This window comes from Spartinivicinus marinus (assembly GCF_026309355.1).
GTDB lineage: Bacteria > Pseudomonadota > Gammaproteobacteria > Pseudomonadales > Zooshikellaceae > Spartinivicinus > Spartinivicinus marinus.
This window is the reverse complement of sequence record NZ_JAPJZK010000001.1, coordinates 6,201,867-6,317,209: the sequence shown is the minus strand read 5'-3', so window position 1 is coordinate 6,317,209 and position 115,343 is coordinate 6,201,867. Positions and strand designations below refer to the sequence as shown.

Here is a 115,343-nt window from a genome sequence, read left to right as displayed (position 1 = left end):
TCATCGAGCCTAAACGACAGTTGGCGGCTTTGTTGGTATCGCGGATCAAAGTTATGGCACGGATGGATATTGCTGAAAAGCGGGTTCCCCAGGATGGTCGAATTGCCTTACGCGTGGCTGGCCGGGAAGTGGATATTCGGGTGTCTACCTTACCTTCCAATAATGGCGAACGGGTGGTCATGCGTTTGCTAGATAAGCGGGCAGGTCGACTGGACTTAAAGCACCTAGGTATGTCTGGCCGTGATCATGAATTGTTGCATGATTTATTACTGAAACCCCATGGTATTATTCTCGTCTCAGGACCTACTGGCTCTGGTAAAACGACCAGTTTATACGCAGGCCTAACCACCTTAAATTCAGAAACCCGCACTATTTTAACTGTTGAAGACCCGATTGAATATAATTTGGAAGGGATTGGTCAAACTCAGGTCAATACCAAAACCGATATGACTTTTGCTCGTGGGCTGCGCGCGATTCTCCGCCAAGACCCAGATGTAGTGATGGTTGGGGAAATTCGTGATACCGAAACCGCCCAAATTGCAGTACAAGCCAGTTTAACTGGACACCTGGTGCTGTCTACTATTCACACTAATACGGCAATTGGCGTAGTCACTCGGTTAAAAGATATGGGAATGGAGCCCTTTTTGCTCGCTTCCAGTTTATTGGGGGTGATTGCCCAGCGATTGGTGAGGGTGTTATGTGATGACTGTAAACAGCCCTTTGAAGCCAGTGCTAAAGACTGTGAATTATTGGGGGTGAGTACAAGTACGCCTCCCACCTTATATCGCCCGAAAGGCTGTGAAAACTGCAATCACAGTGGTTATAAAGGCAGGACAGGTATCTATGAAGTCATTGCCGTAGATGAGCCACTTAGAACCTACATCCACGAAGGGGCTTCTGAACAACAAATGAATGCCTATGCGCGTACTAAAGGCCCAGGTATTCGTGAAGATGGTTGCCGTAAAGTGATGGAAGGGGTAACCACCTTGGAAGAAGTATTGAGAGTCACCCGTGAAGATTAGCAAACGAGCTAGCAGGTAGTTGGATTATGGCTGCATTTGAATATATTGCCTTAACCCAAGCGGGTAAAGAACAAAAAGGGGTGATTGAAGGGGACAGTATTAAACAAGTCCGACAGTTGTTGCGTGATAAGCAACTGGCCCCGATGCAAGTAACACCCGCTAAAGGTAAAAGCCAAGCAGGCAGTGGCGGTGGCTTTTCTGTACAACGTAGCCACCGTATATCAGTTCATGAACTGGCTTTATTTACCCGACAGTTAGCTACCTTAATTCAAGCTGGCATGCCCCTGGAAGAGTGTTTGCGAGCAGTGGGGGAGCAGTCAGGCAAGAATAAAATCAAATCGATGGTAATGTCAGTAAGAGCCAAAGTATTAGAAGGTTATACTTTGGCTGACAGTTTAGCTGAATACCCGAATGTCTTTCCTAAATTATATCGCGCTACCGTTTCGGCGGGTGAACATGCTGGACACTTAAATTTAGTACTAACCCGCTTAGCTGATTATACCGAAGCCCGCCATAAGTCCCGCCAAAAAATTAAAATGGCGTTAATGTATCCCATTATATTATTAACGGCCTCGTTATTAATTGTGGGATTTTTATTGGGTTATGTGGTGCCCGATATAGTTAAAGTCTTTATTAATTCCAATCAAGAATTACCTATGCTAACCCAAGTGATAATTGCAGCCAGTGATGGGGTAAAAGCCTCCTGGCATATTATTATATTGTCAGTCATTATCTTGGTAGTAGGTGTTAAGCAAGGGATGAAATTTGATGGTTTTCGCTATAAGGTTCACCGTTTTAACTTAATGCTGCCATTAATGGGTAATTTAACCAAAAATACCGAAACGGCTCGTTTTATCAGTACCTTAAGTATTTTATCAAAAAGTGGTGTGCCATTAGTGGATGGCTTACGAATTGCTGTGGAAGTAGTCAGTAATGAAGTATTAAAAGCCAAGGTAAGCAATACAGCACAAGTAGTCAGTGAAGGTGCCAGCTTACGAGCTGCGCTAGAACAAACCGGGATTTTTGCACCAATGGTGGTACATATGGTAGCCAGTGGTGAATCCAGTGGTGAGTTGGATGAAATGCTGGCCCGTGCAGCAGAAAACCAGGAGCAGGAATTAGAAGGTTTTGTGACCATGCTAGTTGGTTTATTTGAACCTTTTATGTTGTTATTTATGGGTGCTGTCGTATTGGTTATCGTATTGGCTGTATTGTTGCCTATTCTTAACTTAAACCAGCTAGTGATGTAGGGCTGGATTATGCAACAAGCTCTTCATCCCCGACAGTCTGATGTTAACCACCAAAAGCTTCGTTTGAACAACCAGTCTTATTTGAACCGCCAGCCTTATTTAAATCAGAGCGGCTTTACCCTGATCGAAGTATTAGTGGTAGTGGTAATTATTGGGGTGTTGGCGTCAGTTGCAGTATTAAGTTTGGGTGATGGTGGCCGTGAACGGGAAATAAGACAGCAGATGTCTGAGTTGGCATTATTGTTTGAGCAAATGCAAACGACAGCTGTGTATAAGAACCAGTCCTATGGGATTACATTAAAGGACGATCGATTAAGCTTTTTAAGCTGGGATCGCTCTAAACGAAAATGGCAGGAAGCAGAATCTGGTAAGGATAAGGATATTCCCTGGAAGCCGATTAAACTGGCAGGAGGCTTAACCTTTCAAAATTTAATGATCGATTCTAAAGACTCGCCTATAGGTGATTTGTTAGCAAAACAGCGCAAGCGGCTGAAAGATAATCAGATTATTAAAAAAGAGCTTGGGCCAGTACCGGATATCGCCTTTTTATCCAGCTATGAAGTGACCCCATTTAAGCTCACCATTGTCAGTGATACAGGTATAGAGAAAACCCAATATTATTTAACAACTGATGGAGTATCAGGTTTTGACATTCTATCAGAAGAGTAATCAGCAAGGTTTTACTTTATTAGAAGTAGTGGTAGCTGTTGCTGTATTTGCTATTGCAGCATCTATGTTATTGGTGGCAGGGGGCGGCGCCATTCAAAAAACGGCTTATTTGGAAGAAAAAACCTTAGCCAATTTAATTGCTGAAAACTATCTGGTGGAATTAAAGCTGGAGCCTGATTGGCCTGCGGTTGGTGAGAAAACCGAGGAAGTGGTACTAGCGGGACGCAAGTGGGAAGTCAAACATAATGTGTCTCAAGCGGGTGACGAAAAACGAATGCGTAAAATCGTAGTATCAGTAGAACGGAAACTGGATTACCACGATGGCAAGCCCCATTTATTAGCGGAACTGCAGGGGTATTTGGTGAAGTTAAAATGAAAAAAACCGCTACTGTTCCTATGCATGATCCTCAGTCAGGTTTCACTTTATTGGAAGTGGTGATTGCTGTTGCGATTTTTTCGTTATTAGGGTTGGCTACTTATCAGTTATTTAGTTCGGTACTAAATACCCAAACGGCTGTATTTGAACGAAGTGAAAAAGTGATTGCTTTGCAGCGGGCGACTTTTATGTTGCAGCGGGATATTGGCAATATGGTAGCGCGCAGTGTGCGTGATGAACTGGGTGGTAACGAAGATACCTGGTCCTGTGATGAGTTTGAACAGACTTTTGTATTTACCCATCATGCTTGGGATAACCCGTTAAATGAAGAACGAAGTGAGTTACAGCGGGTGCAGTACCGGATGGTTCCTGATGAGGAAGCGGAAGAGCAGGGTAATGATGATTTGTTTATTTTAGAGCGGGATTATTGGCGGGTATTGGATAAAGCGCCCGAGCCAAAACTATATGAGCAGAAATTATTAGCAGGCATTAAGTCGTTAAAATGGCGGTTTTTAGAAAGGAAGGAAAAAACATCCGGCTCTAGTGGTACAAATACCAATATTGATGATGACTGGAAAGAGTGTAAGGATTATGCACCATCGCCTAATCAGGGAAGTGCCAACAACCGCGCTCTCCCTCAAGCAATAGAAGTCACCTTTGAACATACCCTATTTGGTGAGCTACGGGTGTTAATTGAAGTAGCGGTAGGTAAAGTGTGATGAAGTGGATATTAGTGAAAAAAGCAGAAAATAAGCCTGGTGTCCGATATGGTATAACAGGCTATTCTTCCGCCGCTCTAAAAGGCCATCCTTGGCCTTCAGAGCTAAAGCTGTTCCAGACAGCAGCTTCAGAACATCCTGCTATCCCATATCCACAAGCTTTTGCGACAGCCTCGAAGAGGAGTAAAAAACCTTCATCATTGCCCCAAAAACAACAAGGCGTTGCTTTAATTACAGTCTTATTGGTATTTGCGTTAGTGGCTATTATTGGGGCGGCGATTATTCGTCAGTTAGATTTTTCTATTCAAGCCACTACCCATCATGTGCATTCGGCTATGCTCCGCCAATATGCGTTAGGTACTGAAGAATATGTAAAAATTTTGTTGGCTGAAGATTTAAAAAGCGATAAAGAAGATGGCAAAGAAATAGACTATTTAGGTGAAATTTGGGCGCAACCTCGTTGTTTAAAAGTCAATGACAGTGGTATTGCGACGCCTAAATTGGAAGATGAAAAACAAAAGCGTAAAGAAAAAGAAGATAACGAGAAAAAAGATAAAGGCCCGATAGAGTGTGAAGATGGTATTTTGATGGAAATCAAGGATGCTCAAGGGTATTTCAATATTAATAATTTGTATGTAGAAAAAACAGTTATACGAAATAGAAACAACCAACGTAATAGTTCAAATAATAAAGAAACAGGTGAAGAAGGAATTGATAGACAAAATAACAATAATGAGAATGGAGGTCAGAATGATCAAAATAAAGATAAAGAGGTAACTAATAAGGATATTGAAGCTATTTTTACTAGCTATCGAAATGTTATTGAACAACAACTTTCTCAAAAAATTCCTCAAGATTTATTGAAAGAAATTACAAAGTGGATAAACAAAAAAAATACTGATGGCTCAGAAGATTTAGAATATTTAGGTTTGAAAACACCTTACCGGGTAGCCAACCAACCATTACAGCACGTTTCTGAGTTGCAACTAGTAAGATACATTAGAGAAAAGTCAGGTCAATCCTATTACTTGCCGTTAGCAGAAAACTTGGTTGTTTTACCTGAGCCTCTCAAAGAAAGTGATAACCAAACGCCAATTAATATTTTTACAGCCTCAAAAGAACTTATCGAAGCTGTATGTCAAATGAAAGGTAAATCGTTAGATCAATCTCATTTGGAAAAATTTCTTGAAAAAAGAGTGAAAAAAGATCAGTACCCAAATATTCAAGCAATAGACACAGAGTTAGTTTCTTGTGGTGGGGTAGATGGTTATAAAATTAAGGATTTAAAAGAAAAGAGTTTAATCAGTTTAAACAGCAAATACTTCATTGCCCAATTTACTGTGCGATTAAACGATTATGAAACCATTTTAACCAGTTATTTCTATCGTAAAAGTCAAGATGAAGTAATTGTATATAAACGGCGTTGGTTACCAGAACCGATTTTTACTAAAGAGACTTCGTAAAGTGAAGCTATGAGTGATTGTTTTATTCAATGGCATGATGAGTTGCTAACAGCAGCCGATCAGGAGCTTTTTCTGAGTTGGTGCTGGGGTGATGCCGAAGGAAATGCAGCAACCACTGTGGTTACTGATACCATGGCGGTGTTAGTGGAGCAGTTAAAGGCTAAGCCTAAAGCGCAGGCAGTTTTGGTATTACCCAGCCAGCGTTGTACGGTTACTGCAGTGAAAGTGCCTTCTAAACAGCGTAAGCATATTGAGCAGTCTGTGCCCTTTTTGCTGGAAGAGCAGTTAGTCGAGGATGTAGAAGAGTATCACCTGACGTTATTGGCGGTGACGGAAGAACAACTGGTGCCAGTGATTGCGGTCAATAAAGTCTATCTTGCGCAGGTGTTAAGTTATTGTCAGGAACATGGGGTTGAGCCTGACCGGATTGTGCCTGCATCTGTCTTATTAGCGACTGAAGCTAATCAACTAATTGCAGATGCTGATCAGGCTGTGTTGAGGCTGCCAGGCTGGCAATTTAGTCTTATTAATACCCAACAGTTGTCGATGTTGCTAGGCACGGTGATTAGCGTTGAGGAGGAGTTAGCGGGGGTATATTTAGGTGATACTGAGCCTAATAGATTGCCGTCCATTCCTTTGCTCAGTTGGCAACAGCAAGCCATCCCAACTTTGTGCTGGATGGCTAATAATCTCTTACAAGATGCGGCATTAAAGCGGATTAATTTGCGCCACGGCCAGTTTAAGCTACTGCAGGCTGATAGTGGTGTTTTGCAACAATGGCGTTGGTCAATTGCGGCGGGAATGATGGCTATTGCATTATGGGGCAGTGGCCAGTACTGGCAAATAAAACAGTTGGAAAAGCAGGCAGCACAATATGAAACAGCTGCTGTAGAACTCTATAAACAGCTGTTTCCTAATGATACGATTGTGGATGTCTATGATCAGTTTAAGGCGAAATTACAAGGCCGCCGGGTTGACCAGGGCTTAGCGTTTTTACAAGCATTACATAAATGGGGACAGGCCCAACAGCAATTACCTGATGGTCAAATTACCGTGAAAAATATCGACTTTCGTGAGCAGGGACGATTTTCCCTGGAAGTCAATGCGGCGTCACTGGATTCAGTCGATAAATTATTGGCTGCCGTTAAACAGCAGGGGCTGAGTGCTGAGCTAAAATCGGCGAATCACAACCAAGAACAGGTGGTGGCACGCATTGTTGTGAAACACTTAGCTGTTAAACAGGAGGCAGGATGATTCAACAATACTGGCAACAACTGTCGACTAATGACCGCCGAGCTTTAATGGTGTTATCAGGCTTTATACTGGTTGCATGTTTGTATCTGTTAATCTGGAAGCCGCTGGTTAACCGTTATAATACAGCTGAAAGTGATGTGGCTTATTGGCAGGAAGCCTATCAGTTTATGGAGCAGCGTCAACAGCAGGCAAAACTGCTAGGTGGACAAAATCAGCGAGCCAGTTTAAACGTGAACCAGCTTCGCCAGCTGATTACCACTCAAGCAGCTCAGCATGGGTTAACAATTAACCGTTTGGAACCTGGGCAAAGAGGTGTAACTCTTTGGTTAGAGAAGGTGCCATTTACTTCTGCACTAAAATGGTTAAATCTATTAGCAACTCGCCATCAGGTAAATGTGAAAGCAATTCAAGTGAGCCGACAATCAGATGCAGGAGTTGTTAATATACGAGCGGAATTTCCTGTAATCTAAAAAGGCACCTTTAAAAATGCATTTTTTCCGCGATAGCTGTGTTAGCCCCGTACTCAGGTCCTCATGTATTTCTAATACACTGTGGCCTTCGGCAACTGCTCCTTGCGTTGCTCTAACTTCTGCCTCCATGCAGTCGTCCGTGCGGTGCTGCCTTGCTCTCACGAAAAAATTACAATTTTAACAGAGCATTTCAAGGCTTTTTTAGTTTGTTTAGAGTCTATTATGAAAATTGTTGCTGACGAAAATATCCCATTACTGAATGCCTTTTTCCAATCTATTGGGGATATTACAACTTACCCTGGACGGGAGATTGGCCCTGAGCAGGTCGCAGATGCTGATATTCTACTAGTGAGGTCAGTTACCCAGGTTAATCAAGCATTACTCGCTAATAGCAGTGTCCGTTTTGTTGGTACCTGTACTATTGGCACTGATCATATTGATTTAGCCTATTTGGAAGCGCAGGAGATTAACTTTGCGGCTGCACCTGGCTGTAATGCTAATGCTGTGGTTGAGTATGTGGTTAGTGTGTTAGATGTGCTGGCTGAACAGCAAGGGTTTAACTGGCAAGATAAAGTGGTGGGGATTGTTGGTAAAGGTAATGTAGGTGATCGCTTATATCAGGTGTTAAATAAGTTGGGAATCACTTGTCTTGTGAGTGATCCTATTTTGGAAGCAGCAGAAGACGAAAGTTGTGAATATGTTTCCTTAGATCAATTACTGGCTGAAAGTGATATTGTCACTTTACATACCCCATTGACAGAGGCGGGCGATTATCCGACTCATCATCTTTTGGATGCAGCTCGTTTAGACAAGTTAAAGCCCAACGCTATTTTAATTAATGCTAGTCGTGGTGCGGTAGTTGATAATCAAGCTCTGATGAGTTCACTTTCTGCTGGAAAACCATTGACAGTGGCTTTAGATGTATGGGAGCAAGAGCCTGAGATTAATCGTCAACTGTTGCCTTTAATCACAATCGCAACCCCTCATATTGCCGGCTACAGTGTAGACGGCAAAATTGCTGGCACTGAAATGGTATATCGAGCTATTTGTCGTGCATTTGGATTACCCAGCCGGGTGCGAGTAGAAGGTATTAAGCCGCTACCTAAGTTAAAAGCTCTGAGTTTTAGTAGTGATGCCTGTTTGGAAGAAGTATTATCGACGTCTATCCGTTCTGTTTACGATGTAAGACAGGATGATGCATTACTTCGTAACAGCTTTCGCGCCTTAGCAGAAGATGCTTCTACGGCTCAGGTATTTGATTCACTACGTAAGCATTATCGTAGTCGAAGAGAGTTTTCTACTGTAAAAGTTAAAATTAAGAAATGTTCTGGTAAGGTCAGTTCTGCACTGAAAGCCCTTAACTTTAATGTAGTAACAGTTTAATGATGCCCTTCATCAATCATTTGTGAAGAGTATAAAAAACACCGCCATTGGCGGTGTTTTTATGTGGAGAGCAGATCACAGGAAACTCGCTTGTTGATGCCTAATTATTCAGTGCAACTGTCGGTTTTGTTGTTATAAGTGACTCGCTTTATGTGATGATTAGGTTTACTTTTTCTTATAAACCCAGGCTTTTTCTAGCCTTTTACAAGCCTTCATAATCATTTGTTCGGTAATGGGGATTTCATTACCATTTTCATCAATGATGGCGGCGCCGTATAGCAAATTTTCGGGTCGTGGGGATTTCGTCGTCATTATGGGTTGGGTGTGCATAAGTTACCTCTTAGCCTAATCAGTACATGAAGATTTATTACCAAAGCACCTGTTATGACTGGATGATTATTAATTTAGTTTTACTCCAAAGTGCTAAGGCGTTTAGTGGATCACACTTTATTGTTTTTAGTCCTTTTTTTGTGAGGTTAAACGAGAATGCTTACTTCCTGCAACTATCTTGAAGGGCTTTTTTTATACCGTTCAGGACTATTAAAAGAAACACTGATTTTTAAAACCTTTTATATGTAAGTATACGCTTATTTAAAACGTAGGATTTCTACTTATAGGACTCAAGTGACCATTTTGACAGGCTCAGAAAACTCACAAGCAGCAACGCCAGTGGTCATCAAAGGCCTAAAGCGCTGATAGTAGAGGGCTGCCTGTCAACTTTCAGGGATCTGTTAACTAGCGGCTGCTGGTAAAAAAAGTCTTTAATACTTGCTTAATATTATTAGCGCTTTGGGTATGCACAGCATTACGTAGTTGTTGGGCTAGGGTGGCCTGTTGCTCAGCTATAGTTGGGGGTAGTTGTGGGTCATCTGGCTTGGGTAGGTTGAGCCCTGCTAAGCGAATAAAGGACATTTCAGTTAATACAGCCTGGTCAATAGCATCCTGGCGAATAGTATCCTGGTAGCGTAAATAACCTTCACTGCCTAGCCAAAGCATGCAACCAAAGCATGCGAGATGTCGGTCATGGGGGATGCCAAACTCATCTGGCTCATAATTACCAATGATATCATCCACATACAGTGTGCTACTGCGGGGAAAGACCCGATATAACCGGAGTAAGGTATGGGCGCAGTCGTGATAAAAGTCGTCAATATGAATATCGGCCATTGGCTAACAACTATTTAGTTTTTAGTTTGGTAAGTGGTTTTGCTTGAAACTCTATCTTTGCAGCAGTATCAAGGCAGATAGTTTTTAGCGATGTACCCTGATTGAAGGAATACACCACCAGCCTGTTAGGCAACTACCTATTAGAAAATTTAGTCGACTTGTCGTCAAATTGTCACGCTAAGTTTAACGGAAATATTGTTGCAAAAACTCACCAAAGCGAAGAATAGCATCTTGTAAGTCTTCTGCATGGGGCAAGGTAACAATGCGGATATGATCGGGATCTGGCCAGTTAAAGGCTGTACCTTGTACAAGCAAGATTTTTTGCTGTAGAAGCAAGTCCAGTACCAGCTGCTCATCATTAACAACAGGGTAAACCTTTGGGTCCAGTTTAGGGAAAGCGTATAAGGCTCCTGTTGGCTTCACACAGCTCACCCCTGGAATCTCATTGAGTAACTGCCAGGTGATGTCGCGTTGCTCTTTTAAGCGCCCACCAGGTAGCACTAAGTCATTAATGCTTTGATAACCCCCCAGTGCAGCCTGGATAGCATGCTGAGTAGGCATGTTAGGGCATAGCCGCATTGATGCCAGCATATCCAAGCCTTCGATATAGCCTCTGGCCTTTTGCTTGGGACCGCTGATGACCATCCAGCCTGAGCGAAAGCCTGCAGCTCGATACGACTTAGACAAGCCATTAAACGTAATTGTCAGAATATCATCAGCCAGGCTAGCCAATGAATGATGCTGAATGTCATCGTATAAAATTTTGTCGTAAATTTCGTCAGCAAAAATAACCAGTTGATGTTGCCGGGCAAACTCAACAAGCTCTTCTAAAAAAGCTTTTGGGTATACGGCACCCGTTGGGTTGTTAGGGTTGATGATGACAATACCACGGGTTTTACGGGTGATTTTCTGCTTAATATCATCAAGGTCGGGGTACCAGTTGGCCTGTTCATCACAGCGATAGTGAACGGGTTTGCCACCTGATAGGCTAACCGCGGCTGTCCACAGGGGATAATCTGGAGAGGGAATTAATAACTCATCACCGTTATTGAGCAGGCCCTGCATGGCCATCACAATTAATTCACTAACGCCATTGCCAATGTAAATATCATCAATGGCAACATCCAGCATGCCTTTTTGTTGGTAATACTGCATTACCGCTTTGCGGGCAGCAAATAAGCCTTTTGCATCACCATAGCCTTGGGCTTGTGGCAAGTTATGGATGACATCCTGAATCAACTCTTCAGGTGCATCAAAACCAAAAGGGGCGGGGTTGCCGATATTGAGTTTAAGTACGCGATGGCCTTCATCCTCAAGGCGTTTCGCTTCGTTGAGTACGGGACCACGGATGTCATAACAGACATCAATTAACTTCTCAGATTTATCGACCAACTGCATGGTATGACCCTGTAACGAAAATTTTCCTGAGAAAAAGCCTTTCTTTGTTTATTGAACAAGGCTGATTGAGCAAGGTGGATTGACCAGGCATCAAAAAGGGCTTTTTCCAAATTAATCTAAGCCTGTTTATACCTGCAATTAGGGTATATTTTTTTGGTAGCTAAGATTAAGCTGAATTGTAATGGGTAAAGATGGATAAATCACTGGCTAATTGAGGTCAATTATGGCAAAAGTTGACAAATCGGATGCCCAATGGCGGCAGGAGTTAACCCAAGAGCAATACCGAGTATGCCGACAAAAAGGAACTGAGCGACCATTCTCTGGGCAATATGAGTCATTTGATAGTGAAGGGATTTACCACTGTGTTTGTTGTGGTCAGGCACTGTTTGACTCTAATCATAAATATCACTCTGGATCTGGCTGGCCAAGTTATTGGCAACCGGTGAGTAGTGGTGCTGTTGCAGAAACAGGTGATCATAGTTTGGGTATGCAGCGTATCGAGGTGCTTTGTAGTCAATGTGATGCCCATTTGGGGCATGTCTTTCCGGATGGGCCAGAACCCACTGGACTACGATACTGCATTAACTCTGTTGCTTTAGATTTTTCACCTAAAAAATAGCGCTAATCATAATCAACAAATTAAGCGAGAGTTATTCATGGATGGAATCTACCAAATAGCTTGTCAAACCATTGATGGAAAGTCAGTGATGCTGGCCGACTATGCAAATAAAGTGATGCTGGTTGTTAATACAGCCAGCCAGTGTATGTTTACACCACAATACCAGCAGCTAGAACAGTTATTCCAACAATACCAGCACCAAGGATTGGTGGTTTTGGGTTTCCCCTGTAATCAATTCAGACAACAGGAGCCGGATAATGAATCAGATATCCAACAATTTTGCACGACTCGCTATGGGGTGAGCTTTCCTTTATTTGCAAAAATTAACGTCAATGGTGATGAGGCGCATCCTCTGTTTCAATTGTTGAAACAAAAAGCCCCCGGCTTATTGGGTAGTCGAGCAATTAAATGGAATTTTACGAAGTTTCTGGTTTCCCCTCAGGCTAAGCATATTAAACGTTATTCGCCACAAACTTTACCTGAGGCGATAGAGTCTGATATTAAAAAATATTTAGCAATGCAAAACAGTCAAGCAGCCTAGTGGTGTATGTGCAAAATAAGACTATTCAATTTTACGCTTGGACATGCACTACTATGCAGATTTAATTAGCTTAAGCGGTTTTCTGGCTGGGTTTGGGGGAAATCCATTTATCAATTACCTGACGCAGTTGCTCGCTTTTAAAGGGTTTGGCAATGTAGTCATCCATACCGGCATTAAGGCATTTTTGCCGGTCATGACTTAATGCGTTGGCAGTCAGCGCTACAATAGGAATATGTTGAGTGGCTGAATTATTTCGCAGCTGCTGGGTGGCTGCATAGCCATCCAGCACAGGCATGTTGCAGTCCATAAAAATTAAGTCAAAATTATTTTCTTCGCAAAGGTTGATACAGTCTTGGCCGTGGCTGGCTAATGTGACCTGATGGCCGAGCTTTTCCAACATCCCTTTAGCAACCATTTGATTAATATGATTATCTTCTACTACCAGTAATTGATAAGAAGGCGCATGTGCATCCGTTGTTGTTTGTATCGGTGTGATATTGCTCTCAGGCATTGAAATATGAAATGTGGTTAATAAGGTTTGGTATAAATCATTTCGCCTAAGTGGCAAAGGTAGCTGCTGATTAATGTGTAGCAGCTCTACTTCCTGCCGGGTAAGGAGTGATTGATGAGGCGTCGCATAAATAATATTGATGTCTGGTGCCAGGCTGTAAAATTCCTGAATAACACCTGGGTTATCTAGAATAATGCAGGAATATGGCGCTAACTGCCGATCTTGTAGCTGACTGGCCAGTGGTGTTTGATTATCTAGTAAGGTATGGGGCATCTGCCAATAGCTAAAGTAATGACTCAAGGTTTCTTGTAATGCTTCGTGACAATAAATCAGTATATGATGCTGGCGTAATTGCTGATCAATTTCGATGTGTTGTACCTGTTCAGGCTTAGGCAGTGGAAGAGTGACAGTGAAGATACTGCCTTTATCAAGCGTTGACTGTGCTTTTAAGCTGCCTCCCATGGCTTCTGCCAGGTTTTTACTCAAAGCTAAGCCTAAACCTGTGCCACCGTACTTGCGATGAATAGATTCGTCTGCCTGAGAAAAAGGCTTAAAGACTTCATCAATGGTTTCCTGGCTAATGCCAATACCTGTATCAGATACTTCAAACTGAATAGCAAATTCAACGGGACTTTCTTTTAATATAGAGGCTGCTACTTTTACACTGCCTTCAGCAGTGAACTTGATAGCATTGCTTACTAAATTACCTAAAATCTGGTGAATGCGGGTAGGATCACCTACCAGATTTTCGGGAATAGCTGGGTCAATGTCACACTCAAGAGAAAGGTGTTTATCGGTGGCATTTTGACTAAACAAATTAACAACATCTTCAATGGTATCTCGTAAATCAAATTCCACTTGCTCTAGCAGCAACTTACCTGACTCGAATTTTGATAAATCTAAAATATCGTTTAATAGTTGAATTAGCACTTTGCCAGAATTATAAGCAATGGTGAGCTGTTGTTTTTGTTCGGGTGTAAGGTCTGTGTCGAGAGTTAAACCAATCATGCCTAGCACCCCATTAATAGGAGTACGAATTTCATGGCTCATATTGGCTAGGAAGGCGGCACGCGCATTAGCCATCCGTTCAGCTTCTTGTCTGGCACGATTGAGCATATCGTTGCTTGATTGCAGTTTTTTGTTAGCAGCTAGTAACTCGCTGGTTCGCTCATCCACTATGGTCTCTAGTTCTGTCAGGTAATGACGTAGTTGGTCTTCTGCTTGATGGCGCTTTTTCAGATGAGAGTTAATGCTAGTAAAGTGATGATTGGTACTACTCACCAACTCGCCAATTTCATCTCGCTCATGACCGGGGGGACAGGGGAGTTTTGCCGACTCATCCCGCTCAGGGTCAAGTTGTCGCATGGATTTGATGATTCCCACTAGAGGCTTAGTGAGCATGGCATAAAACAGCAGGAGTAATATAATGGATAAAAATAAGCTGCGGATAAAACCTGTAATTAAGGTCATCGCTGCACGTTGCAGGAAGTTTGCTCCAATAGCATAGGTATCAATTTCAATTTCTAAAATTCCCAGCCGCTCCTGAGGGTTGTAATCGATATGCAACACTTCGCGATAATGCCGGGTTTTGCCAAACAGAAAGTCACTTAAGTCTCGATAAGGCGCTGCTTGCACTGGCTCTCGTGCCTGGGCAAGGACGACACCGCTATTATCCAGTAATTGAGCGCTGATGATGGTTGGTGATTCTAACAGCCCATTAACCAGCTCTTGGGAAAGCTCGGTATCTATGTTGTAGGCCATGCGTGCGGCAGGATTACGGGTGATATCAATGATGCTTTTGATCTGATGATCGATAAACGTTTTCTCATAACTAAAGTCCATTGCCACTTGGACAAAACTGAGCAAAGTACCAATAAAAAAAGCCAGCAACACCGTGTTTCTGGCTTGTTTGTAAGAGAGTCGCTCGGTAAATTTAATATTCATTGACTATATACTGCATTACTTCTTCTGTTTTTCAGCTTAGCAGCTGCCGAATTATGCTTTATTGGCTAATCGTAAACATTTTTCTTTTTCCAGTCTTCATCTGAGCTTTTTAGTTCGTCCAGCTGGTCAACCAGTTGGCCACTGTCTTCTGCAGGGCTTGCTTTGTCGGTTTCTTTTTGCTCAAGGGCTCGAATGAGGGATTGTAACTGCTTAATTTGCTCAACGTATTGTTGTTTCTGGTTGTGTTTTTTCAGTTCATCAAGCGCTTGGGTGTAATAACGAATAGCTGATCGGTATTTTTCTTGTTTCTCTGCTTCTTTGGCAAAAGAGCTGAGTAGTTCTACTGAGGTGGTGACAATCAAACCTTTAATCAGTACTGAAAATTTATTGGCATCTGCTTTATTAAGACGATTGCTTTTATAGCTATCTGATACTTGGCGATAGAGCTCGTGCAATAGCGATTGAATTTCTTTGGCCCGCTTTTCAGACGTGATGGCAAAGTGCTCTTGTTGTTTATTAGCAATTTCCTGTTGAATGACACTTAGCCGTTGTTTCACCTCTTCCATTCCCTTTAGAACATCAGGGGGCACCTTTCTACCACATAGTGTTTTGATGCATTCTAAAGCCTGCTGTTTTTCTTCTAGTAGAAATACTGCCAGGCCATTACTCAGCATTTGTAAGGGGATATCGTTAAGCAAATAGTCAGCTCGTCGAACTCGGCTGTTAAATTCTGATAATAGTCGGGCTTTCTCTAGTCGAGCATTTTCTAGAGAGTGTTTGACGTATGCAATGATAGTGATCACTATAATCACTGCTATGATTGCAATAACTATGCTAAATGGTGCCACTGCCTTCCCCGTGAGATTAGATAAAAAATAATAGTTACTGCTGAAAGCATAGCTCACCCACCTGATGTAATGCACTTTACCGGGTGTAAGTCAGTCTGCCCAGAAACTTGAGCAGGCTCTACAGGTTTCCATATTGGCTGTCTATCTGCTGCTGCTGAGCTTGTCATCCAATTGTTAAAAATAAGAAAAATACTTGACGCTGCTAGTATAACTATCTACTATAGCGCCGCCTGCTCGCGGTGGCGAGTAGTTGACGTTGAAGTATCAGGTTAACTGAATTGTTGACTTGCTGTCCCCTTCGTCTAGTGGCCTAGGACACCGCCCTTTCACGGCGGTAACAGGGGTTCGAGTCCCCTAGGGGACGCCACTTATCAAAAAAGCAGCCAGTTTGGCTGCTTTTTTTGTTTGAGCTTCCTTAAATTATTCAATTCTATCTTGATCGGTTCACTTTAAACTAAACGCCAGCCGTCGTATCCTCTATTAATTTCACAACCTTTTTCTTAAAGGGTATTACCAATGAGCATAGTTTATTCATTTGGTGAGCTGCTAGTGGATATGCTGGCACAGCCTGACTCGCAGCAAAGTGTTAATTATCGGCCGTTTCCTGGTGGTGCGCCAGCTAATGTAGCCGTGGCAGTGGCAAAGCTAGGGGGTGAAAGTCGTTTTGTGGGACAGGTCGGTGATGACTTTTTTGGTCATTGGCTGGTTGAGGCAGTCAAACAGTATGATGTGAATAGTGATTATCTGTTTGTCACTAGCCAGGCTAAAACCGCGCTAGCATTTGTGAGTTTAGATGCTCAAGGGGAGCGTTGTTTCAGCTTCTACCGAGATCAATCGGCGGATCTTTGTTTTGATCAGGCATGTTTGGATCGGGTTGACTTCGCTGCAGCCGCTATTTTTCATTGCTGTTCCAATACCCTTACCCATGGGGCTTTAGCTGAAGTGACCCAGGAAGCATTACAGCGTGCTCGACAGCAGGGGGCGATTACGAGTTTTGATATCAATTTACGACCGGCGCTTTGGCCTGAAGATCGATCGCCACAAGCAGTGATTACTGATTGTATTAAGCAAGTTGATATCATTAAAGCCAGTGTTGAGGAGTTAGCCCAGTTAAAGCCAGACTGGAGTCTTAGCCAGTGGCAGGACCTGTTTATAAATAATGGCACTCAACTCATCGTTTTGACTGATGGTGCCAGGCCAGTACAAGTGGTGACACCTGATGGTCAATTTGAGCAGGCGGCGCCCATTGTTAAGGTCGTTGATACTACAGCAGCCGGCGATGCTTTCGTGGGAGGCTTATTATTTGGTTTGGCTAATGGGCTTAAGCAAGGATTAGCATTTACCGACTGGCTTGCCTCTGGTGCGCTTCAAGAGACTGTTGCTCAAGCAGTGGTATGTGGTGCTTTAACAGTAAGCAGGGCTGGGGCTTTTCCAGCATTGCCCTACCGGCACGAAGTTGATGAGTTTTTGCTGCGAGGGCAAGGCGGTGAATAAAACAGATAATGCCAAAAAAAAACAACCTGATTTTCAAGATCCTGACTTTTTATTAGCGCATATTCGTTCCATATTAGGGTTTTACGATAGTCGATGTATGGATCAGCGACGAGGTGGTTTTTATCACCATTTTAAGGACAATGGTAATATTTATGATCAGGATACTCGACATTTAGTGTCTAGTGCCCGCTTTGTATTTAATTATGCCAAAGCGACTCGTTTTATTGATCGCCAACAATATTTGCCTTATTTAAAGCACGCCATTGCATTCTTAGAACAAGCTCACTGGCAGCCGGATACGGCTGGTTATGCCTGGTTGCTGGGGGGGGATAATCAAATACTCGATGGTACTAACCACTGCTACGGTTTAGCTTTTGTTTTGCTGGCTCATGCAGAAGCACTTCAGGCAGGTGTTGGCTCTGCTGAAAAAATAGCGGCTGTTTTTGATTTGATGGAACAACATTTTTGGGATGCCCCTCATCAGTTGTATAAAGATGAGGCATCAGCTGACTGGCAGGTAGTTTCGCCTTACCGGGGTCAAAACGCCAATATGCATAGTTGTGAGGCATTAATTGCTGCCTTTCAAGCTACAGGAGAGCAGCGTTACCTGTCTCGTGCTCAATGTTTGGCTGAGAAGGTAACCCAGCAGCTAGCCAGGCAAGGGAGTGGTTTTATTTGGGAGCATTACGATACGGCCTGGCAGATCGATTGGGACTATAACCGAGATAACCCGCGCCATTTATTCCGTCCTTGGGGCTTTCAGCCAGGCCACCAAACTGAATGGGCGAAATTGTTATTAATCCTAAACCGTTATCAACCTGCAGACTGGCTGGTAAGTACGGCAGAGCACTTATTTAGTGAATCACTGGCCATTGCCTGGGATAGCTCATTAGGTGGGATTCATTATGGCTTTGACCCTAGCCATCGTATTTGTGATAGCGATAAATATTTTTGGGTGCAGGCAGAAAGTTTTGCTGCTGCTGCATTATTGGCTGAAGCAACCAACAATTCAGATTACTGGGATTGGTATCAGCGTATCTGGCAGTTTAGTTGGCAGCATTTGGTTGATCATCAATATGGTGGCTGGTTTCGTATTCTGGATGGAAAAAATCAAAAATATGATCAATTAAAAAGCCCCGCGGGTAAAACAGATTATCATACCATGGGGGCTTGCTACGAAGTACTTAACGTGTTGGGTCAGCTACCTGATTAAGTACTCGTTATGACTTCTAATCACCAGGCATTAAGCCAAGGTTGCCACCATCACTGATTTAATAGTGTGCATTCGGTTTTCTGCTTGATCAAAGACAATAGCGTGGGGTGACTCAAATACATCTTCTGTCACCTCTAGCCCATCAAGCCCATATTTTTCATAGATAGTTTCACCAATGGCGGTCTCTCGATTATGAAAAGCCGGTAAACAGTGCAGGAATTTGACTTTAGGGTTGCCCGTTAAATTCAGTACCTGTTTATTGACTTGGTAAGGGCTCAGCAGCTTAATGCGTTCTTCCCAAATAGACTCAGGCTCACCCATTGACACCCACACATCCGTGTAGAGAAAGTCGACGCCATTGACGGCGGCTGCCACATCTTCGGTAAAAGTAAGGGTGGCGCCAGTATGGGCTGCAATAGCCTCTGCCTGTTCAATAAGTTCTGGTTGAGGGCGGCATGGGATAGGGCAGGCCATGCGGAAGTCCAAGCCCATTTTAGCGGCACCAATCAGTAGAGAATTACCCATGTTATTGGCACCATCGCCCAGATAGCAGAGTGATTGGGCTGACAGCGCTTTGGTGCTGTGCTCAGTCATAGTCAGAAAATCAGCCAGAATTTGAGTAGGGTGGAACTCATCGGTTAGGCCATTCCAAACAGGTACACCGGCATATTTAGCCAGTTCTTCAATAGTCGCCTGATGATAGCCACGGTATTCAATGGCATCGTACATGCGGCCTAGCACTCGAGCGGTATCTTTCATTGACTCTTTATGGCCAATTTGGGAGCCACTCGGGGCCAAATAGGTCACCTGAGCCCCTTGATCATAAGCCGCTACTTCAAAGGCACAGCGAGTTCGAGTTGAGGTTTTTTCAAAAATCAGCGCAATATTTTTTCCTCGTAACCGAGGTACTTCATTACCAATGTATTTAGCCGACTTTAAGTCGCTAGCTAAATTGATTAAAAACTGAATTTCGGCTGGGCTGAAATCAAGTAGCTTGAGGAAGTGCCGATTGCGCAAGTTAAAGGCCATGATGATTTCCTTGTATTAAATCGTCTGGCTAATTAATGAAAAAGGGTAAATAAAATAACGGTTAACAGAAAGGTGCTGTTAACCAAGCCGGTAAGGTTAACATGAAAAAATAACCTAGCCCGAATTTTTCATTAGATATCGAAGCGGGTGCTCTTCCATCCACTTGATAGGACGTGTATGATTGGCCGCCTATACTTGTAGTAAGGATAATGTCAAGTTTTTAGGGCTTGTTGTCTTAGTGCATTTTTTGGCAAGCGACACGCTTATTCCAGTAGTAACAGGCCTTATGTATCATCCAACAGCAGCTTAAATAAACCTTGTTAGTGCCTTAATCCATCGGAAACCGTTGATTGCTGCGCTTTAGGTCTTTATAATCCGCCGGGAACTTACTCTGGGTGGGTCTTTCCTGCTGCTGAGTGCTTTTAGATGGGGTAACCTGTCAGGACTGAGTTTAAATAATCACAGCTTAATGTATTTCCCACACTTTTATTTAAGTAACACAGTTGTCCTGGGACATAGCATGTCAATAGGTTGTTACAGCATTACTGGAAGATGCCGTAAATGATGGTAAGCAAAGTAGCTTTATGGCAGTTTCATTGGGGGTACAACGTGTGGGGTGTGAAATAAACCAAGTCAACCTAACCTGCCAAGCTATTTGCTTGGCATCATGTTGTCGCGTTTGGCTTTATTTAACTGCTGAGTGGATCACTAGTGTATTGATATTGATGCTATTACTGGTCAGTGAGGATCAAGCCAATCCATTAAACTTTAACCAAGACCTGGAGAAGTGAACTAGGCATTTATGATGACAGAAATTAGTAACCTGGAACAAATTGAGCGTTTAGAACAATTAATGGCAGTAGAAGAGGAAGTGCGTTCCTCTTTTGAAGAGCAAATTGAGGGCTACGAAAAACAAATTCAATTATTACGTAAGCAATTACAGTCGGCTAAGTCTGAAAATAAGCAAATGCACAATCAGACTGAGCAGCTAAAAAAACAGCTAAAACAAGTTAATCCAGAGCGAGCAAAACGTAAAGCGCTGGAGCAAAGAAAGCGTAACGAAGAGCTGACCAAAGGTAACCAGCTTCTTAGAACCAAAGTTACTGAGCTGAAAGAAAAAGTAGCGGCCTTAAGCAAAGACTTAGAACAGGCCAAGCAAGAAGCAGAAACAGGTAATGAAGACGCTGATTCAACGCAATCAGAGTCGCCAGTAACGTCAGTGACGAGCAAGGTTGAGCCTGTATTTGTTTCCTCCAATGAACACTGGAAAGTGTATCCTATCGAAGCAGCGATTGCTGATGACCACCCAGAAAATGCTAAATACATAGTGCTTGATGTAAGAACAGGTTGCACTAAGTTAGCTTTGTTGGAAGAGGGTGAGGTCAACTTCCCTACCATGAACCGCTTACCTCAGGAAGTAAAAAACTTTATCCAGTCAGAAGGCGCGTAAAGTCGGTAAGCTGACCGTTATTCAGCCATAAAGGGTTACTAAAGAGGCCATTACCAGCCGTCATGGAAAATTGATCATGATAGCTGGTAATGGCCTTTTTAGTTATTTTCTGTTTACTGGTTAAAGCAGGTCTTCGTGTCATTTGCCTATTGGTTTTAGGCAAATGAGTACTAGAGTGAAGAGGAGTGGCTTTAAAGTAGTGTCATTAAAGTTGGAAAGGGTAGACTGAGCCTAACTCTAAAATATCAGTCAGCTCATCAAGGGCTGCCCGTGACTCAACTAACAATTTAGGGTCAGCTAAGTCAGCTTCAGTTAAGTGGTCACGATAATGTTTTTCAATCCAGGCATCTAATTGTGAAAATAAATGATCGCTCATTAGACAGGACTGATTGATTTCTGCCTGTTCGACTTCGGTTAATACAACTCTTAGTCGCAGACAAGCAGGCCCACCGCCATTACACATACTTTGTTTTAGGTCGAAAAATTTCACTTCTTTTATTGGGTTATTGCTTGCAATAAGCTTTTGTAGATAGTGGTAAACAGCTGTATTTTCTCGACACTCTTCAGGTACGATGATCGCCATGCCACCTTTAGGTAAGGCAATGAGCTGGCTGTTAAATAAATAGGAGCTAATTGCATCAGCAACGGAGACAGCGTTAGTAGGCACCTCAATAAAATGAAAAGGTGAGTCACCAAATGCGGCTGTAATATCTTCTGTTACCTGCTGTTTGGACAAAAAAGCTTCTTCATGGAAAAACAGTGTATTCTGATTGCCGACAGCAATAACATCATTATGGAATACACCTTGATCAATCACTTGTGGGTTTTGTTGGGCATAAACAACTTTACTGGGGTTGAGCTGGTGCAATCGAGCAATTGCCATCGACGCTTCATAGGTTTGCCTGGCAGGATATTTAGTCGGTGCAGGTTTGCTGGTATCAAACGCATACTTACCAAATACAAAAAACTCAACACCAGCATCATTATAGTTTTCGCAAAAGCGGGTATGGTTGGCAGCACCTTCATCACCAAAGTGATCAGCACCTGGTAAGGCCGCGTGATGGGCAAAATGCTGCTCGTTGTCAAAAATAGCATTTAAAATACGCCCAGTGGTGTGATGTTCAATAGAACGGTGAAACTTATTGGTTAAATTGGCGGGGGTAAAGTGTACCCGACCATCACTGGTATCCGCACTGGGTGATACGGTTGCAGCATTGGCAGTCCACATGCTGGATGCAGAGCAACAATTAGCAAGTACCCTTGGTGCTTGCTTGGCCGCCTGCTTCAGAACCGCTTGATCAGAACCGGTAAAGCCAAGTCGACGCAGAGTATGAATGTCTGGGCGTTCCTGAGGGGCTAGCACCCCTTGCACCATCCCCAGGTCATACAGCGCCTTCATTTTTTTCAAGCCTTGTTTGGCGGCTTCCCTCGGGTTGGAAGCCGCTTGCTGGTTCAACTCTGATGCGACATTACCGTAAGACAAGCCGCTATAGTTATGGGTAGGCCCAACTAAGCCATCAAAATTGGCTTCAACTGCTTGCATGGATTACTCCTAAATATCGTAGGGGTATTACCCTGAATTATGTAATTAGAGTAGATGAAATTAGTGTTTAGGGATTGATAAGCCAGGTGCTAATTTTTCTGGCAAAGTCACTTCATCTGCCTCTAGGCTGGCAACTGGGTAAGCACAATAGTCGGCTGCATAATAGGCGCTTGCTCGGTGATTACCGCTCGCTCCAACGCCTCCAAAAGGTGCAGCACTACTTGCTCCTGTGGTTTGCTTGTTCCAGTTGACAATCCCTGCTCGAATTCGGCGTAAAAAATAGTCATAACGCTCACGGTCGGCGCTTAATAGCCCAGCAGATAAGCCATAACGCGTATTATTGGCAGCAGCCAGCGCCGCATCAAAGTCGTCATAACGAATCACTTGTAGTAAAGGACCAAACAATTCTTCATCGGGAAGCTTGTCTATCCCGGTAACATCGATTAAGCCGGGGCTGAGTAAACCAGTACCTGGTTTTAATTTAGCGGCTTTAACTAATGGCTTGCCACCCAGTTTTTCCAAATTAGTTTGGCCAGCGAGGATGTGATCAGCCGCAGCTTCAGTGATGAGAGATCCCATAAATGGTTGGTCTTCAGCATCATAAAGACCTACCTTAATATGTTGCATAGCTGCTTGTAATCGGGCTAAGAAAGTATCGCCTTGTTTGGTATTAGGCACAAACAAGCGTCGAGCACAGGTACAGCGCTGACCCGCTGAGATGTACGCAGACTGAATTGTGTCATGGACCGCAGCATCAATATCATTGACCTGGTCAAAAATAAGTGGATTATTGCCTCCCATTTCTAATGCCAGGATTTTGCCAGGATTACCCGCAAATTGCTGATGCAGCAAATGCCCTGTATTGGAGCTACCAGTAAAGAATAAGCCATCAATGCCTACATGATTGGCGAGCGCAATGCCCGTTTCTTTTTCTCCTTGCACTAGATTTAATACCCCAGCTGGAATACCGGCTTGCTCCCACAGTTTAACCATCGCTTCAGCCACTTTTGGAGTAAGCTCACTAGGTTTAAATACCACCGTATTACCTGCGAGTAGAGCCGGTACAATATGGCCATTGGGAAGGTGGCCTGGGAAGTTGTAAGGACCAAATACCGCCACAACTCCATGAGGACGATGGCGGAGTACTGCACGGCCTGCGGGTAACTCTGCCGTTTTGGTGCCAGTCCGTTCATGATAAGCCTTAATAGATATATCGATTTTGCCAATCATGGCTGCTACTTCCGTACGAGTTTCCCAGAGAGGCTTACCCGTTTCTTGAGCAATCAGCAGTGCTAATGTTTCTTTTTCCTGACTAAGCAGCTGCGCAAACTGTTTGATAATGGTTTCCCGCTGCTCATAAGTTAAGTCTGACCAAGCTAGAAAAGCATCACGGGCAGCACTAACAGCAGTATCAACCTGAGCGGTAGTAGCACTGTTGCCTTCCCAAATAACAGCATTTTTCGCTGGGTCTATAGACGTAAATGGTTTGCCTTCACCGGCTTGCCAGTTGCCATTGATAAATACGGTTGCTGTCATTGTTAAACTCTCCTACCACTGGATAAAGGTACCACCCGTACAGAGTCACCTTCTTCAACTTGAAGGTTGGCAGCAACGGTCGGCGTAATATAAATCAGGTTTTGTTTATCTTGAGTAATCGGACTCATACCGCAACGGAAATTTTCAAGAGAAGTGTTGCTAATTAAATGTAACTCGCCTGACTGATGATGAGCCTCTTCGCTAATGCGAATTTTTACATAATGGCTTTCACGAATTGCTCGAATTTCATCAAAGCGGGCTGTAATGGTAGGTCCGGCATCAAAAATATCCATATAACCTTCATAGCGGAACCCCTCGGCTTCTAGCATTTTTAACGCAGGTAAGGTGTTTTCATGGACCTTGCCGATCACTTCTTGGGCGCTTTTCGGTAAAAGATTGGTATAAATCAGGTGTTTAGGCATTAATTCGGCGATAAAGACTTTTTCACCAATACCGGTTAAATAATCGGCTTTCGAAAAATCGATAGAGAAAAAGTGGCGGCCTAGGCCTTCCCAAAAAGGTGAAATACCATCTTTATCAGAGATCCCACGCATTTCGGCAATGACTGTTTCGGCGAATCGCTGAGGAAATTCTGCCATAAATAAAAAACGGGATTTTGACAGCAAACTGCCATTTTTGCTGTGCCGATAATCTGGGTCTAAAAATAGGGTGCAGATTTCTGAACAGCCCGTATGGTCATTGGTAATACTTAATGTATTAACAACATTGTGAACATTCAGCTCACGGGAAGAGTGCATTAAAGTTCCCAGCCGATAGTTATACCAGGCTTCGCTAAGGCCAACGCCGGCCATAATGCCGCAAATGCCAGCTACCCGGTCATTTTCGGTATCTTCTAAAACAAACAGATAGCTTTCTTCGCCTGGCTCTTTAACCTCTTTGGCAAAGGCAGCTAACGATTTTTCAAGACGGTTTCGAACCAGCTTTTCATTAGGCTGCAGCGAGGTAAACCCTGGGCCTGTTTTTTCAGCAAGTTCATACAATCTATCGTAATCGTCGGCTGCGATAGGTCGGATGATCATCATAATGTGGTTACTCACTTGTAAGTAAAACTATTAAACCTCAAAAGACATATAAGCCTCATAAGACAGGTAAATCTCAAAAGCCATAAATCCAAAAACGACAGTCGCTTTATATGAGGATTAATAGAAGACACTTTACATTGTTATACCTTGATTGGTTTCATTGTTATTTATACCCAACACTTTGTAGGTTATCGCAAAAGTGACCGAATATGGGAGAACAGGGTATTCCGTAGCTGTTTTTCCATATCAAACAGTAAATTTACTTTTAACATGCTTTTGCAAATTCCGCTTTGGGCATTGAATTATATGTTATTGGTCATCAGTTACCTGGCATCGGTACTTTCAAAAATTTTATCAGCTGACTGAGCAACAAACCCTTGATATAGCTCCCCTGAAGGTAGTGGGTAGCGACGTGCAAACTCATAGAAACAGCTGGGAATTGCTACAGTTTGGTCATTAAATTGAACTGCTGTTTTATTGGCTAACGTTGCAGACTGCTCCAGATAGACGTCAGGTGACCCTTTAATGAGTCCTCCACTGGTGTTAAGTTTGAACCCTTGATCAAGCAGGAATTGATTAACAGCTTCCAGTGACTGATGGGATTTTAGGGCATTAATATATACTGTAAAGTGGTTTGGACGATAGCCAAATGCGCTCATCCAGGCGGCATATTCACTTTCTGCCAGTAATTGCTGGTAAGTAGCATAATCTGTATTCCAATGACGGCCAGAAAAACAGAAATCATCTGCAGTGACTGCATCTGCTGGAATTTGCTCAACTAAATACTCAATGATAGCGCGGGTCTCTTGAGAAAGCTGTTCAACCAGTAATTCGCTGATAAATATTTTGGGCAAATTTGGATCTTCATGTTGAAAATGCTTGGCATAAAGCTTCTTTGCTTTAAATTCATATTCTCCAGCAGCCTCGTAACCGGCTTCAATAAAAGGTTTGGCTACTTGGTTTATTGACACTTTAGCTACATTAAAAGTACGTAAGGCAATATGGTCGTTAATGACTTGTTCATCATTTTGGTCAGAAAATAACTGATAAATTTTCTGTGCATCAGGGTTGAGGTTTAAATAATCTTGCCACATGGCATTCATTAACGGGTCAATTTTTCTCATGACAACTTCCTATTACTACTTAATTACTATCAGTTGCTGTGTTTCTTCACGGCTAATAATTCTGGTTAAATGACTTAATTAGGGGTGCTCAATTGAACCGGTGAGTACTGAATATGATCACCTTTTGATAACAGTAGTGCGCTGGCTTCTGCTTCAGACAGTACTGGCTGCTCAGGGTTAAAGGGAATTAACATGCAACGATATTGGGGTTGTAATTGATTGCTTACTAAATACCACTGATCAACGGATGGTTCTGGGCTGGTTCTTTCACCAATGACTGGTTGACATTGTTGGCTATTACTAATGGTTTTAAGCTTTTTGGTATCAGCTTCCAACGTTGGACCGGCATCAAAAATATCCATATAACCCCGGTGTTGAAAGCCTTCTTGCTTAAGTAATTCCATGTTGAAAGTCACATCTTCCCTCGGCTTACCAAGAATTGCCTGGGCTTCTTTGCTTAGTAAGGGAGCATACACTGGATATTGTGGCATTAAGGTGGCAATAAATGCGTTGGAGTTAATACCCACTAAATAAATTGCTTTGGCAATATCCATACTGAAAAAATGTTTGCCTAGGCACTCCCAAAAGGGGGATTTCCCCTCTTTATCTAATACTCCTTGCAATTCGACAATAGTTCGCTCAGCAAACCGGCTTAATGCTAGGTTGATAAATAACAAGCGGGCTTTTGAAAGGAGTTGATAGTGGTGCTCTCGTTGATATTGCGGGTCAATAAATAACGTACATAATCGAGTAGAACCGGCGTAATCCTGACAAAGGTGTAATGCAGGAATACGGTTATGGATTTGTAATTCAGGTGATGCATGAACCACTGAACTAATCCGGTAATTGTAAAAAGGCCACTTTAAACCAATTACCGCTTCAATACCGGATACACCAATAATTTCCTGGGTGGCCTGGTTTTCCAATACGAAATGAAAGCTTTCACCTCCAGGCTCATGATTTAACTGTTTTAGCGAGCGTTGGGTGGAGCTAATAATACTGCTTAAGTGATCACGATTAGCGGGCAGGGTGGTTAAACGGCCTCCGCAAATAATCGCGAGTCGCTCTAGCGCAGGTAAATCATTATGAGTCACAGGCCGGACAATTAGCATATTAGCGCTCCAGCCAGGCTTGCTGGTCACCAGTAGCCAGCTTAAACAGTAATAACGCGGATAATTTGGCGCGAGTGACCAGGCTATCTACCTTTAGATACTCTTGATCACTGTGAATATTGCCCCCTTGAACCCCCAGGGTATCAATATTGGGTAAACCATGGGCTGCCAGGTTATTGCCATCACAGCAACCACCCGTTGGTTTCCAGGTAATATGTAAACCTAATTCTTGGCCGCAGCTTTGAGCTAATTCAAACAGTTTGGTATTAGCGTTAGAGAGCACTTTCGGCTTGCGACCAAACTCTCCATGTAAGGTTAAGCTAATCCCATCCCGCTGATTAATCTGTTCAACCAGTTGATTAAGCTGTTCTAAACACCAGTTTTCATCAGCAGGATTATGGAGACGGATATTGAATTTGCTGATACACAAATCCGGCACAATATTGACTGGACCGCCACCTTGAATAAAGCCTGGGTTGATAGTCACCCCGTCTCGCTGGCCATTTAAGTCATCTAACTGACTGATAAAGTCGCTGAGGGCCCGAATCGCATTGCGACCCAGATGATGCTCACGACCAGCATGAGCGGCTTTGCCTCGGCATACCACGGTGAAATTACCACTCCCTTTGCGTGCGCCCGCCAGGTCACCATCAGGAAAGCAAGGTTCATAGATCAACCCCACATGGTTACGTTCGGCACAACCAGCAAATAAGGTTTTCGAGCTGGGTGAGCCGATTTCTTCATCGGGGTTAAACAGAATTTCCCAACCAATTTTTTCAGCAAAAGGGCTGCGTTCGAGGCACTCTAAAGCTTTCAGCATCACCATAATGCCACCTTTTAAGTCGGTAACCCCGGGGCCATTGAGGGTGTTGTCATCCAGCCAGCGAATAGATTGGAAGTGGTGATTAATACCAAACACGGTATCCATGTGGCCACAGAGAAATACCCGAAATGGGGCATCAGGGCGCTTTACAATACTGAGTGCATCACCCAAGGGGGAATTGATGACCTCGCCTTGATCGTTGATTTGTTCATAGTCAGGCATAGCAATAGTAGTTTGCTCACCATTAAGCGGGCGAGTCAGCTCAGCCAGCTTTTGGCGAACTTGATTAACACCTGCCGCATTGAGACTGCCAGAGTTAATATTGGCCAGTTCAATGGTCTGATTAAGCATGTCATCATGCTGGCTGTCGAGCCAATCTAGGTAGGGAGCAAAGGTCTTATTATTCATTTAACCACTTATCATTGTCTCAGCTTTCCTTACTGCACATTATTTCGAAAAAAGGACATAGAGACTAGAGAGGGAATGATGGGATTGCGACAGGATTTATCAGTAAAAGGTCGTAACTTGCTAAATGAGGACTAATTGCAGCAGTGGTTTTTGGTATGTAGGGGGCTTTCCTTAGTGAGTTGTCGTAAAAAAGGCGGTTAGCATTCTGGCACTATAAAACTTCCCTCTTTGAAAAGAGGGTGTTGCAAAAGGGTGCCGAAAGTAAATTTAGTGTCCGATATGGAATAACAGGCTATTCTTCCGCCGCTCTTGAAGTGCCGTCCCTGGCCCATCAAGCGCTAAAAAGGCATCCATGCCTTAGCTACAGAACACCCTGCCACCCCATATCCGGCAGCCTCTTTGCTAAGAGAGGAGGTGGCTTGTGAGAATTTAAGAGTGATTGCAGGCTTTAAGCGTCTGGCCCAGCAGCCACGACATCAGCAATACCTTTTTCAAGTCCTGCTAAACCTTCTTTGATGTCTTCATCAGGAATGACCAATGACGGTGCCATCCGAATGACATTAGGTCCAGCCACTAGGATCATAGTCTTATGTTCTCTCGCAGCGGCTAAGAATTTAGCTGCTTTGCCATGCCATTCAGGTTTGAGTGCTGCTCCAACTAGTAAGCCTTTGCCTCTTAACTCAGTAAATACTTGATGTTTTTCATTAATTGCATTCAGGCCATCGTCGAACAGTTGACGTTTTCTTAATACATCTGCCAGCACTTGTGGGTCATTGATAATATCAACCACTTCGTTGGCCACTGCACAAGCGAGCGGGTTACCGCCATAGGTGCTGCCATGAGTACCAAAGCCTAAGCTTGGAGCCACCTTATCAGTGGTTAACATGGCGCCAATTGGAAAGCCGCCCCCTAATGCTTTGGCGGTACTGAGAATATCGGGTTCAATGCCGTAACCCATATAGGCATAAAGCTCACCAGTACGGCCCATACCACTTTGAACTTCGTCAAAGACTAATAAGGCGTTGTATTGATCACATAGCTCACGAGCGCGCTTAATAAAAGCAGGATCGCCACAGATAATGCCTCCTTCACCTTGGACAGGCTCCATGACTACCGCACACGTTTTATCAGAAATGGCGGCTTCCAACGCAGCAATGTCGTTGTAAGGGCAGTGGGTGATACCACCGGGTACTGGCTCAAAACCTTCACGGTATTTTTGTTGGCCTCCCACTGAAACGGTAAATAGTGTCCGACCATGGAAGGATTGAGTAAATGAGATGATTTCGTTTTTCTCTGGACCAACGTTGTCGTAGGCATATTTGCGGGCCAGTTTGAAAGCCGCTTCATTAGCTTCACCACCGGAATTGGCAAAAAACACTTTATCGGCAAAGGTCAGCTCAGTGAGCTTTTTTGCTAATGCTAAGGCTGGTTCGTTGGTGTAAACATTACTTAAGTGCCATAGCTTGTCAGCTTGATCTTTTAGAGCTGCTACCAAGCGGGGGTGACAGTGCCCCAGTGCATTGACTGCAATGCCGCCAGCAAAATCTATGAACTCATTACCTTGCTGGTCCCAAACACGTGATCCTTTACCGCGGACTGGAATGATGGTTTGTGGATTGTAGTTCGGTACCATCACATCATTAAAAAGATCACGAGTCAGTGTTTGATCTGTCATTATCTTACCTCTTTAGTTTTCTTGTTTACTCAACTAGCGCTTGAGTAATTCCTTGGTGTTGCTCCGTGGCTGCCAGCGTTGAGCTGGCAGCTGGTTAAAACTGTCTATCAGGTTAAGCGACGTAACTCTTTGACGGCCACTGATAACATGGCTAAATCCTGCTGAGGAGCTGCTTGCATTTCAGTCATCAACGACTGACTGTGTTTTAAACGAGCCATATTATTGTTGTACCAGCAATTCAAACGTTCACTTGGCTTGGTTACCGTGTCGGTTTGTAAAATCAATTGGATACATACTTGCCTGAGGGCTAGATCCAATTCATCTGCCAAGGTAATACGGGCTTTGCGCTGCCATAAGTTACGCTGGGGCAGGGTGTTAATACTTTGCCTGAACCATGACAAGTTTAATTGGTTATCTAAGGCGAAATACAGCGACGCAACCGTATTGACAGCTTCTCCCTGATTTAATGCTACCGCTACAATATCCAGACTGCTATAGAGGTAGCGGCAGGTTGCCAGTGACGAAGCCAGATTGGCAGGAACCCCATTTGCTGTGTAGTGGTTAAGAAGCTGACTAAAGTGCTGAGAATTACTCCCAGTCAGGACTTTGGGAAGTACTTCAACCACACTGTTTAATGGATCACGATACTTCTCAACCACTTTACTAATGGGGAGTGGCCAGGTTTCATGACGTAGCAACCAAACGGTTACTTTTTCAGCGACTTCCTGCAGGCCAAGGAACAGCTCGTTTAACACCCTATGTGACAGGTTGGTTTGTAAGCTGTCAACTGCATGCCAGAGGCTGTCTAGCTTTAAGACTGCATTCGCTGTCATATAAGCCCGCACGATATCCGCTGGGCTGCTGTTAATCTGTTCTTGCACTCGTAGGTAGAAAGTAGGACCCATCCGGTTTACTACAAGATTGGTTAGGTGGGTAGCAATAATTTCAGACTTAAGTGGATGACTTCCCAAAGCTTGCTGGCACTGGGTAACTAAGGGCTGAGGAAAATAGTCTGCCAGTAATTTACTGATATCTTTATCTGAGCTGATATCCGATGCGACCAGCTCATCATGCAGCTTAATTTTGCTGTAGGCCAATAGCACGCTTTGCTCAGGGCGAGAAAAGCCTTGCTGGTTTTGCTGCCGCTCAGCTATTTGCTCGTCATTAGGAAGAAACTCCAGCTTGCGCTTTAAGCGTTTTTGCTTTTCTAGCTGGTGAATCAGTTGGGTCTGTTCAGGTAGTAGCTCTGCAGCAAACTGGTTGGTAATGCTAAGTATCTGGCTTTGCTGATAATTATGCTTTAACACCAGTTCAGCCACTTCATCAGTCATTTCAGCCAACAGCTGGTTGCGCTGTTTAATGGTCATATCACCATTTTCAACGACTTGACTCACGGCAATCTTGATGTTGACCTCATGGTCTGACGAGTCAACCCCAGCAGAGTTGTCGATAGCATCAGTAGTCACATAGCCACCGTCCTGGGCAAACTCTACCCGGGCCAGCTGGGTAAAGCCTAAGTTACCGCCTTCACCAATGACCTTGCAGTGAAGTTGGTTGGCATTGACCCGTAACGCATCATTGGCTCGGTCGCCCACATCAGCATCGGTTTCAGAGCTAGCCTTAACATAGGTACCAATACCCCCATTCCAAAGCAAATCAACGGGCGCTTTTAAAATAGCCTTAATTAACTCACTAGGGGTTAATGTAGTACTTTTCAGGTTTAATGCCTGTTGTGCTTCTGCTGATAGGGTAATTTGCTTCGATGACCGCTCATAAATGCCACCACCTTTAGAAAGTAAGCTCTGGTCGTAATCTGTCCAGCTGGAACGGGGCAGCTTAAACAGCCGTTGTCGTTCAGCAAAACTAGTAGCGGCATTAGGGTTAGGGTCAACAAAAATATGCAGATGGTTAAAGGCCGCTACCAGGCGAATATGCTCAGAAAGCAGCATACCATTACCAAAAACATCGCCGCCCATATCGCCAATCCCTACGCAGGTAAAGTCTTGCTGTTGGGTGTTGACACCTTGCTCAAGGAATAATCGCTTAACAGATTCCCAAGCCCCTCGGGCAGTAATCCCCATTTTCTTATGGTCATAGCCGTTGCTGCCACCCGAAGCAAACGCATCTCCTAACCAGAAGCCATAGTCACTGGCAATTTGGTTGGCTATATCTGAAAAAGTGGCAGTGCCTTTGTCTGCTGCAACGACTAAATAAGGATCATCGGCATCGTGTCGCACAACGCGGTTGGGAGGCGTGGTTTGGCCATGCACCAGGTTGTCAGTGATATCCAGCAAACCAGAAATGAAGGTGGTATAGCAATGGACCACTTCCTGTTGAATAGTATCGCGATCAGCTGCTTCTGGTAGTTGCTTGGCCACAAAGCCGCCTTTTGCACCGGCTGGCACAATCACTGCATTTTTCACCATTTGGGCTTTTACCAGACCAAGAATTTCTGTTCGGAAATCCTCCTTGCGATCTGACCAGCGTAAGCCGCCGCGAGCCACTTTGCCGCCACGCATGTGGACCCCTTCAACCCAAGGTGAATAGACAAATATTTCAAACATGGGCCTGGGCTGAGGTGCAATGGCTATTTGAGTGGGCTTCAGCTTGAACGAAAGATAGCTTTTCGGTAAATGGTCGTTGCCCAACTGATAATAGTTGGTCCGCAACATTGCTTGGATAACACTGAGGTAGTGGCGCAGAATCCGATCTTCATCTAGGTTGCTCACCGAGCTGAGAGATTGCTCAATGTTATTTTGCAGTTGTTCAATCCGAGACTCACGTTCTTCATCTTGATGATAGGGGTCAAACTTCCAGCTAAACAGTTCAGTCAACAAACGAGTGATGACTGCATTACGGGCCAGGGTTTGCTCCATATAAGTTTGGCTGAATGGAACTTTAAGCTGTAATAGGTATTTACATACTGCTCTGAGCATGATGGTCTTTCGACACTTTAACCCAGCAGCGACAACCAACTTGTTGAACCCGTCGTTTTCAATGGCACCGGTATAGGCTTTAACAAAAGTATCCTGAAACTCGTCTTTACAGCTGGGCACATCTAGTTCAACAGCACTATCAGTAGCAATGTCAAAATCGATAATCCAGGCAGGTTCATGGTCTTGTGGCGAAATGGTGTAAGGGCGTGCAGACAGCACCCGAACGCCCATTTGTTCCAAAATAGGTAAGACGTCAGATAAAGCCATGGTTTGACCACGGCCAATCACTTTAAAGTGCAGGTTACCAAAGCTACCTTGGGGGCGATAAAGATAGGTTGACAGAGGGTGGTTATCATCAAGTTGCTCAATGCGCAGAATGTCGACTAGGGCCTGAGTGGTGGCGAAGTCATCTCGATAAGCGGCTGGATAGGCTTGCTGATAGCTTTTGTAAATACGATTAGCTTCTGCCTCTCCTAGTTTTTCTCTCAATGCAATTTTGACATTATCCATCCATGACAACATTGCCCGAGTCATTTGGCTTTCAATTTCTTCGGTGTTGTATTGAATTTCCTGAGCATTTTCGCAATGAATGGTAAATTGTACCCGGGCAGAAATCTGCTCAGAAAACTGCACATTAAATTCAACGCTGTGACCATTAAATATTTTTAATAATAAATTCTGCATCTTTAACCGTAATTCGGTGTTATACCGGTCACGGGGAACATAGATGATTGCACTAATAAATCGGCCATAAATATCAGGCCGAATAAATATTCGTAGCTGGCGTCTTTCCTGCGTTTCTAGAATACCAAGGACGGTATCTTCAAGTTGCTGGAAGTTGGCCTGCATCATTTCATCGCGGGGATAATGATTTAGAATATTACGGAGGGTTTTCCCTTTATGGCTATTCAACGGAATACTGGCTTTTTCTAAAATGTGTGCTGCTTTTCGCCGTAATAACGGGATATCAGAATGAGGTGTCGTATAAGCAGTAGAAGAATACAGGCCAAAGAAACGCCACTCGCCGATGACTTTGCCCGCCTCGTCATAACGCTTGATGCCAATGTAATCCAAGTGAGCGGGTCGATGAACGGTAGAGCGACTAATGGATTTGGTTAGTACTAGTAAGGATGGCTCCAATAATCGCTCAGTCATATAAGGCGACAGTTTCAGTATTTTAGGTGTGTCTTCTCCCAATGAACGAAATGTCCCTAAACTAGATGCAGTATCGAGAGTTAAGGAACAACTGCCGTCTTGTGGGTCGCAACTTAGCTGGTAGACACGAAAGCCTAAAAAAGTAAAATGGTGCTCAGCTACCCAACGTAAAAAATCCAGCTCTTCGGCCAACTCTTCTGCTGGTAAAGGCAAATTGGCTTGCTCGGCGCTGCGAATGGCTTCGTTGAGTTTATCCGCCATGGCTGGCCAGTCATGGACTGCTTGGCGAACATCACTCAGCGTTTGCTGAGTTTGCTCAACAATTTCTTTCAGTTTTGCTGCGTCACTTTCTCTTTCAACTTCAAAACGCATGACAGCTTCAGTGGTTGTCACGGAGGAGTCATGTTGAGGATGAACCTGCAGTAGTTCTCCTTCATCACTTCGGCTGACAGCAATCACTGGGTGGGTAATTAGCTCAATAGCACAATTTAGTCGATTTAATGCCATTGAAATAGACGACACTAAAAAGGGCATGTCATCAGTAATAATTTCTACGATGGTATGACGTGATTCCCAGCCATGGTCTTCAAATGTTGGGTTGAATGCTCGTATTAATGGCGCCTCGGGAACTCTGTGCTGAAGGTAGTCCCACAGAGATAAAACACTGCTGCTGAGGCTTTCAAAGGGCTGTTTGATAATTTCATTGGTGATACTTTCTGCTAGAAACCGCTGAGCAAACTCAATGGCAGCTGGTTGCGATTCAGCTGGCAAGCGCTCTTGAATAACAGCAACGACTTTGGCGATCGTATCTTGTTTTTTAGTTGTTACACTACTCATGACTGGGTCTTTTCATACCGCGAATGAATGATATTACCCAAAGCAGTTGTTGCCTAACTGCAGCAGCTTTGGGAGGTATCGCATTAGCACTGCCTCCTAATAAAAGGCCTCTTATTTTAGGAGGTAGCACGATTAAATTATGGGGTAAAGCAATCCATAACGATAGTCACTCAATATAAAGAAAGCGACCTTGATTTTAAAAGGCATGACATTTTTTCTTTTTTAGTAAGGTTGTTTGCTCCTCTAATCTGGCTATAATTGGCGAAATAGTCTCTTAGTGAACACTTTTAAGTGTCGCATATTTTAAAACTAACCATTACTCATTTGAAAAATGCTCAGGGCTAATATAACTCAGTACGCCAGGTGGCTCTGGGTAAGTTAGGCCAGTGCTTGTAATCAAGTGTAGTATTTTAAGGCTTTGAATGAATGGTCGTCACTGATTTAGCCGCTATAAGCAAAACAAATCAACCATTGCATTTTGGCTTTTTACTGTTGCCGAACTTCTCCCTTATTGGCTTTTCGTCTGCGATTGAACCACTGCGTATGGCGAATTGGGTGAGTGGAAATAACCTTTACGAAACGGTCACTATTAGTGCGGAAGGTGCTGCAGTAGCCAGCAGTTGTGGTGCGTCGGTTCAAGTGGATACGGCTCTGGATCAGATTCCGCCACTGGATGCTTTGTTTGTGGTAGGAGCCAGCCCAGTGGCCAGAACGGGTAATGAGTCAGTGATTGCCTGGCTAAGGCAGCAAGATAAAAATCAGCAGATCGCTTTAGGTGGAATTGGCACCGGTAGCTATTTATTAGCTTGTGCAGGGTTGCTGGAGGGGTATCGGGCCACAATTCATTGGTGGGATATTGCCAGTTTACGGGAAGAGTTTCCTCAAACGATTGTATCTAATCACTTGTTTGAAATTGATAGTAATCGGTTTACTTGCAGTGGAGGTACTGCTGCGATGGACATGATGCTGTTTTTAATTGGTAAACACCATGGGCTGGAATTGGCATCCGCCATTTCAGAACAGTTCGTTTGTGAGCGCATTCGTCCCGGTGAAGACCCACAGCGGGCTCCATTGAAAGTGCGGATTGGTACTAGCCATAGCAAACTGGTGGAAGCGGTTACTTTGATGGAAGCCAATATAGAAGAGCCTTTAAGCACTGATGATCTGGCTTTTCATGTTGGGGTATCTAGGCGGCATTTAGAGCGATTATTCAAAAAGCATCTGCAAAGTGTCCCTTCAAAATACTATTTACAGCTGCGCTTAGAGCGTGCCAGACAGTTGTTACAGCAGACCGACAAGGCGATAGCTCAAGTGGGGTTAAGCTGCGGTTTTGCTACAGCATCACATTTTAGTACTACGTATCGGAGTCACTTTGGTGTGACCCCTCGACAAGAAAGACAGCAATTGTTGAATGAGAAGTAATCAAAACTATCTTCGCCTTTGCTAAGGTGAAAAATGTCATATTTCAAAAACTTTTTGGCTGATTGGGTATAAAATGGTCGCCATAATAAAACTTTTTGGCAAAATACCGACATTCCTTACTGAAATATTTTGGTAATGTGGATGACAGAGCGAGGATTAAACCGTTACCATCTTTCCTGCTTGAGTGACAAAATCAGTTATTAAATGGGCGCAATGTAACTCAAGGCTGCTTTTGTTGCTTAATTAAAGCAACGGGGAGGGCACTATTTACAGCTAAAATAATGATAGACACAGAAAAACAATAGTTTAATCAAACACATTAACAGGGCGCTTACAAAAAATTATGATGTGTTTGCTTATTTGTAGTATTTAATGAAGTGTATAGTGGAGTGTGCTTTAAGGGCGCGAGAAAACAATAATGTCAGATATACCCGCATTAGAATTAATTGATATTCATAAGCATTTTGGCAAAGCTGAAGTGTTAAAAGGGGTTTCACTTACTGCCCGTAAAGGTGATGTGATTTCCATGATTGGTTCATCCGGCTCAGGTAAAAGTACCTTTTTACGCTGTGTGAATATGCTGGAAATTCCAACTGCTGGCGAAGTTAAAGTGCATGGCGAACCCATCGCGATGAAAATTGGACGTGGTAAGGAACGCGTACCAGCTGATATGCGACAGGTTGAACGAATTCGCTCGCGTTTATCCATGGTATTTCAAAGCTTCAATTTATGGTCTCACATGACCATTCTTGACAATATCATTGAGGCACCTATTCGTGTATTGAAACTAACTAAAGCTGAAGCCATCGAAAGGGCAGAAGCTTTACTCCATAAAGTCGGTATTTATCAACGTAAAGACTACTATCCCAGCCATTTATCAGGAGGACAGCAGCAGCGTGCAGCCATTGCACGGGCACTGGCCATGGACCCTGAAGTCATGTTATTTGATGAACCTACTTCCGCGCTTGACCCTGAGTTGGTTGGTGAAGTACTGAAGGTCATGCGAGGTTTAGCAGAAGAAGGGCGCACAATGTTAATTGTTACCCATGAAATGGCTTTTGCTAAAGATGTGTGTAATCACGTGATGTTTTTACATCAAGGCACCATTGAAGAACAGGGCGCACCGGATGAGTTATTTAATTATCCAAAATCCGAGCGCTTAAAACAATTTCTAGCGAGTAGCTACTAGAGCTAGCAGATCATTCGATCACTGGCTAGGGTTAATATACCCAATGCGAAGGGTTTTTAGGTGAGGCTATCAAGTGACGAAGCTCCATGAGCCTATATTAATAGGTGATTGGGGTGAGGAGCGACGATAACAAAACCTAAAAATGATTCGCGACGGGGATAACAATAATTGAATGGGGGTTATTCATGAAACCTTTGAAGTTAATAGGGGCAGTATTACTGGCCGTTTGTGCAACAACCGCAACTGCTAAAGAATGGAAAAAAGTGCGAATTGGCGTAGAAGGCGCATATCCTCCATTTAGCTGGACAACAGAAAAGGGCGAATTAAAAGGCTTTGATATTGATATTGCCAATGCGCTGTGTGCGGCCATGAAAGCAGAATGTAAATTGGTACCACAAGATTGGGACGGTATTATTCCTGCGCTGCTTGCCCGCAAGTATGATGCAATTGTTGCATCTATGTCGATTACTGAAGAACGGAAAAAGAAAGTCGCTTTTACCAACAAATATTACCATACCCCTGTCAAATTTATTCGTAAAAAAGGTTCTAGCATTGAAGTAACTGATGGAGGCTTAAAAGGCAAAACGGTTGGTGTTCAACGTTCAACGGTTGCAGATAAATATATCACTGAAAAATACGGTGAAGTGGTGACGATTAAGCGCTATGGCACCCAGGATGAAGCTTATCTAGATATGAAAGCTGGCCGATTGGATTTATTATTAGGTGATATTATTCCACTAAATGATGGTTTCTTGAAAAAAGGAAATGATGATAAATTTGAGTTTGTCGGACCTGATATTACTGATAAACGTTGGTTCGGTGAAGGCATTGGGATTGCCTTACGTAAGCGGGATAAAGACTTAAAAGATAAGTTAAATATGGCGATTGAGCAGATTCGTAAAGACGGTACTTACGATAAAATCAGAGCCAACTATTTTGACTTTGATATTTATGGCGACTAATCAATAAGCTTAGTTGTTACTGTAAAAAGAGGTCATCCAGAAGGGCACAATTTAATGATAGTTAAGGTGCCCTTTATTATTTTATATCCTTCGCGAATGACTTTTCATTGTGCATATTGAGACAGTTGTATGGCGCAAGCAAGTGACGCTCCACACCCGATTGAATATGCCAGCTCAATCCTGGATGGTGCATTATTAACCATTGAGTTGGCATTATTATCCTTATTAATTGCTGTTTTACTTGGCATGTTAGCCGCGCTGGGTAAACTCTCTAGAAACCTGTTAGCTCGCTGGTTGGCCAGTGTATATACCACTGTTATTCGTGGTATTCCTGAGCTGGTATTAATGTTTTTGGTATTTTATGGCGGCCAGCTGTTGATTAATGACTTAGCAGCAAGTATTGGCTATGACGATTATATTGATATTGATCCCTTCATTTCTGGCGTCATTACCATTGGCTTTATTTATGGTGCCTATATGGGAGAAACCTTTAGAGGAGCGATTTTAGCGGTCGATCAAGGTCAACTGGAAGCAGGCAGTGCTTATGGAATGACCCGCTGGCAAGTTTTTCATCGGATTTTATTTCCGCAAATGATGCGTCATGCGTTACCAGGTTTAGGGAATAATTGGCTGGTGTTACTAAAAGCAACGGCTCTCGTTTCATTAATTGGTTTAGAAGATATGGTGAGAAAGGCGCATCTGGCGTCAGGTTCTACCCAAGAGCCATTTATCTTTTTCTTGGCGGTTGCCGTCATTTTCTTAATATTTACTTCTATATCAGTAGCGCTGTTACAGTGGGCTGAAAACCATTATGGTGCTTGTGTAAAACGGGAGACCCACTAATGGATTTTGATATTATCAAGGATAATTATCCTCAGTTGCTGGAAGGGCTACTGCTGACGGTAGAGTTAGTTTCATTATCCCTGCTGATTGGTTTTATCTTAGCTGTGCCAATGGCGCTCATGCGCAATGGTAAAAATGTATCTTTGCGCTGGTTTGCTTGGAGTTTTATCTATTTCTTTCGCGGTACCCCGTTGCTGGTTCAGTTATATTTAATTTATTATGGGGTTGGCCAGGCTGAATGGGTAAGAGACACTGTTTTCTGGGGCTTTTTTAAAGAAGCTTATCTGTGTGCTTTATTAGCTTTTACCCTAAATACAGCGGCTTATACGGCTGAAATTTTACGTGGTGCCATTAATACGACAGATCGTGGTGAAGTTGAAGCAGCTAAAGCCTATGGAATGACACCTTGGCAAACCTTTTACCGTATTGTTTTTCCCAGTGCGTTTCGTCGAGCATTACCTGCATACGGAAATGAAGTGATCTTTATGCTTCATGGCAGTGCTATTGCGAGTGCCGTGACGCTGGTTGATTTGACGGGTGCAGCAAAATTAATTTACTCAACTTACTACAGCCCCTTTGAAGCATTTATTGCTGCCGGTGTGTTGTATATGATTGTGACGTTTTTCATTGTGGGTGGCTTTAAAATGCTGGAAAGACGTTGGCATGCCCATTTAAGACCAAGAACTTAGTCTAACTGTGCTGCCTATTTCAACATAGGCAGCTTTTTAAGTTTACATATACTCTTCGCGAATGATTTTTAGGCTTTGTTACCATCGTTCCTCACCCCAGTCATTTAGTTTATCTAAACTCCTGGGGCTTCATCGCTCGGTGGCCTCGCCTAAAAACCATTCGCTTTGGCGATAACCTACCAATTAATTGTTACTTGGTTTCCTTGGGTAAAAAGTGCATTAAAACTGCTGCTTTGCTGACTCAATTTTCGTATACGTTTGAGTGGTGCCATCTTTCATTAGCAGTACTACCTGATAAGGCATAAAGTTATTTTCAACTTCCATCCCTGGGCTGCCTACAGGCATGCCAGCAACACTGAGTCCAATAGCATTATCGGGCTGTTCCTGTAAAAAACGTTTGATGACTTTAGCGGGAATATGTCCTTCAAACACATATCCCTGTTGAGACACGGCTGTATGGCAAGAGCGTTGTTTGGGAACGATAGCAAACTGCGTTTTAATCTCAGTCAAGGTATTGGTGTTAATAACCTGGGTGGTAAACCCCGCTTGCTCAATATGATCTACCCACTTAACACAGCAACCACACTGTGGGCTTTTATAAACCTGTAACAATGTATCCAAAGAGGGTTTGTCTTGAGCAAAAGTGATGATGCTCAACAGTGACAAGCAAAAAATGACAGAATGACGAAGAAAATAAATAACATTCATTTCTGAAAATACCTTAATAATTGCATAAAAATACTTTTCCCTTCCCTTAGAGGCTGTCGCAAAAGCCGGTAAATATGAAGTGATAGGGTATTCTTCATATTTATTCACCAATACTCTTTCGCTACACCTTTCTTAAAGAGAGTTATGAAAGAGTATAAATATAAGTTTAGTGTTCGATATGGAGCAACAAGCTATCCGCTCTCTTTTGTGATGGCCTGTAGGGAAGACACTATAGTTTGGTTACAACATTAAATTGGATCAGTTGAATTAGCCGTAAATGGGTGGGCGTAATAGGCGGTTGGGAATAGCTTCAGTAAATTGAACGGTGAGTGTTGGATAATTGGGAATTGATTTAGGCTGCCTAAACAGCAGAGGCTGATTAATTAGCCCTGTTGTACTGGAAGTGACACAGGAGCTGCAATCTATACAATGGTTATCTATCGAGCTGGTTTTGTTAAAGGGATTAGTGATTGGTTTTAATTGGGGCTCGCATGATTGACAACTGGCATGAGGGGTAGCAGTGCTCAATAGCATTTGCCCCTGATTACAGTGGTCTGCCTGTACAATAGACACCGTCATTAGTTGCCACAATACTGTTAGCACTAATGTCATTATCCATTGTTTAGTCTGCAATGCGCGCAACTTTGTTACCAACCAATTTAAACCGTCATTTCGTGCATGTTCCTTAGCTTATCACAGTATTTATTTGTACAGTAGTATTGTGTATACAGTTAATAGCTGTATAAGATGGTGATCTCTGGTAGGTTGTGAGCAAGTGTCAAATTAGATTCAAATGCTAAAAATTATTCACGGGAAGTCTATCAATTAATAAAGTTGGAATGTTAGTACTCGTTAATTAAGGAAGATGCAATGGGTTATAAATTAGAAGGAAAGCTACTCGAAGTGTGTGATTGTAATATTTTATGTCCTTGCTGGGTAGGAGAAGACCCTGATGGGGAAACCTGTAATACCATTATTGCCTGGCATATGGAAAAAGGTGATATTAATGGGGTTGATGTATCCGGTTTAACCATTGCTGTAACTGCTCATATCCCTGGTAATATTATGGAAGGCAACTGGCGAGTCGTTATGTATGTAGATGGCAATGCCTCGAAAGTCCAGGAAGAGGCTTTACTACAAGTTTACACCGGTGAGCTGGGTGGTCCCGTAGCGGATCTGGTGCAACTTGTTGGTGAAGTGGTTGCGGTAGAACGCGCTAACATCGAGTTTTCAGTTCATGATGGCAAAGGCACGATTCGGATTGGTAGTGATATCAGTGCTGAGTTGCAGCCTTTTGAAGGCCCCACCGGTAAATCCACTTTATCAGATACAGTATTTTCTACTGTACCCGGTGCCCCTGCTTATGTGGGTAAAGCATCTGACTATAAAATGAAACAACCACTTTTAGGCCTTGATATTGATATGCAAGGGCATAATGCAATTCAAGGTCAGTTTTTATTTGAAGCGTGAGTTCACCCTAATAATACATATTTTTCATCACTTTACTGTTTATCTTAAGTTGGTTCTCAATTTCAATCGGTAGAGTGATGAATAATTTTTCATTTATTTCCAGCGGTTAAATTTCACAAAAAATAATTTCAAATGAAAGCAATTAAATTTCAGCAGTCATTGTTTGTACCTGCTACTGTCGTGTTAGTGGTGGTGGCCTGGTTGGTCTTGTTTTGGTGGGAACAATCCCCATACAGCCACTATATCTTACATGGACCGGCAGCCAGCCATGGTATGCATCAGCATGGGCCTTCATCACCTGCGGTGGCAATGTATTTATTAGGGTGGATGTTAATGTGTATTGCCATGATGCTGCCGACTACTTTACCGTTAATCCAGATATTTCATCGCATTGCTGCGTCGCACCCTAATCGTTGGCTGTTAGTCAGCTTATTAATTTCTGGTTATTTATTGGTGTGGTTGTTGTTTGGGGTTGTAGCACACCTTGCCCAGTGGGGGGCTACTCAATATTTATTTGGCCACCATGGCTTGGGTGATAAGGCTTGGGTGTTAAGTACGGCATTACTTTTAACTGCCGGTGCTTTTCAATTCAGCCAGTTAAAATACCAATGCTTAGACAAGTGTCGTACACCATTAAGTTTTGTGATGAGTTATTGGCGTGGTAGTCATTATTATCGGCAGGCTTGGTTATTAGGTTTACATCATGGGTTGTATTGTGTCGGCTGTTGTTGGGCATTAATGTTATTAATGTTTGCAGTAGGCACTGGTAGTGTAGCCTGGATGCTGTTATTAGGTGCGGTGATGGCAATTGAGAAAAATGTCAGTTGGGGGAAACAAATTGCCAAACCAGTAGGGTATGTGTTGCTGCTTTGGGGTGGTGGTTTAGTCATACAAAATATTTAAAAAATACACTGGATGTTAACACAATGTTTGAGCAACGGATGGCTACCTCCAATATGATTGCTTCTAAATGGACGGCGATTGCAGTCTTAGTGACCTGTGAGGTATTGGCATTAACCTTATGGTTTTCGGCAACCGCTGTTGTACCTGTATTAAAAGGGGAGTATCAGCTGGCCAGCTGGCAGGCCTCGTTATTTAGCAGCAGCGTTGCCATTGGTTTTGTGATAGGCACAGTGACCAGTGCTTTATTAGGATTAGCTGATCGAATTGATCCCAGACGGTTTTTTTCAATAGCCGCATTGATTGCGGCAGGCTGCAATGGGGCTATTTTATTACTGGAGCCCACTTCCTGGTTAATGATTATCTGTCGTCTAGCCACTGGTATTTGTATGGCTGGTTTGTACCCCGTTGGGATGAAAATAGCGGCGAGCTGGGCAGAAAAAGATACCGGTTTGTTAATTGGTTTGTTAGTAGGCGCATTGACATTAGGCTCTGCTTCTCCCCATTTATTTAATGCACTGGGTGGCATTGATTGGCAGTTGACCATCCAACTGTCCTCTATTTGCGCATTAATAGCAGGAGGGCTGATCCATTTAGTGGGGCTTGGGCCTCAGCATAGTTTGGCAGCCTCATTTAATTGGTCGTTAGTGCTTCAGGCCTGGCGACACAAACCACTTCGACTGGCTAATTTGGGTTATTTTGGTCATATGTGGGAGTTGTATGCCATGTGGGCGTGGATTGGAGTGTTTTTTCATGCCAGCTTTGCTCAGCTAGGCTGGATAGAAACCACGGCTACTTTTTACGCTAACCTTGCCACGTTTTTGGTCATTGCCGCCGGAGCTGTCGGTTGTTTATTTGGGGGATTATTTGCGGACAAATTAGGCCGAACCACCCTCACGATGTTGGCGATGACAATCAGTGGCAGTTGTGCATTGGTGGTTGGTTTTTTATTCGGTAGTCATCCTTGGTTATTAAGTGTCATCTGTATTATTTGGGGAATCACCATTGTGGCCGATTCGGCTCAGTTTTCGTCTTGTGTTGTGGAACTGTCTGAACCTGCCTACCGAGGAACTATGCTAACGATTCAAACCTCTATTGGCTTTTTGCTGACATTGGTTACTATTCATTTAATTCCCATTTGGGTAGAGCAAGTGGGGTGGGAGTATGCCTTTGGTTTGTTAGCGATTGGGCCATTTTTAGGGGTGGTTGCTATGTGGCGGCTGCGGTTACATCCTGAGTCGGTAAAACTAGCTAATGGCAAGCGTTAATTATTATAGGCTAATACCCCTCTTTCTATCCAACTCAGTAAATAATCGACAATTAATTGGCTGGTATTTTCCGCAGGATGGTTGGCCAATAATGCATCGCACATTGCAGCTAATGGTTTACCTTGTAAAGCTAGATGGATTAACTGGTGTTCTTCAGGGGATAATGAGTGAAATTCGGTTAAACGTTCATTATTACGCCAGATAATCCATAATGCTTGAGTGGTATTTGCGGCGGGTGGCGTTTTACATGCCTTGAGTGCCTGCCATATTTCAACGGTATTCCAGTGGGCACTGAAAATTTGCATACTTGGGTGAAAAGTTAAATGCAAGCTGGGCCACTGTTCGGTAGGTACGGTAGTTAAGTATTCTGGCGTCATACGCTGAATGTCTGCTGCATCAAATGCTGTTAGCAGTAACCGTTCAAATGCAGCCAATTCGCTGATAATAGGGTAATCAATAAAAGGTGAAGTGGTGGCTAGATAGTGAGGAAGTGAGTCGGCAAACTGACGAAGTGACGTATAGTGTGAAACATGGTTATTAAGATAGCCTTCAACCATTTCATCAAATAATGCATCACCTAAATAAAGGCCCAGGATTTCATGGTCAGTTTCAATGGTTTTTTTTAGCCTGATTTGGTAGGCATTACGATAAATTTCCAGGCGAGTCATGATGGAAATATTACCCTGACTCACGATGTGCTCGCTAATAATACTGTTTTCACCTAGTAAATACGCCAACAACTGGTGTTGGCGAGTAGCGAGTAAGCTATCCATAAAGTGCTTTAACTGTCGTGATCTGTTCGGAAGTAGGCATTTCTTTAGTGGTTCCTAGATTTAAAGCTCCATTAGCAATTCGTTTGGCAATAGCCAGCTCATCTAATAATTCAGTTAATGGAGGAATATGGTCATCACGCTCAATCATCGTGCTAACCGCGCCAAAGCGATGTAACGCCGCTTGGTAAAGAGACCACACTGGATCACAAATTGCGTGATCGTGGGTATCAATCACATAGTCACCATAATCTGTATGGCCTGCCAGGTGAAACTGTCGTACATGTTGTGGGTCAATATAATTCAGATAGTCAGTTGCTGAGAAGCCGTGGTTACGGGCGCTGACGTAAATATTGTTAATATCCAGCAGCATGTAACAGTCTGCTTGCTTGGCTACTTCTTGATAAAAGACCCATTCCGGCATTTCGGAGTCTTGATAAGACAAATAGCTTGATACATTTTCAATTAGGATTTGTCTGCCTAAAAACTCCTGCACCTGTTGTATTCTGCTTGCAACATGATCAATAGCTGCTTGTGTGTAGGGTAGGGGGAGCAAGTCGTGGCTATTAACATGATTAACCCCAGTCCAACACAAATGGTCTGAAACCCAGGCGGGCTTTACCTCATTAATTAATACTTTAAGCTTTTTTAAGTAATCCAGGTTAAGTGGATCGGTTGAGCCGATGGATAAGGAGACACCATGCATGACCATCGGATATTGCTCACGAATTTTATGTAAATAATATGTTGGCTTGCCGCCAGCCACCATAAAGTTTTCAGAAATAATTTCGAACCAGTCAACAGCTGGTTGTGTATCAATGACTTCTTGAAAATGGTCGGTTCTAAGCCCTAAACCGAAACCGAGGAAGTGTTGGTTCATATTTTATTTTGCTGGTATTGTATTTGTTGTTAACGGCTCTCTATGTGCTAGCAATCTAAAGCTCAAAAAAATTAAAGCACAGAATTAAAGCACAGAAAGAACCGTTCAAAATACTAACCCACTTTGCCGCCAATATCTTCACAGGATTTTTGAGGTGTTAACACAAACCCCTGGCCTTTACAGGACGCTTGACCAGCACAGGCATTATTGGCCGTTTTGCAGTCATTGTGGCCTTTACACAGATTGACATCATAACATTTGACTAAGTCTGCTTTACTCACTTGACCACGCCAGTCGTCTTTTACTTTACCGCCTACATCATTACAGGCTTTGGTTGGCATAGCGACAAACCCCTGGCCTTTACAGGACGCCTGACCTTTACAGGAATTGTTGGCTGTTTTGCAGTCATTATGTCCACCACAGATATTAACCCCATAACAGTGAGCTAGGTCGGTTTTGCCTGCAGCCGCCGTTGATGAATGGGTCGACTTGCTGGGACCTACGCAGCCGCTGATCAGGCTGGCAGCAGTCATGGCAATTGCTACCCCAGATAAATTGAGTTTGGTTTGTTTCATGGGCTTCCTTTCCTTTATTTTCCCTTATCCTGTTACTTCATATCGGGCACTTAATTTATTTTCTGCAACCCCCTCTGGTAGAGAAGTACATGAAGTACACCTTTTGATGTGGTTACTTCATGGCGGATATCGTGTTTAAAAAGAATATGCACTATAAGACAAGGATGAAATCAACCATGAGTCAAATAAAAAAAATAGTTAATAGTCAGCTTACAGTTTGGTTACGTTTGGTTGGTAAGGTTGGTAAAAAAGTAGGCAGCGCCTTGATTGCGTATTTACCAGCAGGTCAGAGGCAGCAAACAATGATTAGAGGGCCCTAAAGTGTATTGAAAACTGTGATATATTTTAATTGTGGTATGTTTCAAAAAAGAACAACTGTTATTGTAAATTGGCTAAGATAATCTTTAATTTTTTAACTTAGTCACACTATAATATAGAGCCTATTACATTACTTTTGTTAAATTGACTGAGAACCCTTATGTCTACAGATCATTTAGCTCGGCTGGAAGAAAAAATCCAACAAGTCGTTGATACCGTTAGTTTGCAACGGATGGAAATTGAAGAGTTGCGTGAAGAAAAAGCCCGCCTGGAAGAAGAAAATAACATTTTGAAGGAAGAAATGGGCCAATGGAGCCAACGGGTTGGTTCTATTTTGGGCAAGCTAGATGCCATGGCAGAAGAGACTGAGGCAGAAGAAGCGTAAGCGCTAGTTGTCTTTAAGGGGTAACAGGAGGCTCTGATACATCAGGTGCATCATATCCTAAAACTTAAAGCGATTAATTTTACTTTGTAGCTCAGTTGATAATCGGCTGAGCTTATCACTTTCTTCGCTGGCACTGTGCGCGCCGTTTGCGACCTCTCCTGCTACATCACTAATGGTGGTGACATTGCGGGTGATGTCTTCAGAAACGGCGTGTTGTTCTTCAGCGGCACTGGCAATCTGAGTGGCCATGTCGGTGATTTGGCTGATAGCACTAACGACCTGTTCCAGTCGACTGGCTGCTGTTTCTGCTTGAACCACACTTTCCTGAGTCATCGTTTGGCCTCGGCTCATAGTGGCAACCGCTGCCTCTGTTCTTTCTTGTAAGCTATTAATGGTCTGACGTATTTCGTCTGTAGAGCTTTGGGTACGACTAGCCAGTGTTCTGACTTCATCCGCAACTACTGCGAAACCTCTGCCTTGTTCACCCGCCCGGGCAGCTTCAATCGCCGCATTGAGTGCTAATAAGTTGGTTTGTTCAGCAATGGATATAATCACATCCAGGATTGAACTGATATTTTCACTATCTTCTTTCAATTGATTTATTACTTGAACCGCATCTTCAACTTCTACTGATAAGCGGCGAATGGTATTAGCACTTTCATTGACGATGGACTGGCCTTCTTCAACAGAATGATTGGCATCATTGGCTGAGTGAGCCGTTTGTGCAGCATTTTTAGCCACATCATTAGCGGTGGCTGACATTTCATTAATGGCTGTTGCCACTTGGTCAATTTCTTCTCGCTGGCGTTGAACACCACTATTGGTGATTTCGGCAATATTCGCGCTTTGGTTGGCAGAGCCATTGACTTGTTCAATAGAGTGGGCGACATCTTTGATCATCAATTGGATTTTCTCAAGAAACTGATTAACCCAATGAGCGAGTGCACCCACTTCATCTGCACGTTTGACATTAATTCGGTGGGTTAAATTACCCTCTTGAGAAGATAAGTCTTTAATTAAAGCCACTACTTGTCGAATGGGCCTGGCGATAGAAATAGACACACGCCATAGTAATAACAGTGAGATGAAAGTGGCAAGCACTCCAATACCCACTTGCAGCAATAAATTATTATTAAACAGCTCCTGTAGGGTTTGTTTAAAGGTATCAAGCTCAGCAAAAACAACGGCTTTTGGGACATCAATAATCATACCCCAGTAGGTGTTGGATGCACCGACGGTAAAGGGCTTAATAACTCGAATATTTCCCCCTGTTTCTTGAATACTGGTTTGGCCTGACTGAATTAAACTAATAATTTTATCCCAGTCAGGTTGGCCAGCAATAGACTGACCAATTTGCTCCGGGGTTGGAGTAGATGCTGCAATAATGCCTAAACTGCTGAGAATGGTGACCTGGCTCTTTGCTTCATAAATAGATTTTTTTAACTCTAAACTCATCTCTTGGAGAAAGTTCATGGAGTAGTCGATACCGGTCATACCGACAAACTTGCCTTTCACGATGATAGGCACGACAAATGAGGTTAATAAGGTTTGAGTGCCTTGGATATCATAAGATGCTGGATCAATAATACATTCTCGTTTCTGGTCTTTAGGGCATAGGTACCACTCACTTTGTCTTACGCCATTTGCTTGTTTAGTGGTGTTATTAAAGCTACCCAAGGGCCGACTAGCCAGGTTACCCGCTTTATTGCGATTCCAATATGGAGCAAATTGCCCGGTGTCTTTTTGTGAGTGCCCGTTTTCTTGGTTTTTAAAGTCAACATCTTTGCTGTCGAACTGGTTGGGTTCCCATCCTGTGTATGCCCCAAGAAAATCAGGGTTATATTCCGTCATCCCTTTGAGCATAGTGGAAACATGTTCTCTGCTGTTTGCCACTTGACTGGTAAATTCGGTGGATTTTAATGCGGCAAACGCTTGAGCCAGCGAGCGTGCCGCGACCATCGCTTTTTCCATGCGGGTAACCATAGTACCCGTTTGGGCACTGGCAATCGCATCTAGTTTTTCTTTGGTGGCCGCTGAAATCAGGTCAGAAGAGTTGTCAGTCACCAGGCTTGCGACCTGTTTACTGGAGATAAAACTGTACCCCACGACAGCTGCAATTGCTAAAACTAAACAGAGGCCTGCATAGACTAAAACTTGAGAAGATATGGATTTAAACTGCATTACGAACAACTTTTGGGTAACTAAGGGTTAGGTGGTTAGCCACGCTAAAAAAATATAACAAACTAATATCGCAGTATGGCACAGATTGGCTGCTTTGCCAGGTTGACCTCTAAGTCATGGCTTTAGCCTGCCATTAGCCAAGGATTTAGCCACAATAGCAAAAAGTAACAGGGAGCAAGTGAGTGGAAAAACAACAGGCCGCAAAACAGATTGCTGATTTAGTATTAACGGGTTTTAGTCATTATCGTTTACGTTTTAGTGAAATTACCTTAGGGGCACGGCGTCGTTTTGAGCGTGCGGCTTGGGGAGAGGTGCAGCGTGCATCCAGTGGACGGATTAACTTATACGATAAAGCGGTGGCGGAAGTGGTGGCGGATTTATCCCAGCATGTGCCAGATGACTGTTTGTCATTGGCAATGTGGCGCCATGCTAAGCAAGCCTATCATCAGTTAATAGTCAGTCGCACTGACTATGAATTGGCGGAGACATTTTTTAACTCGATTTTTTGTCGGGTATTTCGCCATCATGCGATCAGTGAAGACAACTTGTTTGTCCAGTCATCGTTTCCTGCGCCTCCATTGGGGAGCCAGCAGCCCATTTATAATCGCTATCAACCTCAACAGGGGTTAGTGGCGTTGATTAAACAGATATTAATGGACTATGCCTTTGCGATTCCTTATGAAAACTTACGTCGTGATATCAGCCAGATTATTTATTGTATCAAGCAAGAAATGGGGGAGGCATTCTCCAACGAAACGGTCAGTCATGTGGATATTATTAAGTCAGTTTTTTACCGCAATAAGGCCGCTTATTTAGTTGGGCGCATTGTTACTGAAAACATTGTCACTGAAAAAACTATTACTGAAGAAACTGCTACCGAAAAACAGGTCAAACCTTTTGTGTTGCCTTTACTTAACAATGACCAGAGGGCTGTTTATGTAGATACATTAATTATGGACCCCGACGAAGTCAGTGTTATTTTTAGCTTTACACGCTCTTATTTTATGGTACTGGCCCCAATTCCCTCTGAATATGTGCAGTTTTTACAAGAGTTGTTACCCTGGAAGCAACGCTATGAATTGTATATTTCGATTGGTTTTTATAAGCATGGTAAGACTGAGTTTTATCGTGACTTTTTATCCCACTTAGCGGCAACTGATGATCAATTCATTATTGCGCCAGGGGTAAAGGGAATGGTAATGACGGTCTTTACGTTACCTTCCAGTCAGACGGTTTTTAAGGTCATTAAAGATTATTTTGACCCGCCTAAAGAAGTGAATAAAGCGCTAGTAAAAGACAAGTATCACTTGGTAAAAGTTCATGACAGAGTAGGGCGGATGGCGGATACTCAGGAGTTTTCTCACTTTGCGTTTCCTAAACAGCGTTTTGCACCAGAGCTATTAACTGAGCTGCAGAAAGTCGCTCAGTCAAATATCACCATTACTGATGACCAGGTGATAGTACATCACTTATATACTGAGCGAAAAATGACCCCGCTCAATTTATATATTAAAGAAGTGAGGGGTAAAAAGTTGGAGGCTGTTCTGGATGAATACGGCAATGCGATCAAACAACTGGCCGCTGCTAATATTTTCCCTGGTGATATGTTATTGAAAAACTTTGGTGTCACCCGCCATGGACGAGTCGTATTTTATGATTATGATGAAATCTGTTATTTAACGGAGTGTCGTTTTAGAAAAATCCCACCACCCCGTTTTCCTGAAGATGAACTGGCTGCTGAACCATGGTATTCAGTGGCACCTAATGATGTTTTTCCTGAAGAGTTTGGCGTATTTTTATTTGCTGACCCCAAGATTCGTCAGCAATTTACGCGGTTGCATCCTGAACTATTTGATGCGGATTATTGGCAAGAGCTACAGGGTTTAATAGAGCATGGGCAGGTGATGGATGTTTACCCTTATCGGCGAATGAAGCGGTTTAAGCAACACCCTACCCGTCAAAAGAAAAAACCCTCAAAAACAGCCATGAATTAGATAGCAAGGAGCTACACTTAGATTACAGTCAGTAGTCTCGTTAAGATCTGCAGAGAATAGGAATGAGGTTTGGCAGGCAACACAGGTTATCGCTATCAGCTGGGGTTATGTCTGTGGGGGATTGTTAGTTGCTTGTTTAGTCAGTATTGTTTGGCAGTTTATCAGGCTCAGTTAGTCGATGAGGTCAGTGTTCAGTTACCTCAAACAACCTCCACGGAATTACAACCCAATATCAGGCAAAGACTTAGCCAGGTTAACCACTGGCGGGTGGGTACTCTAGCCGATACCTCTGCTCCCTATGTCATCCTTAATGATCGCAATGAGTTAAGGGGGATTGAGGCCAATTACCTGGCTTTACTCCGTAAGCAGTTAGGTATTGAGTTCAGCATAACCGTTTATTCATCGGCTGAAGCGTTATTGAAAGCTGCAGACACAAAAAAAGTTGATCTGGTATTTGCCAGTGAACCTGACAAGTATTTTCATCGCCGATTTACTTTCTTGCCAGCCTTAATACAAGCCCCTATGGGGCTGTTCACTTCCCGTCAAACCAGTTCTGTCAGTATTGACAATTTGCAAGATAACACCATAGCCATCCTTGGTAAGCCTACTTGGCTTCCACTCGTTAAATCCCAGTTGCCAGAGACCACCACGATACGAACCTTTAAGTCTTTTAATACGGCGTTAAAAGCAGTAGCAAAACGAGAAGTCGTCGGGCTGTTGGGTGATAGTGCCATGGCTAATTACTGGCTTAATCAGGTGAATGTACATAACTGGCAATGGCAGCCTGTTAAAGGGTTGGCCAGTTTAAAATGGTTTATCGGTAGTCCACCAGATGACTTGCAGTGGCAAGCGGCCTTACAAGAATTTCTGAAGCAGCTTAGAGATGATGAGCGAAAACTATTGAATGGGCCGTGGCTGAAAGAAGAAGCTGCCATTGGTCGGGGAGCGCTGGCACTCACCCAAGAAGAACAGGCCTGGCTAAAATCTCACCCTGTTATCAGGTTAGGTGTCGATCCTAACTGGCCTCCTTTTGATGCGCTGGATGCCGAAGGGAATCATATAGGGATTGCTTCCGAATATGCCAAGATTATTGGCCAACGCCTGGGGATATCCGTTCATGTTGTGAAACATCAAACTTGGCGCCAGCAAATGAGAGCCATTCAGTATGGGGAGATAGACCTATTGGCTGCTATTTCGAAAACCCCCAGTCGTGCTCAAAATATGCTGTTTTCCAGGCCTTATGCCAAGATCCCGATGGCCATTGTTACTGCCGTTGATGCAGGCTTTGTTGAAGGACTACAGGACTTGGCAGGAAAAAAAGTGGTGGCAGTGTCGGATTACGCCAGTTATGAAATGCTGCGCTTTGACTACCCTTTTGTTTCTGTGATTGAAACGGATTCAGTAAAAAATGCGCTGAACATGGTGGCTAAAGGTGAGGCAGAAGCGACGATAGGCAATCTGGTGGTGATGAGTCAAATGATTCAGCAGCAGTTTTTAGGCAAACTGAAAATCGCAGCGCCTGTTCAGGACCATCCGCAGGATATTCGATTGGCCGTAAGAATGGACTGGCCTCATCTGGTTCAGTTAGTCAACAAGGTGTTGGCCAGTATGACGCCACAGGAGCATCGGGCGATACAGCAAAAGTGGTTAGCTGTTCGTTATGAACATGCTGCTAACTGGCGGCAGGTGTTGACCTATCTGATACCCATCACTGTGGTCATTGTTGTTGCTTGGGCATTGATTCTTTGGTGGAACAAACGCCTGTCTGCTGAAATTGAAAAGCGCCGTAAGCTGGAATTGCAACTTTCTGCTCAACTGGATTTTCAAAAAGTACTGCTTGATACCATCCCTAACCCCATTTTTTTCAAAGACCGAGAAGGTAAATACCTGGGTTGTAATCGGGCTTATGAAGAAGCTTTTGGTATCCATCGGGATGAGCTCATAGGCAAAACGGTATTGGAAGTCCACCAAGATCCCATTAAAGCAGATGAATATGATACGGATGACCGTTCGTTGCTAGATGTAGGTGGGATCACTCACTGTGAGACTCAGGCACATTATATTGATGGGATGGTGCATGATGTGTTGTTCTGGAAGTCTACCTTTGGTGGTCAAACAGGACAGCCTTCCGGGTTGCTGGGAGTGATCGTTGATATTACTGAGCGTAAAGCGGCTGAGCGGGCACTGGAGCAAAGTGAAGAGCGTTATCGCAATCTGCTGAGTAATCTGACTGGCGCAGTGTTTCGCTATCAGGTCAACCAAGACTCCACCATGTTATTTATCAGTGATGCTATCGAATCATTAAGTGGCTATCCCGCTAGTGACTTTATTCATAATAAAGTGCGTAAGTTTGCCAGCATCGTTCATCCTGATGATGTTGAGCAGCTTAGGAAGCAAGTGTTGCAACAGGTAATGCAGCAATCAACCTATAGCATTGAATACCGAATGGTGGATAAAACCGGTCAGTTACACTGGGTATTTGAGCGGGGTAAAGCCATCTATGACCATAATAAAGCCCCTCTCTTTATTGATGGTGTGATTGTTGATATTACAGAGCGTAAAGTTCAGGAAGAGGTGCTTGCCAGAGCTAAAGAAGAAGCTGAGGCTGCTACCCAAGCGAAGTCTGACTTCTTAGCCGTCATGAGCCATGAAATTCGTACTCCCATGAATGGCGTGATGGGGATGTTAGAGCTACTTTGCTATACCTCGCTGCAAGCCGACCAGCAACGGTTGGTGGATACCATGCGTGACTCTGCCACTGCATTGATGCAAATTTTGAATGATATTTTGGACTTTTCAAAAATTGAAGCGGGCAAGCTTAAACTAGATTTTCACCCCGTTGACTTCACCACATTACTGGAATCAGTGGCAGGTACCTTTGCGGCTCAGGCGATAGAAAAGCAGGTTGAACTGCGCTTGTACATTGACCCCTATCTAGCAAAAGAGGTGACAGCTGATAGCGTCAGGATTCGTCAGATTTTATTTAATATGCTGAGTAATGCTATTAAGTTTACGGATATGGGGTATGTCAAAGTTAGCTTGGAAGTGCAGCGAGCGACTGCCCAAACCCAGTGGCTTACGCTGACGGTTGAAGATACTGGAATAGGCATTAATAAAACTAAGCAGGCCAAGCTATTTGAACCCTTCAGTCAAGCAGAAGCCACCACCACTCGCCGCTATGGTGGTACAGGGCTGGGGTTGGTTATTTGCCGGCGGCTGGCAGCAATGATGGGAGGGGAGATCGTTCTAGCCAGTACGGTGGGCAAAGGAACCACTATCAGCTACCAGCAATCTTTTGATATTTGCACACCCAGTGAGCCTTCGGTGGTACTCAATAAACAAGCCGTTTTGGTATTAGTGCAGGACAGTTTTTTAACCAGCAGTATTAACAAATACCTGGGGGCTTGGGGAGTAGAGCAAATACGGCCTGACAAGCTACCTCAAGCGGCGAGTGAAATTCCCAGCTTGTTACAAGCTAACAAAGTCAATGCCCTTGTTGCTCAACAGTATGTCATTCAGCATTACTGGCAGCTGGATGATGCTCATAGCTTGAACTGGCTTGCCAGCCTGGAAATACCTGTCGTGTTACTGTCCCCTAACTATGACCAACAGATTGAAGAAATAGAAAAAGTAGGGGTTAAATTGGGCACACAGCCCTTGTTTCCTTGTTTGTTCTATCGGGCGCTGAAAATTGCCCTAGGCGTTGAAGATTATCTGGCTGATCGACTGACCAGCTTACCTAAAGTGGAGGTGCCTAAACTTAATTTCACTGGCCAAATCTTAGTGGCTGAAGATCACCCAACTAATCAGCAGGTAATTAGACAGCAGCTCAAACTGTTGGGGGTGGATGCTTGTATCGTAGAAAATGGTGTAGAAGCTTTGAAAGCTTGGCGAACAGGCGATTTTGTACTCGTCATATCAGACTGCCATATGCCAGAAATGGATGGTTATACACTCACTCAAACGATACGGGAAGAAGAGCAGCGACTGGGGTATGGACGTATCCCAATTGTCGCACTGACGGCCAGTGCACTGGCTGATGATGCACAAAAATGCCGAGATGCTGGGATGGATGACTTTATTACCAAACCGGTAACTATTCCTGACTTAGGCAAAATTCTTAAGTATTGGCTAGGCAAAGCCATTATCAACCAGCGCCATAAAGAAGATGTTGTGCAGCCAGAGAGTGATGCTGCTGATGCACCCATTCAACTGAGCCAGCTATTGTCACTGTTTGGTGATCAGACCATGGTCAATAAAATGCTGGGGGATTTTATTGACCAAACCCAGCAAGATATCAATAAGCTATCGGATGCCGTGGAGGCCCATGAAGCGGTAGCTGTTGCGGAAACCGCTCACCGGGTTAAGGGAGCAGCTAAAATTATTGAGGCAGATGCTCTGGCAGAAAGTAGCCGTTCCCTAGAGATGGCTGCAAAAGGAGGCGATTGGTCAGGTGTTGGCCATTATATCAGCCAGGTGAAAAGAGAATATGAGCACTTACAGCAGTATATAAAACAGTTTTTGACCAGGAATGAATAAATCACTTGCTGACCTAACCATTATGGTGCTGGAAGATCACGAATTTCAGCGTAATTATTTACTGCTGTTATTACAGCAGTTAGGTATTAACCGTTTGCTGGAGGCTGAAGATGGCCAGACAGCCTTAACGTTGGTGAGTAAACACAGGGTAGATGTGGTGATTTGTGACTTAAACTTACCGGGTATGCATGGTGCTGAGTTTCTTCATCACTTAGGCAAACGTGGCTTTAGTGGTGGTGTAATTATTGCCAGTGAGGAGCCGCAGGCAGTGCTAGAGAACAGTTGTCAAATAGCCAATATGATGGGATTACAGGTTATTGGAACAATAGCCAAACCATTACGAGTTGACTGGTTGGAGAGTACCTTAACCAACTTCTGTACTGAACGATCCAAGTAATAAAAAAAGCCGACCTAGTGGCCGGCTAAGCAGTACCAAGGATTTCTCTCATACGTTACTGATCAATAACTAAGTTGCCGTTGGCCAGTAGGCTATCCAGGATAGCCTGATTATCTGTAGTGCCGTACTCAGCAGATAAATCCACATTTTCCAATACAATTTTTTGTGTCACTGTACCGTTGCCATTTGCGCTAACATCAATGGTGGTTGAGCCACCATCAAAGTTCAGTGCTAAATACTGACTGACAGTATTACTTTGCTCACCAATCAGTAAGTCGTTACCATTCAAGCCACTTAATGTATCGTTCCCTAAACCACCTGTGAGAGTTGTATAAAACACTTGTTTACAAGCATTACTGGTTGTTTTTTTTGAACGGTTAATTAAAAACTAGAAGAAGGTAGGTAAACGTAGCGAGAAATAAACTGATGGCCATGGCTGATAGGTTAATAAATAAGGCATGTGACGGATAAAAATGTTTTAGTAAAAAAGGGGGGGTTAAATTTTAAATCGTCCAACCACCGCTTGCACTTGATTGGCTAAGCCTTCAACTTCATTACTTTTACTTAGCGTTTCTTTAGAGCGCTCTACGGTTTCCTCTGCAACCACAGAAATATTGACAATATTTTCGTTAATTTCACTAATGACCTGGCTTTGCTCCTGAGAGGCTTCCGCGATATGGGAATTCATTTCAGAAATGGTATTGACCGCATCCAGTATTTTGGCAATCGCTGAGCCCGCTTCGGTGACTTTCTCGACACCACTGTTTGCATGGTGCTCTAAGTTTACAATGCCTTTTTCTACTGTTTCACTACAGGAGCGTAGGTTTAAAATGCTTTGATGAATTTCGTCGGTAGACTCATTGGTTTTTTGTGCCAAGGTTCTGACTTCGTCGGCCACCACGGCAAAGCCACGACCCGCTTCACCGGCTCGGGCGGCTTCTATCGCGGCATTTAACGCCAACAAGTTGGTTTGTTCAGAAATGCTTTTAATTACATCCAAAACAGTACCAATATTTTCGCCTTCGGTAATTAATTGTTGTGTTGCGTGGGTAACAGCAGTAATTTCGTCTGCTAAGGACTGAATGGCATTGACGGCCTGATTGACCACATGGGTGCCTTCTGATGCCTTGTTGTTTGCATCTTGTGCGGACTCTGATGCTGAATTCGCGTTATCAGCAACACTGCTAATGGACTGGGACATTTCAGAGGTTGCTGTAGCCACCATATCAATTTTTGTCTGTTGGCTTAAAATGCCTTCGGTTTGCTCATTGATAATATTGCCACTGTCTTGAGAAGAAGACAGTAGTTGTATCGAAACATGGCTTAACTCACGGATAATTTCCTGTAGTTTGGCAACAAATGCATTAAATCCCTGGGCAAGCTCACTGACCTCTGTGGCACTACGCGTTTCCAAACGTTGAGTTAAGTCACCACCACCACCTGCAATATCGTTAATCGCTTCAGTAACATTGCGTAAAGGCGTGACCACGATACGGCTCACAATCACCATGATTAATCCAGCAATGAGAATATCTAAAACCAGCCCTTGGATAACCTGAATAATCAAATTTTCACGTAATCTAGCTTTGACAAAAGAATCGTCAATATACATCACGACCGTGCCCACGTTTTGTTGGTCACCGTCATCATCAAAAATAAGCTCTTTTTCAGTAATTGATGAAACGTTTGCTGGAGGGGCTTTGGCTTTAATTATTTTTTTATGGTCGGCTTCATCTCTACCATACAGGGCTAATACATCACTTTTTGATTTCACCTGAATACCAGCAATGAACTTAGCGGCTTGCATTTCAGAAATAACATTACTGTTAATAAACTCGGGTTCATAGTTCCAGATGGGACCGGGTAAGCTAACGCTGAGTCGTTTAGCAGCATTGGCGGCTTGAGTCTCTAACTCTTCTTCCAGACTGCTTTTAGTAATGTTGTAGTTGTAGTAACCAAAAGCAAACAGCACGATAGAAACAATGGCTACAAACAACAAAATAAATCGGGCACGTATACTTTGCGGAATCATAGAACTACCTGGTACTCGTTATAGCCTGTTAATCAAGCTTTGTTATAACTGTCACTCCAAAACGGTAAGCAAAATACCGTTCTTCATAGCCGAACCCGTCCCAGCCATGAGCTTAATTCTCAGTCTAGTACAGCTTGCCAAGGATGAAAGCAAAAGCGAAAAAATGCTGTCATATACCCTGGTTATTTGTTTGAAATATAATTGCTTTTTTGTAGTTAATGATGTTGAGCTATGTCAGCAAGATAACTTATAACGATAAGCAAAATTGCCCACCTATTTGGAGTGTCGAATTGGGGTGTCGAATGGCTAAAATAGGGAGTGGGTAAATGAAATGGGTAAGTAGATAGTACTAATTCGCTTGCCTAGATACCCAATTCGTTGTGTTCAAGATAGTTCTTTATAAACTGTTGATGATGCTTGTCAATTGCAATGAACTGCAAGCCAATATAAAAGTTGTTTTTTCGCATAGTGACATGTCGCACCAAAGCCCGTGCATAAATAACGGATCTATATTTATCGTACTTTGCTTTTATCATTAAGGCGATAGACTTACTCTTATTCACATTAAGGCTGGAGCTCACTAACGCGCCTTGCTCAGAAATATCAAGAAGCTCTACTGGAATAACAGCCTCTTTTACTTTAAGGGCGGCATTCCATTTGGTTTTTTTACGGGGAGCACGGTTGTCTTGATTAAATAGAAAACTATCCATAAAACATCCTACTAACAGGGCAATTGCTAGTTGATATACTACCCGAAGCACAGGGTCCAATTAATATAACAACTTGTGGCTAGCTCGTCTGTTAAGAAAATATGATGGGAATGATTAACTTAGAAGGAACAACCCCTTTCAATGTTTTGATTTGAAAAGGGTTGTTAGCAGAGTTACTGAGAGATAGATGACTGGGTACGTTGAGTGATACCCATTAATTTATAAGTGAGTAAAGACGCTGCAAAGTCATAGGCATGGAAGCCTTCAATTGGCGCAAATTCCATGATGTCGAAACCGATAATCTCGCGCTGTTTAGCCACAGACTCAAACAAATTCAGGGTTTGATACCAACCTAAACCACCAGGAACGGGTGTCCCTGTAGAAGGGAATACAGAAGGGTCCATGCCATCGATGTCCAGAGTAAAAAATACTCTACTAGGGAAATCTGCGGGCAGCTCGATGGCTTGGATGTTTTGCGGCACTAGCTCATCAGCATCTTGAAAATAGACATTATGTTGTTGGCGGACGGCTATTTCTTCTTCACAAAAAGCGCGAATACCTAGCTGGTATAAGGGAATGCCCATATCCACACAGCGCTTCATGACAGAGGCATGGCTGAGTGGGTCACCTTCATAAGCATCGCGTAAATCGGCATGGGCATCGATTTGAACAATACCAAAATCATCAAACCCAGCGGCTTTTAAGCCTTTAATCACACCATATGTGACGGTGTGTTCACCACCCAGAACAACGGGCATCGCCCCTTGTTTCACAATATGGGTTGTCGCCGCAGCAATATTCTCAACGACCTGTTCTGGGGATACAGAGCAATCAACTGGCTCGCAGGTATAAATCCCTTGTTCACAGGGTTGACTTTTGCCATCCCATTTTTCCAATTGCCAGGACGCTTTTAAAATCGCAGAAGGGCCTAAACAGGTACCGCCACCATAGGAAACAGTTTTTTCGTAGGGTACTGGCAGGACATGGAAATAAGCCCGCTCGGGGGCTGGCTGGTCAATTTCAGAGCCTAGAAAAACAGGGTAATCACTGGTTGGTTCATTCATTACTAATCACTCACAACTATTTTTTATGACAGCCGACATTTAAAGTCTTCGTAACCAAAGGTTTTGACAACGTTAAGCTCATCCGTTTTAGAGTTCCACACTGCCAAGGCTGGTAACTTAGTGCCATTAAAGGTAGTGGTTTTTACCATGGTGTAGTGGGCCATATCTTCAAACAGTAACCGCTGTCCTACCTTCAAAGGCTCGGCAAAGCTGTAGTCACTAATTACATCACCAGCCAAACAGGTGAGGCCCCCCAAACGATAAGTATGAGCAAACTCATTGGGTTCACCAGCACCTAAAATATCCGGGCGATAGGGCATTTCGAGGGTATCAGGCATATGGCAGGTAGCGGAGGTATCCAGAATGGCTTGGTTTAGTTGGTTCCAAGTAATATCCAGTACTTCACAGCTTAATACCCCAGTACCAATAGCTACCGCTTCACCGGGCTCTAGGTATACTTGCACATCGTACTTTTGGCTAAAGGCTTTAATCCGCTCAACCAATTTATCGACCTGATAATCCGAGCGAGTAATATGGTGGCCACCACCAAAGTTAACCCACTCCATCTTTGCTAATAAATGACCAAATTTGGATTCCACAGCATCTAGAGTACGAGCCAGTGGGCTAAAGTCTTGTTCACAAAGGGTATGGAAATGTAGGCCACTGATGCCGTCTAAACAGGACTCATCTAACTCTGATAGTGGAATCCCCAGCCGAGAGCCGGGTGCACAGGGATCATAAATCGGCACGCTCCCTTCTGAATGCTCTGGATTAATCCGTAAACCGAATTGCAGCTCAGGTCGTTTGGCTTTTGCTGCCTGAATCAATGGTTGAAAGCGCTGCCACTGGTTGCAGGAGTTAAAAACAATATGATGAGCAAACGCCAATAGCTCAGCTAAATCAATCTCACTATAGGCAGCCGAGAATACATGGACTTCACCACCATATTCCTCATGCCCTAAGCGTGCTTCATGCAAGCCGCTGGCACAGGTACCGCTTAAGTACTTTGCGGTTAACGGTGCCAGATTCCACATGGAAAAAGCTTTGAGCGCGGCTAAAATTTTAGCCCCACTCTGGTCGGCCACCTGTTTCAGGATGGCCAGATTGCGCTCAACAGCGACTTCGTCTACCACAAAGCAAGGAGAGGGAAGACGGCTTAAATCCAATTGACGGAAGTCAGTAAACTGCATGGCTAATTGATCCAGTCTGGTGTTTAGTGATCCAGGTTAAAACTATCTAATTCGATCACTTTCCAAGGTAAGCCGTGCTCATTCATATCGGCCAAGAATGGGTCAGGATCAAACTGTTCCATATTCCAAACGCCGGGCTTCAGCCATTTGCCTTCCAGCATCATCTTGGCACCAATCATGGCGGGTACCCCCGTGGTGTAAGAAATGGCTTGAGATTTCACTTCCTGGTAGCAGGCCTGGTGATCACAAATATTATAGATGTAGACTACTTTTTCTTTGCCGTCTTTGATGCCGCGAGCCACACAGCCAATACAGGTTTTACCTTTGGTGCGAGGGCCAAGGCTAGAGGGGTCAGGCAGCAATTTAGCCAGTAGTTGAATCGGTACGATCTGTTGGCCATTGTATTCAATTGGTTCAATGCTGGTCATGCCTACATTACCTAGTACTTCTAAGTGCTTGAGGTAATTGTCGGAGAAACTCATCCAAAACTGGGCCCGTTTTAATGTGGGGATGTGTTTGGCTAACGACTCTAACTCTTCGTGATACATGCGATAAATGTCGTACTCACCAACCCCTTCTGGGCAAGTAAAGCGGGCTTTTTTCGACATAGCGGGCGTGGTAACAAACTCACCATTTTCCCAGTGACGGCATTCGGCTGTGACTTCGCGGATATTAATTTCAGGGCTGAAGTTAGTAGCAAAAGGATAACCATGATCGCCACCATTAACATCAATAATGTCCAGCTCATGGACTTCATCCAGATAATGCTTAGCCAAATACGCAGTAAACACATTAGTCGCACCTGGGTCAAAACCACTACCCAATAGTGCCGTTAAGCCTGCCTTTTCAAATTTCTCCTGATAAGCCCACTGCCATTTATATTCAAACTTAGCGGTATCCAATGGTTCGTAGTTGGCTGTATCCAGGTAATGCACACCCGCTTCTAAACAGGCATCCATAATGGTTAAATCTTGGTAAGGAAGTGCAACGTTAATGACCAGGTCTGGCTTTTCTTGTGTTAATAATGCCACCAATTCTGGCACATTATCCGCGTCAACCTGAGCCGTTTTAATAGGGCGATCTAATTGGGCAGCAATTGCCTTACATTTCGCTTCCGTACGACTGGCTAAGATAATTTCTTTAAATACTTCAGGCAATTGCGCACATTTATGGGTGACGACACCACCCACACCACCAGCACCAATAATTAACACTTTTGACATGTTTGTTCTTCCTCTAACGTATATGAGTAATACTCAACTTGTCGGGGTTATTCTTTATTTAGTAACTCTTTTTAAGGCTTATCACATTTAAAGAGCTATCACACGGAGCAGGATAATATGGAGTAACAGGGTATTCTGTAGCTGAGACAGGGATGTCTCTTTAGCTTGCGAGAGGCCATGGAGGGTCCCTCGCAAGCGGCGGAAGAATATCCTGTTATTCCATATCAGGCACTAAATTTGTTTTCCTTTCTTTTCATGATATTTTTCAAGAAAGTAATTAACGCTCAAAGTAGGTATAGCCCTGTAGGCTTTCCCTAAAGGCTTTTAAAATCTGTTGACGCATGGTCACTGTGATTTTGCCTGCTCGTACTGCGGATTCTGCATTACGCCGCAGTTGCTCTTGCATGCCTTTAGGATCATATTCCACATAGCTAAGCACATCAGCAATACTGTCGCCGTGAAATTCACGAACAAAACTATAACTGCCGTCCAGGTTAACCCGGACACTCACCACATTCGTATCGCCAAATAAATTATGTAAATCGCCCAGGGTTTCCTGGTAAGCACCCACTAAAAATACCCCTAAATAATATTCTTCATTCGCGCGTAAGGGGTGTAGTGGCAGTGTTGAGCGAACGCCATCAGGTGTTGTGAATTGATCTATTTTACCATCACAATCACAAGTAATATCCGCTAAGATAGCTTCACGAGTCGGTTCTTCATCCAGGCGATGGATTGGCATAATCGGAAATGTCTGGTCAATGGCCCAAATATCTGGTAACGATTGGAATAAACTGAAGTTGCCATAATAAATATCGGATAATAATGTGGGTAGGTTTTCCAGCTCGGCGGGGAACCTTTCAACCTGTGGTAACAGCAGTGCAATTGCTTCAAAAATAGCTAAGGCGATATTCTCTGCTAAGGCACGCTCACGCAAGTTAATCTGGCCACGGCGAAACAGCTCGCGTACCTCATCCCGATAATACAAGCAGTCGTTATAACTCTCTTGTAGTTTTTTGACTTGCACGTTGTCTTTGACATACCAAAGATTTTGTAACTGCTCATGGCTGTTTTCGGGTAACGACTCAGGCAAATTGGTTGGCTTATGATCCCGGACATCCAGAATGTTAAACAACAACATCGATGAGTAAGCGACCGTAGCGCGACCGGACTCGGTAATGATAACAGGGTGTTCAATATTTAAAGGGTCAAGGTTTTCGCGGATGGTCTCAACGATATCCACACAATATTCATCAAGTTGATAGTTCATACTATGGGTGCTGTTAGAACAGGAGCCTTCATAGTCAACTGCTAAACCACCTCCCATATCCAGGTAGCCCATTGGGGCACCTTCTGCAACCAAGCTACTATAGTAACGACAGGCTTCCAGTACGCCACTACGAATATTACGAATATTTGGGATTTGCGAGCCTAAATGGCAATGTAACAGTTGGAGACAATGCAGCATGTTGGCCGTTTTTAGCTGCTCAACAATATCTAGCAGCGCTGCAGTGGATAAGCCAAAGATAGAACGATCGCCGCTGTCATGTTCCCAATGTCCTTCAACAGTAACGGACAGCCTGATTCGTACCCCAATTAAGGGCTCAATGCCCAGCGCTTGGCTTTGCTTAATGATGATGGGCAGCTCTGCTGGTGTTTCTACCACAAAGAAAGTACGAATCCCCATTTGCTTGGCATAAAGACCCAATTCAATAAACTCAGCATCTTTATAACCATTACAAACAATAAAACTGTCGTGGTCTTTTAATTGGGAGAGGGCAATAATTAATTCTGCTTTACTTCCAGCCTCAAGGCCATGGTGAAAGCTACCACCAAAGGTAGCGATTTCTTCAATAACATGGCACTGCTGATTGACCTTAATTGGGAAAACACCGCGATAATGGTTGCGATATCCACATTCTTTAATCGCGCGGGCAAAGGCTTCATTTAGCTGTTTGATCCGGTGATCCAGCAGGTTCTCGATACGCAGTACTGCAGGCATTTCTAGGCCACGCTCTTGCATGCCCTTAACAATATCAATAATGGGGACCGATACCTGCTTGCCACTGCCATTGAAGTCGACAGTCACCACTGCATCGCCTTCATCAGATACATTAAAATAGCCAGCCCCCCAGTGACTGGTACCATACAACTGGGCACTGTCTTGAACAGTCCACTCCGATGCATTGTGGGTAGGCGCGTTGGTGTTGGCTTTCCCAGTTGAGTCGTTAATATACGGCGTCATTAATCGAACCCCAGGAGCTGTTGAAATTTTCAGCAGAGGTGTGGCATCGCCTGAAATAATGTTGTTCAGGAAATATCAACAGCCTCAAGTCTGATGGCTAAATAAATTGCGCATTTTCTACATCTTACCCCCTGAGGGGAAGTATTATTTTTATTTTTTCTCAATGAAGAGTAGTTGAATAGACATATTGTTTAACTAAGGAGGAGTAGAACTAAATAAATAACGCTGAAAAATCGATTGGCTACAGCGTTTAAGCCAAAAGGTAATCAGCATGGTCACTATTAGAGCAAAGGCCAGTCGTATCCACAGTACACCTGAAATATGAGCACCCAGCAGCATGATTAACAATGTGTCTTCTATTACGCTGTGGAACAAACCGAGAAACCCTACTGCGGCAAAAACATCTTGCTTAGTTAGCTCACCCGTTTTAGCTTCTTTGATTAATAAGCCACCACCATAACTGAGTCCAAGGGTAATCCCCACAATAATAATGGAGGTGGCTTTGGCACTAATACCCAAGCAACGCAAGACAGGGCTTAACAGCCAAATTAGCAAACGTTCAATATGCAGCAGTTTGAGCACTTTCAATAAGGTCAACAGAACACTAATAATGACAACAACCATCCCCAGGCTTTGAATAAAACTAAGTAGCCAGGCGGAGAAACTGGTATCCGTTTGGGTGGGTTGCCAAATCAGCTGGTTAGGCTGCTGTAGCCAGTCACCATAGTGGAATGTTTGCTGTAACAGCCAGCCAAATAATAATGCGCCGCCAATCCGTAGTAATAAAGTAAAGGCAATTCGTACACCCGCCAGTTGAGACACTCTGGCTTCAATGGGAAGGGAGTGGGCAATCAGCAACATCCCCCCCAATACAGTCACATCGGCTACAGTGAACGCTTGATGTTGAGCCTCTAAGAAAAACACCAGCATGCCAGTATAGAGGTTAGTGAGTAAAGTAGTTGCCCACACCAATCCCATTGACTCAGGTAACCCCACCCAGTTCATCAAAGGTGCGAGTAGATAACTAAGGTATTCAGTACCGCCCAGCTCATCTAATAGCTTTACCAACAGCGTAATGGGAATCATGACTTTAAATAGTGTGCTGGTGACTTCGTAGATTTCTGCTGCCAGCGCCTTAATACACTGAAAGACCGGGGGGTTAACCATTTCTACTCCTAACTTCTGATACGGTTACCAACGATGAAGGTAAATGATATCGAATTGCTACGAAATAAAAGTAGAAATATAAGTGGAAAAATAGAATATAATTTTTTACTTTAGTTATAAGATTTAATTATATAATGATTATATTATAAGTAACAAAATAAAATTTCTTTGGGTATATAGTCAAAGCGAATGGTTTTTAGGGGCGGCCGTCGAGCGATGAAGCCCTATGAGTTTATGTTTTTATAAATGAGTAGGGAGAAGAGCGACGACACCAACCCCTAAAAGTCATTCGCGAAGAGTATTGTTGACTGCTTGCTTATCAATGTATGGCCATGAAATGAATGAATTGGTGTTAGATCAAATTGATCGTCGAATATTGAATTTACTGCAACAAGATAGCAGTATCAGTAATGTGGTCCTGGCGGATCAGGTGGGGCTGTCTCCACCAGCTTGTTTGCGTCGAGTGAATCGATTGCGAGAGACTGGCGTGATTTATGCTGAGGTTGCGTTGTTAGACCCAAAAAAGGTTGGTTATCAGTTGAACATCATTGTGGAAGTTGAGTTAGAACGAGACCGGCCTGACTTGTACAATCAATTCAGGCGCAAAGTGTTGGATGCTAGTGAAGTTACCCAATGCTATCAAGTGACGGGCGAAGTGGATTTTATCTTGATTGTGGTTGTACCTGATATGCAAGCCTATGAAGCTTTTATCCAGCGAGTGTTGTATACAGAAGCCAATATGCGAAAATTTCGTTCACTGATTTCATTACATCGGGATAAGTTTGAAACGGCAGTTGTTGTTTAAAATAATGGATATCACATTTTTTAATGTTTAACGAAATACAAAATTTTTATGTATACCCAATGCGTAGGATTTTTAGGTGAGGAACGATGATAACAAAACCTAAAAATGATTCGCGACGGGTATATTGTTCATGATCATTAGTGAGACTAAGCAATGGAAGCTTTGAAGAGGTTACAGCCAATGCATGTAGCTACTCTGTGATAAATGTGACAAACAGTATGACTAATATCGTTTGGCAATATTGAAAAGTGCTATTATTTTTCACGTTTAAACTGATTTACCATAGAAAACACCCAGGGCCGTGAGGCAGTCAATAATCCTATACTGGTTTTTTCTTCTTCGGGTAAATGCAGATCAACTTCCACCAGATCATTGAATTCTTTTGTCAGCTTTTCCAGTTTACGAAACAGTAGGTTACGCGAGGCTGTCGATAGTTCTCCAAAATGAAACTGGAAGTGCTCTTCTGTCGTTGTAAAAGACGCTTTAAGAAACTCTTCTTTAACTTGTACTTCATGTTGTTTGCGAATGGGGCCATTGGGGAGCCAGTCTATTTGTCGGTGAGTGAGCCGGCGAACTCGATTATTGGGTAACAATTCAATAAGCTTTAATTTATCAAGTGTCGTAAGTAATTTGATATTTTCAATCGGAGCAATATTATAGTGTTTTTCAATCTTTTTGGGTGGCCAGTCATTAATTAATAAATAAAAATAAACCAACAGTAAAGAGTTTTCAGCCAAGGCTTGTTCCTGCTCATAGGTTAATTGGGTTGAGCGTTCTGACTCGGCCATGGGGGTTTGTTTGGCCAGATCAAAAAAGGAAATATCCAGCCACTGACAAATAGCCTCTAAACGTTTTAATGAGAAACTTTGCTCTGAGAACAATCGTTTAACACTCGCTTCGCTAATATCTAATGCTTGTGCCACATCACTGTAGTGAAAACCACGGGCTTTGAGTTGTCGTTTGAGGGCCGTAATCAGTGCTTCGGTTTGCTGCATAATCGGTAGTCTCAGTATCTGTGTTGCATGGTATTGAAAAACAATACTCTATTGATAAGTATCGAATATCTTGGTGGAGATTGCTAGTGTAAAGTTGTGTTTAATTACTGAGCAGTTGAAAAATGAAGAAGTTGACGCCTAAGCTAAATTTTTTAGCGAATAAACAGAATCCGCTTAAATGGATCAATGATGTGCATTCTAAACTCAATCAAACCTGTGTCGCTCACGTTATTCAAGTAAAAACCATACACGATGTTGTTGAAGCTGTTCAGCAAGCCAAACAACAGAAACAACCCATTTGTATTGCTGGGGGGCGTCATGCGATGGGGGGGCAGCAATTTAAAACCGGTGGTTTGTTACTGGATATGAATCAATTTAATAAAGTGGTTAATTTTGATTTTGCAGCAGGTGCTATTACGGTAGAAGCTGGCATACAGTGGCCTGAGTTAATGAGGCAATACCATGTGCTACAGCATAAAACGGGCGTTGTATGGGGGATTAACCAAAAGCAAACGGGAGCGGACCGGCTAAGTATGGGTGGTGCTATAGCTGCCAATATTCACGGGCGGGGTCTGCAAATGAAACCCTTCATTCAAGATATTGTATCTTTTAAATTAGTCAATGCAGAAGGTGATATCGTTGTTTGTAGTCGTGAAGCAAACAATGAGCTGTTTAATTTGGTTGTAGGCGGCTATGGTTTATTCGGGGTTGTGGTAGAAGTCACCATCCAATTGGCAAAAAGGCAAAAGGTACAAAGAATTGTAGAAACAACGACAATTGATCAGCTGATTCCCCAGCTACATGAAAAAATTAAGCAGGGCTATCTTTATGGTGACTTTCAGTTCTCAATAGATCCAGAATCGAATGGTTTTTTGCAAGAAGGTATATTTTCTTGCTATAAACCAGTACCTATAGATACCCCTATACCTAAACATCAAGCCAGGCTGAGTAAAGTTCAGTGGCAGCAATTATTACAACTGGCCCATACGAATAAAAGCAAAGCTTTTGAGCAGTTTCGAGACTTTTATTTAAAGTCATCAGGGCAGCTGTATTGGTCAGATACTCACCAGCTAAGTATTTATTTGGATGACTACCATGAAAAACTTGACCAGCAGTTGAACGCTAAGTGTCGTGGCTCAGAGATGATAACTGAACTCTATGTACCTCAAGCAAAGCTAGCTGATTTTATGGCGGATGCTAGGCAATTTTTACGCAAGGTTGAGGCAGATATTATTTATGGAACTGTCAGGCTTATTCAGCAAGATAATGAATCATTCTTAAATTGGGCTAAAGAAGATTTTGCCTGTATCATTTTTAATGTGCATACCGATCATACAACACTCGGTAAAGCCAAAAGCAGAACCGTATTATGTGGACTAATTGATATTGCTATAAAACATCAAGGCAGTTATTTTCCTACTTATCATCGCTTTGCTAGCCGAGCGCAGGTGCTGGCCTGTTTTCCTCAGTTTCCCAATTTTTTACGGGAAAAACTCAAGTATGACCCAGATGAGCGTTTTCAAAGCAATTGGTATCAGCATTATCGACGATTATTTATACCTAGAAATAAACTGTTATTAGCGGCGTCTGTTAAAAAATATGAAAACAATGAAAAGCAAGGTCTGTGTTGTTAAAAGGTAGGTAAGTTGTGTGTTAATTAATCAAGTAACAGTATAACAATAAGGTAAGCAGAATATAAGCTATAAAAACTATGTATGGTTAAGAATAACCTGCATATTAAGTAGATTATTCTTATTTCTTATACAAGTAAGCTTCGAAGTTTTTTACTCAGATCTAAGTTGTTTAGAGATGGCTAACGAATCCTCAAATTTCAGGTTTAATATCTGATCTGCTTCGGGGGAGGCAGCGCCATAGCCATTACTGAACTGTGTAGCAAAGTGTATCTGTAGGGCCCACCATGAAACGCGGTTTTCTTCAAAGTCAATAGCATAATATTGAAGGTAGTTGATAGCTTCCTCTACTGTATTAACCTCGCTAAAAGGTTTACGCTGATACTCCTCTTCTTCTTGAGGGTTAATAGTTAATGCGGCTGCCTCTACAGTATGCCATGTGTAGATATCGACTCCACCGGCATGTTGTTGAATATTTCCTGGTACTTTAACTTCTGTTGAGCCAGAGAAGTGAGTATCTATTGCTGTAAGTTGGGCATTAGGTTGAGAAGCGAACCCTTTACTTAATACAAAGCTGACATATTTTTTTAACTCAATCAAAGTACCTTTAAAGGCTTTAACATTAGCATAATCTTTTGGAGTCACGATGTCTTTGATTAAATCTTTTGAAATCCATACATCCCCCAAAAGGTCAGAAACTTCTTGGGTTATTTTGATCTCAGCAAAATGAGTTTTATTGGCTAAAAAACCTCGTCTAGGGGCTGTTTCATCTATAGTCAAAAGAAAGAAGTTGAACTGCGTGTTACCCATAAGCGCAACATCTTTCGCATTTGTATTAGTGTTTCCTCTTTCTATAAAATCATCTCGAGAAAAAATCTCACCTTGGGCTTTATTTCTAAGCTTTAGCTCAAAGCTTGTTGCTAACTCAGAAAAGGGCTCCTGACCCTCTGGTACTGTAGTGTAATGACGAAGAGAAATGGTATTTATAGCTTCATTATATTTATTTCTTGCTAATCCTTTTAATTTTGCTATTTTTTCGTCTAATTTGAGGCTCTCTGATGTTTCAAAATTAAGTTGGTTAACGTTGTTTCTATCTGTTGTGACTTTGTTTAGCATTTCATAAGGACGTTCTCTATCGTACTTGTCAAAACCTTCTTTAAATTCATTGTATAAATCTGCTGCTTTTTCAGGATATAAACCATCACGGCTACCACCAGCACCAACAGGGTATTCGGGTTCAATACTAGTAATACTGCCTGTTTCAGGGTCAATTCTGACTTCATAGGTAACACCACCTTCTTCCCCTGCATAAGTACTTTTAGCATCATATATTATATATGTGATTTCTCCACTATCTACATATGTATTTTCATTGGCGGCGAAGCTGTTACCATCTTGTACGATGATATGGGTTGGATCATAATCGTCGCCATTATATTGGTAAATACCATCAGGTAGCTCACCAATTGAACGAATTTCATCTTCTGCAAGTTCTTGTTCTAGTAGCGGGTTATTTTCAATTAAATCAAAATTAGGCTCAAACTTTACTGACTCAGGAATTTTGGTGAGTGGGGTAAATTCGGTGTTAGGAGAATTTGCTACTGTAACAATTGTTTCAGCAACCTCATCTGCTAAACCAGCTAATGCTCTGTCTTGAACCCTAGTAGGCTTTTGATTTGTTGTAGAAGAAATGGTTTGTTCAGGCAAAAGAGGTTCTTGGTCTTCTCTAGGTGGTCTAATTGAACGTGGTTTTGTACCTGGACTAGGTTGAAGTACTGTGCCAACAGGTTTTGGATTTCGAACAGTGGTTAGGATGTTGTTACCAATCTTGCTTGGTTTAAGTGAACTGATAGACGGTATCGATGGTTTTTTTACTGGGCTCCTTAGAAACAGTGCTTGAAAAATCATACCCAGCCAGTCAACTCTGTCTCCTGGAATCGAAAATAGCGCATCGGTATCACTAGGGCCACCTAAATTGATTAAATACCTTGGTCGACTTTCTTGTTGAATAGGGTAAATTTGATCTGATGGAAGAGGATCTATTGAAAGGCCTACATTAGCAAATGTATGATTATGGGCTTCCAGGTAAAGCTTAGTGTTGTCTTTTACAAGTTGCTCGATATTGCTGTTGGCTTGTTGTTGCAAAGAAATAGCATGGTAAGCTTCGTGAGTAAGTACTTGTAATAATGAACGAGAATCTGTTTTAAATAATCTTTTGTTAATAGTTACTGTATTATTAGTGCGATCATATACCGCTTTTGTTAGTTGATTGGGATTGTCTACAATCTGTCCAACAGTGAATTTTATATTTTTAATTCTATTGATGACTTCATTCGCTTTTTCTGAAGAATTAGTAACTTCACTCTCATCGAAGTTGCTAATTACATAATCTGTTGCTTGGCTAATGTAGTTGTTAATAGACTCTATTGAGCGAGTGGCTTGATTAACAAAATTACCATTTACGGTAATTGTATTGGTTTGAGCATCATAAATGGCAAGGGCACTTTCGTAGGAAGGTAAACTAATTGTACCTACATGAAACTTTACATTGAAGAGTTGGGTGAAAAGTTGTGGCTTGTTTGGGGTGTTTTTTTCTTTGATAAAAGCTTGATTTAATGTTTGTGCGACAATTTTTGCTTCATTGTAAAACCCTTTGTCACTAGATATTGTAATACCATTATTTCTAAGATCAATACTTAATAGTGCGGCTTGATGGTAACTGAGTAATACCTCATTAATAGTTGACAGTGGCGAGGTTCCGCTATTATATGCTGGGCTATTATTTTCTTTAGCATATATTAAAGCGGCCTGTATAACTAATGGGTTATTCGCGTTGATATTTACTCCTTCAAAGCTGTGCCCGTATCCGATAGCAAATAGCTCATGTGCTGATAGCTGTGTGGGATCAATTTGTTTAGATATTATATAGTTAGAGAATGCTTTTACTGTAGCATCTATCACAGGGGATTTTGGAAATATAATACTATCTTGGCACCTAAATGCGGAAGTAATCGCGTGATTATTCAAAATTGTTTGTATTGCATTATTTGGGTCAACTTCTTGTGAAGGTTGTATTTTAATGCGATTGAGCCACTGCTTCCAGTATGATAAAGCTAAATATTCAAATGTTTGAATGTCTGAAATTTTTTGTATTTTTGAGTTTGGAATCGTTTTACCTGACAGTATAATTTTTCTATTGATTACTCCGTCTATCGAGTTATTTTTTAGATGGTTTTGTATTCTTTCTAAGTTTATTAAAGATGGTTGAATGAATCGTCCGTCACTCAATAACGTACCTAAGATTGGATTGACAGCTAAAGGGTAAGACGAGGTTACTCCACTAAATGATGTACCACTTTTACCTGTTACAAGAAATTCTTCTAATAGAGCTTTGTTGTCAGTACTTAAGCTTACTGAGAGACTGGTTTCTTTGCCATAATATGTGTCTTGATTTGAGCAGCTAGTGTTAGCGTAGGCTAGTGTTGTATTTGCAGAGATCGCAAGTATAAGGGGAATGATTTTAAATCTATTCATGGTTTAAGTTCAGTATACTCAATTCAGTTTAAGTTAAATAAAATAATTATGGTTTTTGTTAAAGGTTAAAAACCATAATTCATATGCTTGTTTTAATAAAGTCTTCTTATTTAGTTTTTTTGATTTGGCTGTTTTTAATAGTTGTTTGCATAAATTTATTAAGGGCAAACCACTAATGTTATTGCGGTTGTTGCTTGTTTGTATAAGGACTGTATATTTCTGGTTTAATAAAATTCAGTTTATGTATATACCAAAGTGAATGGTTTTTAGGGGTGGCCGTCGAGTGATGAAGCACCATGAGTTTATGTTTTTATAAATGATTGGGAAGCACTACGACTCAATCCACGCTGATGACCTACTTATGAGAGCATAGATTCTATAAGGAGCTGCCTGACGGGCTCTTGCCCTTTATTAATTTAGAACTAATTAAATAGAATAAAGCATTAATTAATAACTTTTTATAGGTATATTTTTTTAAGTAATAAATTATTAACCGGGTTGGAAGTGATTGTTGAGTAAGTGAAAGACGGTTTTTATTTGATTGACTAGTTAATTAAACTCTCTGTTTTTAGAATTTCAGGCGGACTTTGGTTTCTGTGCTTTAATGGAATTAATGTAAATCTGCAATGGTAAATGGTTATGCAGCTGAGAATTAGCAACTTAAAATATTATTTATTAATGTGCTGGCTTATCTTTCCATCTGCCTTTGCTGGATTGAAAGTGGTATACCCCAATATTGATGGCATTGGTGCTGAGTCGATAGGATACAGTGTACTCAAACTGGCGCTTGAAAAGTCTGGTCAAGCGCATGAACTCAGTGTATATGGTCCAACGGTCAATCAACAGCGAGCAAGAGATTTAGTTGAACAAGGGCAGTTATCTTTATTCGATACTGGCTTTCAAGAAGGGCTTGATCAACGGTTTGATCCTATATATCTACCCATTGACCGAGGTATTCTTGGTTGGCGTCTTTTTATTATTCACAAGGATAATCAAGAAAAATTTGCCAATATTAAGTCGCTTAAAGATTTGCAACAATATATTGCTGGTCAGGGTAAAGGTTGGGGCGATATTGTTGTTATTGAAAATGCAGGGATCAAGGTTAAAACGGCTGGTAAAATACCTAGCTTGATAAAAATGGTAGGTGGAAAGCGTTTTGATTTTTTTCCTTTAGGGGCTAATGAAGTGTATAGTTTCTTAGATAAATTCGGAGGAAATGATCCTAATTTGGTTATAGATACCAATGTGGTGTTGGTTTACCCTTATGGACGTTTTTTCTATGTAAAGAAAGATGATAAATCACTTGCTGAAGCTATTCGTTCTGGAATGGAAAAAGCATTAGCTGATGGTAGTTTACAAAAAATGCTTGAAAGCCATAAGTATTTTAAAGATGCATTTTCAACTGCCAAGTTAAAAGAAAGGGTGCGAATTGATATTGATACACCTAATTTGAGTGATGGTTTTAAAAGTATTGATGAAAAATGGTGGTTTAATCCTTAACGCTGACTAATTGATTAGAAGTACCCTACATATACCCAGTGCGTAGGATTTTTAGGTGAGGAATGAAGATAACAAAACCTAAAAATGATTAGCGAAGGGTATACATTATTGATGAGTTATTGGAGAAAGATATTGCCACATCACTTATTAGTGAAGTGGCAATTGCGATAGTTTTTCTAAAAAACATCAAACGTAGACTACTTATTCAGTACTTTGCTAATGGCTGCTTCAGCACATGCCGTATCTAAATCCCCGCCGGGTGCACCGCTAACCCCAATCCCGGCTATAACCTCACCTTTATATTTAATAGGCAAGCCACCGGGTAAAATTAAAATATTATCGTGAAGGGCATGTAAGCCTTGTAGCTCGGGATTTTTCTGAATTAGTTTAAAGAAAAATTCAGTGCTTTCTTCCATGGAAGCCGCACTAAAGGCTTTACGCTTTGCACCTTCAGCCGCATGAGGGCCAGATTTGTTATGTCGACCAAAGGCTTTTAAATTGCCACTATGGTCAACGATTGCCACGCTAACGTGATAATTGTCTTTTGCACAAGCCGCTAAGCCTTCTTTAACTAATTCCAAGGCGGTGTTGACACTCAGTGCATGGCTGGCCACTGTTTCTGCTGTAGCAGTAATACTCGCGGTAGAGAGTAGTGCTGCCGTTAAAAATTTTTTCATAGGAACTTCCAATAGCTATTAATAAGAAAGATTGTTAATAAGAGGGTTTAAAAATATGTTTCGATTTTAATGGTAAATTATTTTTTATGGGTTGGTAATTTGTAAAAATTTATTGGTTTGATAAAAATTAATTATTTTGAATTATTGGAATAAATAGTACGACATTAATGGTGAATTTGATAAATAAAAAAAAGCAAGCTTTTATTTAAAAGCCTGCAGAGGAGAGAAAATAAAACTATTCGAGAAGGGTATATTTTAAAAATCTAATGCTAAAGCGCTGTCACTACCCTCAACTAATAATGCATGAATAATCGGTTGTACTTTTTTATGAGCCGGGTGGGGGAGGTAGTTATCTCGTGCGTCAGCATTTTCAAATTGCATAACAAACGCATGGGTATAACCATGACTGATACCTTCGGGGCTATTATTGTTACCCCCTTTACACGACAGTAAACCTGGAATAACCCCTACTAACGCGTTGAGTTGATCGAACATCTCATCTATTTGGGATTGGTTAACGTCAGCTTTGCATTTTAGTAGGACTAAATGGTGAATCATGTTTCCCCTCCAGTTCAGAGGGTGTCGCAAAACTACTGCGCTTGCAAATACAGCGTTAAAAATCAGCTCAAAGTACTCATTTATTAAGTATAAACTCCGCCTTTTCGCCGATTTTTGCCTTGTCTTTGCTTCGCTCATAACCTTTTGCGACACCCTCTTCATCAACTGATTTTCGTGATGATGAAATTTGATGCTAAATACGGACTTTAAATACAGTCTTAGTGGGTAAGCAGTATAAATTGGAACGATCTAATTGCAAGTGGTTTTTGCCCTTTGGTCAATACAAGTGTGATCCTGGCTGCATTTTTTTATTCGGGCTGCGGTTTTATCTCTAAACTAAAGTCCTGTAAATACAGAGATTTAGGCCCATCATGGTAAAGTCATGGACAGGTTCTTGAGTAAAAGTACTTGACGTTGAAATTTCTTGAGATAGATAATTGGATCGTTCCAATTAATAGCTAACAATTATCAGTTAACATGATTCGCCCATCGTTAATCAGAGTCCAGTGGTAAATGAGGATGTCGCAAAAGTAGGCAGAAAGTCAGTTTAGTGTCTGATATGGAATAACAAGGTAATGAGAGTGTTTAAATCGGGACGATACAAACAAGTTTTACTCGACGCTTGATAGAAAAAACTTGGTAGAAAACAGCTACAACCAGTAGACATGATTAAAAAGAGGATTTCCCCATGAGTGTTAAGGCAAGCACTGACAATTCATCAATGAATAAAACAGTCGGCTGGGGATTTATTGGCACCAGTAATATTGCCAAGCAATGGATGGCGGCTGCGGTTAGGCATCAGCCAGGCCATGAGGTGATGGCAGTTATGAGTAATAGCCTTAGTCGAGCAGAAATGTATGCTCAGGATTTGAAAATTGCTAATGCTTACGATTCATTCGCTGCCTTGCTGGCTGACCCTGCGGTGGATGTGGTGTATATCTCCAACACCAATGAGCAGCATAAGCCAGCGGTGTTGGCAGCAGCCAAGGCTGGCAAGCATGTATTTTGTGAAAAGCCCTTAGCTCTCAATCTAGCCGATGCGGCAGAGATGGTATCGGCCTGTAAGCAGGCTGGTGTGGTCATGGCAACCAACCACCATTTGCGTAATGCTGCCACCCACCAAGCGATTCGCGCTGAGATTGCAGCGGGTACCGTTGGCCAAGTGATCGGCGTGCGGATATTTCATGCCATACACCTTCCTCAGCCGTTACAAACCTGGCGGGTGAATGATCCAAAAGCCGGTGGTGGGGTGGTGCTGGATGTCGCTGTACATGATGCGGATGTGATTCGCTATTTATTAGCGGAAGACCCGGTGGATGTGATGGCCTATGCCCAAACAGGGGGAATGGCATCAGCCGTTGAAGATGGCGCCATGACCATGTTGCAGATGCCCAGTGGTGCCCTGGTTCAAACTCATGAGTCTTTTATGGTGCCTTATGCCGGCACGGGTTTAGAGGTGCATGGTACGAAAGGCAGCATAGTAGCCCGTGATATTTTGACTCAACGATCGGCTGGCACCGTGGAAGTGATTACTGAAACGGGGCGGCGCCAGCTCGATATTCAACATCATAATTTATACCACTATTCCTTGGCTCAATTTGCACAGGCGATCGCTGGTAATGGTCAACCTGCAGTGACTGGTGAAGATGGCCTTAAGTCGTTAGCCATAGCCTTAGCCATGCTGAAGTCCGCAGAGCAGGGACAGCGAGTCAGAATTGACTACCCAACGGTATATGCCCAATAACGATAAAAAGATAAGCAGTAGGTAAAGGTAATATGTCCAAACAGATTTCATTTGAGCAAGCTGCCCAACTGATTAACGATAGGGATGTGGTAACTGTTTCATCCTCCAGTGGTTTAGGTTGCCCTGATCGTATGTTGCAAGCCATTGGTGAACGATTTGATCGTGAAGGGCATCCAACCCAGTTAACCACACTGCATCCTATTGCTGCGGGTGATATGTATGGTATTAAGGGGGTAGATTACTTAGCCAAGCCAGGTTTATTGGACAAAGTCATTGCCGGTTCTTACCCCAGCGGCCCCTCTAGCTTGCCCATGCCAGCCATATGGAAGGAAATTACTGAAAACCGTATTACCGGATACAATATTCCCAGTGGTATTTTGTTTGATATGCACCGAGAGGCTGCGGCTAAACGACCTGGGGTAATGACTCGGGTGGGTATTGATACCTTCGTTGACCCTGATCGGCAGGGGGGAGCAATGAATGATAAGGCAGCCGCTAACCCTATTGTGCGTAAACTGCAGTTTGAAGGGGAGGAGTATTTATTTTTCCCCAGCATTACGCCGAATGTAGCCATTATTCGAGCCACCTCCGCTGACCAAAAAGGCAATCTGTCGTTTGAGCAAGAAGGGGCTTACCTGGGTGGTTTAGAGCAAGCATTAGCGGTGCGAAACAATGGGGGCGTTGTTATTGCTCAGGTCAAGCGGGTGGTGAGTAATAACAGCCTGTCCACTTACCAAGTGCATATTCCAGGCAATCTGGTGGATGCCATAGTGGTAGATCCAGAGCAGCTGCAAACCACCCAAACCCTTTATGACCCTGCTATTTCTGGTGTTATTCGTCGCCCTGATGAAAGTTTTACCCATACCGAATTTTCCCCTGAAAAAGTGATTGCCCGGCGGGTAGCGCAGGAGCTGAAGGCAGGGCAGGCGGTAAACCTGGGTTTCGGCATTTCAGCCAATGTACCGCGCATATTACTGGAAGAAGGGCTGCATGGTGAGGTTACTTGGGTCGTCGAGCAAGGTGCAGTGGGTGGAATACCGCTGTTGGGGTTTGCGTTTGGCTGTGCGGCCAATGCTGACAGTATTATCCCCAGCCCTCAACAATTTACCTATTTCCAGGGGGGGGGCTTTGATCAAAGCTTTCTGTCGTTTATGGAGGTAGATCAGCAAGGCAATGTCAACGTTTCAAAGCTAGGGATCAAGCCTTATTTAACCGCAGGTTGTGGTGGTTTTGTCGATATTACGGCTCATGCCAAAAAGATTGTATTCAGCGGTTTTTTTACCGCGGGAGCGAAGTATGCGTTAGGTGATGGGAAAATTCAGGTTGCTCTGGAAGGCCGCTTCCAGAAGTTTGTTAAAGCCGTTGAGCATGTAACCTTCTCAGGAAAAATGGCGATTCAGCGCGACCAACAAGTTCTGTATGTAACGGAGCGCTGTGTCATGCAGCTGACCCCTGAAGGGATTGAAGTGATTGAGTTGGCCCCTGGAATTGATCTAGAGCGGGATGTGTTATCCAAGGCAGGCTTTCCGCTCAAGGTGGCAGACAACCTAACACTGATGGATGCTGCTTTATTCGAGCCAGCCCCTTTTGGCCTTCAGTTAGGGTAATGGGTATGAAAAGGACAATCGGCATGAATGGCCAAGTGCGATTGGTTAAACAAGCATTTTTAGCTGAAATCATAATCGATCGCCCTGACAAGCTGAATGCGCTCAGTGTTGAAATGCTGGAGGCATTACAGCAGTGCATTCAAGCCATTGAGGCGGATAAAAACTGTCGGGTGGTTATTCTCCATACAACAGGACATCGTGCGTTTTGTGTGGGAGCAGACATCAATGCCTGGGCGGAATATTCACCGCTGGATATGTGGCGAACCTGGGTAAAACGGGGGCATCGTATCTTTGATGGTTTAGCACAATTACCCCAGCCAGTGATTGCTGTCATTCAAGGCCCAGCGTTAGGGGGAGGTTTGGAGTTAGCCCTCGCTGCCGATATCCGGATTGCTGAAACAACCGCCCGTTTTGGACTGCCTGAAGCCAGTATTGCGACTTGCCCAGGTTGGTCGGGTTCGCAGCGTTTAAATCGATTGATCAATCCAAGCCTGATGAAAGAAATGCTTTTTACCGGGCGCCAGCTAAGTAGCGAGCGAGCCTATCAACTTGGGCTGATCAATGAAGTGGCTGCCAATGGAGCAGGTTTAGCCAGCGCGAGACAAATGGCCGCTGAGATTATCCAGCGAGCCCCCATTTCAGTTCAGCTGGCTAAACAGTTAGTCGATGCTGGGCTGGGTGATAACACAGCGATGATCTTAGAAGCCATGGCAGGAAGCTTGGCGGCTCATACCCAAGATGCTCAAGAAGGCATTGCTGCATTTAGAAGCAAGCGACAACCGGAATTCAAAGGGGAGTAGTCCTAATGACTGATCAGCAATCATTCAACCAATCATCTAATGAGAGATTAAGTCAGCTGTCAGCAGTCAACTGGGTTGAGGGAAACCGAGTGGTGGACATCCCCACTGAGCCATTTAAAGGTCAATTATTGATTAATGGTAAATGGCAAGCCTCATCTGATGGCAGTCAGTTGAGTAGGGTAAGCCCTGCTTATGATTTAGTGGTTGCTGAGTATGCCAAAGCCTCAGTGGTGGATGCGGAAGCCGCTATTCAAGCGGCTCGACACGCCTTTGACCAAGGTTCATGGTCAACTATTTCTGGGGCTGAGCGGGCTAAATTACTGAATCAAGTCGCTGACCAGATGATGGCTCGGCAACAAGAGTTGGCTGTCTTAGAGGTGTTGGAATCAGGCAAACCCATTCGTCAGGCAAGAGATGAAGTGGCATGGGCTGCCGAACTTTGGCGTTATGCAGCGGTTTCAGCGAGAAGTCTGCATGGTGACAGTCACAATCAACTGGGCCAGGACATGCTAGCCATGGTGCTTCGTGAACCGATCGGGGTAGTGAGCATCATTACTCCCTGGAATTTTCCCCTGTTAATTGTCAGTCAGAAGTTACCATTTGCGTTGGCGGCGGGTTGTACTTGTGTGGTTAAACCCAGTGAGCTGACCTCGGCAACGACGTTAGTGTTAGGTGAGATTCTGCAAGCAGTCGGTCTGCCCGCAGGGGTAGTGAATATGGTTGTAGGAGAGGGCCCTGAAATAGGCCCAACTTTAACCACCCACCCAATGGTAGATATGGTCTCATTTACCGGTTCAACAGGAGTGGGCAAAGCAATTAGTGCGGCAGCAGCAGGCACACTGAAAAAGGTGTCGCTGGAGCTGGGGGGGAAAAACCCACAGATAATCTTCCCCGACTGTGACTGGGAAGCAGCGGTGGATGCTGTGGTATTTGGGATTTACTTCAATGCGGGGGAGTGTTGTAACAGTGGCTCTCGTATTTTGGTCCATGAATCTATAGCTGATGCATTTACCAAAGCAGTTATTGCTAAAAGCCGGCAGGTACCAGTGGGCGATCCTTTATGTGAAGCAACTAAGGTAGGGGCGATTATTTCAGCTGACCATTTACAAAAAGTCACTGATTATGTTCAAGGCGCTGAACAAGCGGGTGCCACAGTTAGCTTAGGTGGGCAAACCCAAGGCACGGGTGGTTTCTATATGGCACCCACTGTATTGACGGATGTAACCCCGGAGATGGCCGTAGCCAATGAAGAAATCTTTGGCCCGGTATTATCTGTACTGACCTTTAGTGATCTGGAAGAGGCTATTGAGACTGCCAATAACTGCTTATTTGGTTTATCCGCTGGGGTATGGAGCGCCAATATTGATAATTGTCTGGCTATTGGTCGTCGAGTGAAAGCAGGTACGGTTTGGCTGAATACCTGGATGAGTGGTTATCCAGAACTGCCGTTTGGTGGTTATAAGGAGAGTGGGCAAGGACGGGAGTTAGGTAAATATGGGATAGAGGAGTTTACCGAGTTGAAAACGATTCAAATGCATATGGGGCCAAGAACCAGTTGGTGGTTACCGAGGTAGTGGGTGATTTGGCTTTTAAAAAATGAAGTTAAAGAACTCTGAACAGAAATTTGGAAGGCTGGATAAGCAGTATAGAGCCTTATGAGGCATGGATGCCGATTAGAGCATCCCAGGGATGGACTCGCTGCGTGCTCTGTACTGCTTATGCAGCCTTAAAGTTAGGATATGTAATTAGAGCTTAGGTGTTTGATATGGAATAACAGGACATTCGCCTGCCGCTCTTGAAGGGCCCTCCTTGGCCCATCAAGAGCTAAAAAGGCATCCATGCCTTAGCGACAGAATCTCCTGTCACCCCATATCCATAAGCTTTTGGTCCTGTTTAAGTACATCTAGTCCTTTGAATGAAGTGTATATAGCAGTACCAAATCAGTAGGAGTGTATTAGGAGTGGAGTGAGTGATGAAAATAATGACTAAAAAAACAATCAGTGGATTAGCGTTATCAGTAGCTTTAATCAGTGGTGCTCAGGCGGCCGATGTGGAAGTGATGCACTGGTGGACTTCAGGAGGTGAAGCGAAGGCGCTGGGTGAGCTAAAACAGTCTTTGGCTAAACAAGGCGTTGGCTGGAAAGATACACCAGTCGCTGGCGGTGGTGGTAGTAATGCCATGACCGTATTACGGGCTCGGGTATTATCAGGGCAGTCGCCGACTGCGGTGCAAATGCTTGGGTTTGATATCCAAGACTGGGGTGATCAAGGTGTGGTGGCTAATTTAAATCAAGTAGCCAAACAAGAAGGCTGGGATAAAGTGGTTCCCAGTGCATTACAGCAGTTTTCGAAATATCAGGGGAAATGGATTTCAGTGCCAGTAAATGTTCATTCGACTAACTGGGTGTGGGGGAATAAGGCGGTACTGGACAAAATTGGCGTTGGTGTGCCTAAAAATTGGAACGATCTAATTTTGGCGATGAAAAAGGCTAAAAAAGCTGGCTATGTGGCGTTAGCTCATGGTGGTCAAGCATGGCAGGATGCCACAGTATTTGATGGTGTGGTATTGGCGACAGGTGGAGTCGATTTTTATCGAAAAGCATTAATTGAGCTTGATCCTACAGCACTCAGCTCAGACACCATGAAACGGGTTTTCGATCGTATGGCCCAGTTACGGGGTTTTGTGGATAAAAATTACCCTGGCCGAGATTGGAATTTAGCATCAGCCATGGTGATTAAGGGTAAAGCGGCTTTTCAAATGATGGGGGATTGGGCCAAAGGCGAGTTTCTGAGTGCAGGCAAGCAACCGGGTAAAGATTTTGTTTGTTTTAGAACGCCCGGTAGTCAAGGTGCAATCACCTTTAATGCTGATCAATTTACCATGTTCAAAGTGGATAAAGCCCACCAGCAGGCTCAACAACAAATGGCAAAAGCAGTGCTTTCACTAGAGTTTCAAATTATTTTTAATAAAGTCAAAGGTTCTGTACCTGCTAGAACGGATATTTCGGGTGAGCGTTTTGACGATTGTGGAAAAAAAGCCATTGCTGATTTAAAAGAAGCCGTTAATAAAAACAGTTTAGTAGGAAGCTTAGCCCATGGACATGCAGCACCAGCAGCAATAAAAAGTGCTTTTTATGATGTGATTACTGCCCATTTTAATGGAGAGTTTTCTTCGGAAGAAGCAGTTAAGGCACTGGTTTCATCCGTTAAAAATGCCTCTTAATACCCATCACGAATGATTTTTAGGGTTTGTTACCGTCACTGAACACCATGGAAGGTGTGAATGCAGTTTATGCAGGCGCATTAAACTGTCTTCATCCCAGTCACCTATTTCAATAGGCTCATGGGACTTCATCGCTCAGTGGTCTCCCCTAAAAAACCTACGCTTTGGGTATAATAAAAATAAATTTATTTTCAGCCCCCTTTCGTGAAGCTGTTAGAAAAAATGCATTATTAGGAGTGGGATTTTTAATAATATGAAAAATTCAAGCAACCCCAAACCTGCTGATAAAGCCATTGCCTGGCTACAAACACAGCTGCCAAAATTGGTATTAGCACCGTCTTTTAGCATCATACTGCTCTTTGTGTATGGCTTTATCATTTGGACGGTTTATTTATCTTTCAGCGCTTCCCGCATGTTACCCAATTATGAGTGGGTTGGGACTGAGCAATGGGAACGGCTTTGGAATACCCTGACCTGGCAAACAGCTCTGGATAATTTATTGATTTTTGGAGTTTTATATATTGTTTTATGCTTGGCGATTGGGTTGTTGCTGGCCATTTTATTAGATCAAAAAATCCGTTTAGAAGGTGGGTTACGTACACTGTATTTATACCCGATGGCGCTTAGTTTTATTGTCACTGGTACGGCTTGGAAATGGTTTTTAAACCCGGGGTTGGGGTTAGAACGCACTATGCAAGAGTGGGGTTTTGAAAGCTTCGAATTTAACTGGTTAATTGATCCTGATATGGCTATTTATACGGTCGTCATCGCAGGGGTATGGCAAGCATCGGGATTTGTTATGGCCATGTTTTTAGCAGGGCTGAGGGGAATTGATAATGAAATTTTGCATGCCGCGCAGATTGATGGAGCGCCTACTTGGAAAATATACACACGCATTATTATCCCACAGTTAGGGCCGGTTTTTATGAGTGCACTGATTGTGTTGGTGCATTTAGCCATTAAAAGTTTTGATTTGGTAATAGCGTTAACAGGAGGTGGGCCTGGTAATGCTACTGCTTTACCTGCGACTTTTATGTATTCCTATTCGTTTACCCGCAACCAAATTGGCGTAGGGGCCAGTAGTGCAGTATTCATGTTGATTACGGTCGCAGCGATTATCGTGCCTTATTTATATTCAGAATTAAAAGGGAGCAAAAAATGAGCAATAACTCCCAGCAACATGGTTTAAAAACAGCCCGCTTGTGGCGTGCATTAATTTACAGTGTGCTGATTATCATGGCAGTTATTTATTTAGCACCATTGTTTGTCATGGTAGTCACGTCGTTTAAATCGTTGGATGAAGTACGTACTGGCAATATGATGGCGTTGCCTTTGGAGATTACCTTTGAACCTTGGTTGAAAGCCTGGCAGTCTGCCTGTTTAGGTTTAGACTGTGGTGGTATCAACGGTTATTTCTGGAATAGCCTCAAAATGGTGGTGCCTGCTGTACTCATCTCAACTTTTTTAGGTGCATTAAATGGTTATGTTTTAACTAAATGGCGTTTCAAAGGGCACCAGATTATTTTTGGCTTGATGTTATTTGCCTGTTTTATTCCTTTTCAAATTGTGTTGTTGCCGATGTCTCAGGTATTGGGTTGGTTAGGTTTGGCGAATAGTACTTCAGGTTTAGTGCTTGTGCATGTCATATACGGCCTGGGCTTTACAACGTTATTTTTTCGCAATTTCTATGAGGCATTCCCCAACGAATTAATTCGTGCTGCGGTCATGGATGGAGCAGGCTTTTTTAAGATTTTTCGTTATATTTTATTACCTAACTCAGCCCCTATTATTGTGGTAACTATTATTTGGCAGTTTACCAATATTTGGAATGATTTTATTTTTGGGGCTTCATTTGCTTCTGGTGAAGCAGCACCAATGACGGTGGCATTGAATAATTTGGTCAATAGTTCCACTGGGGTAAAAGAGTATAACGTCCATATGGCGGCAGCGATTATTGCTGCACTCCCGACATTACTCGTGTATGTGGTAGGTGGACGTTACTTTGTTCGAGGTTTGATGGCCGGTTCAGTAAAAGGATAATAAAAATGAAAAAAGCAGGCTTATCAGAAAAGCATTATGACCTCATTGTTATTGGCTCCGGAATGGGTGGTGCGACCTTATTAAATCAGCTTGCAGACACAGGCTTAAACATTCTGTTAATTGAGCGGGGTACGCCCTTAATTCACTCAACTCAGGCCCGTGATAGTCAGGCAATATTTGTTGAGGAGGTGTATCGACCTAATGAACAATGGTTGGATGGTGCTGGTAAACCCTTTAACCCCGGTAATTATTACAATGTTGGCGGAAACTCTAAGTTTTATGGGGGCGTTATGCTGCGCTTTCGTCAGGAGGATTTTGGCGAGCTGGTATTTGATGAAGGGATTTCGCCCGCTTGGCCCTTTGCTTACGAAACGCTGGCGCCTTACTACCAACAGGCTGAAGCGCTGTATCAAGTCAAAGGGGTGACAGGGCAAGACAGTTGTGAACCACCGGGTGTAAAAGGCTATGTCGGGGCGGCTATTCCAGATGAGCCAACCATTGCCAAGCTGCGCAGTCAGCTTGAACACGTTGGTGCTAAGCCATTCAGTTTGCCGTTAGCCATTGATATTGATGCTTGGTTGGCGTTGGGGCAAACCCCTTGGGATGCCTTTCCTGGCACTAATCCAGGCAAGCTGGATGCAGAATCTGCCGCATTACAATCGATATTAGACCATCCTAACATTAGTCTGCTGACTAATACGACCGTAACCAGGCTGCATACCGAGGCTAATGGTAAGCAAATCAAATCTGTTGAGGTGTGCCAGGGGGGAGTGCATAAACATTTCTCTGCCCGGTTGTTTGTGTTGGCCGCTGGTGCGGTAAATTCAGCGGCTATTTTATTGCGTTCTGCTGATCAACAGTTTCCAGAGGGGTTGGCCAATCGCTCTGGTCAAGTAGGGCGCAATTTTATGAATCATAATTGCACAGCTTTAATGGCTGTTAATCCGCTGGAGACCAATCATTCTGTCTATCAAAAAACCCTAGGTATCAATGATTTTTACTTATCTGATGGTAATGGCAGCCAGCCGCTGGGGAATATTCAGTTGCTGGGCAAAATTGATGGAACCATGTTGAAAGCCCAGTTGCCTCGTATGCCGAAAGCCGCTTTGGATTGGCTCGCGCGCCACTCTGTGGACTGGTATGTGATGAGTGAGGATTTGCCTCAATCGAATAGCCAAGTACGGGTGAGTAGTAACGGTCAAATTATATTGGACTGGCAGCAAAGCAATCTTTCTGCTCACCAGCAGTTAGTGAAAAAAACCAAACAATTAATGCGAGCGGTGGGGTTCCCCATTGTATTAACCAAAGCCTTTGATCGACGTACTCCTTCCCATCAATGTGGCACGGTTCGAATGGGCAATGATCCGGCCACTGCACCTTTAGATCCCTATTGTCGAGCCTATGACCATGACAATTTGTTTGTGGTAGATGCCTCTTTTTTCCCTAGCTCTGCTGCCGTGAATCCGGCGTTGACTATTGCGGCTCAGGCTATTCGAGTGGCTGAGCATATTAAGCTGACGGAGATACACTGATGAAAATGACAAAGCAGCCTGTGGCGTTAGTAACGGGTGGCCGCCAGGGGATTGGTCAAGCCATTGTTGAGTATTTAGCAAAGGCTGGATTTGCCGTGGCGTTTACGGCGCGTAATGCCAGTGATCGCTGTGAAGCGTTGATTGCTGCTTGCGAAGCGGTAGGCAGCCGAGCACGCTATTTTCCCAGTGATCTTGCGGACTTGAATAGTCACCATGATTTATTAGAAGGGGTCATTAACTGGGGAGGAGGGCTAGATTGTCTGGTAAACAATGCAGGTATTAGCTCGCTCCGTCGGGGTGATTTACTGGAGTTAACGACGGAGTCATTTGATCGGGTCATGGGGGTTAATGTGCGGGGTACGTTGTTTTTATCTCAAGCAGTTGCTAAGTGGATGTTGGAAGCCTCTAGTGAGTTTTACCGTTCGATTATCAGTATTTCATCAGTTAGTGCACTAATGGCATCACCAGAGCGAGCGGATTACTGTATGTCTAAGGCGGCGTTAGCGATGCTGAATAAAGCCCTGGCATTGAGGTTAGGCAGTGACAATATTGGCGTTTTTGAGCTGCGGCCAGGCATTATTAAAACCGGTATGACAGCGGGCGTTGCGAGCCGCTATGACCAACGAATAGCGGATGGTTTGGTGCCTGCACAGCGTTGGGGAGTGCCGGATGATATTGGCCGGGCGGTGGTGCCATTTGCTAGGGGGGAGATGGCATTTGCCAGTGGGAGTGCCATTGAATTAGATGGTGGGTTATCCATCAACAGACTGTAGGTTTTGAACAAAGATGTACGATTACATAATTACGGGTGGAGGACCGGCGGGTTGTGTACTGGCTAATCGGTTAACCGCCAATCCTGATATTTCGGTATTACTACTAGAATCTGGTAATACGGATTATCACCCTTTAATACATATGCCTGCTGGGTTTGCCAAACTCACGGGGGAAACTGCCACGTGGGGGTATTCTACGGTGCCTCAGCAACATCTGAATAACCGTGAAATGTGGTATCCCCAAGGTCGGGTGCTAGGTGGGGGCAGTTCGATTAATGCCCAGGTGTATACCCGTGGCCATCCTAGTGATTACGATGAATGGGCTGCTGAAGAGGGCTGTGAGGGTTGGTCTTTTGATGAAGTGCTGCCGTATTTTCGGAAGGCCGAAGATAATATTCGTTTGGTTAACCGATTTCATGGCGTCGGTGGGCCGTTACAAGTGTCTGATCCAGTCCCTCATCCATTAACCAACACGTTTGTACGGGCTGCGCAGGAAGCAGGGTTTCCCTTTTCAGCTGATTTTAATGGCGCGGTACAGGAAGGCTTTGGCTATTATCAGCTAACGAATCGAGCAGGCAAACGCTGTAGTGCCGCTGCCGCTTATATAAAGCCTGTATTAAAGCGATCGAACCTCACCATTATTACCAAAGCGACCGTTAAGAAAATACTCATAGAAAATGATCGGGCTGTAGGGGTTCAGTATGTTCAGCGGGGTAGTAATCAGCTGTTTTCTGTCAGGGCCCAGCAGGAAGTGTTAGTGACTTCAGGGGCTGTAGGCTCACCCAAACTATTGTTGTTATCCGGTATTGGCCCTGCGAATCATTTAAAAAATGTCGGCGTGGATGTTGTGCATGACTTGCCAGGAGTGGGTGAGAATTTTCATGATCATATGGATGTGTTTGTGGTCAGTGAGTGTAGTGGTGATTACAGCTTTGATCGCTATAAACCCTGGTATATGAACCTGTGGGCTGGGCTGCAATATTTACTGTTTAAAACTGGGCCAGTGGCTTCGAATTTATGTGATGGCGGCGGGTTTTGGTATGCAGATAAAGCGTCACGGTCGCCGGATATTCAGTTTCACTTTTTGCCCGGTTCAGGGTTAGAGCATGGGTTAAAACAAATTCGTAATGGGGTTACTTTAAACTCAGCATTATTACGTCCAAAAAGTCGGGGTACGGTGCGGTTACGTTCTGCAACTTTTACAGATACACCACTCATTGATCCTAATTATTGGGCAGAAGAATACGACAGAAGGTTGTCTGTTGAAGGCTTTAAATTGGCTAGGGACATTATGGCGCAACCAGCATTTAGACCATTTATAAAAGGTGAGGTAATGCCAGGGGCTGATGCGAAAACCGATCAGCAAATTATGGAATATGCCAAGCAATTTTCAAAAACCGATTATCACCCTGTAGGGGCTTGTAAAATGGGGGCAGTAAACGACGAGTGGAGTGTCGTGGGACCAGATTTACGGGTGAGAGGGATAGATGGACTGCGGGTTATGGATTCCTCGGTAATGCCGCGGGTAGTCAGTGCCAATACTAATGCAGCAACGATTATGATTGCAGAAAAAGGCGCAGCGTTAATATTGAAGGCTAAGTAAGTGTTGGTAATAAAGTATAAGACAGATTATCAGTGTTTTATATTTTTGCTGCTGTTTTAAGCAGGCTTTCTGGTTTTAACGACGTCTATACCACTTTTTTAGGTGTAAAGAAAAAGCGGTATAGACTCACAGCGAAGGATATATTTATTGAAAATTATTTATTAAGTATCGATGACTCCCTTATCATAACTTTCGGCATTACGGTTTGGTTGGAAATAGGGCGCTCTGGGTCTTTTAAACGGTTAATTAAGCTCTCGGAGGCTAATTTGGCTAATTGGTCTGTATAAATATGGACGCTGGTTAAGGAGGGGCTAAAGACATTGCAGCCTTGGATATCATCAAAACCAGTAACAGCAACGTCTTTGCCTGCCTTAAACCCAGAGCGGTCTAAGCCAAAGGAAACCCCAAATGCAACAACATCACTGTAACAAACAATGGCTTCAGGTAATGGGCCTTGTTTGGCTCGCTCCATAATCAGTTTGGCGGCTGCTTCTCGGGTAGGGGGACAAGGTAATATTTCACACGCTTCCATGGCAATACCTGCTTTACTCACTGCGGTTTTAAAGCCAGCCAAGCGGCTTTCATAAACAGAGGTGTTGTCTAAGCCGCCTAGAAAAGCCAGCCGTGTAAAGCTTTGTGCAAGTAAATGGGCGGTAACGGCTTGGCTGCCGGCAATATTGTCAGGGCTGATGAAGTCACACGCATTGCCTTCGATTGGACGCATCACACTAACAATGGGTAAGCCTTTCATGGTGTGGCTGGTAAGTTGCTCATAACTCGTACCAAACACGGGGCAGATGACTATGCCAGCTGCACCATGTTCAGCAAAGGTGCGTACCACTTTTTCCTGTTGCTGCATGTCTTCAGAGGTATTGGCCATCATGACCACATAGCCTGAGTCAGTAAAGCTGCGCTCCAGGGCAACGGCCAGCTCAGCAAAAAACGGGTTAGTGAGGTCATTGATGACCATACCAATAATTTCTGATGAGCGACGACGTAGGTTGGCTGCTGCCCGGTTGTACACATAACCTAATTGTTTGGCAGCCTTGAGCACTTTTCGTTTGGTCTCTGGTTTTATTTTGGGGCTATCTTGTAGCGCTAACGAAACCGTTGATTTAGAAACGCCTGCTGCAGCAGCAATATCAGGAAGGGTAATACTTGTTTTGGTCACAGGCTTTCTCTCGATTTTGTTTTTTACACAATGGTTTCGATCGCTCAGTCTCTCAACTATATTCAGCATTCATTCGGCCACTCAGCTGAATAATGCTAATACTGGTAAAGCGGTCACTTGCAACGACTAAACGTTTATTGTAACGTTCCATTAATTTATCACAATAACAAACTTTGCGCACTGCCTAAAGGTGGTGATTTCAGAATTTTCATTAATAACACTACTACTAGTATAATCTATTAATTATCCTGTATTTTAAGGATTTAAGATAATTACCAGGAGGCCAGCCCATGCTTCTCTCTGTTAACCTGCCAACTGCTGATAATAAATTGGAACGTTACAATTTATCGGCTGAAGGGTTTGCTGATGTCAAGCCAACAATTCCCTTGAACCGGACCCTTTATGCGGCGGCTCATCTGGTGGTTGATCCGTTTCAAGAGCGGCATCCATGGCAAGGTATTCCCGCTGTGGATTGGGATGCAACCTTGGCGTATCGAGAGTATTTATGGGGACAGGGTTTTAAAGTGGCTGAAGCTATGGATACTGCGCAACGGGGGATGGGGGTGGATTGGCCAACGGCACTCGAATTAATTAAGCGAAGTATTTCATTGGCAAAAACTATTCCTGGTGCTGATTTAGCTGCTGGCGTGGGCACTGATCAGCTTAATGAGCAAATTAACTATACCCTAGATGATGTACGCAAAGCCTATATTGAACAGATAGAGGCTATTGAGGCTGTGGGTGGCAGGGTGATTTTAATGGCTTCCCGTGCGTTGGCAAAAGTGGCTACAAGCCCGGATGAGTACATAGGGCTTTATGCTGAACTGATTCAGGGCTGTCGTTATCCGGTTATTTTGCATTGGCTGGGGGATATGTTTGACCCTCAACTTACCGGTTATTGGGGTAGTACGGATATTTGGCAGGCCATGGCAACCGTAGAAACCATTATTAATGAAAATCAGCGAAAGTTAGCGGGCATTAAAATTTCTTTGCTTGCCACTGAGTATGAAGTGGCATTACGCAAGCGCTTACCGCAAACAGTGAAAATGTTTACCGGAGATGATTTTAATTACCCAGAATTGATCGCTGGTGATGGTGAAGATTTTTCCCATGGTTTGTTGGGTATTTTTGATCCCATTGCGCCAGTTGCTGCACATGCTTTAGCGAAGTTGGCTGAAGGGGATATTGCGGACTATTTTCGTTTAATGAACCCAACAGTTGCTTTATCTCGAAAAATATTTGAAGCGCCAACTCAGTACTATAAAGCGGGAGTAGTATTTATTGCCTGGCTAAATGGCCATCAGTCTCATTTCTCCATGGCAGGAGGGATGCAATCGGCTCGTTCTTTAGTACATTATGCGGAGGTATTTCGGTTAGCGGATCAAGCGGGTGTATTAAGAGATCCTGAGTTAGCAGTGAGGCGGATAAATCAGTTGAAGGCTGTATATGGTGTATATGATTAATAGGCTTAGGGTATAGTGAAAGAAACTGAAAAGAAGCCTGGAGTTTGATATGGAATAACAGGCTATTCTTCTGCCGCTCTTGAAATGCCTTCCTTGGCCTATCAAGAGCTAAAGCGACATCCCTGTCGCCGCGACAGAATACCCTATTACTCCATATCAGCTAGCTTTAATGGTGGATCAAAAAATAAATTTAGTATTGCTATGGAATAACCAATGAAAATTGTCATTGCACCTGACTCCTTTAAAGAAAGCCTGTCCAGTATTGAAGTGGCGGAAGCGATTGCGCGAGGTATGCAACAGGTGTTGCCTGATACTGAGTTAATTAAACTACCAGTAGCAGATGGGGGGGAAGGAACGGTTGATGCAATGGTGGCGGGTACCAATGGTAATAAGTTTCGCTGTCGAATAGCCGGGCCAATGGGAGAACCCACTGATGCTTGCTGGGGGCTATTGGGTGATGGGGTAACAGCTGTGATTGAGGTAGCTGAGGCAGTGGGTTTAGCGAAAGTACCGGCTAAGCAACGTAATCCATTAAAAGCGACGAGTTATGGTGTCGGAGAATTGATTATTGAAGCACTGAACGCAGGTGCCAAACAGCTGGTTATCGGCTTAGGTGGTAGTGCCACCAATGATGGGGGCGCTGGGATGTTGCAGGCTTTAGGGGCCCGTTTATTAAATAAGGCAGGCGATGTAATTGCTTTAGGTGCTGCAGGGCTGGCCGATCTACAGCAGGTGGATCTTAGTTATTTAGATAGTCGGTTGCTAAGTGTTGTATGTAAAGTTGCCTGTGATGTAGATAATCCATTATTAGGCCCTAAAGGAGCTACTTATACTTATGGCCCGCAAAAAGGGGCTGATGTAACGATGCTACAACAGTTGGAAAATCATTTAAGTCATTATGCAACGGTTGTGCAGCAAACCCTGCGGCGAGATATGGCTGCTTTTCCTGGTGCTGGAGCAGCAGGTGGTTTAGGCTTTGCGTTATTAGCGGGTTTACCTGCTCAATTGCAAAGTGGTGTTGATATCGTATTAGATGCCATTAAGTTAGCAAACTATTTGGCTGATGCAGATTTGGTGATTACGGGTGAAGGTAAAATAGATGGTCAAACTATTCACGGTAAAACACCAATCGGTGTTGCTAAACTGGCTAAACAGTATAATTGTCGTGTTATTGCATTAGCTGGGAGTTTAGGCGATAACTACCAAGTTGTTTATCAGCAGGGGATTGATGCAGTCTTTAGTGTCGTACCAGGGGTTATGAATTTAACTGATGCGTTAACGAATGCTGAACAGAATATTGAAAATACAGCTTTTAATATTGCAAAGGTTATTTGTTGTCAAAAAATGACGAGATTTTAAGGTTTTATAGATGATAAAAACAGGAATTATTGGTTATGGTTTTTCTGCTCAGACCTTTCATTTACCCTTTATTAAACACCTGAATGAATTTGAGTTGACTGCAATCAGTTCGAGCAAAAGCGAACAAGTATTAGCCGACAACCCAGGTATGCAGGTTTATGATACGGCTGAACAATTAATAAAAGACAATACGACAGAACTGGTCATTATTACTTCACCTAATGATACCCATTATGACTTAGCAAAATTAGCTCTAGCCAATGGCAAACATGTGATTGTGGAAAAGCCGTTTGTTACTCAGGTAGCTCAGGGAGAAGAACTGATTGCGCTAGCGAAAGAAAAAGAATTAGTACTGTCAACCTATCATAATCGTCGTTGGGATGGGGATTTTTTAACCATACAGCAAATTATAGAATCAAAAGCACTGGGTGAAATTCGTGTATTTGAATCCCACTTCGACCGGTTTCGACCTATTAGTCGGCAACGTTGGCGTGAGCAGGCAGGTGAAGGTACTGGTATTTGGTATGACTTAGGCTCTCACTTGGTTGACCAGGCATTATGTTTATTTGGCTGGCCAAAAGCAATCACCGCCTGTTGTCGTGCGTTAAGAGAAAACTCACAAGTGACTGATTATTTTCATGTGCAGTTGCATTACCCCAATCATGAAGTAGTACTTTGTTCCAGCCCGTTTTCTGCAGGCCCTGGCTTACGCTTTCAATTGGAAGGCACTAAAGGCAGTTTTGTTAAATATGGCTTGGACCCGCAAGAGGATCAGCTAAAACAGGGTAGAGGGCCTGCTAGTGAAAACTGGGCAAGAGAGGTAGAGGCAAAGCATGGTATGTTGTTTCAGGAAGATAAAGAAGCCATTTATCCAACCCTGTTAGGCGGCTATCAGCATTATTTTAGTAATATTGCGCAGGCTATTAAGCATAATAAAACGGTGGCTGTCACCGCTGAGCAAGCTTTGGCTGTTATAAACATAATTCAGCTGGCAGAGCGTAGTAGTGCTATGGGCCAAACGATACCATTACTTAATGAATAATTGCTTTTAGGGTGTCTTTAACAAAAACGCAAGAGTTTAATTGATAAAATAGAAATGATACTGAAATAGTTGTTGTGTTTTTATACAAAACCTGCTGGATTTACTGGTAAAAATCAATAAGTGACTGATTAATAAGCGCTGGTACAGCACTTGCCTTATTAGTGGAAACGGATTCAAAAACCAGCAAAAGGTAGGCTTGTATGAAAACATTCGCTTCAGTTAGGCAGTTAGTTTTTATTTGCTCATTAATGTCAATGGTGATGTTACTTCCAACCAAAGGACATAGTGCACTGGTTTCATTTCAAGTAGAAGACACTATGAATCCTCTACTGTTATTCGGTATGTTCACGGTGGATGATATGGATCCAAACTATGGTACTGGGTTTCAGTCATTAATTGATTGGGCTATTTTTGATATGGAAGGCGTACCTGGTATTCATACTCCGGTTGATAATGTAACAGCTGCCATGGCATTTATTAATTTAACCAATCCAAACTTATCTTTATTAAACGTTAACTCGACAGATACTGTAATACCTCCAGCGATTCCCAGTGGTAATAACTTAGTACTTAATTCCGATAATACCTGGTCCTCTGGAAACATGAATGGAAATTATATGGTAAGCCTAGTGAGTGTTGAAAATCTAATCAGTGTTCACGAACCATCCATTATTGCACTGTTTAGTTTGTCCCTAACCTGTCTATTTTTCAGTACCCTCAAGCGACGCCGCCGCTAAAGTAGTAGTAAAAGGGGCTTAACAGCCCCTTGTTGTATTTTCGGTTTTACTTCTTTCGTTTCCTCCCTATCCCCTAAAAATCATGCATCTTCATAAATTTTTTTAAGTCTTTGATAAGGCTATATAGTGTTTTAAATTGCTTGTTTAAATTCCTTATTTCGGTGCTGGATTTGTACTCTGTGTGAAAGAGTGTCATATTCTCTTCTCTATCTTGGTGAATAGATTGAATTGCCTTTGAAGCTTCTGATGTGATTTTTTTGATGGGGCTAACTACGAAGATAAGGATGTATAAAATAAAACAAATTAAGAGAATAAAAAATAAACCTATTGCTATAAGTGAATAAACGTTAACGCTTTTGAGTAGAATAAGTAGTCCGCTATTATAAGGTAATGAAACACTGACGATACCTGCTAGGCGTCCTTGCTCGTAGTTAAAACCGCTGTCTCCTGGGTAGAGTTCTTGTAGCTTTTTAGGTGCATTTTTAGGGTCACCATGACAGCTTAAGCAGGATTTTTCTGCAGTAATTTCTCGTGCATAGAGAAAACGGCTATCCGTTTTTTTATAATACTCACGTCGATGGAACTCTTCTTTAATTAATGCTATTGCTGTTTGCTCAAACCCATTAGGTGCATTGTGAGGGTTCAAAAAATTATCAGAGGTAATACGAAATATAACATTCGCATTATTCTGAAGGGTGATATCAGATAGCTCTCTTTGAATGAGGGATGGGTTTTTTAAATGGTAATGGTCAATAATGGTTCTTTTTTTATCGTCTTTTAACTGATCAACAACGTAGGTTTTTTTATCAAGATAGTCTTGCGGATTAAAATGTTCCCGTACACCTGATTTGACCCAAATACCGCCTTTAAACTGGCCAGCCCAATGACCGACATGAGTGACCATATCCGCGATGCTACTGGCTTGTGTTCGTAGGCTGCTGATATAAACGGCATGGCTGATTAGGTAATAACAACCAAGAAAAGATAGAGTAAGTAAAAAAAACCATGCAATAATGTGGTTGGCTAAATGGTTATTGCCTAACTTACTCATCTTACGAGCCCCAACACGCTTAAGTTTGTTTTGAAAAGTCCAGTTATTAAGCTGAGCTGCTAACAGTATAGCAACTAAGGGTATTGACGGCGTGATAGGCTAAGGCCAAGCAATCAATGCTGGCCTACTCAATTACCTCCAGATTCTGAGAGGTAATTAGGGCCAGTTGATTTAAAAAACAGAGCGAGTATATTGCCAGCTATTATGTTGATAGCAAGCCATGGCAGGGAAAGCATCCTGGCTGGCTTCTACTCTAATGACATAATTACGGCAGGGGAGTCCCATTCGGCTGGTGTAGGTGCTACCCGCAACAAATCCAATATACCCTAGAGTCGGATGAGATATACGACGATATTCCCCTTCAGCAAAACCACTAAACCCCGTTTGAACCCACCGTTCAGCTTGATCATTGACCACGGTAATTTGAAAATCACTGTTGAAGCTCCAAAGTGTCCACTTTAGTATGTGGGAACGGTCAATGTCCCAGATAGAAAGGCTCGATCGGGAAGCCGCTTGAGCTTTACTCTGAAAGTAGATTGTTTCTTGTCCAAACGTAATGAGTATGGCAAGTAGAAAAGTTATATGCTTTTTCATAGCGCTATTATAAGTATAAGAAAAATACTACTTCAGTATTTAGGGTAGTTGATTTTAGTAAAAATGTTCCAATAATAGCCAATAAAATAGCATACTTTAAGACTGTTGTTGAATAATTGAATAGTTTACTAGTTGAATACACCCTCCTGTTGTACAACTTTTAAGCTCAAAAACGGTTAGCGTAGAGTTTGTCCAACCAGGGTATAGTGAGGTTATGAATGCGGGTTAATATTTTTTGTGCATCAAGGTCAGGACTTGATCCTAGTTTGCCTACCATGGTTCAGCAGCTGGCAATAGCGTTAATAAAAAACAAAGTAGGTGTGGTCTATGGTGGTGCTAATGATGGGTTGATGGGAATCTTGGCTGATCATGTATTAGCACTAAAAGGTGAAGTAATTGGTGTTATGCCAAGCTTGTTGGTGGCTAGAGAAAGGGCACACGCTGGATTAACTGAGCTGTTTGAAGTTAGCAGCCTGGCAACCAGAAAAGAAAAAATGGCCAGCCTGGCAGATTGTTTTTTGGTTTTACCCGGTGGCCTGGGTACCCTTGATGAGTTGTTTGAAGTATTAACCTGGGCCCAAGTAGGCTTGCATAATAAACCCATAGCCATTCTTAATCATCATGGCTATTACAATCACTTACTGACTTTTTTAGAGGAAGGTGTAGCTAACCAGCTGATTGCAGAAAAAGACTTTAATCGTTTACTTGTTGCAGATACGCCTGTTGGAGTAGTGGAAAAGTTACTAGAAAGCGTAGTATTCGATTAGGTTCGTTGAGGCTTGCTTGAAATAGTACCTTCGAACAAGTGTGAGCAGCCCCTACAGCTTAAATATAGTATTAATAACATAATGCCACGAAAGTAGATAACCAGAAGTCAGGTGAGGTGTTTTTTTGCAACAGCAACTTAGTCATTGGTTGGCCGTTATTAAGCAACAGGCGACTGTCAGTAGGCATCGTGCCACTATAGTGATTGCTGGAGAGCAAGCATGGACTCAACAACAGGCGAGTCATTTGGTTACTTTGCTGGGGCCAGTCACTTCTGGTTATTGGGTGACCACTGATAATTTGCGACATCAGGGCATCACTGTTATCGCACCACAGCAGGTACGAGAGTGTTTAGGTCGAGAAAGCCAGCTTTTGGTTTATGATGCATTCACAGGCTTTAACCCGGATCATTTTGCAGCGATGACTGGTACTTTAGCTGGCGGTGGTCTGTTACTTTTATTGACGCCACCATTAGCCACCTGGGCTGAATTTAATGACCCAGAATATCATCAGTTGACCGTATTGCCTTATACTGCAGATTCAGTACAAGGCGCTTTTTTAAAGTGGCTGGTAGCAGCAATTCATAAACCACGTTCGTTGTTTATAACATGGCAGCAAGATCAATCACTGCCAACCGTTGAGGTAGACTCCAGCTTGCAGCCAGCAGTGAGGGTAGGTGATGCTGTTACAGCAGATGGTTGTATTACCCAAGATCAAGCAGAAGCTGTTGCAGGTATAATAAAAGTCGCGACAGGACATCGTAAACGCCCGTTGGTTATTACAGCGGATCGAGGGCGAGGAAAATCAGCTGCACTGGGTATTGCCGCTGGGAAATTGTTGCAACAAGGCAAGCGTATTTTAGTGACAGCCCCTAATTTTGAAGCTGTGCATACATTATTTAGTCATGCGGCAACCTATTTAACGATTGACTGGCCATTACAACCTAAATTGATTTATAGCGATGCTCATACCAATAGTTGGCTGCATTATGTGACGCCTGATAATCTCAGTGATGAAATGACACCAGCTGATGTACTATTCATTGATGAAGCTGCCGCAATTCCTCCCAACTTATTAAACCGTTGGACAGAACACTACACTCGTATTGTATTTGCCACCACAGTGCATGGCTATGAAGGAACAGGGCGGGGATTTACCATTCGTTTTCAGCCTATGTTAACCTGCATTAGACCGCAATGGCGAGCATTGAGCTTAACTCAGCCGATTCGCTGGCAGTCAAATGACCCATTAGAAAATTTTTGTTTTGATGCGTTGTTACTGGATGCAGAGCCTGTTGCAGATGAGCAATTAATTAATTTTACGGCTAAAGATCTGATATTTAAAAAAATATCGCCTGAGATGTTGGTGCAACAGCCACAATTATTGAGGCGTTTATTTGGGTTGCTGATAATGGCTCATTATCGTACTACACCAGGCGACTTAAGACACTTATTGGATGGCCCCAATTTACAGATTTGGCTCGGGTTTTATCATGGCGAAGTCGTTGCTGCCAGCTTAACTGCGCTTGAAGGTGCCCTAGACGAGGATTTAACCCATGCGATTTATTTAGCTAAACGGCGTCCTAAAGGGCACTTAGTACCACAAACGTTGGTCGCTCATGGTGGTTATCAACAAGTAGCAAGGCTACGTTGTGTCAGAATTATCCGTATAGCAGTCCATCCTGCCATTCAGGGGCAAGGGGTGGGGCGACAGTTAATTGATCATATTTATCATGAAGTAAAAGCGGAACAAGATTATCTAGCAGTTGCTTATGGTGTTACATTACAGTTGCAGGGTTTTTGGCAGTCATTAGGTTTTTTACCACTCAGATTGGGTATTACTAGGGAAGTGAGCAGTGGCTGTTATGCCTTAATAATGGCAAAACCTGTTTCGGTTGAAGCGACGAAACAAGTGCTTGAAATGAGTTCTCGGTTTCACCATCATTTTATTTCACAATTAGCTGAGTTGTGGCCAGGCTTGGATGATAAAATCGTGACTGCCATTTTAAGTAGTCATCAACAGAATAACATAGAACTATCAGAGCAAGATCAACAAGATGTGTATGCATTTGGTTTTGGTAATCGGCAATATGAAACTTGTATTGTGCCGTTAAGAAATTGGCTGCAAGTGCAAATTCAACAGCATCCTAAACAATGGTTGCAGTTGACAGAGTCAGAACAACATTTATGGATAAAAAAAGTAATGCAGCAATATAGCTGGGAGCGCTTACGGAATTTAACTGGATTAGCCAAACAGCCTCTGATTAAACAAATGCGGCAGGTAGTACAAAAACTAACGTTAAGATAACTTACGTCCCATTCAAAGTGGAGAAAATCACTAAACTGGTTTAACTTGTATGTAGCAAATCATTTCCATACACAGGGTGGAGAGCTCAATGCCGATCAATGGTATAGGTGGCTTTTCTCAATTGCCGATACAACTACCGGTGGTGAGTCGTACACCTGATCAAGCCAATACGAATAATAGCTTAGTTAATGGTGAGCTAGATCGAAGCCCTTCAACTCTCAATGCTAATCCAGCGTCTAACCATACCACGACTGAAATAGCCTCTACTCAGGTGGTACCTGCTAATCGTGAAGCAACTGCTACCCAGCTACAATCAACAGCTAATCAGCAAAATAGGCAAAGTCAGGCCCTAATACCAGCAGATAGACCTAACAATAATATTGCTATTACTGAACAACAACAGCAATTATTGCAACGCTTTCAGCAGTCATCGCTACCCGTTGATAATACGTCCAGATTGATTGATGAAAGAGTGTAAACAGCAGAAGTGAGCAGGATAGGTATTTCTTTAGGTGGAAGCTGATTAGCTTAAGAAATTTAATCGCCATAATTTAATAGCCATAAATAGTTAACAAAAGCGACAATTACCTTCTATGCTTCACTATTAAGAAAGGTTTCAGTCTCTTTAGATTATTTCAGTTTTAAACAAAGGCTCTGTTATGTTTGGATCTAATAAATATAAGCAGCAGTGTTTTAATTTGGAGCAAGAAAATAAACAGCTACGAGATAAGGTTGCTGAGTTGGAAAAAAACGTTTACGAGGCTGAGCATGGTAAAGATGATTTAATAAGGGAAGCGAAAGGTGGTGCAGAAAATCTTAAGCAATTAATTAATACCTTTTTCTATGGCGAGCAAATGATTCAAAACATTCGAGAAGGGCTAGCCAGTGCTGCACAGCAGTTACAGGGTGAAAAAGGCAACCTAATGGATGCAGATGAATTATTTATCAATACAGGTAAATTACTCGAGGCATTAAGTAATCGTGTCAATGGTATTAGTGAAGTTGCAACCGACAGTGCTGACAGTGTCCAGAATCTAGAAAAAGTCGCCTCACAAATCACCCAGTTTGTTGGCGTCATCCGTGATATTTCTGAGCAAACCAACTTGTTGGCGTTAAATGCTGCCATCGAGGCTGCCCGTGCTGGGGAAACCGGTAGGGGATTTGCGGTGGTGGCAGATGAGGTCCGTAACTTAGCTCAAAAGGCAGGAGAAGCGAGCGATGAAATTTCCACATTAGTGGATACAGTGGTGCAAGGTACTCAAGTTAGCACATCTCAAATTCAAAAAATGGTAGAAGCGACAACAGCAGTGAACCAGGAAACCGCTGACATAGGTAATACTGTGAATGAAGTGTTGAATATGTCCCGGCAAATGCAAGGTATTATCGAGGAATCAGCCAACACCAGTTTTGTTCAAACCATGAAGCTAGATCATGTTGCATGGAAAGTATCTATTTATCGTCATTTAATTCATCAGTTGCCTGTGCAGGAAGGGGCAATACCTGACCATGCCCATTGTCGGCTGGGTGATTGGTATTATCATGGTGAGGGTAAGCATTATCAAAACTTAATGGCTTATCGTCACTTGGAAGAACCACATAAGATGTTGCATGTCAGTGGTATTCAGGCAATTGAGGCACAATTAGCAGGTAAGCATAGAGAAGTGTTAAAACATTTAGAGTCAATGGAATCTGCCAGTGTTAAAGTCGTCGATTGTTTAAGTGATCTGGAATCAGCAATGCGTTCATCGGATGACAACCACGGTTTTCATCATTAAGCGATAACTTCCTCTTAAAACAGTAAAACAGTAATCACTCTATTTCGTAAACAACAGTAGTGGTCTGCTACTGTTGTTGTCCATTTAGTGCTACAGCTTTTTCTTTTGGTTCATGCTCAGGTTACCAATAGGGCTAACCCGAATAATTCAGGCTAATGTAGTGTGGCACGAGATTGCCGGATTGCCTCCTGGCATTGTTATCTAAGTTGTTGTATTTATTATTATTTATTTCTGGCATAGGCATTGCTCTGAAATTGTCAATAACAATGACTGCCTCCTATCTAGCAAGTGGTAATTGAGCAAATGGCTATTAATTTTGATCAGGCATTAGGGATTCATCCTCAAGCATTATTATTAAGAGGAAAGCGGGCAGAGTTATTGGCTGATAATTTAGTTAATAGCGATACCCCTGGTTTTAAAGCCCGTGATATTGATTTTAAACAGGTATTGAATCGGGTTAATGAGGCACAACAATCTGGCAATAAATTGCCGTTGCAGCAAACGCATCAAGACCATTTAGTCGGCTTATCGCAGAAACAGGATGCAGATTTGTTATATCGTATTCCAATTCAGCCTGCCATTGATGGTAATACAGTTGATACCCAACAGGAGTATGCCATTTATGCTCGGAATGCAATGGATTATCAAAGTAGCTTTGAGTTTTTAAACAGCAAGTTTAAAGGTTTAATCAAAGCAATTAAGGGGCAATAACAATGGCTTTAGTCAATGTGTTTAATATTTCTGGGTCGGGGATGTCGGCCCAGTCGGTTCGACTGAATACAGTGGCTAGCAATATTGCTAATGCTGAAACAGCGAGCAGTAGTATTGATAAAACCTATCGCGCTCGGTACCCCGTATTTACTGCTATCAGTCCAGCACAACAGGATCTCTCTTTTAATCAGTTTTTGCATGAACAACAACCGCAACCTGAAAAAGGGGTTATGGTAAAAGCCATTGTGGAAAGTAAAGCGCCTTTACAAAGGCGTTATGAACCGGATCACCCGATGGCAAATAATGAAGGATATGTTTTTTACCCAAATATTAATGTGGTAGAGCAAATGACCGATATGATTTCAGCCTCTCGCTCATTTCAAACGAATGTGGAAATTATGAATACGGCAAAAACAATGCTACAGAAAGTGCTGACATTAGGGCAGTAAGGGTAGCAATAGTCAATTGCTGGTATGCATTGTACTTTTGTTGATTGAAGGTTCTGTGAGGTGTTCCAATGAGCACGCCAATAACAAATAATAGTAACACTAATGCGACTAATGCAGTTATAGAAAAATATAAACTGCAGCAACCGAAGCAAAATGATGCCAATACGGAGTTAGGTAAGAATCAGTTTTTAGAGTTGATGATTACCCAAATGAAGCATCAGGATCCATTGAATCCACAAAAAAATGAAGAGTTTGTTGCCCAACTGGCTCAATTCAGTTCGGTTGAAGGGATAACAAATCTGAATCAAACCGTTGAGTCAATGGCGAGTGCATTTAACTCCAGCCAGGCATTGCAGGCCTCAGCATTAGTGGGACGAAAAGTATTGGTACCCACCTCCTTCAGTGATTTGGAAGCGGGAGGAAAAGTAGTTGGGGTGATTGATATACCACAACCGATTAATAATTTATTCGTTGAAATATACAGCAGTAGTAGTAATCAGCCCATAAAACAAATGAATTTAGGTAAGCAGCTGGCAGGTGAGCTAGATATTAGCTGGGATGGAAAAGATAATAATAACCAAGCTCAGCCTGCAGGAAAATACCGCTTTAAAGCGTATACCCAGATTGATGGAAAACAAGTGCCACTAAATACCTTGTTAGGAGCGAATGTTAATAGTGTTACCTTGGGTGGCTTAAATAATGTGCTATTAAATGTTGAAGGAGTACAAGGAGAGGTGAGACTCAATGAAGTGAAACGGATTCAATAACAATTATTAGAGGTGTCCTCATTTATTAGGTAAAAACCAGAGCTTCATGAATATACCCGCAGTGTACGGTATAGCAATCAATGTAGTACAGCAAGTGTAGTATCTATTTCAGGGAAGTATCTCATTTGAGATCATACCTGTAGCAGTCAGTTATGCTGAGAGGATAGTCGTATGGGATTTAATACTGGCTTAAGCGGTTTAAAAGCAGCCACGATTGATTTGGATGCAATAGGCAATAACATAGCAAATGGGAGTACAATTGGTTTTAAAAACTCAAGGGCTGAGTTTCATGATTTATTTTCACGTTCGTTTGGTGGTAGTGCCAGTCAAGCGGGCAATGGTGTTATTGTACAAGCGGTTGCACAGCAGTTTAGCCAGGGTAACCTTAAACCTACTGAGCGTAACTTAGACTTATCAATCAATGGCACTGGTTTTTTTATTACGCGGGCGTCTGATGGTGTCAATTACACACGACAAGGCATTTTTGGCGTTAATAGAGATGGGCAGATCGTAACCAATACGGGTGATTTTTTACAAGGATTTATTGCTGATGCAACTGGAGCCATTGTGCCTGGGGTGTTGTCAGATTTACAAGTCGGTGAACAATTTCAAGACCCGCGGTTAACCAGTAATGTTGACATTAGTTTTAATGTTGATTCGAGAGAAACAGTATTAGCCACGCGAGGCAGTTCCTCACAGGCCAATGCTGTGCTTATTGCCAATGCCCAAGCAGGTATTAATAACGGCTATACGGCAGGTAGTTTTCTTTTACAAAATGTGTCGCAAACCCCGGCAACTACTTTGGCGACTTTAGCGGTGCCAAGTGTAGCGAATTTATCTGCTGGGGCGATTGCCGCTGAGATTGCACAATTAGGCTCTAATAATGGGATAATCAGTGCTAGTGCAAATGCCAGAGCAAAAGTCGATGTGACCACTTTGCCGTTAGGGGGGGCTGCTGTAGCAGGATCATCACTTAGTATCAATGGTCAGGCAGTGAGTTTAACCACGGTGAATAATGTTAATGAACTGGCTACAGCTATTTCTAACTTAACGGGAGTGAGTGCAGCGATTGATGCAGCAGCACCCAATGAAATTCGAATATTTAATAATACTGGGGATGATATTCGAATTGCTATTAATAATACTGGGGTAGGCGCGGGAATTCCTGTTCAGGGGGCGACCACCACCAGCTTTACCAACGCGGGGGCAGCTGTCAATGTGACGGATGGAAATACTGTCACCGTGGGCGGTGAATTATCCTTTCAATTAGAGGAAAATGTTCAAATAGCGGCACCCACATTACCCGCAACCATTTCTAATATTTTTAACTTGCCATTGACTTATTCGCCTTTTGTTGAAAATGATTTTAATCCCAATGATCAGTCAACCTATAATCACGCTACTCAAGTACAAATATTCGACAGCTTAGGTAATCCTCATAACCTGACTTCGTATTTTGTGAAAGAACCTGAGATGACATCAACGCCTAATGTCAGTGACTGGAGTATGTATATATTGATTGATGGTCAAGATGTGGGTGACCCTATTGTGCCAGGAGGTGCGGCAACACGATCAAGGTTTTCGGTGCAATTTGATCGGGAGGGTGGTTTAGTCACTACCAATCCCATTGTCATTACTAACTGGGTCCCGCTTGATACGAATGGAGATCCTATTAATGCACTGCAGCCCGTTAATATTTCGGCTGGTGGTGATGTATTGCCATTACCTGAGCCGCCAACCAGTTCTAATTTTGTTATTGATATTGCAAATTCTACCCAATTTGGGAGCCCATTTGCGGTTGATAGTTTAACCCAAAATGGTTTTGGAGTAGGGCGGCTGACGGATTTAGATGTTAGTCAGGAAGGTATTTTATTTGCCCGTTACACCAATGGACAAAATTCAATTTTAGGCCAGTTAGCTATGGCTAATTTTGTTAATCCGCAGGGGTTAACACCGATAGGAAAAACCGCTTGGATAGAATCAATAGACTCTGGAGAGCCGGTGGTAGGTGCACCAGGAACTGGGGTGTTAGGCTCAGTGGAGTCTGGTTCTTTAGAAGAGTCAAATGTAGATGTGGCAGAAGAGCTGGTGAATTTAATTATTGCTCAGCGAAATTATCAGGCTAATGCAAAAACCATCCAAACTGAAGATACCATTACCCAAACAATAATCAACTTAAGATAATTATATCCTTCGCTGTGATTATTTAGCTATTTAATTTGCATTTAAAAATGAGTTGTGAAGGGTATAAATTCTTACTTTTTAATGACAATGATATAAAGAGCCAGTTTTGTAAAAGCTGGTTTTTTTTTTGCAAAGATATTCCTGATCTGATTAACCATGGGTATCAATTCTTATGGATAAAGCATTATATATAGCCATGACAGGGGCTGTGCAAAATATGCAGGCTCAATCAATTCGAGCCAATAATTTGGCAAATGTGAATACCACAGGGTTTAAGGCTGATTTTGAACAAGCCCGGTCCATGCCTGTATTTGGTGAGTTTTACCCCAGCCGGGCTTATGCATTAACGGAAAACCCGGCTACCAACTATAACCCTGGTTGGCTTCAAGAGACGGGTAATGATTTCGATGTCGCCATCAAAGGTGATGGCTGGATTGCTGTAATAGGCCCTGATGGTACAGAACGTTATACTCGGGTAGGAAATTTATCCATTGGCCCTAATGGACAGCTTTATACCGGCAATAATTTGCAGGTACTTGGTGATGGGGCGCCTATTGTTATTCCAGAGTTTGATAAAATTGAAATTGGTCTTGATGGCACAATCAGTATTCGTCCGCGAGGCCAAGGGCCGCAAGAATTAGCACAAATTGATCGAATTCGATTAGTCAATCCTCCTCTAGAACAGCTGGAAAAAGATGAAAATGGTTTATTTAAACTAAAAGAAGAAGGCGCAGGTGCCGTACTGCCTGATGCTAATGTCAGATTAGTGGCTGGTTTTTTAGAGGGAAGTAATGTGAGTGCCGTAGAGGAAATGATTCATTTATTATCATTAGCTCGTCAATATGAAGTTCATGTAAAAATGATGAGCCGTGCGGATGAAAATGCTGAGGCAATGGCGCGCATATTGCAGATTGGTTAGTAAACGTTAGGAAATAGGATGTTAGGAGCACAGCTATGCACCCTTCTCTTTGGATCAGCAAAACCGGCATGCACGCCCAAGACAAGCAACTATCAGTGGTTGCCAATAATTTAGCGAATGTCGCAACAGTAGGTTTTAAAAGAGATAGAGCAGAGTTTGAAGATTTATTTTATCAAATCCAGCGGCAACCTGGTGCACAATCCACTCAAGATAATCAAATTCCCTCAGGCTTACAAATAGGCACTGGTGTAAGGGTGGTTAGCACTCAAAAAGTATTTTCAACCACAGGTTTTCAAACGACGGAACAGCCGCTTGATGTGGCAATTAATGGTCGTGGTTTTTTTCAAATATTATTACCCGATGGCACCATTGCTTATTCTCGAAATGGACAGTTTCATTTAAATTCAGATGGTGATGTAGTGAACGGTAATGGTTTGCCACTAGAGCCTGGTATAACTGTACCTAGAGATGCCACTAATTTTACGGTGGGTGAAGATGGTACGGTCACCATTCAAACACCAGGTAATGTTCAACCGCAGCAATTGGGGCAAATTACCCTAGTAGATTTTGTAAACCCTGGTGGCTTACAGGCAGTGGGAAGTAATTTATTTTTAGCAACTGGTGCTAGTGGTGATCCGGTTGAGGGTACTCCAGGACAAGATGGTTTAGGGTTTCTTAAACAATATACACTGGAAAGTTCTAATGTTAGTGTGGTAGAGGAAATGGTCAATATGATTACCACCCAACGAGCTTATGAAATGAACTCAAAAGTTATTGCTACTGCGGATCAAATGCTGCAGTTTGTTAATCAAAATGTTTAATCAGGATTAAGCGGTAGCCATAAAACTTGTAACAGCCGCTTAGGGAGTAGTAATAATGAAATCCAGAAAACTGTTATTTATTGTTATTGCTGCATCAATAATATCTGTTTTACCCGGTTGTATTTCGTTACCAGCAGAGCCTAATGACCCGGCGTATGCCCCAGTTTATCCTGCCACTCCAAAACCTGCAGAATTAAATAATGGTGCTATTTATCAGTCTGGTTTTGAAATTACGTTATATGAAGACCGCAAAGCCCATCGGGTGGGGGATATAATTACCATTCAATTAAATGAATCGACTCGTGCAAAAAAAGAAGCAGATACTGAGCTGAGTAAAAATACTGATGCGACAGTAGCGAATCCAACTGTACTAGGGAAAACAGCAAAAGGTTTATTTGGTAACGATTTAAGTCTATCAACAACGTTATCAGCTGATCGAGAATTTGAAGCAGAAACTGAGTCAGAGCAAAGTAACAGCTTAAGCGGCAACATTACAGTAACAGTTTCAGAAGTATTACCTAACGGTTTATTAAAAGTGCGAGGAGAAAAATGGCTGACGTTAAACCGTGGTGACGAATATATTCGGATTACCGGGATGGTCAGGCCAGATGACATCGGCCCAGACAATGTGGTGTCTTCACAAAAAGTTGCTGATGCACGGATTACTTACAGTGGACGGGGTGAATTAGCCGATTCTAATACCGCTGGCTGGATTACCCGGTTAATTTTAAGTGCATTTTTTCCATTTTAACCAACATGCTTATTCTTAGGTGGATAACAAAGCTTTTGGAGTCTTTCGTAAAGTTGCTGTAGCTCTCTCTCCCTTTGGGATAGGGATGGGGTGAGGGAGTGTAGGAAATAGCTTTTATTTGATATGGAATAATAGGATAGGTAATTGTAAATTTTTTATCTTTAGTTTATGGGAAAAATGTGCTGTGAATAGACAAGTAGCAATTAATGTAACGAATAAAATCACTAAATTGTTAGTAGGTTGGTTATTCGTGATTGGATCATTAAGTGCCACTGCCGAACGGCTAAAAGACTTGGCTAGTATTGCTGGGGTCAGGTCCAACCAGCTGGTTGGTTATGGACTTGTAGTTGGTTTAGATGGTACTGGTGATAAAACCAGTCAAACTCAATTTACCTCACAATCATTTATGAGTATGTTACGGGAATTTGGTATTAATTTACCTCCTGGGATCAATCCTCAATTAAAAAATGTAGCAGCGGTTGCGATTCATACTGATTTACCCCCATTTGCCAAGCCAGGACAAAAAATCGACATAACGGTTTCCTCTATTGGTAATGCCAAAAGTTTACGTGGAGGTAGTTTATTATTAACGCCATTAAAAGGTGCTGATGGGCGAGTGTATGCGATTGCACAAGGTAATTTAGTTGTTGGTGGATTAGGCGTTGAAGGGGCTGATGGCTCTAAAATAACCATTAATGTGCCCAGTGTAGGCCGTATACCAAATGGTGCAACTGTTGAGCGGGCAGTTCCTAGCGGATTTAATCGTCATAATAAAATTATACTCAACTTAAACCGTTATGATTTTACCTCAGCCAAAAGAGTCAGTGATCAAATAAACCAATTGCTTGGACCAAACATCGCTAAAGCCATTGATGGTGGTTCTATCGAAGTTACTGCACCACTCGATCCTTCCCAGCGAGTGACTTATATGTCAGTGCTGGAAAATTTAGAAATTGACCCTGGTGAGGCACCAGCAAAAGTGGTCATTAATTCCCGTACAGGTACGATTGTTATCGGTAAACATGTCAGGGTGTCACCCGCGGCAGTCACCCACGGAAATTTAGTTGTCACAATTAGTGAAGATGCAGCTGTCAGTCAGCCCAACGAACTGGGAGAAGGAGACACTGTGGTGGTACCACAGTCGAATTTAGGTGTTGAGCAGGAAAGTAATAAAATGTTTTTATTTAAACCTGGTGTTACTTTAAATGAAATTGTTCGAGCAGTAAATCAGGTTGGGGCGGCTCCAGGTGATTTAATGGCAATATTAGAGGCACTGAAAGAGGTAGGAGCACTAAGGGCAGATTTGGTTGTCATTTAATGATAAAAACTATTCTCATTTGAATCAATGAATGTAAGTGTAACTTTGGGAGGATTAGGCGATGGAGCATCAGCCTGCAAGCATGTACACCCAATTAAATAGTTTACAAAACTTAAAAGGGCTTGAGAAAAAAAATCCGACCCAAGCGTTAGAAAAAGTTGCCAAAGAGTTTGAATCGTTATTTACTCATATGCTGTTAAAAAGCATGCGAGCTGCTAATCAAGTGTTTAAGGAAGGCAATTATTTCAATAGTAATGAAACGCAATTTTTTGAGGAAATGCTTGATAGCCAGTTATCGGTGGAGTTATCTAAAGGAAAAGGTATTGGGTTGGCAGATATGTTGATCAAACAGATGGCACCACAAGTAGCTGCCAGTCAACCTCAAGCGACACCAATGCCGTTTGATCAAGCGGCTAAACAACGGCAGCTATCTTATACGTTAAGTTATGTTCAAGCGATGAAAGCCCCGTCTGGACAAGAAGATAAGCTAAATGATAATCAACGCAAGGATAATCTGGCTCAACTAAAACATCCGCCTCTTTATAATGCTGTAATAGTTGAAGAGGAAAAACGTTTAGCGGATAAGCATCATCAACCGATCACAACCAAACTGACAAATATATTAAGTCAGTTGGCAGGTACTACAGCGATAGATCCTAATAAATTTAGTCGGCCCGACGCATTTATAAAGCATGTTTATCCGATTGCTAAAAAGCTCACCAGTGCTTTCGGTTTTAACCCGGCGGTGTTAGTTGCTCAAGCGGCATTAGAAACCGGTTGGGGAAAACACATTATTAAACATAACGATGGTAACTCCAGCTATAACTTATTTGGTATTAAAGCTGATCGACGCTGGCAGGGAGATAAAACTCATGTCAATACTACTGAATACCGGCAAGGGGTTGCCATCAAAGAAAAAGCGGCTTTCCGTTCCTATGACTCGATTGCCGCCAGTATTAATGATTATATGGATTTTTTGCAAGTAAATCCGCGTTATCAAACAGCATTGACCAAACGTGATAACCCGGAACAATTCTTGAAAGCATTACAGCAGGCAGGTTATGCAACGGACCCTAATTATGCGAAAAAGATTTTGAAAATAGCGAATGGGCCGTTATTTAGATCAACTATAGATAAATTATAATATTACAATTATTAAACTACCTGCCAGAGACTGATTGAAAAGTCATTCGCGAAGAGTATATTTAGGAGTTTTACCATGGCAGGTAATATACTGCAAATCGGTACCACTGCCTTACAAGCTTATCAACGGGCATTAGCCACCACTGGCCATAATGTTGCTAATGCACATACCCCAGGCTTCTCTCGCCAGGACACCATTTTTAATACCCAGCGAGAGCAGTTCATTGGTGGCGTTTTCTCTGGCAGAGGGGTACAAATTACTGATATAAGGCGAATTGCTAATGAATTTGTCACCAATCAATTACGTTTGGATACCGCCAGTTTTTTCCAGCTAAATGCGTTTGATCAGAATATACGGCAATTGGACTCTGTGTTAGCTGATGAAACCACAGGGTTAAGTGTGGGGCTGGATAAATTTTTCAATGCCATGCAAGCGGCTTCTGAAAACCCAACATCTATACCTGCTCGCCAACTGGTGCTAACTGAAGCAGAAGGTTTAGCTACTCGTTTTAATACTTTATTTGCAACTTTTGAAGAGCAAAACCAAGCATTGAATACTGAAATTGAGGCATTAATAGGACAGGTGAGTTCTTTAGCGGCAGGTATTGCTGAATTAAACTTACAGATTTCCAGTGTAGCTGGGAGCAGCACGGCTGGTCAACCAAATGACTTGCTTGATAAGCGTGACGAGTTGCTTAGAGAATTATCTGAAATTGTGGGGGTTCAGGTCGTTCGTCAGGATGATAACACGATTAATGTATTTATTGGTAAAGGTCAGGCGCTTGTATTAGGTAGCAGTAGTGCTGAATTAATTACTCAATCGGGTGGAGCGAATAATGAAGGCTTAAATGTGGTAGTAAAGGGTACTAGTCAGCCATTAAATCAGGATTTAACCGGGGGTACCTTAGGTGGCTTAATCACTTATCGTGATAAGATTTTAGATCCGTCTTTTACCAATTTAGGTTTAGTCGCTGTTGGGTTGGCAAAAACGGTTAATGATCAGCAACGGATGGGGTTAGATTTAACTGGTAGTTTTGGTGAGCGAATTTTTAATGATGTTAATGATAGGCAGACTACACTAGATCGGGTATTTGGTGATATTCAAAATGCATTGCCCGTCGATCGGGTATTGTCACTAGTGATTAAAGATGTACAACAAATACAGGCAAGTGATTACACGTTTAACTTTCCAGGCCCCGATAACTTTACCTACTCAATTACCCGAAATAGTGATGGCGTTATTGTTAAGCAGGGCTCTATTAGTGGCTCATTTCCAGAAACACTAGAGTTTGACGGTTTAGAGTTAACCTTAGAAAGTGGTTCTTTTCAAGGGGGAGATACGTTCTTTTTACAGCCTACCCGACGAGCCTCTCGGGATTTTACTGCTGTGATGGGTGACCCAAGAGAATTAGCGTTTGCCGCAGCAATTCGGACCCTCAGCTCAACCACGAATCAAGGAACAGGATCAATTTCTCAAGGAGATGTTTTTCAGGTGTATGATCAGGTATCGGGGGCTTTATTACCGGCTTTTGCTACATCAGGCCAACTGTCACCACCTATTATTATTAAGTTCACTAGTTTAACAACTTATGATGTGTTGGATAACTCTGATCCTGCTAATCCTAAACAACTAGTGCCGCCTATTCGCAATCAGGTTTTTGTACCTGGGACGCAAAAAAATGTCTTTACTACTGATGTGAATGAAACGATAGGAAGCACTCAGCAACGGGGTACGGGAAGTGTCGGTTTTGTAACGGCTCCAGTGATTAATCCAGTGGCACCTAATCCTGTTAATAATTATCCAGTTCAAAACATTGATATTTTTAAGCGAGACCCTACCACTGGAGTAATTACTACAACCAATGTAACTACGGTGCTCAATGCTTCAGCTCAGGAAATTGCTAATCAACTGACTCAAGTGGATGGAGTGACTGCCAATGCTTTTAATCAGGTGGAGTTAAGGAGTATTACAGGAGCTGCTGGCAGTGCAATGGAGTTTTTTCTGAACGGGGAAGATTTGACCAATCCTGCCTTAGGGCCTGTACCAACACCTGATACCAACCCATTATTGAATCAACCATATATTCAGTTTTTGGCTGATAGAGTAAATAATAATGGTAATTTAACCAATCAGGGGATTCGAGCAGTAGTTTCTGAATCAGGAGGGCCACCACCGATCCCCACATTAAAAATATTTGCAACAACTGGCGTAGACTTGGATGTAGGATTACGAACATCTATCGGGGCGGGCAGTGTTGAAGTCACCAATGGTGAAGCGGGTGGTTCATTTTCTAGCCAAACGTTAGATGGTGCTGTGGCGGGTGCAGGTAATCAGCATGTCACGACCATTGGTGGTAGTATCGATGTCACTATGGCGGATGGCGTTACTATGCGTACAACACCCGTTGTGAGTAACTTATTTGGTGATACCGCTTCGTTCAATTTTGCGCAAAAGTCTTTTAAGGGCTACCAGGTTACAGTTCAAGGTAGGCCGCAACCCAATGACACCTTTACTATCGATTTTAATAGTAATGGCACGTCTGATAATCGCAATGGATTTAAGCTAGCCAATTTAAGTACGGATAAAACCTTATTTAATGGCACCACCAGTTATGCTGAAGGTTATGCGCAATTTATAGAGTTTGTTGGGGTTAATGCGAGTCAAGCAGATATCGATAAGGCGGCAAGTGAAACCTTATTAGCACAAACGGAAGGGGTTAGACAGTCAGAATCAGGGGTCAATTTAGATGAAGAGGCCTCTAACTTAATTCGGTTTCAACAGGCCTATAATGCTTCTGCTCAATTGGTGAATGTGGCCAGGGAATTATTTGATACCCTGTTAAACAGTGTATAGAGAAGCTCATTATGCGAATTTCAACAGTTGATATATTTAGATTAGGCATTAATCAAATACAAAAAAATAGTGCTGAGTTATTAAACACTCAGCAACAGGTTGCTACAGGACGACGGGTGGTAACCCCTGGTGATGATCCGGTGGCTTCAACAAAAATTGTTGCGATTCAACAAGAGCAGGCAATTGCAGCACAATATCGGCGTAATTTAGATGCAGCAGAGAATAGTTTGAAAATTGAAGAAGCTGCACTGCAAGGGATTAAAAGTGCTTATCAGCGGGTTAGAGAGCTTACCGTTCGAGCGGGTAATGGCAGTTTAAGTGTGACAGATAAGGCTGCTATTGCAGATGAAATAGAAGTTAGACTGAATCAACTACAAGACTTATTTAATCGTAAAAATGCAGATGGGATATTTATCTTTGCTGGGTTTCAGGCCAGTCAACCGCCTTTTATTGAGAAAGTCGGTGGTGGATTTGATTATTTAGGTGATGAAGGCCAACGCTTTCTACAAATTGCTGCCAGTGCCACGGTAGCGATTAATGACAGCGGTAAAGATTTATTTGTGGATGTGGCAAGTAACCAAAAAACGTTTTTAACCTCAGCTAATCCTAATAATACATCTGATCCACCAGCGAAAATTACAGTAGGACAGGTGGTCGATCAAGATGCACTAGATGCCTTTTATCCTGATGATTTACTGATTACGTTTAATCCAGAAACGGCTGTTGTACCAAATGGTGCTAACTATACTGTTACCACTAAGGAAGGAGGGGTCACGTTAGCCAGCAATATACCGTTTCAAGGAGGGGAGTCAATATCCTTTAATGGTATGGCTGTCGTAATTGAGGGCACCCCTAATCAAGGCGATACATTTTTTGTAAATACCAGTGATAAGCAAGATGTGTTAACAACCGTAAAACGTTTGCAAGATGGCTTAAATAACGCACAAAACGACGGACCAGGTAGGGTAACTTTACAAAAGCTATTGGATGATACACTGGTTAATATGGATAATGCGATTGCTAGTTTACTTGAAGTACAAAGCCAGGTAGGAGGGCGATTGAATATTATCGATAGTACACGGGCGCAAAATGAAGAATTTAATATAGTCAGCGAGGAGTTTTTGGCAGAAATTTTGTATGTTGACCAAGCTGAAGCCATTAGTCGGTTATCGCTCCAGAATTTCTTATTGCAAGCAGCTCAGCAGAGTTTTACGACCATTAGTAACCTTTCTCTATTTAATAATTTATAGGGCTTGAGCAAAAAACTGATACATCCCAAGGAAAGCGAACGGATTTTGCTGCTCAAACTGATCCCAGGCTGTAAGGTCTAGCATACTTGCTGGGTTAGGAAACAGTTTTTGAAATTGGGTAAATAACTCATGACTTCTAAAGTAAAAACCTCTGAAGGCTAATGAATGATCTTTTAATAATTTGGCTATTTCCAGTGTTGTATAGCGATGTTCTTGTGCATGAAACAATAAATCACGACACATACTGGTTGAATAAAAGTCACTCACTTTAATGCAGGTATCAAACTTGGATCGTTCTTCGGTTAACGCCCGGTAACGAAACTGGCGAATATTAGCTAGAGTAGGAGTGAGTTCGTTACTGGCGCGAAATTTTTCAATCTCTTGGCGTGCAGTTTGGCTATAAAGACCTAATTTCATTACCCCTTGCTTGACCAGTAATTCACGTAAAACAGCCAGACCATCAGCGGGTCTTTCCATATGGTGGAGTACTCCCACACACTCAATAATGTGAAATTTTTCTTTCAGCGCATTTAACTGCAGAATATCGCCTTGGTAAAAACTAATATTTTTAATCTTGAAGTGATCAGCCATTAGTTTGGCATAGGCTAAACTTCGGCTGCTAAGATCAACCGCAATAATTTGCAGGTCAGGAAATAGTAATGCTTGACTAATGGGGTGTTTACCTGTGCCGCAGCCTGCTACCAGCATTTTCAGTGATTTAGTTGAAAATTTAGGTTTGGTAAAAGGTGGCTTATCA

The 115,343-nt window shown here is 42.8% G+C and carries 96 protein-coding genes, 1 tRNA gene and 1 pseudogene (2 of these 98 cut by a window edge); 62 read left to right on the top strand and 36 right to left on the bottom strand.

All coding sequences use genetic code 11. The features are described from left to right. The 9 genes from gspE to pdxB form a co-directional block, all read left to right on the top strand. Nucleotides 1–1,022: the 3' portion of a type II secretion system ATPase GspE gene (gspE, locus tag OQE68_RS27755; protein WP_180566793.1), read on the top strand. The gene continues 463 nt to the left of window position 1, outside the view; the window shows 1,022 of its 1,485 coding nt (coding positions 464–1,485); its start codon lies off the left edge, out of view; its stop codon occupies nucleotides 1,020–1,022. A gap of 26 nt (nucleotides 1,023–1,048) precedes the next feature. Further along, on the top strand, nucleotides 1,049–2,272 hold the full coding sequence (gene gspF / locus OQE68_RS27750; protein WP_180566794.1) for a type II secretion system inner membrane protein GspF: 1,224 nt from the start codon (nucleotides 1,049–1,051) through the stop codon (nucleotides 2,270–2,272). 9 nt (nucleotides 2,273–2,281) lie between these two features. Next, nucleotides 2,282–2,941, top strand: a complete 660-nt coding sequence (gene gspH / locus OQE68_RS27745; protein WP_180566795.1) for a type II secretion system minor pseudopilin GspH — start codon at nucleotides 2,282–2,284, stop codon at nucleotides 2,939–2,941. Further along, a complete protein-coding gene (gene gspI / locus OQE68_RS27740) occupies nucleotides 2,919–3,317 on the top strand; it encodes a type II secretion system minor pseudopilin GspI (RefSeq protein WP_180566796.1) in 399 nt (132 codons plus the stop codon). The genes gspH and gspI overlap by 23 nt, the downstream gene beginning before the upstream one ends. After that, the gene (gene gspJ / locus OQE68_RS27735) at nucleotides 3,314–4,036 is read left to right on the top strand and encodes a type II secretion system minor pseudopilin GspJ (protein WP_180566797.1); all 723 of its coding nucleotides are present in this window, start codon (nucleotides 3,314–3,316) and stop codon (nucleotides 4,034–4,036) included. The genes gspI and gspJ overlap by 4 nt, the downstream gene beginning before the upstream one ends. Then, entirely contained in the window at nucleotides 4,036–5,499 is a 1,464-nt protein-coding gene (gene gspK, locus OQE68_RS27730) for a type II secretion system minor pseudopilin GspK (RefSeq protein WP_255490748.1), read from the top strand. The genes gspJ and gspK overlap by 1 nt, the downstream gene beginning before the upstream one ends. 9 nt (nucleotides 5,500–5,508) lie before the next feature. Continuing rightward, nucleotides 5,509–6,753 carry a type II secretion system protein GspL gene (gene gspL / locus OQE68_RS27725; RefSeq protein ID WP_180566799.1) on the top strand — a complete coding sequence of 415 codons (1,245 nt, stop codon included), beginning with the start codon at nucleotides 5,509–5,511 and terminating at the stop codon, nucleotides 6,751–6,753. Next, nucleotides 6,750–7,223 (top strand): type II secretion system protein M, encoded by a 474-nt coding sequence (locus OQE68_RS27720; protein ID WP_180566800.1) that lies wholly within the window; start codon nucleotides 6,750–6,752, stop codon nucleotides 7,221–7,223. Before gspL ends, OQE68_RS27720 begins: the two co-directional genes overlap by 4 nt. Before the next feature lie 222 nt (nucleotides 7,224–7,445). Further along, nucleotides 7,446–8,606 carry a 4-phosphoerythronate dehydrogenase PdxB gene (gene pdxB / locus OQE68_RS27715; RefSeq protein ID WP_180566801.1) on the top strand — a complete coding sequence of 387 codons (1,161 nt, stop codon included), beginning with the start codon at nucleotides 7,446–7,448 and terminating at the stop codon, nucleotides 8,604–8,606. Between the two features lie 165 nt (nucleotides 8,607–8,771). Here pdxB and OQE68_RS27710 read toward each other — a convergent pair whose 3' ends face one another. From OQE68_RS27710 to OQE68_RS27700, 3 genes are all read right to left on the bottom strand, one after another. Then, complete coding sequence (locus OQE68_RS27710; protein WP_180566802.1) at nucleotides 8,772–8,936, bottom strand: PA1571 family protein; 165 nt, start codon at nucleotides 8,934–8,936, stop codon at nucleotides 8,772–8,774. A gap of 405 nt (nucleotides 8,937–9,341) precedes the next feature. Continuing rightward, nucleotides 9,342–9,773 (bottom strand): hypothetical protein, encoded by a 432-nt coding sequence (locus OQE68_RS27705; RefSeq protein ID WP_180566803.1) that lies wholly within the window; start codon nucleotides 9,771–9,773, stop codon nucleotides 9,342–9,344. Nucleotides 9,774–9,956: 183 nt separating this feature from the next. Further along, complete coding sequence (locus OQE68_RS27700) at nucleotides 9,957–11,171, bottom strand: pyridoxal phosphate-dependent aminotransferase (RefSeq protein ID WP_180566804.1); 1,215 nt, start codon at nucleotides 11,169–11,171, stop codon at nucleotides 9,957–9,959. Nucleotides 11,172–11,394: 223 nt separating this feature from the next. Here OQE68_RS27700 and msrB point away from each other — a divergent pair, with 223 nt between their 5' ends. Next, nucleotides 11,395–11,790 (top strand): peptide-methionine (R)-S-oxide reductase MsrB, encoded by a 396-nt coding sequence (gene msrB, locus OQE68_RS27695; protein WP_180566805.1) that lies wholly within the window; start codon nucleotides 11,395–11,397, stop codon nucleotides 11,788–11,790. A gap of 37 nt (nucleotides 11,791–11,827) precedes the next feature. After that, nucleotides 11,828–12,331 (top strand): glutathione peroxidase, encoded by a 504-nt coding sequence (locus tag OQE68_RS27690; RefSeq protein ID WP_180566806.1) that lies wholly within the window; start codon nucleotides 11,828–11,830, stop codon nucleotides 12,329–12,331. 70 nt (nucleotides 12,332–12,401) lie between these two features. On the opposite strand, the gene OQE68_RS27685 is transcribed toward OQE68_RS27690, so the two are convergent. Then, nucleotides 12,402–14,786: a hybrid sensor histidine kinase/response regulator gene (locus tag OQE68_RS27685; RefSeq protein ID WP_180566807.1), complete on the bottom strand. Its 2,385-nt coding sequence runs from the start codon at nucleotides 14,784–14,786 to the stop codon at nucleotides 12,402–12,404. A 65-nt stretch (nucleotides 14,787–14,851) separates the two neighbouring features. Further along, complete coding sequence (locus OQE68_RS27680) at nucleotides 14,852–15,589, bottom strand: hypothetical protein (protein WP_180566808.1); 738 nt, start codon at nucleotides 15,587–15,589, stop codon at nucleotides 14,852–14,854. A 336-nt stretch (nucleotides 15,590–15,925) separates the two neighbouring features. Between OQE68_RS27680 and OQE68_RS27675 the strand changes: the two genes are divergently transcribed. The 3 genes from OQE68_RS27675 (at nucleotide 15,926) to OQE68_RS27665 (ending at nucleotide 18,341) form a co-directional block, all read left to right on the top strand. After that, a tRNA-Glu gene (locus tag OQE68_RS27675) sits at nucleotides 15,926–16,001 on the top strand. A 149-nt stretch (nucleotides 16,002–16,150) separates the two neighbouring features. Beyond that, complete coding sequence (locus OQE68_RS27670; RefSeq protein ID WP_180566809.1) at nucleotides 16,151–17,128, top strand: carbohydrate kinase family protein; 978 nt, start codon at nucleotides 16,151–16,153, stop codon at nucleotides 17,126–17,128. Continuing rightward, complete coding sequence (locus OQE68_RS27665) at nucleotides 17,121–18,341, top strand: AGE family epimerase/isomerase (RefSeq protein ID WP_266195848.1); 1,221 nt, start codon at nucleotides 17,121–17,123, stop codon at nucleotides 18,339–18,341. The genes OQE68_RS27670 and OQE68_RS27665 overlap by 8 nt, the downstream gene beginning before the upstream one ends. Before the next feature lie 30 nt (nucleotides 18,342–18,371). Here the strand turns inward: OQE68_RS27665 and argF are convergent, their stop codons facing one another. Further along, complete coding sequence (gene argF / locus OQE68_RS27660; RefSeq protein ID WP_180566810.1) at nucleotides 18,372–19,370, bottom strand: ornithine carbamoyltransferase; 999 nt, start codon at nucleotides 19,368–19,370, stop codon at nucleotides 18,372–18,374. A gap of 584 nt (nucleotides 19,371–19,954) precedes the next feature. On the opposite strand from argF, the gene OQE68_RS27655 reads away from it, so the two are divergent. Next, complete coding sequence (locus OQE68_RS27655; protein ID WP_180566811.1) at nucleotides 19,955–20,161, top strand: hypothetical protein; 207 nt, start codon at nucleotides 19,955–19,957, stop codon at nucleotides 20,159–20,161. 11 nt (nucleotides 20,162–20,172) lie between these two features. After that, on the top strand, nucleotides 20,173–20,820 hold the full coding sequence (locus OQE68_RS27650; protein WP_180566812.1) for a hypothetical protein: 648 nt from the start codon (nucleotides 20,173–20,175) through the stop codon (nucleotides 20,818–20,820). 205 nt (nucleotides 20,821–21,025) lie between these two features. Here OQE68_RS27650 and astB read toward each other — a convergent pair whose 3' ends face one another. The 8 genes from astB to OQE68_RS27610 form a co-directional block, all read right to left on the bottom strand. Then, entirely contained in the window at nucleotides 21,026–22,363 is a 1,338-nt protein-coding gene (gene astB, locus OQE68_RS27645) for an N-succinylarginine dihydrolase (RefSeq protein WP_180566813.1), read from the bottom strand. Nucleotides 22,364–22,423: 60 nt separating this feature from the next. Then, nucleotides 22,424–23,899, bottom strand: coding sequence for a succinylglutamate-semialdehyde dehydrogenase (gene astD / locus OQE68_RS27640; RefSeq protein ID WP_180566814.1), 1,476 nt, complete (start codon nucleotides 23,897–23,899; stop codon nucleotides 22,424–22,426). Nucleotides 23,900–23,901: 2 nt separating this feature from the next. After that, nucleotides 23,902–24,942 carry an arginine N-succinyltransferase gene (astA, locus tag OQE68_RS27635; protein ID WP_180566815.1) on the bottom strand — a complete coding sequence of 347 codons (1,041 nt, stop codon included), beginning with the start codon at nucleotides 24,940–24,942 and terminating at the stop codon, nucleotides 23,902–23,904. A gap of 323 nt (nucleotides 24,943–25,265) precedes the next feature. Further along, complete coding sequence (locus tag OQE68_RS27630; RefSeq protein ID WP_180566816.1) at nucleotides 25,266–26,066, bottom strand: DUF1338 domain-containing protein; 801 nt, start codon at nucleotides 26,064–26,066, stop codon at nucleotides 25,266–25,268. A 74-nt stretch (nucleotides 26,067–26,140) separates the two neighbouring features. Further along, complete coding sequence (locus tag OQE68_RS27625) at nucleotides 26,141–27,178, bottom strand: arginine N-succinyltransferase (protein ID WP_180566817.1); 1,038 nt, start codon at nucleotides 27,176–27,178, stop codon at nucleotides 26,141–26,143. 1 nt (nucleotide 27,179) lies between these two features. Then, nucleotides 27,180–28,409, bottom strand: coding sequence for a hydrolase (locus OQE68_RS27620; RefSeq protein WP_180566818.1), 1,230 nt, complete (start codon nucleotides 28,407–28,409; stop codon nucleotides 27,180–27,182). 448 nt (nucleotides 28,410–28,857) lie between these two features. Then, nucleotides 28,858–30,084: an aspartate aminotransferase family protein gene (locus OQE68_RS27615; protein WP_180566819.1), complete on the bottom strand. Its 1,227-nt coding sequence runs from the start codon at nucleotides 30,082–30,084 to the stop codon at nucleotides 28,858–28,860. 107 nt (nucleotides 30,085–30,191) lie between these two features. Continuing rightward, the gene (locus OQE68_RS27610) at nucleotides 30,192–35,012 is read right to left on the bottom strand and encodes an NAD-glutamate dehydrogenase (protein WP_180566820.1); all 4,821 of its coding nucleotides are present in this window, start codon (nucleotides 35,010–35,012) and stop codon (nucleotides 30,192–30,194) included. Between the two features lie 426 nt (nucleotides 35,013–35,438). Here OQE68_RS27610 and OQE68_RS27605 point away from each other — a divergent pair, with 426 nt between their 5' ends. The 5 genes from OQE68_RS27605 (at nucleotide 35,439) to OQE68_RS27585 (ending at nucleotide 40,117) form a co-directional block, all read left to right on the top strand. Further along, nucleotides 35,439–36,434: a GlxA family transcriptional regulator gene (locus tag OQE68_RS27605; RefSeq protein WP_180566821.1), complete on the top strand. Its 996-nt coding sequence runs from the start codon at nucleotides 35,439–35,441 to the stop codon at nucleotides 36,432–36,434. Between the two features lie 418 nt (nucleotides 36,435–36,852). Then, nucleotides 36,853–37,623: an ABC transporter ATP-binding protein gene (locus OQE68_RS27600; protein ID WP_180566822.1), complete on the top strand. Its 771-nt coding sequence runs from the start codon at nucleotides 36,853–36,855 to the stop codon at nucleotides 37,621–37,623. Between the two features lie 185 nt (nucleotides 37,624–37,808). Beyond that, nucleotides 37,809–38,585, top strand: coding sequence for an ABC transporter substrate-binding protein (locus OQE68_RS27595; RefSeq protein ID WP_180566823.1), 777 nt, complete (start codon nucleotides 37,809–37,811; stop codon nucleotides 38,583–38,585). A 129-nt stretch (nucleotides 38,586–38,714) separates the two neighbouring features. Then, the gene (locus OQE68_RS27590; protein ID WP_180566824.1) at nucleotides 38,715–39,428 is read left to right on the top strand and encodes an ABC transporter permease; all 714 of its coding nucleotides are present in this window, start codon (nucleotides 38,715–38,717) and stop codon (nucleotides 39,426–39,428) included. Further along, on the top strand, nucleotides 39,428–40,117 hold the full coding sequence (locus OQE68_RS27585; RefSeq protein WP_180566825.1) for an ABC transporter permease: 690 nt from the start codon (nucleotides 39,428–39,430) through the stop codon (nucleotides 40,115–40,117). The genes OQE68_RS27590 and OQE68_RS27585 overlap by 1 nt, the downstream gene beginning before the upstream one ends. Before the next feature lie 219 nt (nucleotides 40,118–40,336). Here the strand turns inward: OQE68_RS27585 and OQE68_RS27580 are convergent, their stop codons facing one another. After that, nucleotides 40,337–40,933: a DUF411 domain-containing protein gene (locus OQE68_RS27580; RefSeq protein ID WP_266195847.1), complete on the bottom strand. Its 597-nt coding sequence runs from the start codon at nucleotides 40,931–40,933 to the stop codon at nucleotides 40,337–40,339. A gap of 159 nt (nucleotides 40,934–41,092) precedes the next feature. After that, nucleotides 41,093–41,458 carry a hypothetical protein gene (locus OQE68_RS27575; protein WP_266195846.1) on the bottom strand — a complete coding sequence of 122 codons (366 nt, stop codon included), beginning with the start codon at nucleotides 41,456–41,458 and terminating at the stop codon, nucleotides 41,093–41,095. Nucleotides 41,459–41,695: 237 nt separating this feature from the next. Here OQE68_RS27575 and OQE68_RS27570 point away from each other — a divergent pair, with 237 nt between their 5' ends. From OQE68_RS27570 to OQE68_RS27560, 3 genes are all read left to right on the top strand, one after another. Next, nucleotides 41,696–42,295 carry a DUF1326 domain-containing protein gene (locus tag OQE68_RS27570; RefSeq protein ID WP_180566827.1) on the top strand — a complete coding sequence of 200 codons (600 nt, stop codon included), beginning with the start codon at nucleotides 41,696–41,698 and terminating at the stop codon, nucleotides 42,293–42,295. Between the two features lie 132 nt (nucleotides 42,296–42,427). Then, entirely contained in the window at nucleotides 42,428–43,198 is a 771-nt protein-coding gene (locus OQE68_RS27565) for a DUF2182 domain-containing protein (protein ID WP_180566828.1), read from the top strand. A gap of 23 nt (nucleotides 43,199–43,221) precedes the next feature. Further along, nucleotides 43,222–44,463 (top strand): MFS transporter, encoded by a 1,242-nt coding sequence (locus OQE68_RS27560; RefSeq protein ID WP_219339908.1) that lies wholly within the window; start codon nucleotides 43,222–43,224, stop codon nucleotides 44,461–44,463. Here the strand turns inward: OQE68_RS27560 and OQE68_RS27555 are convergent. The 3 genes from OQE68_RS27555 to bufA2 all read right to left on the bottom strand — a co-directional run bounded on the left by OQE68_RS27555 (nucleotide 44,460) and on the right by bufA2 (nucleotide 46,688). Next, complete coding sequence (locus OQE68_RS27555; RefSeq protein ID WP_180566829.1) at nucleotides 44,460–45,236, bottom strand: HvfC/BufC N-terminal domain-containing protein; 777 nt, start codon at nucleotides 45,234–45,236, stop codon at nucleotides 44,460–44,462. The genes OQE68_RS27560 and OQE68_RS27555 overlap by 4 nt on opposite strands. Beyond that, nucleotides 45,229–46,113: an MNIO family bufferin maturase gene (gene bufB / locus OQE68_RS27550; RefSeq protein ID WP_180566830.1), complete on the bottom strand. Its 885-nt coding sequence runs from the start codon at nucleotides 46,111–46,113 to the stop codon at nucleotides 45,229–45,231. The genes OQE68_RS27555 and bufB overlap by 8 nt, the downstream gene beginning before the upstream one ends. A gap of 113 nt (nucleotides 46,114–46,226) precedes the next feature. Continuing rightward, on the bottom strand, nucleotides 46,227–46,688 hold the full coding sequence (bufA2, locus tag OQE68_RS27545) for a BufA2 family periplasmic bufferin-type metallophore (RefSeq protein WP_180566831.1): 462 nt from the start codon (nucleotides 46,686–46,688) through the stop codon (nucleotides 46,227–46,229). Nucleotides 46,689–46,864: 176 nt separating this feature from the next. Here bufA2 and OQE68_RS27540 point away from each other — a divergent pair, with 176 nt between their 5' ends. Together OQE68_RS27540 and OQE68_RS27535 are read left to right on the top strand one after the other, a co-directional pair. Continuing rightward, on the top strand, nucleotides 46,865–47,008 hold the full coding sequence (locus OQE68_RS27540) for a hypothetical protein (protein WP_180566832.1): 144 nt from the start codon (nucleotides 46,865–46,867) through the stop codon (nucleotides 47,006–47,008). 158 nt (nucleotides 47,009–47,166) lie between these two features. After that, nucleotides 47,167–47,391, top strand: a complete 225-nt coding sequence (locus OQE68_RS27535; RefSeq protein WP_180566833.1) for a cell division protein ZapB — start codon at nucleotides 47,167–47,169, stop codon at nucleotides 47,389–47,391. A 57-nt stretch (nucleotides 47,392–47,448) separates the two neighbouring features. On the opposite strand, the gene OQE68_RS27530 is transcribed toward OQE68_RS27535, so the two are convergent. Continuing rightward, nucleotides 47,449–49,572, bottom strand: coding sequence for a methyl-accepting chemotaxis protein (locus OQE68_RS27530; RefSeq protein ID WP_180566834.1), 2,124 nt, complete (start codon nucleotides 49,570–49,572; stop codon nucleotides 47,449–47,451). Nucleotides 49,573–49,754: 182 nt separating this feature from the next. Between OQE68_RS27530 and aceK the strand changes: the two genes are divergently transcribed. The 3 genes from aceK (at nucleotide 49,755) to OQE68_RS27515 (ending at nucleotide 56,502) form a co-directional block, all read left to right on the top strand. Then, nucleotides 49,755–51,566 carry a bifunctional isocitrate dehydrogenase kinase/phosphatase gene (gene aceK, locus OQE68_RS27525; protein ID WP_180566835.1) on the top strand — a complete coding sequence of 604 codons (1,812 nt, stop codon included), beginning with the start codon at nucleotides 49,755–49,757 and terminating at the stop codon, nucleotides 51,564–51,566. Nucleotides 51,567–51,635: 69 nt separating this feature from the next. Next, complete coding sequence (locus OQE68_RS27520) at nucleotides 51,636–56,105, top strand: transporter substrate-binding domain-containing protein (protein WP_180566836.1); 4,470 nt, start codon at nucleotides 51,636–51,638, stop codon at nucleotides 56,103–56,105. Continuing rightward, nucleotides 56,098–56,502: a response regulator gene (locus tag OQE68_RS27515; protein WP_180566837.1), complete on the top strand. Its 405-nt coding sequence runs from the start codon at nucleotides 56,098–56,100 to the stop codon at nucleotides 56,500–56,502. Before OQE68_RS27520 ends, OQE68_RS27515 begins: the two co-directional genes overlap by 8 nt. A gap of 55 nt (nucleotides 56,503–56,557) precedes the next feature. Here the strand turns inward: OQE68_RS27515 and OQE68_RS27510 are convergent, their stop codons facing one another. The 8 genes from OQE68_RS27510 to OQE68_RS27475 all read right to left on the bottom strand — a co-directional run bounded on the left by OQE68_RS27510 (nucleotide 56,558) and on the right by OQE68_RS27475 (nucleotide 66,133). Next, the gene (locus OQE68_RS27510; RefSeq protein WP_180566838.1) at nucleotides 56,558–56,842 is read right to left on the bottom strand and encodes a type I secretion C-terminal target domain-containing protein; all 285 of its coding nucleotides are present in this window, start codon (nucleotides 56,840–56,842) and stop codon (nucleotides 56,558–56,560) included. A 156-nt stretch (nucleotides 56,843–56,998) separates the two neighbouring features. Continuing rightward, nucleotides 56,999–58,534 carry a methyl-accepting chemotaxis protein gene (locus OQE68_RS27505; RefSeq protein ID WP_180566839.1) on the bottom strand — a complete coding sequence of 512 codons (1,536 nt, stop codon included), beginning with the start codon at nucleotides 58,532–58,534 and terminating at the stop codon, nucleotides 56,999–57,001. Nucleotides 58,535–58,896: 362 nt separating this feature from the next. After that, nucleotides 58,897–59,244 carry a PilZ domain-containing protein gene (locus tag OQE68_RS27500; protein WP_180566840.1) on the bottom strand — a complete coding sequence of 116 codons (348 nt, stop codon included), beginning with the start codon at nucleotides 59,242–59,244 and terminating at the stop codon, nucleotides 58,897–58,899. Between the two features lie 173 nt (nucleotides 59,245–59,417). Further along, nucleotides 59,418–60,308: an agmatinase gene (gene speB, locus OQE68_RS27495; protein WP_180566841.1), complete on the bottom strand. Its 891-nt coding sequence runs from the start codon at nucleotides 60,306–60,308 to the stop codon at nucleotides 59,418–59,420. A gap of 23 nt (nucleotides 60,309–60,331) precedes the next feature. Continuing rightward, on the bottom strand, nucleotides 60,332–61,498 hold the full coding sequence (nspC, locus tag OQE68_RS27490; RefSeq protein ID WP_180566842.1) for a carboxynorspermidine decarboxylase: 1,167 nt from the start codon (nucleotides 61,496–61,498) through the stop codon (nucleotides 60,332–60,334). 23 nt (nucleotides 61,499–61,521) lie between these two features. Continuing rightward, nucleotides 61,522–62,721, bottom strand: coding sequence for a saccharopine dehydrogenase family protein (locus OQE68_RS27485; protein WP_180566843.1), 1,200 nt, complete (start codon nucleotides 62,719–62,721; stop codon nucleotides 61,522–61,524). 277 nt (nucleotides 62,722–62,998) lie between these two features. Then, entirely contained in the window at nucleotides 62,999–64,966 is a 1,968-nt protein-coding gene (gene speA / locus OQE68_RS27480; RefSeq protein ID WP_180566844.1) for a biosynthetic arginine decarboxylase, read from the bottom strand. Between the two features lie 195 nt (nucleotides 64,967–65,161). Further along, on the bottom strand, nucleotides 65,162–66,133 hold the full coding sequence (locus OQE68_RS27475; RefSeq protein WP_180566845.1) for a hypothetical protein: 972 nt from the start codon (nucleotides 66,131–66,133) through the stop codon (nucleotides 65,162–65,164). 337 nt (nucleotides 66,134–66,470) lie between these two features. Here OQE68_RS27475 and OQE68_RS27470 point away from each other — a divergent pair, with 337 nt between their 5' ends. Then, nucleotides 66,471–66,938 carry an Lrp/AsnC family transcriptional regulator gene (locus tag OQE68_RS27470; RefSeq protein ID WP_180566846.1) on the top strand — a complete coding sequence of 156 codons (468 nt, stop codon included), beginning with the start codon at nucleotides 66,471–66,473 and terminating at the stop codon, nucleotides 66,936–66,938. A gap of 254 nt (nucleotides 66,939–67,192) precedes the next feature. Here the strand turns inward: OQE68_RS27470 and OQE68_RS27465 are convergent, their stop codons facing one another. Next, nucleotides 67,193–67,933 carry a helix-turn-helix domain-containing protein gene (locus tag OQE68_RS27465; protein ID WP_180566847.1) on the bottom strand — a complete coding sequence of 247 codons (741 nt, stop codon included), beginning with the start codon at nucleotides 67,931–67,933 and terminating at the stop codon, nucleotides 67,193–67,195. Between the two features lie 122 nt (nucleotides 67,934–68,055). Between OQE68_RS27465 and OQE68_RS27460 the strand changes: the two genes are divergently transcribed. Continuing rightward, nucleotides 68,056–69,567 (top strand): FAD-binding oxidoreductase, encoded by a 1,512-nt coding sequence (locus tag OQE68_RS27460; RefSeq protein WP_180566848.1) that lies wholly within the window; start codon nucleotides 68,056–68,058, stop codon nucleotides 69,565–69,567. 150 nt (nucleotides 69,568–69,717) lie between these two features. Here the strand turns inward: OQE68_RS27460 and OQE68_RS27455 are convergent, their stop codons facing one another. Next, on the bottom strand, nucleotides 69,718–73,098 hold the full coding sequence (locus OQE68_RS27455) for a hypothetical protein (RefSeq protein ID WP_180566849.1): 3,381 nt from the start codon (nucleotides 73,096–73,098) through the stop codon (nucleotides 69,718–69,720). A 639-nt stretch (nucleotides 73,099–73,737) separates the two neighbouring features. Here OQE68_RS27455 and OQE68_RS27450 point away from each other — a divergent pair. Next, nucleotides 73,738–74,598 (top strand): type 2 periplasmic-binding domain-containing protein, encoded by an 861-nt coding sequence (locus tag OQE68_RS27450; protein ID WP_180566850.1) that lies wholly within the window; start codon nucleotides 73,738–73,740, stop codon nucleotides 74,596–74,598. A gap of 197 nt (nucleotides 74,599–74,795) precedes the next feature. On the opposite strand, the gene OQE68_RS27445 is transcribed toward OQE68_RS27450, so the two are convergent. Continuing rightward, on the bottom strand, nucleotides 74,796–75,275 hold the full coding sequence (locus OQE68_RS27445) for a GlcG/HbpS family heme-binding protein (RefSeq protein ID WP_180566851.1): 480 nt from the start codon (nucleotides 75,273–75,275) through the stop codon (nucleotides 74,796–74,798). 255 nt (nucleotides 75,276–75,530) lie between these two features. Next, nucleotides 75,531–75,833, bottom strand: a complete 303-nt coding sequence (locus OQE68_RS27440) for a Dabb family protein (RefSeq protein WP_180566852.1) — start codon at nucleotides 75,831–75,833, stop codon at nucleotides 75,531–75,533. Between the two features lie 688 nt (nucleotides 75,834–76,521). Here OQE68_RS27440 and OQE68_RS27435 point away from each other — a divergent pair. The 10 genes from OQE68_RS27435 (at nucleotide 76,522) to OQE68_RS27390 (ending at nucleotide 89,155) form a co-directional block, all read left to right on the top strand. Then, on the top strand, nucleotides 76,522–77,577 hold the full coding sequence (locus OQE68_RS27435; protein ID WP_255490749.1) for a Gfo/Idh/MocA family protein: 1,056 nt from the start codon (nucleotides 76,522–76,524) through the stop codon (nucleotides 77,575–77,577). Nucleotides 77,578–77,609: 32 nt separating this feature from the next. Continuing rightward, nucleotides 77,610–79,184: an acyl CoA:acetate/3-ketoacid CoA transferase gene (locus OQE68_RS27430; RefSeq protein ID WP_180566853.1), complete on the top strand. Its 1,575-nt coding sequence runs from the start codon at nucleotides 77,610–77,612 to the stop codon at nucleotides 79,182–79,184. Nucleotides 79,185–79,189: 5 nt separating this feature from the next. Further along, complete coding sequence (locus OQE68_RS27425; protein ID WP_219339909.1) at nucleotides 79,190–79,984, top strand: enoyl-CoA hydratase/isomerase family protein; 795 nt, start codon at nucleotides 79,190–79,192, stop codon at nucleotides 79,982–79,984. A 5-nt stretch (nucleotides 79,985–79,989) separates the two neighbouring features. Further along, on the top strand, nucleotides 79,990–81,558 hold the full coding sequence (locus OQE68_RS27420) for an aldehyde dehydrogenase family protein (RefSeq protein ID WP_180566854.1): 1,569 nt from the start codon (nucleotides 79,990–79,992) through the stop codon (nucleotides 81,556–81,558). A gap of 398 nt (nucleotides 81,559–81,956) precedes the next feature. Further along, entirely contained in the window at nucleotides 81,957–83,207 is a 1,251-nt protein-coding gene (locus OQE68_RS27415) for an ABC transporter substrate-binding protein (protein WP_255490750.1), read from the top strand. 253 nt (nucleotides 83,208–83,460) lie between these two features. Further along, complete coding sequence (locus OQE68_RS27410; protein ID WP_180566855.1) at nucleotides 83,461–84,369, top strand: carbohydrate ABC transporter permease; 909 nt, start codon at nucleotides 83,461–83,463, stop codon at nucleotides 84,367–84,369. Beyond that, the gene (locus OQE68_RS27405) at nucleotides 84,366–85,247 is read left to right on the top strand and encodes a carbohydrate ABC transporter permease (RefSeq protein WP_180566856.1); all 882 of its coding nucleotides are present in this window, start codon (nucleotides 84,366–84,368) and stop codon (nucleotides 85,245–85,247) included. The genes OQE68_RS27410 and OQE68_RS27405 overlap by 4 nt, the downstream gene beginning before the upstream one ends. Before the next feature lie 5 nt (nucleotides 85,248–85,252). After that, nucleotides 85,253–86,779 (top strand): GMC oxidoreductase, encoded by a 1,527-nt coding sequence (locus tag OQE68_RS27400; protein WP_180566857.1) that lies wholly within the window; start codon nucleotides 85,253–85,255, stop codon nucleotides 86,777–86,779. Then, a complete protein-coding gene (locus OQE68_RS27395) occupies nucleotides 86,779–87,552 on the top strand; it encodes a 3-ketoacyl-ACP reductase (RefSeq protein ID WP_219339910.1) in 774 nt (257 codons plus the stop codon). The genes OQE68_RS27400 and OQE68_RS27395 overlap by 1 nt, the downstream gene beginning before the upstream one ends. Nucleotides 87,553–87,565: 13 nt before the next feature. Continuing rightward, nucleotides 87,566–89,155: a GMC family oxidoreductase gene (locus OQE68_RS27390; RefSeq protein WP_180566858.1), complete on the top strand. Its 1,590-nt coding sequence runs from the start codon at nucleotides 87,566–87,568 to the stop codon at nucleotides 89,153–89,155. Between the two features lie 154 nt (nucleotides 89,156–89,309). Here the strand turns inward: OQE68_RS27390 and OQE68_RS27385 are convergent, their stop codons facing one another. After that, the gene (locus OQE68_RS27385; RefSeq protein WP_180566859.1) at nucleotides 89,310–90,326 is read right to left on the bottom strand and encodes a LacI family DNA-binding transcriptional regulator; all 1,017 of its coding nucleotides are present in this window, start codon (nucleotides 90,324–90,326) and stop codon (nucleotides 89,310–89,312) included. Nucleotides 90,327–90,616: 290 nt separating this feature from the next. Between OQE68_RS27385 and OQE68_RS27380 the strand changes: the two genes are divergently transcribed. The 4 genes from OQE68_RS27380 to OQE68_RS27365 all read left to right on the top strand — a co-directional run bounded on the left by OQE68_RS27380 (nucleotide 90,617) and on the right by OQE68_RS27365 (nucleotide 94,927). Next, nucleotides 90,617–91,789, top strand: coding sequence for a dihydrodipicolinate synthase family protein (locus tag OQE68_RS27380; RefSeq protein ID WP_180566860.1), 1,173 nt, complete (start codon nucleotides 90,617–90,619; stop codon nucleotides 91,787–91,789). A 213-nt stretch (nucleotides 91,790–92,002) separates the two neighbouring features. Then, a complete protein-coding gene (locus OQE68_RS27375) occupies nucleotides 92,003–93,148 on the top strand; it encodes a glycerate kinase (RefSeq protein WP_180566861.1) in 1,146 nt (381 codons plus the stop codon). A 10-nt stretch (nucleotides 93,149–93,158) separates the two neighbouring features. Then, nucleotides 93,159–94,190, top strand: coding sequence for an oxidoreductase (locus OQE68_RS27370; protein ID WP_180566862.1), 1,032 nt, complete (start codon nucleotides 93,159–93,161; stop codon nucleotides 94,188–94,190). A gap of 200 nt (nucleotides 94,191–94,390) precedes the next feature. Beyond that, entirely contained in the window at nucleotides 94,391–94,927 is a 537-nt protein-coding gene (locus OQE68_RS27365; protein WP_180566863.1) for a PEP-CTERM sorting domain-containing protein, read from the top strand. Nucleotides 94,928–95,000: 73 nt separating this feature from the next. Here OQE68_RS27365 and OQE68_RS27360 read toward each other — a convergent pair whose 3' ends face one another. Further along, complete coding sequence (locus tag OQE68_RS27360) at nucleotides 95,001–95,978, bottom strand: Tll0287-like domain-containing protein (protein WP_180566864.1); 978 nt, start codon at nucleotides 95,976–95,978, stop codon at nucleotides 95,001–95,003. 171 nt (nucleotides 95,979–96,149) lie between these two features. Further along, nucleotides 96,150–96,572 (bottom strand): hypothetical protein, encoded by a 423-nt coding sequence (locus OQE68_RS27355; RefSeq protein ID WP_180566865.1) that lies wholly within the window; start codon nucleotides 96,570–96,572, stop codon nucleotides 96,150–96,152. Between the two features lie 218 nt (nucleotides 96,573–96,790). Between OQE68_RS27355 and OQE68_RS27350 the strand changes: the two genes are divergently transcribed. The 16 genes and pseudogenes from OQE68_RS27350 (at nucleotide 96,791) to flgL (ending at nucleotide 114,586) form a co-directional block, all read left to right on the top strand. Beyond that, nucleotides 96,791–97,339: an LOG family protein gene (locus OQE68_RS27350; RefSeq protein ID WP_180566866.1), complete on the top strand. Its 549-nt coding sequence runs from the start codon at nucleotides 96,791–96,793 to the stop codon at nucleotides 97,337–97,339. Between the two features lie 124 nt (nucleotides 97,340–97,463). Next, on the top strand, nucleotides 97,464–99,644 hold the full coding sequence (locus OQE68_RS27345) for a tRNA(Met) cytidine acetyltransferase TmcA (RefSeq protein ID WP_180566867.1): 2,181 nt from the start codon (nucleotides 97,464–97,466) through the stop codon (nucleotides 99,642–99,644). Nucleotides 99,645–99,732: 88 nt separating this feature from the next. Beyond that, nucleotides 99,733–100,122 (top strand): hypothetical protein, encoded by a 390-nt coding sequence (locus OQE68_RS27340; protein ID WP_180566868.1) that lies wholly within the window; start codon nucleotides 99,733–99,735, stop codon nucleotides 100,120–100,122. A gap of 181 nt (nucleotides 100,123–100,303) precedes the next feature. Beyond that, nucleotides 100,304–101,035 (top strand): annotated as a pseudogene (locus OQE68_RS30690) (methyl-accepting chemotaxis protein); the annotation flags it as partial. Then, nucleotides 101,015–101,419, top strand: a complete 405-nt coding sequence (locus OQE68_RS31140; RefSeq protein ID WP_434801533.1) for a CZB domain-containing protein — start codon at nucleotides 101,015–101,017, stop codon at nucleotides 101,417–101,419. The pseudogene OQE68_RS30690 and the gene OQE68_RS31140, both read left to right, overlap by 21 nt. 303 nt (nucleotides 101,420–101,722) lie before the next feature. Further along, nucleotides 101,723–102,130, top strand: coding sequence for a flagellar basal body rod protein FlgB (gene flgB / locus OQE68_RS27325; protein WP_180566870.1), 408 nt, complete (start codon nucleotides 101,723–101,725; stop codon nucleotides 102,128–102,130). A gap of 2 nt (nucleotides 102,131–102,132) precedes the next feature. Continuing rightward, on the top strand, nucleotides 102,133–102,579 hold the full coding sequence (flgC, locus tag OQE68_RS27320; protein ID WP_180566871.1) for a flagellar basal body rod protein FlgC: 447 nt from the start codon (nucleotides 102,133–102,135) through the stop codon (nucleotides 102,577–102,579). A 68-nt stretch (nucleotides 102,580–102,647) separates the two neighbouring features. Further along, nucleotides 102,648–103,346 (top strand): flagellar hook assembly protein FlgD, encoded by a 699-nt coding sequence (locus OQE68_RS27315; RefSeq protein WP_180566872.1) that lies wholly within the window; start codon nucleotides 102,648–102,650, stop codon nucleotides 103,344–103,346. Nucleotides 103,347–103,517: 171 nt separating this feature from the next. After that, nucleotides 103,518–105,530 carry a flagellar hook-basal body complex protein gene (locus tag OQE68_RS27310; RefSeq protein WP_180566873.1) on the top strand — a complete coding sequence of 671 codons (2,013 nt, stop codon included), beginning with the start codon at nucleotides 103,518–103,520 and terminating at the stop codon, nucleotides 105,528–105,530. A gap of 172 nt (nucleotides 105,531–105,702) precedes the next feature. Then, nucleotides 105,703–106,449 carry a flagellar basal body rod protein FlgF gene (locus OQE68_RS27305; protein ID WP_180566874.1) on the top strand — a complete coding sequence of 249 codons (747 nt, stop codon included), beginning with the start codon at nucleotides 105,703–105,705 and terminating at the stop codon, nucleotides 106,447–106,449. 35 nt (nucleotides 106,450–106,484) lie between these two features. Beyond that, entirely contained in the window at nucleotides 106,485–107,270 is a 786-nt protein-coding gene (gene flgG / locus OQE68_RS27300) for a flagellar basal-body rod protein FlgG (RefSeq protein ID WP_180566875.1), read from the top strand. A gap of 55 nt (nucleotides 107,271–107,325) precedes the next feature. Continuing rightward, the gene (gene flgH, locus OQE68_RS27295) at nucleotides 107,326–108,021 is read left to right on the top strand and encodes a flagellar basal body L-ring protein FlgH (protein ID WP_180566876.1); all 696 of its coding nucleotides are present in this window, start codon (nucleotides 107,326–107,328) and stop codon (nucleotides 108,019–108,021) included. 184 nt (nucleotides 108,022–108,205) lie between these two features. After that, nucleotides 108,206–109,339 (top strand): flagellar basal body P-ring protein FlgI, encoded by a 1,134-nt coding sequence (locus tag OQE68_RS27290; protein WP_434801416.1) that lies wholly within the window; start codon nucleotides 108,206–108,208, stop codon nucleotides 109,337–109,339. A 61-nt stretch (nucleotides 109,340–109,400) separates the two neighbouring features. Then, nucleotides 109,401–110,483: a flagellar assembly peptidoglycan hydrolase FlgJ gene (gene flgJ / locus OQE68_RS27285; RefSeq protein WP_180566877.1), complete on the top strand. Its 1,083-nt coding sequence runs from the start codon at nucleotides 109,401–109,403 to the stop codon at nucleotides 110,481–110,483. Nucleotides 110,484–110,558: 75 nt separating this feature from the next. Beyond that, the gene (gene flgK, locus OQE68_RS27280) at nucleotides 110,559–113,336 is read left to right on the top strand and encodes a flagellar hook-associated protein FlgK (RefSeq protein ID WP_180566878.1); all 2,778 of its coding nucleotides are present in this window, start codon (nucleotides 110,559–110,561) and stop codon (nucleotides 113,334–113,336) included. Nucleotides 113,337–113,347: 11 nt separating this feature from the next. After that, a complete protein-coding gene (gene flgL / locus OQE68_RS27275) occupies nucleotides 113,348–114,586 on the top strand; it encodes a flagellar hook-associated protein FlgL (RefSeq protein WP_180566879.1) in 1,239 nt (412 codons plus the stop codon). On the opposite strand, the gene OQE68_RS27270 is transcribed toward flgL, so the two are convergent. Then, on the bottom strand, nucleotides 114,581–115,343 hold the final stretch of the coding sequence (locus tag OQE68_RS27270; protein ID WP_180566880.1) for a class I SAM-dependent methyltransferase. The gene runs 1,226 nt beyond the window's last position; 763 of the gene's 1,989 nt are visible here — the last part of the coding sequence; the start codon falls outside the window, past its right edge; the stop codon is at nucleotides 114,581–114,583. The genes flgL and OQE68_RS27270 overlap by 6 nt on opposite strands.

Excerpts from the sequence above, each read along its gene's own strand:
- gspF (WP_180566794.1), top strand. The coding sequence starts at position 1,049 with ATGGCTGCATTTGAATATATTGCCTTAACCCAAGCGGGTAAAGAACAA.
- gspH (WP_180566795.1), top strand. The coding sequence starts at position 2,282 with ATGCAACAAGCTCTTCATCCCCGACAGTCTGATGTTAACCACCAAAAG.
- gspJ (WP_180566797.1), top strand. The coding sequence starts at position 3,314 with ATGAAAAAAACCGCTACTGTTCCTATGCATGATCCTCAGTCAGGTTTC.
- gspK (WP_255490748.1), top strand. The coding sequence starts at position 4,036 with ATGAAGTGGATATTAGTGAAAAAAGCAGAAAATAAGCCTGGTGTCCGA.
- gspL (WP_180566799.1), top strand. The coding sequence starts at position 5,509 with ATGAGTGATTGTTTTATTCAATGGCATGATGAGTTGCTAACAGCAGCC.
- OQE68_RS27720 (WP_180566800.1), top strand. The coding sequence starts at position 6,750 with ATGATTCAACAATACTGGCAACAACTGTCGACTAATGACCGCCGAGCT.
- pdxB (WP_180566801.1), top strand. The coding sequence starts at position 7,446 with ATGAAAATTGTTGCTGACGAAAATATCCCATTACTGAATGCCTTTTTC.
- OQE68_RS27710 (WP_180566802.1), bottom strand. The coding sequence starts at position 8,936 with ATGCACACCCAACCCATAATGACGACGAAATCCCCACGACCCGAAAAT.
- OQE68_RS27705 (WP_180566803.1), bottom strand. The coding sequence starts at position 9,773 with ATGGCCGATATTCATATTGACGACTTTTATCACGACTGCGCCCATACC.
- OQE68_RS27700 (WP_180566804.1), bottom strand. The coding sequence starts at position 11,171 with ATGCAGTTGGTCGATAAATCTGAGAAGTTAATTGATGTCTGTTATGAC.
- msrB (WP_180566805.1), top strand. The coding sequence starts at position 11,395 with ATGGCAAAAGTTGACAAATCGGATGCCCAATGGCGGCAGGAGTTAACC.
- OQE68_RS27690 (WP_180566806.1), top strand. The coding sequence starts at position 11,828 with ATGGATGGAATCTACCAAATAGCTTGTCAAACCATTGATGGAAAGTCA.
- OQE68_RS27685 (WP_180566807.1), bottom strand. The coding sequence starts at position 14,786 with ATGAATATTAAATTTACCGAGCGACTCTCTTACAAACAAGCCAGAAAC.
- OQE68_RS27670 (WP_180566809.1), top strand. The coding sequence starts at position 16,151 with ATGAGCATAGTTTATTCATTTGGTGAGCTGCTAGTGGATATGCTGGCA.
- argF (WP_180566810.1), bottom strand. The coding sequence starts at position 19,370 with ATGGCCTTTAACTTGCGCAATCGGCACTTCCTCAAGCTACTTGATTTC.
- OQE68_RS27655 (WP_180566811.1), top strand. The coding sequence starts at position 19,955 with ATGGCAGTTTCATTGGGGGTACAACGTGTGGGGTGTGAAATAAACCAA.
- OQE68_RS27650 (WP_180566812.1), top strand. The coding sequence starts at position 20,173 with ATGATGACAGAAATTAGTAACCTGGAACAAATTGAGCGTTTAGAACAA.
- astB (WP_180566813.1), bottom strand. The coding sequence starts at position 22,363 with ATGCAAGCAGTTGAAGCCAATTTTGATGGCTTAGTTGGGCCTACCCAT.
- astD (WP_180566814.1), bottom strand. The coding sequence starts at position 23,899 with ATGACAGCAACCGTATTTATCAATGGCAACTGGCAAGCCGGTGAAGGC.
- astA (WP_180566815.1), bottom strand. The coding sequence starts at position 24,942 with ATGATGATCATCCGACCTATCGCAGCCGACGATTACGATAGATTGTAT.
- OQE68_RS27630 (WP_180566816.1), bottom strand. The coding sequence starts at position 26,066 with ATGAGAAAAATTGACCCGTTAATGAATGCCATGTGGCAAGATTATTTA.
- OQE68_RS27625 (WP_180566817.1), bottom strand. The coding sequence starts at position 27,178 with ATGCTAATTGTCCGGCCTGTGACTCATAATGATTTACCTGCGCTAGAG.
- OQE68_RS27620 (WP_180566818.1), bottom strand. The coding sequence starts at position 28,409 with ATGAATAATAAGACCTTTGCTCCCTACCTAGATTGGCTCGACAGCCAG.
- OQE68_RS27615 (WP_180566819.1), bottom strand. The coding sequence starts at position 30,084 with ATGACAGATCAAACACTGACTCGTGATCTTTTTAATGATGTGATGGTA.
- OQE68_RS27610 (WP_180566820.1), bottom strand. The coding sequence starts at position 35,012 with ATGAGTAGTGTAACAACTAAAAAACAAGATACGATCGCCAAAGTCGTT.
- OQE68_RS27605 (WP_180566821.1), top strand. The coding sequence starts at position 35,439 with ATGGTCGTCACTGATTTAGCCGCTATAAGCAAAACAAATCAACCATTG.
- OQE68_RS27600 (WP_180566822.1), top strand. The coding sequence starts at position 36,853 with ATGTCAGATATACCCGCATTAGAATTAATTGATATTCATAAGCATTTT.
- OQE68_RS27595 (WP_180566823.1), top strand. The coding sequence starts at position 37,809 with ATGAAACCTTTGAAGTTAATAGGGGCAGTATTACTGGCCGTTTGTGCA.
- OQE68_RS27590 (WP_180566824.1), top strand. The coding sequence starts at position 38,715 with ATGGCGCAAGCAAGTGACGCTCCACACCCGATTGAATATGCCAGCTCA.
- OQE68_RS27585 (WP_180566825.1), top strand. The coding sequence starts at position 39,428 with ATGGATTTTGATATTATCAAGGATAATTATCCTCAGTTGCTGGAAGGG.
- OQE68_RS27570 (WP_180566827.1), top strand. The coding sequence starts at position 41,696 with ATGGGTTATAAATTAGAAGGAAAGCTACTCGAAGTGTGTGATTGTAAT.
- OQE68_RS27565 (WP_180566828.1), top strand. The coding sequence starts at position 42,428 with ATGAAAGCAATTAAATTTCAGCAGTCATTGTTTGTACCTGCTACTGTC.
- OQE68_RS27560 (WP_219339908.1), top strand. The coding sequence starts at position 43,222 with ATGTTTGAGCAACGGATGGCTACCTCCAATATGATTGCTTCTAAATGG.
- OQE68_RS27555 (WP_180566829.1), bottom strand. The coding sequence starts at position 45,236 with ATGGATAGCTTACTCGCTACTCGCCAACACCAGTTGTTGGCGTATTTA.
- bufB (WP_180566830.1), bottom strand. The coding sequence starts at position 46,113 with ATGAACCAACACTTCCTCGGTTTCGGTTTAGGGCTTAGAACCGACCAT.
- bufA2 (WP_180566831.1), bottom strand. The coding sequence starts at position 46,688 with ATGAAACAAACCAAACTCAATTTATCTGGGGTAGCAATTGCCATGACT.
- OQE68_RS27540 (WP_180566832.1), top strand. The coding sequence starts at position 46,865 with ATGAGTCAAATAAAAAAAATAGTTAATAGTCAGCTTACAGTTTGGTTA.
- OQE68_RS27535 (WP_180566833.1), top strand. The coding sequence starts at position 47,167 with ATGTCTACAGATCATTTAGCTCGGCTGGAAGAAAAAATCCAACAAGTC.
- OQE68_RS27530 (WP_180566834.1), bottom strand. The coding sequence starts at position 49,572 with ATGCAGTTTAAATCCATATCTTCTCAAGTTTTAGTCTATGCAGGCCTC.
- OQE68_RS27515 (WP_180566837.1), top strand. The coding sequence starts at position 56,098 with ATGAATAAATCACTTGCTGACCTAACCATTATGGTGCTGGAAGATCAC.
- OQE68_RS27505 (WP_180566839.1), bottom strand. The coding sequence starts at position 58,534 with ATGATTCCGCAAAGTATACGTGCCCGATTTATTTTGTTGTTTGTAGCC.
- OQE68_RS27500 (WP_180566840.1), bottom strand. The coding sequence starts at position 59,244 with ATGGATAGTTTTCTATTTAATCAAGACAACCGTGCTCCCCGTAAAAAA.
- speB (WP_180566841.1), bottom strand. The coding sequence starts at position 60,308 with ATGAATGAACCAACCAGTGATTACCCTGTTTTTCTAGGCTCTGAAATT.
- nspC (WP_180566842.1), bottom strand. The coding sequence starts at position 61,498 with ATGCAGTTTACTGACTTCCGTCAATTGGATTTAAGCCGTCTTCCCTCT.
- OQE68_RS27485 (WP_180566843.1), bottom strand. The coding sequence starts at position 62,721 with ATGTCAAAAGTGTTAATTATTGGTGCTGGTGGTGTGGGTGGTGTCGTC.
- speA (WP_180566844.1), bottom strand. The coding sequence starts at position 64,966 with ATGACGCCGTATATTAACGACTCAACTGGGAAAGCCAACACCAACGCG.
- OQE68_RS27475 (WP_180566845.1), bottom strand. The coding sequence starts at position 66,133 with ATGGTTAACCCCCCGGTCTTTCAGTGTATTAAGGCGCTGGCAGCAGAA.
- OQE68_RS27470 (WP_180566846.1), top strand. The coding sequence starts at position 66,471 with ATGAATGAATTGGTGTTAGATCAAATTGATCGTCGAATATTGAATTTA.
- OQE68_RS27465 (WP_180566847.1), bottom strand. The coding sequence starts at position 67,933 with ATGCAGCAAACCGAAGCACTGATTACGGCCCTCAAACGACAACTCAAA.
- OQE68_RS27460 (WP_180566848.1), top strand. The coding sequence starts at position 68,056 with ATGAAGAAGTTGACGCCTAAGCTAAATTTTTTAGCGAATAAACAGAAT.
- OQE68_RS27455 (WP_180566849.1), bottom strand. The coding sequence starts at position 73,098 with ATGAATAGATTTAAAATCATTCCCCTTATACTTGCGATCTCTGCAAAT.
- OQE68_RS27450 (WP_180566850.1), top strand. The coding sequence starts at position 73,738 with ATGCAGCTGAGAATTAGCAACTTAAAATATTATTTATTAATGTGCTGG.
- OQE68_RS27445 (WP_180566851.1), bottom strand. The coding sequence starts at position 75,275 with ATGAAAAAATTTTTAACGGCAGCACTACTCTCTACCGCGAGTATTACT.
- OQE68_RS27440 (WP_180566852.1), bottom strand. The coding sequence starts at position 75,833 with ATGATTCACCATTTAGTCCTACTAAAATGCAAAGCTGACGTTAACCAA.
- OQE68_RS27435 (WP_255490749.1), top strand. The coding sequence starts at position 76,522 with ATGAGTGTTAAGGCAAGCACTGACAATTCATCAATGAATAAAACAGTC.
- OQE68_RS27430 (WP_180566853.1), top strand. The coding sequence starts at position 77,610 with ATGTCCAAACAGATTTCATTTGAGCAAGCTGCCCAACTGATTAACGAT.
- OQE68_RS27425 (WP_219339909.1), top strand. The coding sequence starts at position 79,190 with ATGAAAAGGACAATCGGCATGAATGGCCAAGTGCGATTGGTTAAACAA.
- OQE68_RS27420 (WP_180566854.1), top strand. The coding sequence starts at position 79,990 with ATGACTGATCAGCAATCATTCAACCAATCATCTAATGAGAGATTAAGT.
- OQE68_RS27415 (WP_255490750.1), top strand. The coding sequence starts at position 81,957 with ATGAAAATAATGACTAAAAAAACAATCAGTGGATTAGCGTTATCAGTA.
- OQE68_RS27410 (WP_180566855.1), top strand. The coding sequence starts at position 83,461 with ATGAAAAATTCAAGCAACCCCAAACCTGCTGATAAAGCCATTGCCTGG.
- OQE68_RS27405 (WP_180566856.1), top strand. The coding sequence starts at position 84,366 with ATGAGCAATAACTCCCAGCAACATGGTTTAAAAACAGCCCGCTTGTGG.
- OQE68_RS27400 (WP_180566857.1), top strand. The coding sequence starts at position 85,253 with ATGAAAAAAGCAGGCTTATCAGAAAAGCATTATGACCTCATTGTTATT.
- OQE68_RS27395 (WP_219339910.1), top strand. The coding sequence starts at position 86,779 with ATGAAAATGACAAAGCAGCCTGTGGCGTTAGTAACGGGTGGCCGCCAG.
- OQE68_RS27390 (WP_180566858.1), top strand. The coding sequence starts at position 87,566 with ATGTACGATTACATAATTACGGGTGGAGGACCGGCGGGTTGTGTACTG.
- OQE68_RS27380 (WP_180566860.1), top strand. The coding sequence starts at position 90,617 with ATGCTTCTCTCTGTTAACCTGCCAACTGCTGATAATAAATTGGAACGT.
- OQE68_RS27375 (WP_180566861.1), top strand. The coding sequence starts at position 92,003 with ATGAAAATTGTCATTGCACCTGACTCCTTTAAAGAAAGCCTGTCCAGT.
- OQE68_RS27370 (WP_180566862.1), top strand. The coding sequence starts at position 93,159 with ATGATAAAAACAGGAATTATTGGTTATGGTTTTTCTGCTCAGACCTTT.
- OQE68_RS27365 (WP_180566863.1), top strand. The coding sequence starts at position 94,391 with ATGAAAACATTCGCTTCAGTTAGGCAGTTAGTTTTTATTTGCTCATTA.
- OQE68_RS27360 (WP_180566864.1), bottom strand. The coding sequence starts at position 95,978 with ATGAGTAAGTTAGGCAATAACCATTTAGCCAACCACATTATTGCATGG.
- OQE68_RS27355 (WP_180566865.1), bottom strand. The coding sequence starts at position 96,572 with ATGAAAAAGCATATAACTTTTCTACTTGCCATACTCATTACGTTTGGA.
- OQE68_RS27350 (WP_180566866.1), top strand. The coding sequence starts at position 96,791 with ATGCGGGTTAATATTTTTTGTGCATCAAGGTCAGGACTTGATCCTAGT.
- OQE68_RS27340 (WP_180566868.1), top strand. The coding sequence starts at position 99,733 with ATGCCGATCAATGGTATAGGTGGCTTTTCTCAATTGCCGATACAACTA.
- OQE68_RS31140 (WP_434801533.1), top strand. The coding sequence starts at position 101,015 with ATGCAAGGTATTATCGAGGAATCAGCCAACACCAGTTTTGTTCAAACC.
- flgB (WP_180566870.1), top strand. The coding sequence starts at position 101,723 with ATGGCTATTAATTTTGATCAGGCATTAGGGATTCATCCTCAAGCATTA.
- flgC (WP_180566871.1), top strand. The coding sequence starts at position 102,133 with ATGGCTTTAGTCAATGTGTTTAATATTTCTGGGTCGGGGATGTCGGCC.
- OQE68_RS27315 (WP_180566872.1), top strand. The coding sequence starts at position 102,648 with ATGAGCACGCCAATAACAAATAATAGTAACACTAATGCGACTAATGCA.
- OQE68_RS27310 (WP_180566873.1), top strand. The coding sequence starts at position 103,518 with ATGGGATTTAATACTGGCTTAAGCGGTTTAAAAGCAGCCACGATTGAT.
- OQE68_RS27305 (WP_180566874.1), top strand. The coding sequence starts at position 105,703 with ATGGATAAAGCATTATATATAGCCATGACAGGGGCTGTGCAAAATATG.
- flgG (WP_180566875.1), top strand. The coding sequence starts at position 106,485 with ATGCACCCTTCTCTTTGGATCAGCAAAACCGGCATGCACGCCCAAGAC.
- flgH (WP_180566876.1), top strand. The coding sequence starts at position 107,326 with ATGAAATCCAGAAAACTGTTATTTATTGTTATTGCTGCATCAATAATA.
- flgJ (WP_180566877.1), top strand. The coding sequence starts at position 109,401 with ATGGAGCATCAGCCTGCAAGCATGTACACCCAATTAAATAGTTTACAA.
- flgK (WP_180566878.1), top strand. The coding sequence starts at position 110,559 with ATGGCAGGTAATATACTGCAAATCGGTACCACTGCCTTACAAGCTTAT.
- flgL (WP_180566879.1), top strand. The coding sequence starts at position 113,348 with ATGCGAATTTCAACAGTTGATATATTTAGATTAGGCATTAATCAAATA.